98 protein-coding genes and 1 tRNA gene (2 of these 99 running past the window's edge) are annotated in these 115,034 nt (G+C 62.0%); 62 read left to right on the forward strand and 37 right to left on the reverse strand.

Going from position 1 to position 115,034, the window contains the following annotated elements; genetic code table 11:
* Together CLU91_RS16555 and CLU91_RS16560 are read right to left on the reverse strand one after the other, a co-directional pair.
* Positions 1–357, reverse strand: the 5' portion of a protein-coding gene (locus CLU91_RS16555) for a DUF4440 domain-containing protein (protein ID WP_100875033.1). 51 nt of this gene lie to the left of the window's left edge; 357 of the gene's 408 nt are visible here — the first part of the coding sequence; it begins with the start codon at positions 355–357; its stop codon lies beyond the left edge, outside the window.
* Positions 354–1,775 (reverse strand): MFS transporter, encoded by a 1,422-nt coding sequence (locus CLU91_RS16560; protein ID WP_100875034.1) that lies wholly within the window; start codon positions 1,773–1,775, stop codon positions 354–356. The genes CLU91_RS16555 and CLU91_RS16560 overlap by 4 nt, the downstream gene beginning before the upstream one ends.
* Positions 1,776–1,902: 127 nt before the next feature.
* Between CLU91_RS16560 and CLU91_RS16565 the strand changes: the two genes are divergently transcribed.
* Positions 1,903–2,805, forward strand: coding sequence for a LysR family transcriptional regulator (locus tag CLU91_RS16565; RefSeq protein ID WP_100875035.1), 903 nt, complete (start codon positions 1,903–1,905; stop codon positions 2,803–2,805).
* Positions 2,806–2,920: 115 nt separating this feature from the next.
* Complete coding sequence (locus tag CLU91_RS16570; protein WP_157814713.1) at positions 2,921–3,748, forward strand: hypothetical protein; 828 nt, start codon at positions 2,921–2,923, stop codon at positions 3,746–3,748.
* Between the two features lie 26 nt (positions 3,749–3,774).
* Here the strand turns inward: CLU91_RS16570 and CLU91_RS16575 are convergent, their stop codons facing one another.
* The 4 genes from CLU91_RS16575 to CLU91_RS16590 all read right to left on the reverse strand — a co-directional run bounded on the left by CLU91_RS16575 (position 3,775) and on the right by CLU91_RS16590 (position 7,815).
* Positions 3,775–4,839, reverse strand: coding sequence for a bifunctional nicotinamide-nucleotide adenylyltransferase/Nudix hydroxylase (locus CLU91_RS16575; protein WP_100875037.1), 1,065 nt, complete (start codon positions 4,837–4,839; stop codon positions 3,775–3,777).
* Positions 4,836–6,551 (reverse strand): NAD+ synthase, encoded by a 1,716-nt coding sequence (locus CLU91_RS16580; protein ID WP_100875038.1) that lies wholly within the window; start codon positions 6,549–6,551, stop codon positions 4,836–4,838. The genes CLU91_RS16575 and CLU91_RS16580 overlap by 4 nt, the downstream gene beginning before the upstream one ends.
* 107 nt (positions 6,552–6,658) lie before the next feature.
* On the reverse strand, positions 6,659–7,171 hold the full coding sequence (locus CLU91_RS16585) for a ClbS/DfsB family four-helix bundle protein (RefSeq protein WP_100875039.1): 513 nt from the start codon (positions 7,169–7,171) through the stop codon (positions 6,659–6,661).
* On the reverse strand, positions 7,171–7,815 hold the full coding sequence (locus tag CLU91_RS16590) for an ArsR/SmtB family transcription factor (RefSeq protein WP_100875040.1): 645 nt from the start codon (positions 7,813–7,815) through the stop codon (positions 7,171–7,173). The genes CLU91_RS16585 and CLU91_RS16590 overlap by 1 nt, the downstream gene beginning before the upstream one ends.
* 59 nt (positions 7,816–7,874) lie before the next feature.
* Here CLU91_RS16590 and CLU91_RS16595 point away from each other — a divergent pair, with 59 nt between their 5' ends.
* Entirely contained in the window at positions 7,875–8,363 is a 489-nt protein-coding gene (locus CLU91_RS16595) for a DUF2938 domain-containing protein (RefSeq protein WP_198521348.1), read from the forward strand.
* Here the strand turns inward: CLU91_RS16595 and CLU91_RS16600 are convergent, their stop codons facing one another.
* Complete coding sequence (locus CLU91_RS16600) at positions 8,364–10,787, reverse strand: DUF3772 domain-containing protein (RefSeq protein ID WP_100875042.1); 2,424 nt, start codon at positions 10,785–10,787, stop codon at positions 8,364–8,366. It lies immediately after the preceding gene.
* Positions 10,788–11,055: 268 nt separating this feature from the next.
* On the opposite strand from CLU91_RS16600, the gene CLU91_RS16605 reads away from it, so the two are divergent.
* From CLU91_RS16605 to CLU91_RS16615, 3 genes are all read left to right on the forward strand, one after another.
* Positions 11,056–12,678 carry a methyl-accepting chemotaxis protein gene (locus CLU91_RS16605; protein ID WP_100875043.1) on the forward strand — a complete coding sequence of 541 codons (1,623 nt, stop codon included), beginning with the start codon at positions 11,056–11,058 and terminating at the stop codon, positions 12,676–12,678.
* A 157-nt stretch (positions 12,679–12,835) separates the two neighbouring features.
* Positions 12,836–13,165 (forward strand): helix-turn-helix domain-containing protein, encoded by a 330-nt coding sequence (locus CLU91_RS16610; protein WP_100875044.1) that lies wholly within the window; start codon positions 12,836–12,838, stop codon positions 13,163–13,165.
* Positions 13,152–14,396, forward strand: coding sequence for a type II toxin-antitoxin system HipA family toxin (locus CLU91_RS16615; protein WP_100875045.1), 1,245 nt, complete (start codon positions 13,152–13,154; stop codon positions 14,394–14,396). The genes CLU91_RS16610 and CLU91_RS16615 overlap by 14 nt, the downstream gene beginning before the upstream one ends.
* A 33-nt stretch (positions 14,397–14,429) precedes the next feature.
* Here the strand turns inward: CLU91_RS16615 and CLU91_RS16620 are convergent, their stop codons facing one another.
* The 3 genes from CLU91_RS16620 to msuE form a co-directional block, all read right to left on the reverse strand.
* Positions 14,430–15,455, reverse strand: coding sequence for a methionine synthase (locus CLU91_RS16620; protein ID WP_100875046.1), 1,026 nt, complete (start codon positions 15,453–15,455; stop codon positions 14,430–14,432).
* A gap of 26 nt (positions 15,456–15,481) precedes the next feature.
* Positions 15,482–16,459: a DUF1852 domain-containing protein gene (locus CLU91_RS16625; protein WP_100875047.1), complete on the reverse strand. Its 978-nt coding sequence runs from the start codon at positions 16,457–16,459 to the stop codon at positions 15,482–15,484.
* 67 nt (positions 16,460–16,526) lie between these two features.
* Entirely contained in the window at positions 16,527–17,108 is a 582-nt protein-coding gene (gene msuE, locus CLU91_RS16630; RefSeq protein ID WP_100875048.1) for an FMN reductase, read from the reverse strand.
* Positions 17,109–17,235: 127 nt separating this feature from the next.
* Here msuE and CLU91_RS16635 point away from each other — a divergent pair, with 127 nt between their 5' ends.
* Positions 17,236–18,135, forward strand: a complete 900-nt coding sequence (locus CLU91_RS16635; RefSeq protein ID WP_100875049.1) for a LysR family transcriptional regulator — start codon at positions 17,236–17,238, stop codon at positions 18,133–18,135.
* Positions 18,136–18,340: 205 nt separating this feature from the next.
* On the opposite strand, the gene glmS is transcribed toward CLU91_RS16635, so the two are convergent.
* Positions 18,341–20,170, reverse strand: coding sequence for a glutamine--fructose-6-phosphate transaminase (isomerizing) (glmS, locus tag CLU91_RS16640; RefSeq protein WP_100875050.1), 1,830 nt, complete (start codon positions 20,168–20,170; stop codon positions 18,341–18,343).
* 161 nt (positions 20,171–20,331) lie between these two features.
* Between glmS and CLU91_RS16645 the strand changes: the two genes are divergently transcribed.
* Complete coding sequence (locus CLU91_RS16645; RefSeq protein ID WP_100875051.1) at positions 20,332–20,805, forward strand: Lrp/AsnC family transcriptional regulator; 474 nt, start codon at positions 20,332–20,334, stop codon at positions 20,803–20,805.
* A gap of 307 nt (positions 20,806–21,112) precedes the next feature.
* Here the strand turns inward: CLU91_RS16645 and CLU91_RS16650 are convergent, their stop codons facing one another.
* The gene (locus CLU91_RS16650) at positions 21,113–21,814 is read right to left on the reverse strand and encodes a response regulator transcription factor (RefSeq protein WP_100876780.1); all 702 of its coding nucleotides are present in this window, start codon (positions 21,812–21,814) and stop codon (positions 21,113–21,115) included.
* Positions 21,815–21,867: 53 nt separating this feature from the next.
* Between CLU91_RS16650 and CLU91_RS16655 the strand changes: the two genes are divergently transcribed.
* From CLU91_RS16655 to CLU91_RS16665, 3 genes are all read left to right on the forward strand, one after another.
* Positions 21,868–23,901, forward strand: coding sequence for a sensor histidine kinase (locus CLU91_RS16655; protein WP_100875052.1), 2,034 nt, complete (start codon positions 21,868–21,870; stop codon positions 23,899–23,901).
* Between the two features lie 347 nt (positions 23,902–24,248).
* Positions 24,249–29,870, forward strand: a complete 5,622-nt coding sequence (locus CLU91_RS16660; protein ID WP_232730777.1) for a YDG domain-containing protein — start codon at positions 24,249–24,251, stop codon at positions 29,868–29,870.
* Between the two features lie 34 nt (positions 29,871–29,904).
* The gene (locus CLU91_RS16665) at positions 29,905–31,575 is read left to right on the forward strand and encodes a ShlB/FhaC/HecB family hemolysin secretion/activation protein (protein WP_232730778.1); all 1,671 of its coding nucleotides are present in this window, start codon (positions 29,905–29,907) and stop codon (positions 31,573–31,575) included.
* Positions 31,576–32,008: 433 nt separating this feature from the next.
* On the opposite strand, the gene glmU is transcribed toward CLU91_RS16665, so the two are convergent.
* The gene (gene glmU / locus CLU91_RS16670; protein ID WP_100875055.1) at positions 32,009–33,385 is read right to left on the reverse strand and encodes a bifunctional UDP-N-acetylglucosamine diphosphorylase/glucosamine-1-phosphate N-acetyltransferase GlmU; all 1,377 of its coding nucleotides are present in this window, start codon (positions 33,383–33,385) and stop codon (positions 32,009–32,011) included.
* Between the two features lie 25 nt (positions 33,386–33,410).
* On the opposite strand from glmU, the gene CLU91_RS16675 reads away from it, so the two are divergent.
* The 5 genes from CLU91_RS16675 to CLU91_RS16695 all read left to right on the forward strand — a co-directional run bounded on the left by CLU91_RS16675 (position 33,411) and on the right by CLU91_RS16695 (position 36,631).
* Positions 33,411–34,316, forward strand: a complete 906-nt coding sequence (locus CLU91_RS16675) for a DUF6279 family lipoprotein (RefSeq protein WP_100875056.1) — start codon at positions 33,411–33,413, stop codon at positions 34,314–34,316.
* A gap of 69 nt (positions 34,317–34,385) precedes the next feature.
* Complete coding sequence (gene rsmD, locus CLU91_RS16680) at positions 34,386–35,045, forward strand: 16S rRNA (guanine(966)-N(2))-methyltransferase RsmD (RefSeq protein ID WP_100875057.1); 660 nt, start codon at positions 34,386–34,388, stop codon at positions 35,043–35,045.
* Between the two features lie 112 nt (positions 35,046–35,157).
* Entirely contained in the window at positions 35,158–35,655 is a 498-nt protein-coding gene (gene coaD, locus CLU91_RS16685; protein WP_034752633.1) for a pantetheine-phosphate adenylyltransferase, read from the forward strand.
* Positions 35,656–35,669: 14 nt separating this feature from the next.
* Entirely contained in the window at positions 35,670–35,933 is a 264-nt protein-coding gene (locus CLU91_RS16690; RefSeq protein ID WP_070303217.1) for a YfhL family 4Fe-4S dicluster ferredoxin, read from the forward strand.
* 101 nt (positions 35,934–36,034) lie between these two features.
* Positions 36,035–36,631, forward strand: coding sequence for a chalcone isomerase family protein (locus CLU91_RS16695; protein WP_100875058.1), 597 nt, complete (start codon positions 36,035–36,037; stop codon positions 36,629–36,631).
* Between the two features lie 71 nt (positions 36,632–36,702).
* Here the strand turns inward: CLU91_RS16695 and CLU91_RS16700 are convergent, their stop codons facing one another.
* Positions 36,703–37,008, reverse strand: coding sequence for a hypothetical protein (locus CLU91_RS16700; RefSeq protein ID WP_100875059.1), 306 nt, complete (start codon positions 37,006–37,008; stop codon positions 36,703–36,705).
* Between the two features lie 197 nt (positions 37,009–37,205).
* On the opposite strand from CLU91_RS16700, the gene CLU91_RS16705 reads away from it, so the two are divergent.
* Positions 37,206–38,186 (forward strand): LysR family transcriptional regulator, encoded by a 981-nt coding sequence (locus CLU91_RS16705; protein ID WP_034752642.1) that lies wholly within the window; start codon positions 37,206–37,208, stop codon positions 38,184–38,186.
* Positions 38,187–38,238: 52 nt separating this feature from the next.
* On the opposite strand, the gene CLU91_RS16710 is transcribed toward CLU91_RS16705, so the two are convergent.
* Positions 38,239–39,798, reverse strand: coding sequence for a methyl-accepting chemotaxis protein (locus CLU91_RS16710; RefSeq protein ID WP_100875060.1), 1,560 nt, complete (start codon positions 39,796–39,798; stop codon positions 38,239–38,241).
* Positions 39,799–40,002: 204 nt separating this feature from the next.
* Positions 40,003–40,458: an Lrp/AsnC ligand binding domain-containing protein gene (locus CLU91_RS16715; protein ID WP_010393827.1), complete on the reverse strand. Its 456-nt coding sequence runs from the start codon at positions 40,456–40,458 to the stop codon at positions 40,003–40,005.
* A 207-nt stretch (positions 40,459–40,665) separates the two neighbouring features.
* Between CLU91_RS16715 and putA the strand changes: the two genes are divergently transcribed.
* On the forward strand, positions 40,666–44,319 hold the full coding sequence (gene putA / locus CLU91_RS16720) for a trifunctional transcriptional regulator/proline dehydrogenase/L-glutamate gamma-semialdehyde dehydrogenase (protein ID WP_100875061.1): 3,654 nt from the start codon (positions 40,666–40,668) through the stop codon (positions 44,317–44,319).
* A gap of 75 nt (positions 44,320–44,394) precedes the next feature.
* Here putA and CLU91_RS16725 read toward each other — a convergent pair whose 3' ends face one another.
* On the reverse strand, positions 44,395–45,171 hold the full coding sequence (locus CLU91_RS16725; RefSeq protein ID WP_100875062.1) for a 5'-methylthioadenosine/adenosylhomocysteine nucleosidase: 777 nt from the start codon (positions 45,169–45,171) through the stop codon (positions 44,395–44,397).
* Positions 45,172–46,649: 1,478 nt separating this feature from the next.
* Between CLU91_RS16725 and CLU91_RS16730 the strand changes: the two genes are divergently transcribed.
* The 7 genes from CLU91_RS16730 to CLU91_RS16760 all read left to right on the forward strand — a co-directional run bounded on the left by CLU91_RS16730 (position 46,650) and on the right by CLU91_RS16760 (position 55,389).
* The gene (locus CLU91_RS16730) at positions 46,650–48,275 is read left to right on the forward strand and encodes a GMC family oxidoreductase (protein ID WP_100875063.1); all 1,626 of its coding nucleotides are present in this window, start codon (positions 46,650–46,652) and stop codon (positions 48,273–48,275) included.
* Between the two features lie 133 nt (positions 48,276–48,408).
* Positions 48,409–49,179, forward strand: coding sequence for an ABC transporter ATP-binding protein (locus CLU91_RS16735; protein WP_100875064.1), 771 nt, complete (start codon positions 48,409–48,411; stop codon positions 49,177–49,179).
* The gene (locus CLU91_RS16740) at positions 49,179–49,901 is read left to right on the forward strand and encodes an ABC transporter ATP-binding protein (protein ID WP_071080021.1); all 723 of its coding nucleotides are present in this window, start codon (positions 49,179–49,181) and stop codon (positions 49,899–49,901) included. The genes CLU91_RS16735 and CLU91_RS16740 overlap by 1 nt, the downstream gene beginning before the upstream one ends.
* Before the next feature lie 76 nt (positions 49,902–49,977).
* On the forward strand, positions 49,978–51,186 hold the full coding sequence (locus CLU91_RS16745) for an ABC transporter substrate-binding protein (RefSeq protein WP_100875065.1): 1,209 nt from the start codon (positions 49,978–49,980) through the stop codon (positions 51,184–51,186).
* 157 nt (positions 51,187–51,343) lie between these two features.
* Positions 51,344–52,228 carry a branched-chain amino acid ABC transporter permease gene (locus tag CLU91_RS16750; RefSeq protein WP_100875066.1) on the forward strand — a complete coding sequence of 295 codons (885 nt, stop codon included), beginning with the start codon at positions 51,344–51,346 and terminating at the stop codon, positions 52,226–52,228.
* Positions 52,229–52,259: 31 nt separating this feature from the next.
* Positions 52,260–53,240: a branched-chain amino acid ABC transporter permease gene (locus tag CLU91_RS16755; RefSeq protein WP_100875067.1), complete on the forward strand. Its 981-nt coding sequence runs from the start codon at positions 52,260–52,262 to the stop codon at positions 53,238–53,240.
* 85 nt (positions 53,241–53,325) lie between these two features.
* Entirely contained in the window at positions 53,326–55,389 is a 2,064-nt protein-coding gene (locus tag CLU91_RS16760) for a 3-hydroxybutyrate oligomer hydrolase family protein (protein ID WP_442906607.1), read from the forward strand.
* 3 nt (positions 55,390–55,392) lie between these two features.
* Here CLU91_RS16760 and CLU91_RS16765 read toward each other — a convergent pair whose 3' ends face one another.
* Together CLU91_RS16765 and CLU91_RS16770 are read right to left on the reverse strand one after the other, a co-directional pair.
* Entirely contained in the window at positions 55,393–56,550 is a 1,158-nt protein-coding gene (locus CLU91_RS16765; RefSeq protein ID WP_100875069.1) for an iron-containing alcohol dehydrogenase, read from the reverse strand.
* A gap of 168 nt (positions 56,551–56,718) precedes the next feature.
* Entirely contained in the window at positions 56,719–57,039 is a 321-nt protein-coding gene (locus CLU91_RS16770; protein ID WP_100875070.1) for a DMT family transporter, read from the reverse strand.
* 316 nt (positions 57,040–57,355) lie between these two features.
* Here CLU91_RS16770 and mnmG point away from each other — a divergent pair, with 316 nt between their 5' ends.
* From mnmG to CLU91_RS16835, 13 genes are all read left to right on the forward strand, one after another.
* Entirely contained in the window at positions 57,356–59,305 is a 1,950-nt protein-coding gene (gene mnmG / locus CLU91_RS16775; RefSeq protein ID WP_100875071.1) for a tRNA uridine-5-carboxymethylaminomethyl(34) synthesis enzyme MnmG, read from the forward strand.
* Positions 59,302–59,946 carry a 16S rRNA (guanine(527)-N(7))-methyltransferase RsmG gene (gene rsmG / locus CLU91_RS16780; RefSeq protein ID WP_100875072.1) on the forward strand — a complete coding sequence of 215 codons (645 nt, stop codon included), beginning with the start codon at positions 59,302–59,304 and terminating at the stop codon, positions 59,944–59,946. Before mnmG ends, rsmG begins: the two co-directional genes overlap by 4 nt.
* A gap of 158 nt (positions 59,947–60,104) precedes the next feature.
* Complete coding sequence (locus CLU91_RS16785) at positions 60,105–60,875, forward strand: ParA family protein (RefSeq protein ID WP_071080013.1); 771 nt, start codon at positions 60,105–60,107, stop codon at positions 60,873–60,875.
* Between the two features lie 65 nt (positions 60,876–60,940).
* Entirely contained in the window at positions 60,941–61,825 is an 885-nt protein-coding gene (locus CLU91_RS16790) for a ParB/RepB/Spo0J family partition protein (RefSeq protein ID WP_099761160.1), read from the forward strand.
* 269 nt (positions 61,826–62,094) lie between these two features.
* Positions 62,095–62,463, forward strand: a complete 369-nt coding sequence (locus CLU91_RS16795) for an ATP synthase subunit I (RefSeq protein WP_100875073.1) — start codon at positions 62,095–62,097, stop codon at positions 62,461–62,463.
* Between the two features lie 51 nt (positions 62,464–62,514).
* The gene (gene atpB / locus CLU91_RS16800; RefSeq protein ID WP_100875074.1) at positions 62,515–63,324 is read left to right on the forward strand and encodes a F0F1 ATP synthase subunit A; all 810 of its coding nucleotides are present in this window, start codon (positions 62,515–62,517) and stop codon (positions 63,322–63,324) included.
* Between the two features lie 59 nt (positions 63,325–63,383).
* Positions 63,384–63,665, forward strand: a complete 282-nt coding sequence (gene atpE, locus CLU91_RS16805; protein WP_010393790.1) for a F0F1 ATP synthase subunit C — start codon at positions 63,384–63,386, stop codon at positions 63,663–63,665.
* Positions 63,666–63,708: 43 nt separating this feature from the next.
* On the forward strand, positions 63,709–64,179 hold the full coding sequence (locus tag CLU91_RS16810; protein ID WP_096232952.1) for a F0F1 ATP synthase subunit B: 471 nt from the start codon (positions 63,709–63,711) through the stop codon (positions 64,177–64,179).
* A 2-nt stretch (positions 64,180–64,181) separates the two neighbouring features.
* Positions 64,182–64,727, forward strand: a complete 546-nt coding sequence (locus tag CLU91_RS16815; protein WP_071080008.1) for a F0F1 ATP synthase subunit delta — start codon at positions 64,182–64,184, stop codon at positions 64,725–64,727.
* A gap of 78 nt (positions 64,728–64,805) precedes the next feature.
* On the forward strand, positions 64,806–66,347 hold the full coding sequence (atpA, locus tag CLU91_RS16820) for a F0F1 ATP synthase subunit alpha (RefSeq protein WP_071080007.1): 1,542 nt from the start codon (positions 64,806–64,808) through the stop codon (positions 66,345–66,347).
* Positions 66,348–66,409: 62 nt separating this feature from the next.
* Entirely contained in the window at positions 66,410–67,285 is an 876-nt protein-coding gene (gene atpG / locus CLU91_RS16825) for a F0F1 ATP synthase subunit gamma (RefSeq protein ID WP_035823466.1), read from the forward strand.
* A 29-nt stretch (positions 67,286–67,314) separates the two neighbouring features.
* Positions 67,315–68,715, forward strand: coding sequence for a F0F1 ATP synthase subunit beta (gene atpD / locus CLU91_RS16830; RefSeq protein ID WP_071080005.1), 1,401 nt, complete (start codon positions 67,315–67,317; stop codon positions 68,713–68,715).
* Between the two features lie 62 nt (positions 68,716–68,777).
* The gene (locus CLU91_RS16835; RefSeq protein ID WP_034752707.1) at positions 68,778–69,197 is read left to right on the forward strand and encodes a F0F1 ATP synthase subunit epsilon; all 420 of its coding nucleotides are present in this window, start codon (positions 68,778–68,780) and stop codon (positions 69,195–69,197) included.
* A gap of 57 nt (positions 69,198–69,254) precedes the next feature.
* Here the strand turns inward: CLU91_RS16835 and rsgA are convergent, their stop codons facing one another.
* From rsgA to CLU91_RS16865, 7 genes are all read right to left on the reverse strand, one after another.
* Positions 69,255–70,319, reverse strand: coding sequence for a ribosome small subunit-dependent GTPase A (rsgA, locus tag CLU91_RS16840; protein ID WP_100875075.1), 1,065 nt, complete (start codon positions 70,317–70,319; stop codon positions 69,255–69,257).
* A 276-nt stretch (positions 70,320–70,595) separates the two neighbouring features.
* Positions 70,596–71,150 (reverse strand): hypothetical protein, encoded by a 555-nt coding sequence (locus CLU91_RS16845; protein ID WP_100875076.1) that lies wholly within the window; start codon positions 71,148–71,150, stop codon positions 70,596–70,598.
* 63 nt (positions 71,151–71,213) lie between these two features.
* Positions 71,214–71,585: an adenosylmethionine decarboxylase gene (gene speD, locus CLU91_RS16850; RefSeq protein WP_100875077.1), complete on the reverse strand. Its 372-nt coding sequence runs from the start codon at positions 71,583–71,585 to the stop codon at positions 71,214–71,216.
* Between the two features lie 2 nt (positions 71,586–71,587).
* Positions 71,588–71,758: a hypothetical protein gene (locus CLU91_RS27910; RefSeq protein WP_157814714.1), complete on the reverse strand. Its 171-nt coding sequence runs from the start codon at positions 71,756–71,758 to the stop codon at positions 71,588–71,590.
* The gene (locus CLU91_RS16855; RefSeq protein ID WP_100875078.1) at positions 71,755–73,218 is read right to left on the reverse strand and encodes a DUF4178 domain-containing protein; all 1,464 of its coding nucleotides are present in this window, start codon (positions 73,216–73,218) and stop codon (positions 71,755–71,757) included. Before CLU91_RS16855 ends, CLU91_RS27910 begins: the two co-directional genes overlap by 4 nt.
* 20 nt (positions 73,219–73,238) lie before the next feature.
* The gene (locus CLU91_RS16860; RefSeq protein WP_100875079.1) at positions 73,239–74,273 is read right to left on the reverse strand and encodes an SPFH domain-containing protein; all 1,035 of its coding nucleotides are present in this window, start codon (positions 74,271–74,273) and stop codon (positions 73,239–73,241) included.
* A gap of 31 nt (positions 74,274–74,304) precedes the next feature.
* Positions 74,305–74,691, reverse strand: a complete 387-nt coding sequence (locus CLU91_RS16865; protein WP_100875080.1) for a DUF350 domain-containing protein — start codon at positions 74,689–74,691, stop codon at positions 74,305–74,307.
* Between the two features lie 59 nt (positions 74,692–74,750).
* On the opposite strand from CLU91_RS16865, the gene CLU91_RS16870 reads away from it, so the two are divergent.
* Together CLU91_RS16870 and CLU91_RS16875 are read left to right on the forward strand one after the other, a co-directional pair.
* Complete coding sequence (locus tag CLU91_RS16870) at positions 74,751–76,262, forward strand: polyamine aminopropyltransferase (RefSeq protein ID WP_100875081.1); 1,512 nt, start codon at positions 74,751–74,753, stop codon at positions 76,260–76,262.
* Positions 76,262–77,893, forward strand: a complete 1,632-nt coding sequence (locus tag CLU91_RS16875) for an NAD(P)/FAD-dependent oxidoreductase (protein ID WP_100875082.1) — start codon at positions 76,262–76,264, stop codon at positions 77,891–77,893. The genes CLU91_RS16870 and CLU91_RS16875 overlap by 1 nt, the downstream gene beginning before the upstream one ends.
* A 308-nt stretch (positions 77,894–78,201) precedes the next feature.
* On the opposite strand, the gene CLU91_RS16880 is transcribed toward CLU91_RS16875, so the two are convergent.
* Positions 78,202–78,600, reverse strand: a complete 399-nt coding sequence (locus tag CLU91_RS16880; RefSeq protein ID WP_157814715.1) for a hypothetical protein — start codon at positions 78,598–78,600, stop codon at positions 78,202–78,204.
* A 144-nt stretch (positions 78,601–78,744) separates the two neighbouring features.
* Positions 78,745–78,972: a hypothetical protein gene (locus tag CLU91_RS27915; RefSeq protein WP_157814716.1), complete on the reverse strand. Its 228-nt coding sequence runs from the start codon at positions 78,970–78,972 to the stop codon at positions 78,745–78,747.
* A 724-nt stretch (positions 78,973–79,696) separates the two neighbouring features.
* Between CLU91_RS27915 and CLU91_RS16885 the strand changes: the two genes are divergently transcribed.
* Both CLU91_RS16885 and CLU91_RS16890 read left to right on the forward strand, forming a co-directional pair.
* Positions 79,697–80,887, forward strand: coding sequence for an HlyD family secretion protein (locus CLU91_RS16885; RefSeq protein WP_232730779.1), 1,191 nt, complete (start codon positions 79,697–79,699; stop codon positions 80,885–80,887).
* Positions 80,888–80,914: 27 nt separating this feature from the next.
* Positions 80,915–83,050 carry a peptidase domain-containing ABC transporter gene (locus tag CLU91_RS16890; RefSeq protein ID WP_100875084.1) on the forward strand — a complete coding sequence of 712 codons (2,136 nt, stop codon included), beginning with the start codon at positions 80,915–80,917 and terminating at the stop codon, positions 83,048–83,050.
* 49 nt (positions 83,051–83,099) lie between these two features.
* Here the strand turns inward: CLU91_RS16890 and mmsB are convergent, their stop codons facing one another.
* The 3 genes from mmsB to chvE all read right to left on the reverse strand — a co-directional run bounded on the left by mmsB (position 83,100) and on the right by chvE (position 86,984).
* Positions 83,100–84,317, reverse strand: coding sequence for a multiple monosaccharide ABC transporter permease (mmsB, locus tag CLU91_RS16895; protein ID WP_100875085.1), 1,218 nt, complete (start codon positions 84,315–84,317; stop codon positions 83,100–83,102).
* A complete protein-coding gene (mmsA, locus tag CLU91_RS16900) occupies positions 84,307–85,848 on the reverse strand; it encodes a multiple monosaccharide ABC transporter ATP-binding protein (RefSeq protein WP_100875086.1) in 1,542 nt (513 codons plus the stop codon). The genes mmsB and mmsA overlap by 11 nt, the downstream gene beginning before the upstream one ends.
* A gap of 113 nt (positions 85,849–85,961) precedes the next feature.
* Positions 85,962–86,984: a multiple monosaccharide ABC transporter substrate-binding protein gene (chvE, locus tag CLU91_RS16905; RefSeq protein ID WP_232730935.1), complete on the reverse strand. Its 1,023-nt coding sequence runs from the start codon at positions 86,982–86,984 to the stop codon at positions 85,962–85,964.
* 430 nt (positions 86,985–87,414) lie between these two features.
* Between chvE and CLU91_RS16910 the strand changes: the two genes are divergently transcribed.
* The 15 genes from CLU91_RS16910 to gabD all read left to right on the forward strand — a co-directional run bounded on the left by CLU91_RS16910 (position 87,415) and on the right by gabD (position 104,434).
* Complete coding sequence (locus CLU91_RS16910) at positions 87,415–88,575, forward strand: fumarylacetoacetate hydrolase family protein (protein WP_100875088.1); 1,161 nt, start codon at positions 87,415–87,417, stop codon at positions 88,573–88,575.
* Between the two features lie 27 nt (positions 88,576–88,602).
* Positions 88,603–89,370, forward strand: coding sequence for an SDR family NAD(P)-dependent oxidoreductase (locus tag CLU91_RS16915; RefSeq protein WP_100875089.1), 768 nt, complete (start codon positions 88,603–88,605; stop codon positions 89,368–89,370).
* The gene (locus CLU91_RS16920; RefSeq protein ID WP_100875090.1) at positions 89,367–91,154 is read left to right on the forward strand and encodes an IlvD/Edd family dehydratase; all 1,788 of its coding nucleotides are present in this window, start codon (positions 89,367–89,369) and stop codon (positions 91,152–91,154) included. Before CLU91_RS16915 ends, CLU91_RS16920 begins: the two co-directional genes overlap by 4 nt.
* A gap of 152 nt (positions 91,155–91,306) precedes the next feature.
* Positions 91,307–92,281: a D-xylose ABC transporter substrate-binding protein gene (xylF, locus tag CLU91_RS16925; RefSeq protein ID WP_099764341.1), complete on the forward strand. Its 975-nt coding sequence runs from the start codon at positions 91,307–91,309 to the stop codon at positions 92,279–92,281.
* 188 nt (positions 92,282–92,469) lie between these two features.
* The gene (xylG, locus tag CLU91_RS16930) at positions 92,470–94,041 is read left to right on the forward strand and encodes a D-xylose ABC transporter ATP-binding protein (protein ID WP_100875091.1); all 1,572 of its coding nucleotides are present in this window, start codon (positions 92,470–92,472) and stop codon (positions 94,039–94,041) included.
* On the forward strand, positions 94,038–95,180 hold the full coding sequence (locus CLU91_RS16935) for a sugar ABC transporter permease (RefSeq protein ID WP_100875092.1): 1,143 nt from the start codon (positions 94,038–94,040) through the stop codon (positions 95,178–95,180). The genes xylG and CLU91_RS16935 overlap by 4 nt, the downstream gene beginning before the upstream one ends.
* 32 nt (positions 95,181–95,212) lie before the next feature.
* Positions 95,213–96,394, forward strand: a complete 1,182-nt coding sequence (locus tag CLU91_RS16940; RefSeq protein ID WP_100875093.1) for a XylR family transcriptional regulator — start codon at positions 95,213–95,215, stop codon at positions 96,392–96,394.
* Positions 96,391–97,161 carry an aldose epimerase family protein gene (locus CLU91_RS16945; protein WP_157814717.1) on the forward strand — a complete coding sequence of 257 codons (771 nt, stop codon included), beginning with the start codon at positions 96,391–96,393 and terminating at the stop codon, positions 97,159–97,161. Before CLU91_RS16940 ends, CLU91_RS16945 begins: the two co-directional genes overlap by 4 nt.
* Positions 97,162–97,245: 84 nt before the next feature.
* Positions 97,246–98,259, forward strand: coding sequence for a 2-dehydro-3-deoxygalactonokinase (locus CLU91_RS16950; RefSeq protein WP_100875095.1), 1,014 nt, complete (start codon positions 97,246–97,248; stop codon positions 98,257–98,259).
* The gene (gene araD, locus CLU91_RS16955) at positions 98,256–99,986 is read left to right on the forward strand and encodes an L-arabinonate dehydratase (protein ID WP_100875096.1); all 1,731 of its coding nucleotides are present in this window, start codon (positions 98,256–98,258) and stop codon (positions 99,984–99,986) included. The genes CLU91_RS16950 and araD overlap by 4 nt, the downstream gene beginning before the upstream one ends.
* A 10-nt stretch (positions 99,987–99,996) precedes the next feature.
* Entirely contained in the window at positions 99,997–100,893 is an 897-nt protein-coding gene (locus CLU91_RS16960; protein WP_232730780.1) for an SMP-30/gluconolactonase/LRE family protein, read from the forward strand.
* A 12-nt stretch (positions 100,894–100,905) separates the two neighbouring features.
* Positions 100,906–101,559 (forward strand): bifunctional 2-keto-4-hydroxyglutarate aldolase/2-keto-3-deoxy-6-phosphogluconate aldolase, encoded by a 654-nt coding sequence (locus CLU91_RS16965; RefSeq protein ID WP_100875098.1) that lies wholly within the window; start codon positions 100,906–100,908, stop codon positions 101,557–101,559.
* A 66-nt stretch (positions 101,560–101,625) separates the two neighbouring features.
* The gene (locus tag CLU91_RS16970) at positions 101,626–102,048 is read left to right on the forward strand and encodes a CoA-binding protein (protein ID WP_100875099.1); all 423 of its coding nucleotides are present in this window, start codon (positions 101,626–101,628) and stop codon (positions 102,046–102,048) included.
* Positions 102,045–102,887 (forward strand): PPK2 family polyphosphate kinase, encoded by an 843-nt coding sequence (locus CLU91_RS16975; protein ID WP_100875100.1) that lies wholly within the window; start codon positions 102,045–102,047, stop codon positions 102,885–102,887. The genes CLU91_RS16970 and CLU91_RS16975 overlap by 4 nt, the downstream gene beginning before the upstream one ends.
* A 92-nt stretch (positions 102,888–102,979) precedes the next feature.
* Positions 102,980–104,434 carry an NADP-dependent succinate-semialdehyde dehydrogenase gene (gene gabD / locus CLU91_RS16980; protein WP_100875101.1) on the forward strand — a complete coding sequence of 485 codons (1,455 nt, stop codon included), beginning with the start codon at positions 102,980–102,982 and terminating at the stop codon, positions 104,432–104,434.
* Between the two features lie 6 nt (positions 104,435–104,440).
* On the opposite strand, the gene CLU91_RS16985 is transcribed toward gabD, so the two are convergent.
* Positions 104,441–105,577, reverse strand: coding sequence for an extracellular catalytic domain type 2 short-chain-length polyhydroxyalkanoate depolymerase (locus CLU91_RS16985; RefSeq protein WP_100875102.1), 1,137 nt, complete (start codon positions 105,575–105,577; stop codon positions 104,441–104,443).
* Between the two features lie 174 nt (positions 105,578–105,751).
* Here CLU91_RS16985 and CLU91_RS16990 point away from each other — a divergent pair, with 174 nt between their 5' ends.
* Positions 105,752–106,330, forward strand: a complete 579-nt coding sequence (locus CLU91_RS16990; RefSeq protein ID WP_100876782.1) for a glutathione peroxidase — start codon at positions 105,752–105,754, stop codon at positions 106,328–106,330.
* 115 nt (positions 106,331–106,445) lie between these two features.
* Entirely contained in the window at positions 106,446–106,808 is a 363-nt protein-coding gene (locus CLU91_RS16995; protein ID WP_100875103.1) for a DUF1428 domain-containing protein, read from the forward strand.
* On the opposite strand, the gene pabB is transcribed toward CLU91_RS16995, so the two are convergent.
* The 3 genes from pabB to CLU91_RS17010 all read right to left on the reverse strand — a co-directional run bounded on the left by pabB (position 106,801) and on the right by CLU91_RS17010 (position 110,072).
* Complete coding sequence (gene pabB / locus CLU91_RS17000) at positions 106,801–108,639, reverse strand: aminodeoxychorismate synthase component I (protein WP_100875104.1); 1,839 nt, start codon at positions 108,637–108,639, stop codon at positions 106,801–106,803. The two genes, CLU91_RS16995 and pabB, sit on opposite strands and share 8 nt — an antisense overlap.
* Positions 108,640–108,659: 20 nt before the next feature.
* Positions 108,660–109,235: a nucleoid occlusion factor SlmA gene (slmA, locus tag CLU91_RS17005; RefSeq protein ID WP_100875105.1), complete on the reverse strand. Its 576-nt coding sequence runs from the start codon at positions 109,233–109,235 to the stop codon at positions 108,660–108,662.
* 102 nt (positions 109,236–109,337) lie between these two features.
* Positions 109,338–110,072: a pyrimidine 5'-nucleotidase gene (locus tag CLU91_RS17010; RefSeq protein ID WP_100875106.1), complete on the reverse strand. Its 735-nt coding sequence runs from the start codon at positions 110,070–110,072 to the stop codon at positions 109,338–109,340.
* 95 nt (positions 110,073–110,167) lie between these two features.
* Between CLU91_RS17010 and CLU91_RS17015 the strand changes: the two genes are divergently transcribed.
* A complete protein-coding gene (locus CLU91_RS17015; protein ID WP_332870894.1) occupies positions 110,168–111,037 on the forward strand; it encodes a TraB/GumN family protein in 870 nt (289 codons plus the stop codon).
* Positions 111,038–111,180: 143 nt separating this feature from the next.
* On the opposite strand, the gene CLU91_RS17020 is transcribed toward CLU91_RS17015, so the two are convergent.
* Both CLU91_RS17020 and argB read right to left on the reverse strand, forming a co-directional pair.
* A tRNA-Thr gene (locus CLU91_RS17020) sits at positions 111,181–111,255 on the reverse strand.
* A 39-nt stretch (positions 111,256–111,294) separates the two neighbouring features.
* A complete protein-coding gene (argB, locus tag CLU91_RS17025) occupies positions 111,295–112,188 on the reverse strand; it encodes an acetylglutamate kinase (RefSeq protein ID WP_010393729.1) in 894 nt (297 codons plus the stop codon).
* 231 nt (positions 112,189–112,419) lie between these two features.
* Between argB and CLU91_RS17030 the strand changes: the two genes are divergently transcribed.
* Both CLU91_RS17030 and CLU91_RS17035 read left to right on the forward strand, forming a co-directional pair.
* Positions 112,420–112,617, forward strand: a complete 198-nt coding sequence (locus CLU91_RS17030) for a cysteine-rich CWC family protein (protein ID WP_100875108.1) — start codon at positions 112,420–112,422, stop codon at positions 112,615–112,617.
* 95 nt (positions 112,618–112,712) lie between these two features.
* Positions 112,713–115,034: the 5' portion of a response regulator gene (locus tag CLU91_RS17035; protein WP_100875109.1), read on the forward strand. It continues 726 nt past the right edge of the window; 2,322 of the gene's 3,048 nt are visible here — the first part of the coding sequence; it begins with the start codon at positions 112,713–112,715; its stop codon lies beyond the right edge, outside the window.

Raw genomic sequence — 115,034 nt, forward strand, 5'->3', positions numbered from 1 at the left:
GCCATCAGGCGTTTTTTCATATACGACGGTGGACCAGCGCTCGGTGTTTTCCGCGCCCGGCAGCGACTGGAATTCGCGGTAGGACACGGTGGCGCCGGCAGCGCTTTCCTGGATCAACTGCAAGTCCGCAATGCGCATGGCGAGGCCCGGACGGCTGCCGCCGGCGCCCTGGAAAAACCTGCTCAAGCCAAGGTGATCGAGGCGCATTCCGCCCGGCGCGACCATCGTAAAATCGGGAGAAAAGCGCGCGAGTAAATCGGCGCAATGTTCCGCTGATGCCGCCTCGCCGGAAAGCCATGCGCGGATCAGCACATGCGTGGATAAAACGTCGTCAAAATACGGGTTCGTTGCAGTCATTTTTTTGCTACTCCATGGTGGTGTAAAAGGTCAAGAACGGCGCGGTTGTCGATACGCGCGCACAGCGCCAAAGGCAGCAGGCACGACGCGGCAGCCAGCGCAAAACACCAGTGAAAAACCTTCACCGCGCGCAGGTGCTGGGCGGGGTCGTCCAGCGATGCGATACCCTGCGCCGCCAGCAAGCCATTGAGCAGTACGCTGAGCAGCGCCACGCCCAGGCAAAAGCCCAGCTGGCGGTTGATATTCCACACGGCGCTGGCCTGGCTCAGCTGCCCATCCGGCGTGCGTAAAAAGGCCGTGCTTTGCGCCGTGCTGCTGCACAAGCCGCCGCCAAAGCCCATCACGGCATACGCGCCGGCCAGCCAGAACAGCTGATCGCCCGCCTCCACGCGCAGCAGCATCAGCATGCCCGCCGCCTGCAGCAGGGCGCCCGCGATGAACAAGGGTTGCGGACCCACGCGGCGGTAGCTTTTGCCGGTCAGCGAAATGGCCGCAAACGAGGCCAGTGCCCACGGCAGCATCAGCGCACCGGCCGTCGACGCCGGCATGCCCAGCACACCCTGCAGGTACAGCATGGCCAGCAGGCTCACGCCCATGAAAACGCCTGGCACCAGCAGATACATCAGCATGGCGATGCGTAGCAGCGGCTCGGCGGCCAAACGCAGATTCAGCAGCGGCGTGGACTTGCGCAGCGCGCCACGCACGTAGCCCCAGGCGCAGGCAACACCGAGCGCCAGCACGCCAGCGCCGGCCAGCAGCTCGCCCGGCGTGCCCAGCATGGTCAGACCCAGCAACAGCAAAAGGATGGCCGTGCTGCCCGCCAGCAGGCCGCTCACGTCGAGCCGGGGCACTTGCGCGCGCGACGGGTCGGGACGCAGCCAGCAGGCGGCCAGCAGCAGCGCCAGCGCGGCAAACGGCACGTTCAAGTAAAAGATCCAGCGCCACGACAGGCTGTCGACGATGACGCCGCCCAGCGCGGGCGACAGGGCGGGCGCCAGCAAGCCCACCAGCATAATGACGGCGGACAGGCCGGGGCGCTCGGCAGGCTGATACAGCTGGTAGGTCATGCTTTGCCCCAGCGGGATGAGCAAGCCGCCACCCAAGCCCTGCACGCAGCGCCAGGCGATCAGCGCTTCGATCGATGGCGCCAGGCCGGCGCCGATGCTGGCGCATAAAAAAGTTAGCAACGATGCCATGAACACGGTTTTGCTGCCATAATAGGCAGCAAGCCAGGCGCTGGCGGGGATGACGATGGTCAGGCCGAGAATGTAGCCGGTGCTGATCCAGGCCAGCTGCGCCACCGACGCGTGCAGGGCATGGCCGATGTCGGGGTAGGCGACGCTGGTGATGAACATGTTGATCAGGTCAACGAAAAACCCCAGCAGATAGATGGCCGCGACCTTTTTGCGATAGTCCATGGTGCTCCGAATGGCAAACGGCCAGCTTAAGCGCCCATCGTCATTTGCGTAACGGGCCAGCCCCGATTACACTGTCAAACAAATTTTGACAAACCTCTACAACCCGCATGCCTCCTCATTCTTATTTATGATCAGTCTTGACCGCTTGGGTATTTTCATCGCCATCGTCGACGCCGGTTCGCTGACGGCGGCCGCCGCCGTGCTGGGCCAGAGCAAGGCCGTCGTCAGTTTTAACTTGAAGCAGCTGGAGGCGGAGCTGGGCGTGTCGCTGCTCACGCGCAGCACGCGCAGCCTGGCGCTGACGGACGTGGGGCGGCGCTTTTATGAGGATTGCCAGCGCGTGCTGAGCGAAGCGCAGGGCGCCATCGAAACGGCGCGCCAGGGCCACCAGGGCTTGCGCGGCACCCTGCGCCTGACCACCACCGTCGAATACGGCAGCCGCACGGTGATTCCCGCGCTGATCGCCTTTGCCGCCGCCCACCCGCAGCTGCAGATCCAGCATTCCTCGTCGTCCTCGCATGAAGACCTGATCTCGGGCCGCTACGACCTGGCCATCCGCATGGGTTCCCTCAACGATTCGAGCTACCGCGCCGCGCTGATCGAGCCGTATGCGATCTGGCCCGTCGCCTCGCCCGCCTACCTGGCCAGCCTGCCTGCCAAGGGCATCGCCAGCCTCGACGAACTGCAGCGCGCGCGCTGGCTGGCCCACAGCCGCCTGGCCGCGCCGCTGCGCTGGGACGTGCAGACGCCGGACGGCGCCGCCGCCTTTGCCGCGCAGGACGACGCCGCCATCCATTCCGACTCCGCCTCGGCCCTGCTGGGCTTTGCCCTGGGCGGCTGCGGCGTGGCCCTGCTGCCGCAGTGGCTGGTGGAGGCGGAAGTGCGCGCGGGGCGTTTGCGCCGCCTGCTGCCCGACGTCGTCTTTCCGCAGCAGGGCGTGTATGCCGTGTATCCGAACACCCAGCATATCGCGGAAAAGGTGCGCGCCTTTATCGACTTTTTGCGCGCTTTCGTCGGCACGCCCGCCTGAGGTTTCACGTGGTCAATATTTGATCACTACAACGGTTTCCAAACGGCAAACGGGCGCCCCTTTCGTTTTGCACGGCCTACACTGACAGGACGTTGTTCATCGAATGGAGACCATCATGGCACATACATTGGCAGCAGTTTTTACCGTGCGCGACATGGCCGAGCGCGCCCGGCACGACCTGATCACGGCGGGCTTCCCCGGCGCCAGCATCCGCCTGCACGATGCGGGCAGCGACGACTTTTCCACCACGGAAAATATCCGCCGCGACGACGGCGACAGCGACAGCATGCTCGACAGCATCAAACATTTCTTTACGGACCTGTTCGGCAGCCACGCCGACCGCCACATCTATGCGGAAGCCGTGCGGCGCGGGCATGTCGTGCTGACACTGGAAGGGGCGAGCGACGCCGATATTCAGCGCGCCACCGATATCGTCGAGCGCTACGCGCCGCTCGACATCGATGCGCACGCCGAGCACTGGCGCGCCGGCGGCTGGCAAGGCGCGCCGCAGAACGACAGCGCGATGCGCCAGGGCGCCAGCATGCAGTCAGGCGCGTCATCGCAGCAGGGCAGCATGAACGAGGCGCCAGGGTCGCAGCAATTTGCCAGCGACATGGCGTCGCCACCACTGCCGTCCAGCGCGGGCGCCAATGTGCGCCGCTACCCCGGCGCCGACAACCTGCCCGGCACCAGCGACGACGACGAACAGTACTACCGCAGCCACTGGAGCGCCACCTATGTCGCCACCGGCGCGCGCTTCGAGGACTACGATCCCGCCTACCGCTATGGCCATTCAATGGCCAGCAGCGACAGCTACCGGGGCCGCCCGTGGGACGAGGTGGAAGCGGACCTGCGTTCCACGTGGGAGCACACGTATCCGCAATCGGCGTGGGACAACTTCAAGGCGGCCGTCCGGCACGGCTGGGAACGCATCACGTCCTGATGCGCGAGGAGGGGAAGTGCCCTCGCTCAGCGCCCCTCATGCGTGAGCTTGAGGAAGTGGTTCAGGATGTGAAAGTGGTCTTCGAAGAATTGCTCTTCCATGGCCGGCAGCGCCGCCACGGGCACCCACTGCGCCAGCGCCGCATCGTCGGCCGCCGTCACTTCCGGCAACTGGCGCGTCTTCAAGTCAAAATAATGCGCATGTGTGATGGTGCGCCCGCGCTGGCTGCGGTCCGGGTGGTCGAACACCGCCACGCCGACCAGCGCCTCGACGAGGGTCGGCGCCAGCACGCCCAGTTGCGTCTCTTCCGCCAGCTCGCGCAAGGCGCCTTGCAGCAGGCGTTCGCGCGGCTCCAGGAAGCCACCGGGCAAGGCCCACAAGCCCTTGCCCGGATAGCCGCCGCGGCGCACGAGCAGCACGTGGCCGCCCGTCTGCACCAGCGCGTCGACGGTGGTGAAGATGGGCGGATACGGCGCCGCACGCCAGCGCGCTTTATAGGCTTCGATGGCGCGGTATTCCTGCACCAGCGGCGCATACCACGGCAGCAAGGTCCACGCTTTGACATACTGGCCGATGGCGGCCGGCAGCAGCTGCGCCACGGCGCTCAGCGACACGTCCACGTCTTGCGCCTCGAACAGCACGTTGCGAATCGCCGTCGCACCGATGGGGGCACCGGGATCGATCTCCAAATTGAGTAACTGCCAGTGCGGGAAATGGTGCAGGTAATAACTGGTGGCGTCCTTGAAGCAGGCCACCAGAGTCACACGCTGGGCCTTGGGCACGGCGCCCGCCACGGCACGCCGCACGGCATCGGCCCACAGGCCATCGTCGTAGTAATCGCGCACGGCCACGTAATGCACGCGCGCGCGCTGCGCCTCGGGTAAGGTCGCGGCGATCATGGCGGCCCGTTCCTGCCACGTAAACGGGTTCTTCGGGCTGCGCGCATGGAAGGCCGAGCCGAGCACCACCACCACTTGCGCGGCCGTCGCCAGCGCCTTTTGCAGCAAGCCCGCATGGCCATTGTGAAAAGGCTGGAAGCGACCGATCAGGATGGCCGCGTCGGCGGAATAGGCGGGATAGGCGAGGGTCATGCGTCGTCTCCGGTAGGGTAGTGGGCGGCGATCGGCAATTGACGCCCGCTGCCAAAGGCGCGCGAACGCACGCGGATGATGGGCGCCGCCTGGCGCCGTTTGTATTCATTGCGGGCGACCAGGCCGAGGATGCGCGTCACGAGAACCCGCCCCTCATCCGTCTCGCGCAGCTGGTCGACCAGGGTCAGTGCTTGCGCGCTTTCTTGCGCCGGCAAACGCCGTCCCTCGATATGCCATTTGAGGACTTCATCGAGCACGGGATACGGCGGTAAGCTGTCCGTGTCGCGCTGGCCCGGCGCCAGTTCCGCCGACGGCGGTTTATCGAGCACGGCGACGGGGATCAGTGCGCGCCCGGCGCTGGCGTTGAGGTGGCGCGACAGGGCGAAGACCTCCGTTTTATACAGGTCGCCGAGCAGGCCCAGTCCCCCGTTCGTGTCGCCATACAGGGTGCAGTAGCCCACCGAGATTTCGCTCTTGTTGCCGGTGGTGAGCAGCAGGGCGCCAAACGCATTCGAGTATTCCATCAATATCGTGCCGCGCACGCGCGCCTGCAGGTTTTCCAGCGGCAGCCCTTGCAGCTTGCCGTCGAAGGCGGCCGCGTAGCCCGTTTCGTATTGCGCCACGATGTGGCGTATCGGGTGCGTGTAAAGGGTGATGCCCAGGTTGGCGCACAGGGCGACGGAATCGGTGACCGAGCCGGCGCTGGAAAACACGGACGGCATGGTGATGGCCACGACGTTGTCGGCGCCGAGCGCCTCGACGGCCAGGGCCAGGGTCAGCGCCGAATCGATGCCGCCCGAGCAGCCGACGACGACTTGCGTAAAGCGGCAGCGGCGCGCGTAGTCGCGCAAACCAAGCACGATCTGGCGCCGCGCAAACTCCACGGCAGGGATGCCTTCCGGGTCGGGCACGGGGAAAGGCTGACCATCGGGCCGCGTAAAACGGCCGCCGGCAAAGCGCAGCAACTGAAAATCTTCGACGAAGCGGGCCGCCTCGAATTGCAGGCCGTCGGTCGGCGAGAGCGCGAACGAGGCGCCGTCGAACACGAGTTGGTCCTGGCCGCCCACCTGATTGACGAAGAGCAGGGGCAGATTCACACGCGCGCAGGCGGCGCCAAACACGGCGTGGCGCTGCGCGCGCTTGCCGATGTCGGACGGGCTGGCGTTGATGCTGACGATCAGATCCGGCTGCGCCGCGTGCAGGGCCTCGAACGGGTTGACGGCGTAGGCGCGGCCGTCGTCGTTCCAGCCGTCTTCGCAAATCATGAAGCCGACCTTGCAGCCGGCGATAGCGAAGGTGCAGGCGCCGGGCGGACCCGGTTCGAAATGGCGGCCTTCGTCAAAGATGCCGTAGGTCGGCAGCAGCTGCTTGTAGTATTCGGCCACGATCTGCCCGTCGCGTATCGCCAGCAAGGCGTTGTACAGGGGCTTGCCGACGCCGGAGTTGGGCCGCGCCGTGCCGATGACGGTGACCAGCGCCGGCCAGCGCGTGGACGCTTCCAGCAGCTGATTCAGCGCCTGCTGCATGCCGCGCAGGAAGGCGGCGTCCTCGAACAGGTCGCCCGGGTAGTACGCGCACAGCGACAGTTCGGGACAGACGAGCAGGTCGGCGCCATCCTCGCTGGCGCGCTGCATGCGCGCGGTGATGGCGGCGACATTGGCGTCGAAGTCGCCCACGGTCGGGTTGAGCTGGGCGAGGGCGATGGTCAGCATGGTGATCCTTCAATCGGTTGCGCTTGAAACCACTATCCTGCCTGAAAAGTTTTCTGAGCGTACTGATGCAATCGTGCAAGCCCGCCAATCCCGCAACGATCAAGCAACTACACGGTCTTGAGCCAGGCCCGCAAGCGCGTGCGCGCGTTCGCATACGGCGACGCCGTGTTGAACTGGATCATGCGCCCCATCGTGTAATGCGTGTACCAGGGCTGGCCATACAATTGCGCATCGTCATGCGCGTCGATCAGCGCCAGCAGCTGGTCTTTCGCCTGCTCCAGGCGCAGCAGCAAGTCGTCCATGCCCAGTTCAGCATAGTCGGCATAGAAGCGCTGCGCCAGGGCACCCAGAGCGTTCCACGTGAAACCTTCGGCGGGAAAAGCGATGTCCTCGATGCGTTTGCCGTCGCGCAGCTGCGCGTGCCAATGCAAGACCAGCTCGTTCCAGCCCACCAGATAGGCGAGCAAGTCGCACACGCTCATGCGCGTGCCCTTCACTTGTCCTTCCAGCACAGGTTCGCGCGACAAGGCCGGTGGCACGCGCGCCAGCTCCTGCGTCAGCTTGGCGTACGTGGTGTTGATGGCGTCGACGAGTTCCTGCTTGCTGTTCGGGATCGCCATCACGCCGCCTGCACGACAGGCAAGCCGGCTGCCTGCCAGTCGTCGTAACCGCTGCCCAGACGGCGCGCCTGCAAGCCGTGCTGGCGCAAGGCGGCCACGGCTTGCACGGACAGCACGCAATACGGGCCGCGGCAGTAGGCGGCGATCTCTGCGTTCGCGGGCAATTCGCCCAAGCGACGCTGCAAGTCATCAAAGGGAATATTGATCGCACCGGGCAAGTGGCCGGCGGCAAATTCCTGCGCGGGACGCACGTCGAGCACGGTGATGCTGGCTTCCTGCAAGCGCGCCAGCAACTCGTCGCCCGTGATCGCTTCCACGTGGTCGCCCCGGCCCAGCGCCTGCAACTCGCTGCGCTGGTGCTGCGCATACAGCTCCAGCGCGGCCAGCAGCTGCATGACAGGGCCGCTACCGAGCCGGTACAGCACGCGCTTGCCGTCGCGCCGCGCCTGCACGAAGCCGGCGCGCCGCAACTGCTGCAAATGCTGGGAGGTATTGGCCACGGACAAGCCCGTCAACTCGACCAGCTGCTCCACCGCATATTCGCCGTGCGCAATCTGTTCGAGCAGGCGCAAGCGCGGCGCGCTGCCTAAAATATGGGCAAACCCGGCGGAACCGGTCAGCAATTCGATATCAGCATTTTTCATTGACACGATGCTAGCACCCTTATAACATTCAAGCAATCAATTGAATGTTAGGAACAGCAATGCAAATACTCTGGCTCGATGCACTGGCGATCGGCGTGGGCGCGACGGCGGTGATGGATGTGTGGGCGGTGGCCCTGAAACGCTTTTGGTGCATCCCTTCGCTGAACTTTGCGATGGTGGGGCGCTGGCTCGGCCATCTGCCGCGCGGCAGCTTCAGCCACGTCAACATCGCGCAGGCGGCGCCCGTGCGCGATGAAGCGATCCTGGGCTGGACGGCCCACTACGTGATCGGCGTGCTGTTTGCGGCCGCGCTGCTGGCGCTGGTGGGGCAGGAGTGGGTGCAGGGGCCGACGTTCGCGCCGGCCCTGCTGGCGGGCCTGGTGAGCGTGGCCGCGCCATTTTGCATCTTGCAGCCGGGCATGGGCGCCGGCTTGGCCGCCAGCAAGACGCCGCACCCAAACGCCGCCCGCCTGCGCAGCCTGATGGCCCACACGGCGTTCGGCATCGGCCTGTACCTGGCGGCGCTGCTGTGGTCGACTATCCGCTGATCAGTTCGTCAGCGGCGGCACGGGTGCAGGCGCCGGCGCAACGGCTGACATGGCCGGTGCCTCGGGCTGCGCCGGCACGGTGCTCAGCACCATCGTGCTGGGCTTGGCGATGGCGATGTGCGCATCGTCGAGGCGCTTGAGCAGTTCGAACAGCAGCGCGCTGCGGATGCCCGACGTCAGGCGCGGCGACGCGGCAAAGCCGGTGGCGTTGAACAGCAACAGGCCATTATCGATGCCGTCGAGCTGCACATTCGGCGCCGGCGTATCGAGCACGTCGGGATTGTCGACAAAGACGGACAGGATCAGCGCGCGCGCCACCTGTGCATCCGTGCCCAGCGGCAGCGGCAGCTTGACTTGCACCAGGCCCAGCGGATTGGCCAGGGTCACGTTGCGCACCGTCTTGGTAATGAATTCCGAGTTCGGCACGATCACCGTCGAGCGGTCGCCCAGCTGAATTTCCGTGGCGCGCACATTGATGCGGCGAATGTCGCCTTCCACGCCACCGAGCGAGACCCAGTCGCCCACTTTGACGGGACGCTCGGCCAATAAAATCAGGCCGGAAACGAAGTTCTGCACCACCGCCTGCAAGCCAAAGCCGATACCCACCGACAAGGCTGACGCCACCCATGCGATGCGTTCCAGGCCGATGCCGGCCGCCGACAGCGCCAGCGCCACGGCCAGCACGCCACCGATGTAGCCGAACAGGGTGATGAACGACACTTGCATGCCCGTATCGAGATTGGTGGTCGGCAAATAACTGTTTTGCAGCCAGCGCTTGAACAGGCCCAGCGCGACAAAGCCGACGAGCAGCACCAGCAGCGCCTGGATCAGCGCGGCGGGGCGGATCGCCACCTCGCCGATGGCCAGGCCATCCTGCAGCTTGCCGACGCGCTGGAACAGCTCGCCGGGACCTTCGCCGAACGGCGCCAGCAGCAGCATCAGGGCCAGCAGCACGACGATGGCGCGGCCGATGCCCGACAGCAGCACGGCCGCCTGGTCGCGCGCCTTGGGCGTGGCCAGCACGGGGTGGGCCGCGTCCGGCGGTGGCGGCGTCGAGGCCAGCAGCATGCAGATATCGTCGACCAGCACCGTCAGCAAATACGTGCTGCACAGCACGACGATGACCCAGGCGATTTGCTTGGCAACAAAGCTGCCGAAGGCCACATAACCGACCAGCAAGCTGATGACGCTGGACGCCAGCGCCAGCCACAGCAGCACCGTGACGCAGCGCAGCCACAGCGGCGTAACCAGCGTGGCGGGATCGGCCTCGCGCAACTGACGCCAGCAGCGCTCGGCGCGCATCAGGCCATAGGCGATGGTCGTGCTCATCACGAGGGCGACGATGCAATTGACGGCCACGGCCGTCGACAGGCCCGCATTGATGACGATGGTGACTCTTTCCGTCGCCCATACGAGCACGACGATGAAGGAAAACATCGATGGGAAATGACGCATGCGGTGCGCCAGCGCATCGGGCAGGGGCAGCAAACGCCACGAGACGCGGCGCGGCGACAGCAATGCGTGGCCCAGCCCCGCCGTAAAACCGGCAAAGCAGATGATGCCGATCAGGCTGCTGAGGAACGTCGAGGTCTTTTCGGACAGGCCGCCCTCCCAGCGCAAGCCCATGGCCAGCAATTCCGCCACCAGGCCCGGCGTGGCCAGCGCCAGCACCAGCACGGCCAGCGCATGCAGCGAGCGGCGCAAGCGGCCATGCGGCACGCGCGTGGACGTGATCACCAGCAGATAACGCGAAATCCAGACGCTGGCGCCGATCACGGCCACGATGGCGGCCAGCAAGCCGCCCCAGGCCGACCACGGCGTGGCGCTTGCCGCATTCGCCAATTCCAGCTCCAGTGCCCGCAGGCGCTGCAGATTCTGCGGCAATTCTGCATGCAACTGTTTCCAGAACGAGCCGGCGAGTATCGATGCCGTACGCTCGCCCAGGCGCGCCTGCAACTGCGCGCGGCGCGCCGTCGACACTTGCTCTGACGCCTGCGTCGCCTCCACGGCCAGCAGGCGCGCCAGTTTGACTTGCGCATCGAGCGCGCTGCTGGTGCGGTCCAGCTGGCTGCGCTGCGCCGCCACGTCAGGGGCATCTTTCGTACCCGCCGCCGGCTTGCCCAGCTCGGCCAGCCGCGCCTGCACGCTGGCGAGCGTGGGCGCGAGCGCATCGGCCACCTTGTCCGCCTCGGCGCTGGCCGCCAGCGCATCGGCGCGCATCTGCGACAGGGTCGCGTCATCGAGCTCCGCCTCGCCATCGAGCGCCTTCTGGATGGTCGTGATTTGCTTGCGCAAGCCATCGAGGCGCTGGTCGGCCGTGGCGGCATCGTCGACGGGCTGCGACCAGGCCGGTGGCGGAGCCAGCGAGCAGACCAGCAACAACGCCAGCAGGAAGGGAAAGAAACGGAGACGGAAAGAAGTCATGCGGACCTATGGCTGAAAATGAGAAAAACGGCCGGATTGGCGGCGGCGCCGCTCATGGCGTGCTGCCCGGCGGGTGCCTGCCAATATAGCTGAAAACACCGCCAAGCCGCAGGATAAGCGGAAGCAGCGCGTGCCACGGGGAGAAACTAGGCATATTGCCCTATGGAAATATGATTCAAAAAGGTCTAGGATCGTCGTCCGCTTGGCGGCGCGGCAGCCATCTGCACGCCGCCGACCTTTTCACCATTCCCTCCGTATTGAGACAGCCATGAAGTTTTTATCCAACCTGAGCATCGGCACACGCCTCGCAGTGGGCTTTGGCGCCATCGGCGCCATGCTGATCATCATCTCTTGCCTGGGCATTGCCATGCTGGGCAAGATCAACCAGGGCACCGGCCATATCGTGCACGACAGCATGCCCAAGATTGAACTCGCCAACAGCGTGTCGGCCAACATCAACGACATCGCCATTGCCCTGCGCAACATGATGCTCAGCGCCGATCCCGCCGACCAGCGCAAGCAGACCGACGCCATCCTGGCCGCGCGCCAGGCGGCGGCCGGCAATCTCGGCAAGCTCGCGAACATGCTCGATTCCGACCGTGAGCGCGAGCTGATGGCCAAGATGAACGACGCCAACACGCGCTACGCGCAGGGGCAAGAGGTGCTGCTGGAGCTGATCAAAAGCGGCACGCCGGACGACAGCAGCGCCTACCTGTACGGCCAGCTGCGCCCCGTTTTGCTCGTCTACAAGCAATTGATCGCTGAACAGATCAATTTACAAAACACCCTGGCCAACACGGCGGGCGACAACGCCAATGCCACGTATGCCAACACGCGCACCTTGCTGATCGGCATGTCGCTGGCGGCCTTGGCCATCGCGGCGGCCCTGGCGTATGGCATCACGCGCTCGATCACCGGTCCCGTCGCCACGGCGCTGCAGGTGGCCAACACGGTGGCCGCAGGCGATTTACGCAGCCAGATCACGGTGCAGTCACGCGATGAACTGGGGCAACTGTTGCAGGCGCTCAAGCGCATGAACGACAGCCTGGCGCACACGGTAGGCACGGTGCGCGCCGGCACGGAAACGATCGCGTCGGCCTCGTCCGAAGTGGCGGCGGGCAGCCTGGACCTGTCTGCACGCACGGAGCAGCAAGCCAGCTCGCTGGAAGAAACGGCGTCATCCATGGAAGAGTTGACCTCGACCGTCAAGCAGAATGCCGACAATGCGCGCCAGGCGCACGTGCTGGCCGACACGGCCTCGGGCGTGGCGCAGCGCGGCGGCGCCGTCATCGCGCAAGTGGTGGCGACGATGCGGCAAATCGACGCCTCGTCAAATAAAATTGCCGACATCATCGGCGTCATCGATGGCATCGCCTTCCAGACCAACATTCTGGCCTTGAACGCGGCAGTGGAAGCGGCACGCGCGGGCGAACAGGGCCGCGGCTTTGCCGTCGTGGCCACGGAAGTGCGCAGCCTGGCGCACCGTTCGGCGGCGGCAGCCAAGGAAATCAAGACCCTGATCGACGACTCGACCCACAGCGTGGCGGCCGGAAGCGAGCTCGTGCACCAGGCCGGCAACACCATGAGCGACCTGGTCGACAGCGTGCGCCGCGTGACCGACATCATGCAAGAAATCACCTCGGCCAGCGCGGAACAGACGGCCGGCATCGAGCAAATCAACCAGGCCATCAGCGAAATGGACAACGTGACCCAGCAAAACGCGGCCCTGGTGGAAGAGTCGGCCGCTGCGGCGGCGGCCATGCAGGAGCAGGCGGCGACCCTGGCGCAGGTGGTGAGCGTATTTAAACTGGACGGCGCGGCTGCGACGACCTTGCCGATGGCTGCCGCGCCCCAACGCGCCAGCGCACCGGCACAGTGGGAGGAATTTTAAAATAGCGCGACAGCACATAGCATGAACATAAGATTGAATTTAGCGACATTAAATTCAATTTTATGTTCACCTTGAAATTTAATTATTACCCTCATATCCTTTCAATTAAGGACTACAATGTAAAAAATATGTTCACCTCCAGGTTCACTTCTCAATCATGACAAAACGTGCCCGCCCGGAAGATGCCATGCCGACGCTCGTCAACGAGCGGCTCAGGATATGGGGCCAGTGCGTGCGCAAGCAGCGGGTGCAGCAAAACATCACGGCACGCGACCTGTGCGCCCGCCTCGACATTTCGCACCCCACCCTGCAACGCATGGAACGGGGCGAGGCATCCGTCAACGTGGGTCTGTTCCTGGCCGCCTTCCACGTGCTCGGCATCCTTGCCATCACGGCGCCGGAACCCGACGCGGCGCTGTGGCAAATGGACAGCGCCAACATCCGCAGCCGCCCCGCCGTAAACGAGCACGGCGATGGCTACTTCTAGCCGTCCCCTGTTTGTCTATCTGCAGCGGCCCGACAACGGCGAATGGGTGGTGGCCGGTCGCTATGTGCTCGATGCGCGTACCGGCATCGGCAGCTTTCTGTACGCGCCCAGCTATGCCGATGCAGGCTTGTCCTGGGCCATCGATCCCGTCAATCTGCCCTTTATTCCCGACATGGAACACCTGGCGCGCCGCTATGGCGGCCTGCATGACGTGCTGCGCGACGCCAGTCCGGATTCCTGGGGGCAGATGCTGATACGCCGCGAACACCAGCTGGGCGAAAAAACCACGGCGATCCAATTCTTGCGCCTGTCCGGCAACGGCGAGCGCTGGGGTGCGCTGGCCGTGGGCGACACGCCCAAACCGAACATAGCGCAACTGGCCAGCCCCAGACTGCATCACCTGGATGCGCTGGTGCAGGAAGTACTTGCGATTGCTGAAAGCCGTCCGGCAATCCATGCGCCCTTGCGCAAGCGCCTGTTCGCCACCCCCAGCATGGGCGGCGCGCGCCCCAAGGCAACCGTGCAGGACGGCAATGATTACTGGCTGGTGAAACCGGGCCTGATGACCGATACGGTCGACCTGGCACTGCTGGAACACGCGACGATGCAATGGGGCAGGGCGGCCGGCCTGCGTTTCGCCGACACGCGCCACCATGCACTGACGGCCGAGCGCAGCGTGGTGCGCATCCGGCGCTACGACCGGCGCGGCGCGCGGCGCATCATGACGGTCAGTGCCGCTTCGCTGCTGCAAGTGCAATATCCACCGGTGGAAGCGGCCGACAGCGATGGCGCCAGCTACCCCCGCCTGGCCGAAGAACTGCGGCGCATCGGCGCGCCGCCGGAAGACGGCATCGAACTGTTCGGCCGTATGGTCTTCAATGGCGTCGTCGGCAACAACGACGACCACCCACGCAACCACGCCGTCCTGTTCGACCTGGACGAGCAACGCTGGCGCCTCTCGCCCGCCTTCGATGTCGTGCCGGATACGGAAGACGACCCGCAATCACTGGTCATGCAAGTGAGCGCCGGCCGCCGCGACATCACGCGCGACGCCATGCTGCGCGACGTGACCCGTTTCGGCTTCGCCACGCGCGGGCAGGCGGAGGAGTATCTCGATGCCTTGCTGGCGCGCATCGAGAAAGCTTTTGAACAGGTGGCGCCGCTGCTGAACGCAGCCTTGCGGGCGCGGATGGCGGAGCGGCTGCGAACAATGCTGCTGCGCCTGGCTTAGGCGCGGGCGGGTTTTCGGTATTTCCGCCGCTTGTTAAGAGATTTCTCTCCGGATGATTTCCGCACCTGCACTGAGCGCATTCAACTTGCCTCGTGCTACCTGACGCGACAAGGGCGCCATGCCGCAGTTGGTGCTCGGATAAAGTTTGTCGGCATCGACAAAGCGCAGCGCTTTGCGCAGGGTGTCGGCCACTTCCTCCGGCGTTTCAATCGTATTGCTGGCCACGTCGATGGCGCCGACCATCACTTTTTTGCCGCGAATGAGTTCAATCAGGTCGATGGGCACGCGCGAGTTGTGGCATTCCAGCGAGATGATGTCGATATTCGATTGCTGCAGCTTGGGGAACGATTCCTCATATTGGCGCCACTCGGAGCCCAGCGTGTTTTTCCAGTCCGTATTGGCCTTGATGCCGTAGCCATAGCAAATATGCACGGCCGTTTCGCATTTGAGTCCTTCGATGGCCCGTTCCAGGGTGGCGATACCCCAGTCATTGACTTCATCAAAGAAGACATTGAATGCGGGTTCGTCAAACTGGATGATGTCGACGCCGGCCGCCTCCAGTTCCCGCGCTTCCTGATTGAGGATCTTCGCAAATTCCCAGGCCAGTTTTTCGCGGCTTTTATAATGGCTGTCATACAGCGTATCGATCATCGTCATCGGGCCTGGCAGCGCCCATTTGATCGGCTGCTTGGTTTGCTGACGCAGGAATTTGGCGTCTTCCACAAACACCGGCTTGGTGCGGCTCACGGCGCCCACGACGGTCGGCACGCTCGCATCGTAGCGGTCGCGAATCCTGACGGTCTCGCGCTTGTCAAAGTCGACGCCGCTCAGATGCTCGATGAACGTGGTGACGAAATGCTGGCGGGTCTGCTCGCCGTCACTGACGATATCGATGCCGGCCAGCTGTTGTTCTTGCAGTGACAAAAGCAAGGCATCCTGTTTGCCCTCGATTAATTCCTCGTCCTGCAATTTCCACGGCGACCAGAGTTTTTCAGGCTGCGCCAGCCAGGAAGGTTTGGGCAAGCTGCCGGCGGTGGAAGTAGGCAATAATTTTTTCATGATGAATGCTTTCGTCTATTTTTTAATCAGAGCGCGTAGTTCGCAGCCCATTGTTCAAGAACATGCTTGTAGGGCTTGATGAAGTGCTCTTCCGTATATTTGCCCTGCTTGACCGCCAGCTGGCTGCGCTCTTCGCGGTCATAGACAATTTGCGTCAACGAGTAATCCTGGTTCTTCAGGCTGGGCTGATACAACTTCCCTGCCGCGGAATTGGCGTTGTAAATCTCGGGCCGGTAGATCTTCTGGAACGTTTCCATCGTGCTGATGGTGCCGATCAGCTCAAGATTGCTGTAATCGCCCAGCAGGTCGCCGATAAAGTAGAAAGCCAGCGGTGCCGCACTGTCTGGCGGCATGAAATAGCGCACCTGCATCCCCATTTTTTCGAAATATGTATCCGTCGACGAGAACTCATTTTGCTGATACTCGACGCCCAGGATGGGGTGCTGGTTTTCAGTGCGCTGATAGGTCTTGCTGCTCGAAGCGCTGAGGCAGATCACCGGCAGCTTCTTGAAATGCTGCTTATAAGTAGTCGATCCGACAAAGTGCTTGAACAGCCTGCCATGAAAATCGCCGAAGTTCTCTGGCGTGCTGAATGTGGATTGATTATTGTTGTGCTCCGGCAGCAGCACGCTGAAGTCGTAATCGCGCACGTAGGAGGAGAAGTTATTGCCGGCGATGCCAGCGATGCGCTCTCCGGTTTTTTTATCCAGGATATTCGGCTTCAATATCTCGATCAATGGAATATTGTCGCCTTCGGCATCGATATTCAACGCGACGGAAATGATTTCAAGTTCAACCGAGTAGCGGTCCGCCTTCGGGTTGTCCCAATGCGCCAGATTGTTGAAGCGGCTGTCGATCATTTTCAGGGTGTTGCGCAAGTTCTCCTGGCGACGCTCGCCCCTGGCCAGATTGGCAAAGTTGGTCGTCAAGCGCGTGCTGTCCGATGGGTGATAGTTTTCATCGAAAACAATGCTCTTGATGCTGAATACAAAATCTTTGCTCATGGTGATCCGTCCTGATTCTGCGAAAAGTTGAAGGTGTTGATTGCCTGATGACCCGTGGCGATGCGTATCAGGCCGCGACCAGCTCTTCAGCGGCGGCAGATTGCGCATGGCGCGTCAAGCCGACCAAGGGCAATGCCCGTTGGACGGCCAGCGTGGCGCGCTGGATCAGGGCCTCGTCCTGCAGACGGTAGTCGGTAAAGTCCTTGTCGGTCGCGTAGACGCCCAGCGGCAAGGTGCGTGCCTGGAAAAAGCTGAACAGTGGCCGCAACTGGTGATCGATCATCAGCGCATGGCGCTCACTGCCACCGGTGGCCGCCAGCAAGATCGGCTTGTCGATCAAGGCATCCTGGTCAATGAAGTCGAAGAAGTGCTTGAACAGGCCCGTGTACGAGCCACGATAGACCGGTGTCGCCACCACCAGGATGTCCGCCTGCTCGACCGCCGCAAGTTCCCGCTCCACCGTCTCGGGCAGATGGGAGCGCCAGGTCGCGCCGGCCAGTTGCGGGGCCAGCTGGCCCAGTTCGACCAGGCGTTGCTCGCACAGCACTTCCTCGGCGATCAGGTCCATCAGGTGCTCGGCCAGGGCTGCCGCCTTGGAAGGGCGTTGCAGCCCGCCGGAAACCGCGACTAAGCGAAGTGGACGTGTCATGTTTGCTTTCATAGGGAATGATGCGCGAGGGCGAAGAATGCCAACAGCAAGGGGATCGATGATAGCGGCGGAAACCCATGAAGTATAATGGTCTTATTTCATACATCCATGAACATGGCTCATCTCAATGCTTGAACGCATCCACCTCAGCATCGTCCAGCAGGTCGAAAAACAAGGCTCGTTGACGGCCGCCGCAGGCGTGCTGCACCTGACCCAGTCGGCCCTGAGCCACAGCATGAAGAAGCTGGAGCAGCAGCTGGGCACCGACGTCTGGCTGCGCGAAGGGCGCAACCTGCGCCTGACGCAGGCCGGCCAGTACTTGCTGGCGGTGGCGAACCGGGTGCTGCCGCAACTGGACCTGGCCGAAGAGCGCCTGGGCCAGTTCGCGCAGGGCGAGCGCGGCGCGCTGCGCATCGGCATGGAATGCCACCCTTGCTACCAGTGGCTGCTCAAGATCGTTTCCCCGTATCTGGCCGCATGGCCCGATGTGGATGTGGACGTCAAGCAGAAGTTCCAGTTCGGCGGCATCGGCGCGCTGTTCGGCTACGAGATCGACTTGCTGGTCACGCCCGACCCGCTGTACAAGCCGGGGCTGACATTCGAACCCGTGTTCGACTACGAGCAGGTGCTCGTCGTGGCCAAGGGCCATGCCCTGGCGTCGGCGGCCTATGTAAAACCGCAGCAGCTGACCCAGGAAGTGCTGATCAGCTACCCCGTCGACATCGAGCGCCTGGATATTTACAATCAATTCCTCTTGCCGGCCGGCGTCACGCCCAAGCGCCACAAAGCCATCGAAACGACCGACATCATGCTGCAGATGGTCGCCAGCGGCCGCGGCGTGGCCGCCCTGCCGCGCTGGCTGGTCGAGGAATACGCAGCCAAGATGGACGTGGTGCCGGTGCGGCTGGGTCCGCGCGGCATCGCCAAGCAAATATTCCTGGGCGCACGCGAGACGGACACTGCCATCGATTACGTGAAGGCTTTCATCGAGCTGGCGCGCCAGCCGACCATTGCGCAAGAAAGCTGAGCTCCTTGCCAACCTCGCGCTACCTGGCACTGCCCTGCGAACCCTGATGCCTGCAGTGACAGCACCGGAGACAGACCGGGCACGAGGACTACGTGTCCCGGAAACGACAACGCCACCCGGAGGTGGCGTTTATTCTTGCTGGCCCGGGGCGCAATCGAAGCACCGGCACCAGGATTTTCAATCCTGGTGTCCTCCCATGTGAGGCTTACTCCACCGTCACCGATTTGGCCAGATTCCTTGGCTTGTCCACATCCGTGCCGCGCGCCAGTGCCGTGTGGAAGGCCAGCAGTTGCAGCGCGACCACGTGCAGGATTGGCGACAGGTCGCCGTAGTGCTCGGGCAGGCGGATGACGTGCAGGCCTTCGCCGGAGCTGATGCGGGAATCCACGTCGGCGAAGACGTACAGCTGGCCGCCGCGGGCGCGCACTTCCTGCATGTTCGATTTGAGCTTTTCGATCAGGGCGTCGTTCGGTGCGATGGTGACGACCGGCATTTCATTCGTCACCAGGGCCAGCGGGCCGTGCTTCAGTTCGCCGGCTGGATACGCTTCGGCGTGGATATACGAGATTTCCTTCAGTTTTAAGGCGCCTTCCAGGGCGATCGGGTAGTGCATGCCACGGCCCAGGAAGAGGGCGTTTTCCTTGCGCGCGAATTCTTCGGACCAGGCGATGATTTGCGGTTCCAGCGCCAGCACGGACGCGATGGCGACGGGCAGGTGGCGCATGGCTTTCAGGTGCGCCGCTTCCTGCTCTTCGGACAGGCGGCCATTGACTTGCGCCAGGCACAGGGTCAGCAGGAACAGGCCCGCCAGCTGCGTGGTAAACGCCTTGGTGGACGCCACGCCCACTTCCACGCCGGCGCGCGTGATGTAGGCCAGCGCGCATTCGCGCACCATGGCGCTGGTGGCCACGTTGCAGATGGTCAAGGTGTGATGCATGCCCAGGCTGCGCGCATGTTTCAGGGCGGCCAGGGTGTCGGCCGTCTCGCCGCTTTGCGAAATGGTGACGACCAGGGTGTTCGGGTGCGGCACGCTGTCGCGGTAACGGTATTCGCTGGCCACTTCCACGCTGACGGGCACTTTCGCAATCGCTTCGATCCAATATTTCGCCGTCATGCCCGCATACGAACTGGTGCCGCAGGCCAGGATCAGCACGCGATCGATCTGCTTGAAGATGGCATAGGCCTTGTCGCCGAACAATTCCGGCATGATGCCCGTCACACCTTCGAGCGTGTCGCCGATGGCGCGCGGCTGTTCAAAAATTTCCTTTTGCATGTAGTGGCGATACGGACCGAGCTCGGCCGCGCCCGTGTGTGCGTGCACGGTTTTCACTTCGCGCTCGACGGGCTTGCCATCGACGTCGACGATCCAGCAGCGCGACAATTGCAGGTCGACCACGTCGCCTTCTTCCAGGTAGATGATCTGGTCGGTCGTGCCGGCCAGCGCCATGGCGTCGGACGCGACGAAGTTTTCACCATTGCCCAGGCCGACGATCAGGGGCGAACCCTGGCGCGCGGCGACCACGCGGTGCGGCTCGTCGTGGCAGAACACGGCAATCGCATACGCGCCGTCGAGGCGTTTCACGGCTTGCTGCACGGTCTCGAACAGGTCGCCGTTGTACATGTGCTCGACCAGGTGGGCGATCACTTCCGTATCCGTCTGGCTCTGGAAGACGTAACCGAGGGCCGTCAGTTCGGCGCGCAGTTCGTCGTGGTTTTCGATGATGCCGTTATGCACCAGCGCCACTCTGGCGTTCTCTTCCGTTGGGGAAAAGTGCGGGTGGGCATTGAAGGAGACAGGGGCGCCATGCGTGGCCCAGCGCGTGTGGGCGATGCCCGTAAAACCGCTCAAGCCTTCTTCGGCGATCTGCTTTTCCAGCTCCGCCACGCGCGAGGTGGAGCGCGAACGCTGCAAACGGCCATCGGCGTGCAGGGCGATGCCGCAGGAATCGTAGCCGCGGTATTCCAGGCGCTTCAAGCCTTCGAGCAGGATGGGAGTGATATTACGTTGCGCTACCGCGCCGACGATGCCGCACATGGAAACCTCTGTCTAAAAATTCATCAATGCACGCATGCTAATGCAGAGTGCGTGAAATATGCTTTCTAAATCTGTGTATATTTGACTGAATATTTCACATCCATTTTACGATGAAATATTATTTCATTTAAACTCGATATATTTACTAATTCATCAAAATCATGAACGATAGCAACATTACTCTCGACGAGATCGATCGTCGCATCCTGAATGCCTTGCAAATTGATGCATCGCAAACCAACAGCGAGCTGGCCCAAGCAGTGCACGTCTCGGCGCCTACCTGTTTGCGGCGCGTCAAACATTTACGGGAAAGCGGCGTCATCGAGCGGCAAGTGGCCATCGTCGCGCCGCAGCTGGTGGGTGCGCGCCTGACGGCCATCGTGGAAATCACGCTCGACGTGCAGGCGGCGGAACGCATGGCGGAATTCGAAGAGTTGGTGGCGCAGGAAGCGGCGGTGCTGCAGTGCTACCGCGTCTCGCCCGGGCCCGACTTCGTGCTGATGGTGCAGGTGGCCGACATGCCCGCGTACCACGCGCTGGCGCACCGCCTGTTTGCCGCGCATGCGAATGTGCGCAACGTGAAAAGCTACTTTTCCACGTTTCGCAGCAAGTTTGAGACGCGAATCGCCGTCTGATTTGCCATGCGCCGATTATCCACTGCTTGCCCACATGCTTATACGCGCCTTGCGCACCGTTTATACGGCACTTTTGCACAGACTTATACACAAGCAGGCCAGGCGCTACGGGCGATGACAGGACGATTGTTCTCCAGCAATCTCCAGACTGGACCAGGCCGGACCCCGGCAAGCATGTTGCCACTCATTCATACCCACGAGCGAGGCATTGCCACGGTGACTTTTGCACCGCTTTCACACAGCTTGCCAACAGGCTTTTGCACCACTTATCGACAGGCTTATCCACAGCCGTGCGCAAAGGGAAATCTCAGGGACGCACTTGCGCGTCGGCATAAAACCGGTAACCGGCATTGCGCGCGGTATTGATGGGCAAGGTCATGCCGGTGGCCTGCTCGGCCTTGCGGCGCAAACGGCTGATCTGGGTGTCCAGGCGGCGCTGATCATAGGCAAGGAAATCTTCGCCCAGCGACTGGACGATCTGCTGGCGACTGACGATACGCTCCGGTTCGGCCATCAGGACGTGCAGCACCGTCACATCCTGTTGTGACAGCGCAATGGCGTCGCCACCGGGCGGCAGCAGGCGGCGACGCCCCAGTTCCAGCACCCAGGCCGTAGCGGGCGCCGCAATGGCAGCAACGGCCGGTTCGCCCAGGCGCCGCGCCAGCGCGCTCAGGGTGGCTGCCAGTTCATCCAGGTCGGCGCTCTTGGGCAGGTAATAGTCGGCGCCGCCGCCCAGGCCGTTCACCTTGTCCCGCGTCGTGCCGCGCGCCGTAAACACGACGATGCCGATGGGCTGACCCTGCGCCCGCAAGGCGCGCACCAGCAGCATGCCGTCGCCATCGGGCAAGCCCAGGTCGATGACGGCGATGCGGTGCAGCGCCGGTGCATAACAGGCATGAAATGCGGCCAGGTCGGCGACGGCGGTCACGCCGTAGCCGCAGTCGCCGAGAAACTCGGTCAATTCCTGCCGCAGCACGGCTTCGTCTTCAAGCAGAATGAGATTCAACATGGCGCAAGGATAACCGATCGTCATGCTGCCGGGAAGCAAGCCGCAGGAGCGTCATGCCCCGCATGGTAAGCTCTTGCGCCATGAAAATCCTGTTCGCCATTGTCCTGTTCTTCGCCACCCTGCAAGCGCTGGCCGGGGCGCCCGCGCCCGTATCGGCGCCACTGACGCTGCCGGCCAGCGGGCAGCCCGTCTCCGCCAGCGGCCATATGCAGATGCTGCGCGACAGCTCGGGCCAGCTGGGTCCGGAAGCCGCGCTGGCCGCGCCCGGCTGGCGCCCCCTGCCTGGCGCCGTCAGTGCCGGCTATACGCAGGATGCCATCTGGCTACGCCTGGAGGTGACGCGCGCGGCGCAGTCGCCCGATGAATGGGTGTTGCGTTTTAGCAACGCCGTGCTCGATGAAGTGCGCCTGTATCGCCAGGATCAGGCCGGACACTGGCTGCGGCAGGAGGCCGGTGCCGACGTGAGCCGCGACGCCTGGCCCATCGATGCGCGCCAGGTGGTGTTTCCCGTGCAGCTGCAAGCGGATCAGCCACAGCGCTGGCTGGTGCGCCTACACAGCAAGAAAGCCATGTCGACGGAGCTGACGTTGTTGCCCAGCGCCAGCTTCGACGCTTCCTCGCGCCGCGAATACCTGTATTACGGCTTGCAGTTCGGCAGTTATTTGCTGCTGATCCTGTTCCATATCTTTTTCTGGCGCATGACACGCGAAGCCCACAGCGGCTGGTACCTGCTGTATGTGTTGACGAATGCCACCACGGAAGCGCTGACGATCGCCATTCCCCAGCAAATTTTCGCCATGCCGAACTGGCTGTCCGATCCCATGCTGGGCGTGTCGATGGCCATGTCGATTGCCGTCGGCGTGCGTTTTTCCACCTTGCAGCTGGAGCTGCCCGCCCTGTATCCCCGTTTCAGCCGTGCCGTCGTGAGCATCACGGCCGCCGCCGCCCTGTGCGGGGCGCTGCTGGTGCTGCGCGGCGACTATGCTGCAGGCGTGCTGGTGGTGCAAATGACGGCCTTGCCGCTGATCGTGCTGTTCATCGGTCTGGCCAGCTGGCTGGCGCTGCGTGGCCATCGCCCGGCGCATGCCTTTCTGTTCATTTTCGGCATCTTCTACGCCGGTGTCATCATCAGCTTCCTGCGCAACATGGCGATCGTGCCACCGAATTTCTGGACCAACCATGCGGCCACCCTGGGCGCCTTCGTCCACATGATGCTGATGAGCCTGCGCCTCAACCGTCGCTACGCGGAATTGCGCCGCGCCAAAGACAGGGCACAGGCCGAGGCCGTGCGTGCCGTGCGCGCCCTGAATGAACGGCTGGAAGAGCAGGTGGCGCGGCGCACGCTGGCGCTGCAACAGGAAGTCGGCCGGCGCGCCGCGCTCGAAGACGAATTGCGTGCCGCCCTGGAAGTGGAAACCCGCACGCGCGAAGAACAGCAGGATTTCGTTGCCATGGTGTCGCATGAATTTCACACGCCGCTGGCCATCATCAACACCACGGCCCAGCAAATTGCCCGCAACACGGAGGCGCCGCGGGAAAAAACCTTGCAGCGCTGCCAGAATTTGCGCGAAGCGAGCGGCCGCATGACGGCACTGGTGGATGAATACCTGAGCGCCGACCGCATGGAAACGAGCGCGGCGACGTTCCGTCCCCAGCCATGCGACTTGCGCGCCCTGCTGCACGCCGTGCTGGCCGAATGGCCCGATGGCCGCATCGATGCCAGCGTGCAGGCGCTGCCCGACAGCGTCGTGGCCGATGCCAGCCTGCTGCGCGTGGCCCTGCGCAACCTGCTCAGCAATGCTGACCGGCATGCGCCGCAGACCCAAACGATTCGCGTGCAAGCCGCCACGCTCGGAGACGGACGCGTGCAAATCGTCGTCAGCAATGCGGGCGAGCCCCTGCCTGCCGATGAAATCCCGCGCCTGTTCCAGAAATACTTCCGCGGCCGCATCGCCCAGCACAAGCCTGGTGCAGGATTGGGCCTGTACCTGGTACAGCGCATCGCCGAATTGCACGGCGGCCAGGTCACCCTCGACAGCGCCGGCAACAACGGCACCATCAGCTTCGCCCTGCGCCTGCCCGCCTGATTGCCCCCCGTATTCCCGACTGATTCAGTCGGGAATCGCTCAGGTTTGCTCAAGTTTAAATTTCCCCGTTCTGATATCTTTCCACTCAGAAATTTTTGTAGCTTTTTATAACGATGATGTTTAAAAAAGCAACAAAATAGATGACGTCCGGGAAGTGCGTGGCTTTCCTGCCGGCCATCGGCGCCACCACATACAGCACAGGAAAAGCATGCATCGCCGTTCATTCTTCAGCAGCAGCATCGGCCACACCCGTCCCCGGCCGCATTCCTGAGCGATTTTCATCCCGTTTCTGCCCACGCCAGCCTGGCGCCGGGGCATTCTTTTTCAAATCAACAAGGATCGACCCTATGCATCGTCATGGATCATTGAATCACGTATACCGTCTCGTCTGGAGCCACGTCCTGAACGCCTGGGTCGCCGTCGCGGAAACCTCGCGCGGACGCGGCAAGGGCAGCCGCCGCAAACTGGCCGCGGCAGCGGCTGCCATGACGGCGCTGGCGCTGGGAGGACCGGCGCTGGCCACTCCCACGGGCGGGCAGGTGGTGGCAGGCACGGCCAGCATCAGCCAGCAGGGCAACAGCACCACGATCCGGCAAGCGAGCCAGCAGGCGACGCTGAACTGGAACAGTTTTAACGTGGGCGCCAATGAAACCGTCAACTTCGTCCAGCCCTCGGCCGGCGCGCTGGCCGTCAACCGCATCTTCGACAACAACGGCACGCAAATCCTGGGGCGCGTCAACGCGAACGGCCAGGTGTACCTGATCAATCCGAACGGCGTGCTGTTTGGCCGCGGCGCGCAAGTCAATGTGGGCGGCCTGGTGGCCTCGACGCTCGATGTCGACAACGCCAGCCTGGGCGGCTCGAAGCACGCCTTCACCGGCAAGGGCAGCGGCAGCGTCATCAACGAAGGCACGCTGCGCGCGGCCGATGGCGGCTATATTGCCCTGCTGGGCAACAAGGTCGGCAACCAGGGCGCCATCTCGGCCCGCCTGGGCACGGTCGCGCTGGGCGCCGGCAGCGCCGCCACCCTGAGTTTTGACGGCGCGCGCCTGCTGCAGATGCAGATCGACCAAAGCACCCTGAACAACCTGGCCGAGAACGGCGGCCTGATCCGCGCCGACGGCGGCCACGTACTGATGAGCGCAGGCGCACGCGATTCGCTGCTGGCCAGCGTCGTCAACAATACGGGCGTCATCGAAGCGCGCAGCGTGGAACAGCATGACGGCAGCATCGTCTTGCTCGGCGGCATGAGCGCCGGCACCACCCATGTGGCCGGCACCCTGGACGCCAGCGCCCCGGCCGGCGGCAACGGCGGCTTCATCGAAACGAGCGCCGCCCACGTGAAGATCGACAACGGCGTACGCATCAGCACGGCCGCTGCCCAGGGCCGCACTGGCACCTGGCTGATCGACCCGGTCGACTTCACCATCGCCGCCAGCGGTGGCGATCTCAGCGGAGATACCCTGTCGGTCATGCTGCATTACAACGATATTGTGGTCCAAAGCACGAATGGCATGGGCGGTACTGGCGGCGACGTCTACGTCAACGACAGCGTCAAATGGTCGACCAATAAGCTGACCTTGAATGCCCAGCGCAACATCAATATCAACGCCAATTTGAACGGTTCCGGCACGGCCAGCCTGGCGCTGGAGTACGGCCAGGGTGCTGCTGCCGCAGGCAACACGGCCGTGTATCAGCTGGGCAACGGCGCGCAGGTGAACTTGCCCGCCGGGCAAAACTTCAGCACCAAACTGGGTGCGGACGGCGTGCGCGCCAACTACACGGTGATTACCGCCCTGGGAGCAGCCGGCAGCGTCACTGGCACCGACTTGCAAGGCATTAATGGCAAGCTGGACGGCAAGTATGTGCTGGGCGCCGATATCGACGCCTCAGCCGCCGCCGGCTGGAAACTCAACATGAACTCGGGCTTCACCGCACTGGGCGGCGACACGGGCTTCAGCGGCGTGTTTGATGGACTCGGCCACTCGATCAATCAATTCACCCTGCGCTCCTCCAGCAACATAGGCAGCGGCTTGTTCTCCATCACCACCAAGGAAGCCCTGATCCAGAACGTCGGCATCAATGGTGGCAGCATCTGGGCCAACTATGTGGCAGGCGGCCTGGTGGGCAAGAACGGGGGCACGATCAACAACAGCTATGCCTCGCTCGACATCAGCAGCTTTTCCGTCAGCGGCGGACTGGTGGCGCAAAACAATGGCATCATCACCAACAGCCACGCCACCGGCGCCGTCACGAGCCAGATACAGACCGGTGGTCTGGTCGCCAGCAATAGCGGCAGCATTAGCAACAGCTATGCCACGGGTAGCGTGGCGGGTAGGACGTATATTGGCGGCCTGGTCGGCTTCAACGGGGGCACGGTCGACACGAGCTTCGCCGCGGGCCGTCTGACCATCACCCCCGGTGGCTACGACATCGGCGGCCTGATCGGCGCGAATGCCTCCAGCGAAAAGGTCAGCAACAGTTTCTGGTCCATCGACGGTACCGGCCAGGCCAGTTCCGCTGCCGGTAGCGGCCTGACGGATGCGCAGATGCGCACGGCCAGCAGTTTCACGGGCTTTAACTTCACCACCACGCCTGGCGCGCCGGGCAACAACTGGGTGCTGGTCAACGTGGACGGCGGCTTGAACAATGCCGATGGAGCGCCTGGCGCCACCTATCCGATGCGCGCGTCCGAATACTCGACGACGATCTACAATGCGCACCAGCTGCAATTGATGGCCATGGCGCCGGGCGCCGCGTATGTGCTGGGCACCAACATCGATGCCAGCAGCACGGCGGGCGGCAAGGGCGTCTGGGGCGAGACCGGCTTCATTCCCGTCGGCACGCGCGACAACGCCTTCACGGGTAGCCTGGACGGCCAGGGCCATACCATCAGCGGCCTGTACATCAACCTGCCCGATACCAGGAATGTCGGACTGATCGGCAACTCGGAGGCAGGTTCCGTCATCCGCCATGTCGGCATGCTCGGCGGCAGCATCAAAGGCGAGGACAGTGTTGGCGGCCTGGTAGGGTCGAATGCCGGCCTGGTCAGCGATAGCTACGCCACCGGGACGGTCAGCGGCGGCGACTATGTTGGTGGCCTGGTAGGGGAGAATGCCGGTCTGGTCAACAATAGCTACGCCACCGGAACGATCAGCGGTGACGACAGCATCGGCGGCCTGGTGGGCCTGAACTACAAGGGTACCGTCAATGACAGCCACGCCAGCGGCAATGTCAGCGGCAGCGGCAGGGTCGGCGGCCTGATCGGTGAAATGGACCATGGCAGCATCAGCGGCAGCCACGCCAGCGGGACGGTCATCGGCGTGGAAAAACGCGTGGGTGGCCTGGTGGGCGAGAACTACAATGGCACCATCACTGGCAGTTATGCCACCGGTAACGCCAGCGGATTTCGCAATGTAGGCGGCCTGGTCGGAGACAACAATGGCAGCGATGGCATCATCGCCACGGTGCGCGGCAGTTACGCCACCGGCAACGCCACCGCCGTCAAAGACAATGCGGGCGGCCTGGTCGGCTTCAACCAGGGCGGCGCCATCGTCGACAGCTACGCCAGCGGCGTGGCCAGCGGCGACTACGATGTCGGTGGCTTGCTTGGTTTCAATAACAACCCGGATGACAGCGTAAGCAACAGCTACGCAACGGGTGCCGTGCACGGCAATGCGACGACCGGCGCCTTGGTCGGCAACAACTTCGGCATCGTGCGCAACAGCTTCTGGAGCGGCGCGGCCACGGCGCCTGGCATCGCTGGAAACGAAGGCACACTGAGTAATGTGCGCGGCCTGAGTGATGCACAGATGCGCTCGCAAACAAGCTTCGCCGGCTGGGACATGGCGTCCGCCGGCGGCAGCGGCGCCGTCTGGCGCATCTATGAAGGCCAGACGGCGCCGCTGCTGCGCAGCTTCCTGAGCGCCTTGACCGTCACGAGCGATGGCGTCAGCAAGACCTACGATGGCAAGCTCTACGCCGGAGGCTTGAACAATGTGCAGTACTCGGTGGCTGGCGCCGCCAGCTCCGGACTCGTCCTGAGCGCCACCGGCGGCGCGTATGGCAACGCACGCAACGCCGGTAGCCATCAAGCCAGCGGCAGCTATCTGTATTCCAGCCAGCAAGGTTATGACATCGATCTGCAGGCTGGCGCGCTGACGGTCAACCGGGCCATCCTCAATCTTGATGGCATGCGCACCTACGACGGCGGCAACGACATCGCCGCTGGCCTGCTGACATTGCGCGGCCTGGTCAGCGGCGAGAGCCTGGTCCTGTCCGGCATCGGCAAACTCGACAACAAAAACGCCGGCGCCAACAAGCACATCAACAACGGCACCCTGATGCTGGCCGATGGCCAGGGTGGCCTGGCTGACAATTACACGCTGGAAGGCGGCCAGCACCGCGCCACCATCACCCGCGCCACGCTGAACGTGCAAGGCGTGGGCGCAGCCAATAAAGTGTATGACGCCACCAACGACGCCACCTTGACGGGCACGGCCACAGTGCAGGCACTGGGTAATGATCAGCTCGGCGTGACGGGCGGCAACGCTTCGTTTGCCGACAAGCGCGCCGGCAAGGGCAAAACCGTGCTCGTTGGCGGCTTCAGCCTGCAGGGCGCTGACGCGGCCAACTATGACCTGGTACAGCCAGGCAATATCACGGCCGATATCGCCAAGGCCAGCGTCGTGGTGACCGGCGTGGGCGCAGCCAACAAAGTCTACGACGCCACGACCGGTGCCACCTTGACGGGCAAGGCCACGGTGCTGGCGCTGGGCGACGACCAGCTCGGCGTGACGGGCGGCAGCGCGGTGTTTGCCGACAAGCACGCCGGCAACGGTAAAACCGTCACGGTCGGCGGTTTCAGCCTGCAGGGTGAGGACGCGGCCAACTATGACCTCGTGCAGCCAGGCAATATCACGGCCGATATCGCCAAGGCCAGCGTGGTCGTCACCGGCGTAGGCGCGGCCAACAAAGTCTACGACGCTACCATCCAAGCCACCCTGACGGGCAAGGCCACGGTGCTGGCGCTGGGCGAGGATGCACTGCAGGTGACGGGCGGCAGCGCATCGTTTGCCGACAAGCACGCCGGCAATGGCAAAACCGTGCTCGTCGGCGGTTATACACTGCAAGGCGCCGACGCGGCCAACTATGAGCTGGTGCAACCAGGCAATATCACGGCCGATATCGCCAAGGCCAGCGTGGTCGTCACCGGCGTGGGCGCCGCCAACAAAGTCTACGACGCCACGACCGGCGCCACACTGACGGGCACGGCCACGGTGCTGGCGCTGGGCAATGACCAGCTGGGCGTAACGGGCGGCAGCGCAGCGTTTGCCGACAAGCACGCCGGCAACGGCAAAACCGTGCTCGTCGGCGGCTACACCTTGCAGGGTGCGGACGCGGCCAACTATGAGCTGGTGCAACCAGGCAATATCACGGCCGACATCGGCAAGGCCAGCTTGCTCTACACGGCCGGCCCCGTGACCTTGACGAGTGGCCGCACGCCCGATGGATTGCGCGGCAGTGTCACCGGCCTGCTCGGCAACGATCGTCTGGCGGACGCCACCAGCGGCACCCTGGCCTGGAACAGCCCGGCCACGGCCAGCAGCCCGGCCGGCAACTACGCCATCACCGGTAGCGGCCTGAGCTCGACCGACTATGCCTTCGTGCAAGCCGGGGGCAATGCCAGCGCGCTGACATTGCAGCCGGCGACCCTGCCGCCGCCGGCCCAGGCAGCCGTGGTGCAACTGCAGGCGCAAGTGCTGGGCAACTTTGCCGACACGCGTTCCGGCACCTTGGCCGCCGCGCCGACCATCACCATCACGCAAACCGATGCCCCGGCCGGCGCTGCTGGCGCCAGCAATGCATTGCCGAACACTACCATGCAGATCGGCAGCCGCGGCCCGGCCCTGCAAGTCGTCCTGGGTGGCGTCAAGCTGCCCGCCAACATGCTCAACGTAAATCAATAACACCATGACTTATTCATCGATTCCGCGACACCTGATGCAACAACCGTTGCTGTCCCTGCTGCTGCTGGCCTTCGCGCCATGCGCCGCAGCCCAAACCACCCCGGCCATGCCCGATGCGGGTGCCATGCTGCGCCAGGTGCAGCCGGCTACGCCCGCCAATGCGCCCGCCAATGCGCCAGCGCTGCGCATCGAACAGAAAGAGGGCGCGCCGCTGCCCGCCAGCGCGCCATTTCTCGTCACGCACATCGGTATCACCGGCAACAGCGCGTTCGACACGGCCACCTTGCAGGTGCTGGTCGCCGATGCCCACGGCACGACCTTGACCCTGGAGCAGCTGGGAGAACTGGCCGCCCGCATCACCAGCTATTACCGTGCCAACGGCTATCCGCTGGCACGCGCCATCGTGCCCGCCCAGACCATCCGCCAGGGCATGGTGCGCATCGAAGTACTCGAAGCGCGCTATGGCCAGGTCGGCATCGACAACCGCAGCGATGTCAGCGACGCCTTGCTGAACGCCACCCTGGCGCCCTTGCAAACGGGCCAGACCATCGGCCAGGCAGAACTCGACCGCAGCTTGCTGCTGCTGTCCGACATTCCGAATGTCGCCATCACGGCCACGCTCAAGCCCGGAGCCGAGGTCGGCAGCTCCGACCTGCTGGTCGATGCCTGGTCCGGTCCTGGCGTGGCCGGCAATGCTTTCCTCGACAACAATGGCAACCGTTACACGGGCCGCGCCCGCCTTGGCGCCACCGTGTATCTGTACAACCCGCTGCACCAGGGTGACGTGGCCAGCGCCAGCGTGCTCAGCTCGGGCAAGGGCATGTCGTATGCGCGTCTCGGCTATGACCTGCTGCTGAACGGCGCCGGCACGCGTGCCGGGGTGGCCATGTCCGCCCTGCGCTACCGCCTGGAAGGCGCCATGCGCCCGCTGGAAGCGCATGGCACGGCACAGGTCGCCAGTGGCTGGTTGCGCCATCCTCTGCTGCGCAGCCGCGATGCGAATATGTATCTCCAGCTGCAATATGATCAGGTGCACTTGCGCGACCGCATCGACACCAGCGCCATGCGCAGCGACCGCCGCCTGGATAACCTGAGCGCGACCCTCGGCGGTGACGTGCGCGATGCTGCCCTGGCTGGCGCCATCACCAGCTGGAGCGTGGCCGCCACGGCTGGCAAGCTCGACATCAGCGACCCGCTGGCACGCCTGAACGATGTCCACAGCGCGCGCAGCCATGGCGCTTACGCAAAATGGAACGTCAACCTGTCGCGCCTGCAAAACCTGGACCAGCGCAATGCCGTGTACCTGGCCTTCGCAGGGCAGTGGGCGGATGGCAATCTCGATTCGTCCGAAAAGATGAGCGTGGGCGGGCCCTACACGGTGCGCGCGTATGACGTGGGCGTGGCTGCTGGCGACCACGGCTATTTCGGCAGCGCGGAATGGCGGCATGACCTCGATACCGGCGGCGCCGGGCAATGGCAAGCCGTGGCCTTCCTCGACAGCGCGCGCGTGACGGTCAACCAGCAGCGCTGGTCGGCAGGCCCGAACAGCGCGCGCCTGCACGGCGCTGGGCTGGGCGTGAACTGGGCGGGCGGACAGCAGTGGAATGCCCGCGCGTATGTCGCCAAGCCCGTCGGCGGCACGCCTGTCCTGCTGGCTTCGCGCAGCGCGGCCCGCCTGTGGGTCGAGCTGAATCGCCGCTTCTGATGCGACAGCAGCAGCCGGAAGCCTGACTTCCGGCTGTTGTTTAAAACAGCGCAATACTTACCCACCAGCTACCCACTGGCTGTACAGCGCTTTTCCACAGGCTTACCCACAGTAACAATAGGCAAGCCGGTGGCAAAAAGACAGTTATCCCCACTTATACCCATACTATCCAGCGCTTATCCGCAGCCTTACGCACAGACTTATCCACAATGCGGGGGATCAACGCCGCGACGCTGCTGGCGGCGAGCGGCAATCGAAGAAAATGGGAACGACAGGCGCATGCCAGGTAACAGGGGGCAACTTGCCAACAGCTTATGCACGGGCTTGCACACAGGCTTATCCGCTACTTGTGCAGCGGCTTACCCACATAGTTATCCACAAATAGAAAAGGCAGGCCGCGAGGCCTGCCTGTGTGCAAAACTGAACGTTGCACTTACTTCTTGATTTTCACGGGGCGCGTCCAGCCGTCGATGGTCACTTGCCGTGCGCGCGAGACCGTCAGCTTGCCGGCCGGCGCATCTTTCGACAAGGTCGTGCCGGCGCCCAGGGTGGCGCCCTTGCCGACGGTGACGGGCGCAATCAGCTGGCTGTCGCTGCCAATGAAGGCGTCGTCTTCAATCACCGTGCGGAACTTGTTCACGCCATCGTAGTTGCAGGTAATCGTGCCGGCGCCGATGTTGACCTTCGAGCCGATGGTCGCGTCGCCGATGTAGGCCAGGTGATTGGCCTTGCTGTGCGCGGCGATCTGGCTGTTTTTCACTTCGACGAAGTTACCGATGTGCACGTCTTCCGCCAACACCGTGCCGGGGCGCAGGCGCGCGTAGGGGCCGATGATGGAAGCGGCGCCGACGACGGCGTCCTCGATATGGCAAAACGGCTTGATGTGCGCGCCAGCGGCCACCGTGGCGTTGATGAAGACATTGTTGGCGCCCACGCGCACGCCGTCGCCCAGTTCGACTTTACCTTCGAACACGCAGCCGACGTCAATGGTGACGTCGCGGCCGCAAATGAGTTCGCCGCGCACGTCGATGCGGGCCGGGTCCAGCAGGGTCACGCCTCGCTCGAGCAAGGCTTGTGCAATATTGTTCTGGTGGATGCGTTCCAGCTGGGCCAGTTGCACCTTGCTGTTGACGCCCGCCACTTCCCACACGGCGGCCGGGTGGGCCGAGGTGACGGTCACGCCATCGGCGACGGCCTGCGCGACGATATCGGTCAGATAATATTCTCCTTGCGCATTGTCGTTCGACAAGGCCGACAGCCATTGTTTCAGTTGCACGGTGGGCGCAACCATGATGCCGCTGTTGATTTCGCGGATGGCGCGCTCTTCAGGCGTGGCATCCTTTTCCTCGACGATGCGCACGATGGCGCCGTGCTCGCGCACGATGCGGCCCAGGCCAAAGGGATCGTCCTGTTCCACGGTCAGGATGGCCAGTTTATCGTTGCCAGCGGCCTGCACCAGCTGTTGCAGGGAAGCGGCGCTGGTCAGCGGCACGTCGCCGTACAGGATCAGGGTCGGCACGCTGTCATCGAGCAAAGGCAGCGCTTGTTGCACGGCATGACCGGTGCCCAGTTGCTGCGCCTGCTCAGCGGCGTCGATCTGCACGGCATGGTTCATCTTGTAGCCGTCGAGCAACGTCAGCACCGCTGCGCCCCCATGCCCGTAAATCACGCATAATCGGGACGGCGCCAGGCCGCGCGCCGTGTCGATGACGTGCGACAACAGCGGCTTGCCCGCCAACGGGTGCAACACCTTGGGCAGTGCCGACTGCATGCGTTTGCCCATACCGGCAGCGAGAATGACAACGTTCATAGACCGTCTTTTATAAGTTAAGAATATGAAAAAGTTTAACACGCAGGCCCCCACTTCCACGCCCGTCAACCGGTTTACTTATGCCTTGCTGGCCCTCATGCTCGTCGTCATGGCTGGCTGCAGCGGCTTGCGCCTGGCCTACAACAATGGCGACACCGTGCTGTACTGGTGGCTGAACGCGTATGTCGACCTGGACCGCGACCAGAAGGGCTGGGTGCGCGAGGACATCGACAAGTTGTTCGACTGGCACCGCAAGACCCAATTGAAGGATTACGTGGACATCCTGCGCACGGGCCAGAAGCAACTGCAAGGCAATACCACGCAGGCGGACCTGATGGCCGACTACAGCGAGATCAAGCAGCGCACCCAGGCGTTGCTGCTGAAGGCGGCGCCCGAACTGGCCGACCTGGCGCGCTCGCTCAAGCCCGAGCAGATCGCGCAGATGGAAAAGAAGTTCAAGTCGAACAATGATGATTACCGCAAGAAATACCTGAGCGGCGACCAGGAGAAGCGCCAGAAACTGCGCTACAAGAAAGCCATGGAGCAATTTGAACTGTGGTTCGGCAGCTTCAGCAGCGAGCAGGAAGCCATCATCCGCAAGGCGTCCGACGCGCGTCCGCTGAACAATGAAATCTGGCTCGACGAACGCATGCGGCGCCAGCAGAATGTGTTGAACCTGGTCAAGAAAGTCCACCAGGAAAAACTCGGCAAGGATGCCACCGCGGGCTTGATCACGACGTTGATCAAAGACAGTTTCGAGCGCCTCGAGCATTCCGAGCGCAAGGCCTTCTTCGATGCCTACGAAAGCAGCACGGCGCAGATGGTCTTGACGGTGATCAAGATCGCCACGCCGGCGCAAAAAGCCCACGCCGTCAAGCGCATGCAGGGCTGGATCGACGATTTCAATTCCCTGGCCGCGCAAGCCAAATAGACAGGCAGCGCCAGCAAGGGGGAGGGGGCCATATGCTATAGTGGCCGCCATCGAATTGAAGAAATCCCCATGCAAAAGAAGATTAAAAAACCCGCCAAAGTCCCCGTCCACCATGCGCCGCCACCGAACCAGGTGCGCATCATCGGCGGCCAGTGGAAGCGTTCCGTGCTGCCTGTGTTGCAGGCACTCGGTTTGCGCCCGACACCGGACCGCGTGCGCGAAACCGTATTTAACTGGATCAATCACTTGCGCGACGGTGACTGGGCCAACGCCCAGGTGCTGGACCTGTTCGCCGGCAGCGGCGCACTGGGCTTTGAGGCGGCCAGCCGCGGTGCAGGCTCCGTCACCATGGTCGACACGCACACGCCCGTGATCCGCCAGCTGGAAGAAAACAAGCTGAAATTGCGCGCGGAGAATGTGCAACTGCTGCGCGGCGACGCCCTGCTGACGGCGCAAGGCCTGGCCTCGCGCGGCCAGCGCTTCGACCTGATCTTCCTCGACCCGCCCTACCAGCAAGATTTCCTGGCGAAAGTGCTGCCCTTGTGCACCAACCTGCTCAAGGAAGGCGGCATGGTCTACGCGGAATCGGGCTTGCCGCTGGTCTTCGACGAGAGCAGCGAACTGGACAAACCCGAGTGGATGGCGCCGTGGGAAGTCATCCGCGCCGACAAGGCGGGCACCGTTTATTATCATTTGCTAACTTACAACAAAGTGCCGGCAACTGCCTGAATCTGCCTATAAATGAGGCAAAAAAGCTCCCTGGCCCGAGGCGCAACACCAAGGTGGTCACCAATTTCAGGCATAATGCGCGTCTATATTGGTGCATCATCAGGGAGCCGCAATGGTTGTAGCCGTTTATCCAGGAACATTCGATCCGCTCACGCGCGGTCATGAAGATTTGGTGCGCCGCGCATCGGGTCTGTTTGACAAGCTGATCGTCGGTGTGGCCGACAGCAAGAACAAGCAACCGTTTTTCTCGCTCGACGAACGCCTGGAAATCGCCAACGAAGTACTCGGCCACTATCCGAATGTGCAAGTGGAAAGCTTTTCCGGCCTGCTCAAGGATTTCGTGCGCAAGCACGAGGCGCGTGTCATCGTGCGCGGCTTGCGCGCCGTCTCCGACTTCGAATACGAATTCCAGATGGCGGGCATGAACCGCTACCTGCTGCCCGATGTCGAAACCATGTTCCTGACACCGTCCGACCAGTACCAGTTCATTTCGGGCACCATCGTGCGCGAAATCGCGGCGCTGGGCGGCGACGTCTCCAAGTTTGTCTTCCCCTCGGTGAACCGCTGGCTGCAAAACAAGATTGCCGCCAACGCTGCCTCATCGCAATAAGTAAGAGTGAAATCATGGCATTACTGATCACCGACGAATGCATCAATTGCGACATTTGCGAGCCCGAGTGCCCGAATGACGCGATCTACATGGGCGCGGAAATCTACGAGATCGATCCCAACAAGTGCACCGAATGCGTGGGCCACTTTGACGAGCCGCAATGCCAGCAAGTGTGCCCCGTCAGTTGCATCCCCTTCAATCCCGCCTGGCGCGAAAGCCCGGAGCAATTGATGGCCAAGTACGAACGCCTGCAGGCGGAACTGCCCGCCAAGCCTTAAGCCTTTCTCCCGCGCCACTTCTGCGTGGCGCCAGCTTCTGCCAACTGTTCTACACTGTGTGCTGACTTATCCACAGCCCATGGTTTCCACGGAGGTAGAAGATGCAAATACGCACATCCCGTTTGGGCCGCTCCCTTGCCGCCGCCTGCCTGAGCGCCGTGCTGGCACAGGCGGCGTTGGCCGTCGAGGTGGGCGGCGTCAAGCTGGACGACACGGTGCAGCTGGCCAGCCGCGAATTGAAACTCAACGGCGCTGGCGTGCGCTACAAAGTCATCTTCAAGGTCTACACGATCGCGCTGTACCTGCCGGAAAAGAAAACCCAGCTGGCCGACATCCTGGCCCTGCCCGGGCCGCGCCGCCTGGAAATCGTCATGCTGCGCGACATCACGTCCGACGAACTGGGACAAGCGTTCATGCAGGGCTTGAAGCGCAGCTCCGACCAGGCCGACCGCACGCGCCTGCTGAGCCAGACGATGCAGTTCGGCGCCATGTTCGCCATGGTGCCCGGCCTGAAAAAAGGCGATATCCTGACCGTGGACTGGCTGCCGGAAGAGGGAACGTTGTGCAAGCTGAACGGCAAGCAGGTGGGCGACATGGTGCCGGACCTGGCTTTTTATAATGCGCTGCTGAAGATCTGGATCGGCGCCCATCCGGCCGACACGGTGTTGCGTGCGCATTTGCTGGGCGATATGGCTTAAAGCGGCCTGAACGAAAACGCGGGCGTAAAAAAAGCCGGCTCGCGCCGGCTTGTCATTCTGCAACAGCGAGCTTACGCGCGCGTCGACAGGGCGCGCAATTCAGCGGCATTGCTGGGCGACACGCCATTCATCTTGCCCAGGGTGCGCTGCAAGGCTTGCGCTTCGCGCATCTGCTGGCGTGCCAGACGTTCTTCGCGGCTCAGTTTGGGACGCACCACCAGCACCATGGCGCGGGCGATACCCACCAGCAAAGGCTTGAACAGCAGGGCGAACGCGCCCACGGCAACGATCACCAGCACGAGTTGCAGGGCGTTCAGCAGGGAAATCTCCAGCACGGGTGCGGATACTGCGTACAGGGCGGAGGCGAAGGTAGACATACTGTTCCAGTGCATTATAGAATTTGACGGTACTATAGTGCAGTGCAACATATAAATCTAATTCCATTTCTTGATACCAATTATATGAATCGTGAATGGAAAACGGTAATATTTTTTGACGAGTGAAAATATTCGCGCCCGGCGCGGTTTACACTCTTAACTAATTATCTGAATTCAACTTTTATCTTGGGCTTTCCATGAGTTTTCTGACGCTGGATCTGAACTTGCTGCGTGTTTTCGACGCCGTCATGACGGAACAAAACCTGACGCGCGCAGCCGGCCACCTGGCGATGACGCAGCCGGCGGTATCGAACGCCATCAAACGCCTGCGCGAGAGCCTCGGTGACGAATTGCTGATCCGCACGGCATATGGCGTGAAACCCACGCCCCGCGCCGAAGCCCTGTGGCCATCCGTGCGCTCGGCCCTGGCCAGCCTGGAAGCGGCCGTGACGCCGGAAACCTTCGACGTGTCGAAGACCCATGCCACTTTCCGCATGGCCATGGCCGATGCGACGGCCGCCTTCTGGCTGCCGTCATTGATGCGCTCGATCGAGCGGGAAGCACCGGGTGTCAACGTGCGCATGATGCCGCTGACCACGCGCGAACCGCGCCCCATGCTGCTGCGCGGCGACATCGACCTGGCCGTGGGCTTCTTTCCCGGCGTGGCGGCGCAATTGTCGAGCGAAACGGGTTCGCCCATCCGCCACGAGCGCCTGTATTCCGGCAAATATGTGTGCGTGATGCGGCGCGGCCATCCTCTGGCCGACAAGGAATTGACCCTGGATAACTACTGCGCGGCGAACCATCTGCTGGTCAGCTTTTCCGGCCGCGCGCATGGCTTGATCGACGAAGCGCTGTCGCAGATCCACCGCGAACGGCGCATCTTGCTGACGGTCAACCAGTTCTTCACGGCAGGCAGAGTGGTCGCCAATTCCGACCTGATCACGGTCTTGCCGCGCCATTTGATCGCCTCGACGGGCATGACGGAGTCCTTGCTGTACAAGGATTTGCCACTGACCTTGCCCGCCGTCCACCTGGACATGCTGTGGCACGAGCGCGACGCCCGCAGCCCCGCCCACAAATGGCTGCGTAATCACCTGGAAAGCATGAACACGCCCACTTTACGGACGGCCACGGCGGCCGGCGGCGGTGTGGCGCCGAAACCGCATATAGAATAAACCGTAGCCTGCGCAAGAAAAAACGCCTGATGATTTCTCATCAGGCGTTTTGCTATGCGTGATTGCTGGAGCGATAACCGATTCTGAAACCGCCCCAATGCTTGCCATCGACGTGGATCGGGACGGATAAATCGTGCATGACCTCGCCCGTGTCGCGCTTATACGTCTGCAACAGGAAGGCCTTGGTATTGCTGCCGCAGCGCTTGCCCGTGCGGTCGCTGAAGATGCGCTTGGTGCGGTTATTGACCATGTCGGTGGCGTAATCGCCCGTCAGCGGCTGGGAAAACTTCTTGTTGTGCGTTGGAAAATATCCATTGTTGTCGACGGCGCCCGCGTAGGCCAGGTGGGGCAATGCCGCCAGCACGCCTTCCTGCAGGTCCGGCAACACCTTGTCCGTAAACGCGTCGAACTTCGTGTTGTGCTTGGGCGGATTGGTGTTCGGGATGGGCCGGTAGTGGCGATCGAACAGGGCTTCGCGCGTGATGCGCCCCGACGCGATCGCTTGCTCGAACAGTTTGCCCACCTCGCGCGCGGCGCGCTGGGCCGCCTCGCGGATTTCATCGTGCGGCGTGGCCACGCTCGATTCGCCCAAAGCACCGGCGATCGCTTCGGCCCGCTCTGCCAGGGCCATGGCCGACTGCGTGGCACGCGGCAATTCGACATTCGTCGACAGCATGCTGTCGCGGATTTGCTCGATGGCGTCGGCGATCAGCTGCGTCGTCTCGACGTGTTCGCGCGAGGCGCGGGCGATTTGCCCGATCGCGTCCTCGGACTCGCCCGACGATTCCTCGATATGGCTGAGCGAGGCATGCACGCTTTCCACATTGCGCGCCGCTTCCGTCACGCCCGCCGCCAGCGAACTCATGCCACGCGCCGCTTTTTCCGACTGTTCATTGATTTCGCGCACCATCACGCTGATTTCATCGGAGGCTTCCTTGGTGCGCTGCGCCAATTGCCGCACTTCACCCGCCACCACGGCAAAACCACGCCCGTGTTCGCCGGCACGCGCCGCCTCGATGGCGGCGTTCAGCGCCAGCAAGTTGGTGCGCGCGGAAATATCGGAGATGGCTTCCGTAAAGCCCGTGATGCGTTTGGATTTGTCCTGCAAGCTCAGCATGGTGCTGGAGGCGCCTTGCGCTTCCTCGCGGGCCTTGTTGATGCGGCGCAGCCCCTGATCCACTTCCGCGCGCGCCGCCACACTTTCCACGCGCACGCCAGCGGCCACCTTGGCGGCCCGTTCCGCATTGGCGGCGATCTTTTCCGTCATCACGGCATTTTGTGCGGAACTGTCGGCGATGTCGCTGGCCGTGCGCACGTCGAGTTCCACCTTCTGTTTGACGGAGTCGACAAAATACGAGGTTTCCGCCGCGCCGATCATGATGGCGTCGATGGCGTTGCCCACCGTATCGGCGAACTGGTGCAAGCCCGGCTCGCCGCGCGGACGCCCGGCGAACGCCAGCAGCGCAGCGCCGATGGCGGCAGCCACGCAGGCAATCAGATACGGATGGTCGCCGCCCGACAGCAGCAGCAGATAGGCCAGGCAACAGGCCACGGCCATGGCCAGGATCGTGAATACAAAGAAACGCACCAGCTGATGCTGCAACTGCTTCATTTGTCCCCCGCTGCGCGAACCCGTCACGTCCCGCGGAAGGGACGTGCTGTAACCGTATGCGGGTGGGCACGATTGCCCACCTTGCTCCCTGAACATCACGTCTGCGCGGTGTTTCAGGCGGCTACCGGATAGCAGATTTGTAGTTCTACCCTACAACATTTGTTCCGATAGCTCAATCAGAAAAGTGGGGCGGCTACACCAAGGTCACTTAATTGGCAATTTGGTGGTGTTTTTGACCTCTTCCATGACGGCATAAGTGTGGGTTTCCCGCACACCTTTCTGCAACAAGGTCTTGCCCAGGAATTCGCGGTAGGCGGCCATGTCCTTGACGCGCGCCTTGACCAGGTAATCGAAACCGCCAGCGACCATATGACATTCCAATACCTCTGGAATGATTTGTACGCTATGCTTGAAGGCGTCGAACACTTCCGGTGTCGTGCGATCGAGCACCACTTCGATGAACACCAGCAGCGAGACGTCGAGCAGCTGCGGGTTCAACTGGGCCGTATAGCCCATGATGTAGCCCGATTCGTGCAATTTGCGCACGCGCTCCAGGCAGGCGGCCGGCGACAGGTTGACGCGCGCGGCCAGCTCCACATTGCTGATGCGTCCATCGCTCTGCAATTCCATCAAGATTTTCTTACTGATCTTGTCCAGCATTCCTATCACCCCCAAATTAATATTATTTGGTTAAATTGTCGCATCAAAAACTATCTATTGCTAGCCCCCTGTATTACCAGAATTAATCCATAAGAATCCCCTTTACAATCGAATCATCTTAACGTCCGACTTTCTGTATTTTTTTGCACCAAAAAAGAGCAAGAATTACGTCAGTTTTCGTCCCCCTTTTCCTTGTAAAGAGCACTTATGCACCCTGCAGGCCCCTCGGCTTTTACCCCGCTTCCTTTTGCTGCGTTCCAGGCAGAAATCCTGCCCGAAGCGACACCACAACGCGCCGCCATCACCACCGCCTATAGGCGCGATGAGGTTTCCGCCGTGCAGTGGCTGTTGCAACAAGTGCGCCCCAGCAGTACCGAAACGACGGCCGAAGGACAAGCGCTGGCGCACCGCCTGGTCTCGAACGTGCGCCACAAACGCACACGCGCCTCCGGCGTCGATGCACTGATGCACGAGTTCTCGCTGTCGTCGGAAGAGGGGGTTGCATTGATGTGTCTGGCTGAAGCGCTGTTGCGTATACCCGACAGTCAGACGGCCGATCGCCTGATCGCCGACAAAATCAGCAAGGGCGACTGGAAGAAACACCTGGGCGAATCGCCGTCGCTGTTCGTCAACGCGGCCACCTGGGGTTTGCTGATTACGGGCAAACTGGTCAGTACCAGCAGCGAATCGGGCCTCGGTTCGGCCATGACCAAGCTCATCGCCAAAGGCGGCGAACCGCTGATCCGCAAAGGCGTCGACCTGGCCATGCGCATGCTGGGTAACCAGTTTGTAACAGGCCAAACCATCGAGGAAGCGTTGAAAAACAGCCGCGAGAATGAAACGCGCGGCTACCGTTACTCGTACGACATGCTGGGCGAAGCGGCCCTGACGCAAGCCGACGCGGCCAACTACTATGCTTCGTACGAAACGGCGATCCACGCCATCGGCAAAGCCTCGAACGGGCGCGGCATCCGTAACGGCCCCGGCATTTCGGTGAAACTGTCGGCCCTGCACGCGCGCTACAGCCGCGCCCAGCGCGCCCGCGTCATGGAAGAATTGCTGCCGAAGGTCAAAGCGTTGCTGTTGCTGGCCAAACAGTACAACATCGGCTTCAACATCGACGCGGAAGAAACGGACCGCCTGGAACTGTCACTCGACCTGATGGAAGCACTGGCCTTCGATGCGGACCTGGCCGGCTTCGACGGCATCGGCTACGTGGTGCAGGCGTATCAAAAACGCTGCCCGTACGCCATCGATTTCCTGGTCGACCTGGCGCACCGCAGTGGCCGCAAGTTCATGGTGCGCCTGGTCAAGGGCGCGTATTGGGATGCGGAAGTCAAACGCGCGCAAGTCGATGGCCAGGAAGGCTATCCCGTCTACACGCGCAAGGTCTACACGGACGTTTCTTACCTCGTGTGTGCGCAAAAACTGCTGGCCGCCAGCAGCCTGATCTATCCACAATTTGCCACGCACAACGCGCAAACCCTGGCGACGATTTACACCTGGGCGCAACGCGACGGCATCACCGACTACGAATTCCAGTGCCTGCACGGCATGGGCGAAACCTTGTACGACCAGGTCGTCGGCCCCGACAATCTCGACAAGCCGTGCCGCATCTACGCCCCTGTCGGCTCGCATGAAACCCTGCTGGCCTACCTGGTGCGCCGCCTGCTGGAAAACGGCGCCAACTCGTCGTTCGTCAACCAGATCGTCGACGAAAGCGTGGCCATCGATAGCCTGATCCGCGATCCCCTGGAACAGGCACGCCTGCAGGGCGGCTTGCCGCACCCGTCGATTCCGCTGCCGCTGGACATGTTTGGCAGCGAACGCAGGAACTCGGCCGGCCTGGACCTGTCGAATGAAGACACCTTGCGCACGCTGGCCACGGGCCTGGCGCAGCAGCAGACATGGCAGGCAGCGCCGCTGATCGATGGCGCCGTCAGCCTGAATGGCCCCACGCACATGCTGCACAATCCGGCCCAGCACGACGATGTCGTGGGCAAGGTCATGGAAGCCGGCCCGGCCGACGTGGAAACGGCCCTGGCCAGCGCCAGCGCTTACGCCATGGATTGGCAAACGACGGAACCATCGATCCGCGCGCAAGCGTTGCAGCGCGCGGCCGACCTGTTCGAGGAACACCATATCGAGCTGATGGCCCTGGCCGTGCGCGAGGCGGGCAAGTCCTTGCCGAACGCGATCGCGGAAATCCGCGAAGCCGTCGACTTCCTGCGTTACTACGCGGCGCAGGTGGAACACGCGCCGGCGACCCTGGCGCTCGGTCCCGTCACCTGCATCAGCCCGTGGAACTTCCCATTGGCCATCTTTACGGGCCAGCTGGCCGCCGCCCTGGCGGCAGGTAATGTGGTGCTGGCCAAGCCGGCCGAGCAAACGCCGCTGATCGCCCACCGCGCCGTGCAATTGCTGCATGCGGCGGGCGTGCCGCGCGGCGCGCTGCAATTCTTGCCCGGCAGCGGCGAAGTCGTTGGCGCCGGCCTGTGCAATGACACGCGCGTCAAAGGCGTGATTTTCACGGGCTCGACGGAAGTGGCGCAATTGATCAACCGTAACCTGGCCGCGCGCGCCGTGGCCGAAGGCATCGACATTCCCCTGATCGCGGAAACGGGCGGCCAGAATGCCCTGATCGTCGATTCGTCCGCCTTGCCGGAACAAGTGGTGCAGGACGTGATGTCGTCCGCCTTTGACAGCGCCGGCCAGCGCTGCTCGGCCTTGCGCGTGCTGTTCCTGCAAACGGAAATCGCCGACAAGACCATCCATATGTTAAAAGGCGCCATGCAGGAATTGCGCGTCGGTAATCCTGACCGCCTGGCCACCGATATCGGTCCCGTCATCGATGCGGAAGCGCAAAGTAACTTGCTGGCGCACATCAACAAGATGAAAACCATGGCCATCGACCATTATTCGCTCGATTTGCCGACCGTCAAAGGTACGTTTGTCGCCCCGACCGTGCTGGAAATCAAGTCGCTGGCGCAATTGACGCAGGAAGTCTTCGGCCCCGTGCTGCACGTGATCCGCTACAAGCGCTCCGAACTGCCGCAACTGGTGCAATCGATCAATGACAGCGGTTACGGCCTGACCCTGGGCATCCATACGCGCATCGATGAAACCATCGATTTCATCACCAGGCGCGCGCATGTGGGCAATATTTATGTCAACCGCAACATCGTCGGCGCCGTCGTCGGCGTGCAGCCGTTCGGCGGCGAAGGCAAATCGGGGACCGGCCCCAAAGCGGGCGGCCCCCTGTACCTGAAACGCCTGCAGCGCAATGCGCCAGCCGGCGCGCAGCACCAGCGCCAGGCGCCGCCAGCGCTCGATGCGCTGACCGTGTGGGCGAAGATGCATGGCCACGACAAAGTGCAGCAACTGGCGCAGGAATACGCGCGCACCACCTTGCTGGGCAGCACCACCGTTTTGCCAGGCCCGACGGGCGAGCGCAATACCCTGAGCTTTGCGGCGCGCGGCACGATACTGTGCGCGGCAGCCACCTCCGGCACCTTGATGAACCAGCTGGCAGCCGTGCTGGCTACCGGTAACGAGGCCCTGGTGCTGGCGCAAGCGCCGGATCTGATCCCGGGCGACTTGCCGGCGGCGCTGAAGGACCGCATCCAGGTCGTCAGCAGCCTGGAGTCGGTCAAGCATGATTTCCAGATCGCCATGATCGAGCCCAGCCTCGATGCGCAACTCAAACCGGTGCTGGCGGCACGGGAAGGGGCCCTGGTGGGCACCATCGCCACCACGCAGGAGGGTGTCATCCCCCTGTGGCGCCTGGTCGCTGAGCGGGCGCTGTGCGTGAATACGACGGCAGCCGGTGGTAACGCGAGTTTGATGATGCTCAGCGTATAAAATTTAAGCAGGCAGTCAACGCAAAAGGGCAGAACCAGTGGTTCTGCCCTTTTTTTATGCACGCGTGATGATAAATCAGCCAGCCAGGCGCTGGCACAATTGCTGAATCACCGTCACCGCATACGGCGAGGCGACGGTTTGCACGAAACGCATGAAGTCGACGGCCGCCTCTTCGTTGGCGTTGTCGGAAATGGTGCGCATGACCGTAAACGGCACACCGAGTTCAAAACACACTTGCGCCACGGCCGCGCCTTCCATTTCGACGGCCAGCAAGTCGGGGATATCCACTTTGAGCTGGTTCACATGCGCGGCGCTGCTGATGAACTGGTCGCCGCTGGCGATCAGGCCGCGGTGCACTTGCGCGTGCTGCAAGCCAAATGCCACGATATCGGCCGCCTCGAGCACGCTGGAAACATCGTCACGCAGGAAATCTTCCGCGGCGCCAGCCAGTTGCGTGCTCAGTTCCAGGTCCGTGGCAAAGCGCTGCAAGCCCGTCAGCGGCACTTCGAAGCGGGGAAACAAAGGGCGCGCGTCCATATCGTGCTGCAGCAGCGCTTCGGCCACCACGATATCGCCGACTTTCACACGTTTATCCCCACTGCCGGCCACGCCGGTGAAGACGATGTGGGTAACTCCGTACTTTTCCACAAGGATAGAAGCTGTCATGGCAGCGGCAACCTTGCCCAGACGCGACAGGACGCACACAGCGTCGATATTCCACAAGGTCCCCAGGGTGTAGTCGCGCATGCCGTGTGAACGCCTCTGGGGGCCTTGCATGGCTTCTACCAGCCCCTGCTGTTCTTCGTGCAAGGCACTGATGATGCCTAAACGCATTTTTTTGTGTGAATTCATGCTGTTTTTACAGGTTTTTTAGATTGCCAGACGGTTTACATGGTGAAAACAGCCGTTTCGGCGACTTTTCCACCGTTCGCGTTTGTCTCTGTGTTTTAAATAAAGATGTATACATAAAAATAGTAGTGATAGTAAACGGCCATTTTTTTGTGGATAAGTCGGTATACCGTATAAGAATCATCTACTTGGCGCACAAAAAAGTAGGCGCACAAGCATTGTATCTACGCAGGACTTGTTTTGGATAAAAATCAGGCTGTGGACAAAGATCGACTTTTCCCACATCTCATCCTGTGGATATGCAGGCACTTATCCACAGCAGCAAGCCAAAATCACGGGTTTTCTTGCTGTAGTGGCATGTTTGACGTGCTTCGTATGCTCAGATCGCTGTTTGGCCATCAAGTTTGGCAATTAAGTTTTGCAATTAAGCTTGAGTGACCACGGGCGCTGTTCTTTCGCGAACGTTGGCATCGAGGTGATTCCTGCAAGACGGTTTGGCAGTGGGTCGCGATGTCGCCGTTGGCTTTTTTTTTGGATGTTTTTTGCATGCTTTTTGAAAATATCCCCGGACTTCCGTTTTTTTTATCGGTTTACAATAGATCTATATATAAAAATAGTAGTAATAGTAAACGCGGATTTTTCTGTGGATAAGTCGCTTTTTTTCAACAGGATCAATCGTTTACGCGCAAAATAAAGCGTGCATAATCGCTGTATCACGCGAGGAGCAAAATTGTATAAAATGCGGGCTTGCGCATAACTTCGTGCTTACTCACAAGTCATCCTGTGGATATCAAGTGACTTATCCACAATCGTTCTAAATTTCCCTTCTTTTCGACATCGAATCGCTGGCTGGCACTGTGCCCCGTCAGGTCTGTTGACGTTTCCATTTTGCACAACGGTTTGGCAGTGCTGTGTGCGTGATGCCGGCCGTGCCGGTTTTCGTCGCTCAGTTGTTGGCGCGATTTTTTTTTTATCAGCCAAGGCAGCTCGTCGGCTTTTTTTTGAAGGCAGGCATGTGAACCTTCCCGAAGGCGAAGGGCAGGCAAAGCGTGCGTTGTCGGGTTTACCTTAACAAGTCCGTATACAAGAATAGTAATAGTAGTTAACGGCGGCATCTTCTGTGGATAAGTCCCGATTTATCCTTGTAAACAATCGCTTGGCGTGCGGATAAGCGCTGAGTAAGGGGTGTATCTGCCCGGGACGGTTTCTGGACAAAAAAACGCCGCCGAAAAAATTTTTCGTTTACACACATATCGTCCCTGTGGATATCCATACGGTTATCCACAGCTTGCAGCCCCTGTTTTGCCCGGTTTTTGAGCGTGTCGCGAGGCTTGCCACGAATAATGTCGCCCTGGCCCGGCACTGGTGGTAATCTCAAGGCGGCTCAGCAGCCATGCATGAAGAAAGACAGACTCTGGTAGCGGAACGCGGCGGGGAGACACGCCGCGCGACAGCTTGATGGCATACCGAAAGGAGCTTCATTGGAATCGGCAGGCGAATACGACTACATCATCGTGGGCGGCGGCACGGCAGGTTGCGTGCTGGCCAACCGGCTCACACGCGACAAGGATGCCAACGTTTTACTCGTGGAAGCGGGCGGCAAGGACGATTACGTGTGGATACACATCCCCGTCGGCTATCTGCATTGCATCGGCAATCCCCGCACGGACTGGCTGTATTCCACGCAGGCGGACGCGGGCCTGGGCGGGCGCAGCCTGATGTATCCGCGCGGCAAAGTCCTGGGCGGCAGCTCTTCCATCAATGGCATGATCTACATGCGCGGTCAGGCTGGCGATTACGACCACTGGGCCGACCTGACGGACGACGCCTCCTGGCGCTGGGACAAAGTCTTGCCGCTCTTTAAACAAAGCGAAGATTACTACGGCGGCGCCTCGGAAAACCATGGGGTCGGTGGCGAGTGGAGAGTGGAAAAACAGCGGTTGTCGTGGGATATTTTGAATGCGTTCCGCGATGCAGCGCAGCAGGTCGGCATTCCGAAAACCAGCGATTTCAACGGTGGCGACAACAGCGGCAGCGCGTATTTCGACGTCAACCAACGGCGCGGCATCCGCTGGAATACCTCGAAAGCGTTTTTGAAACCGGCGTCGCGGCGCCCGAACCTGACCATCATGACGGGCTGCCACGTGGAACGTCTGCTCCTGGAGACGACAGAATCGGGGCCCCGTTGCACGGGCATCGTGTTGACGGGCGGCGGTACGCAGTGGCAGGCGACGGCCCGTCGGGAAACCCTGCTGACGGCGGGCGCCATCGGTTCGCCCCAATTGCTGCAACTGTCCGGCATCGGCCCGGCCGCCTTGCTGCAAGAACACGGCATCACGCCCGTGCTGGACTTGCCTGGCGTGGGCGGCAATTTGCAGGACCACTTGCAGTTGCGCATGGTATACAAGGTGCAGGGCGTGAAAACCCTGAACATCATGGCGGGCAATATGCTGGGCAAGATGCAGATCGGCTTGCAATATGCGCTATTTCAGAGCGGGCCCATGTCGATGGCGCCGTCGCAGCTGGGTGCGTTCGCCAAGTCCGATCCGCAGCAAGCCACGCCGAACCTGCAATACCACGTGCAGCCGCTGTCGCTCGACAAATTCGGCGAACCCTTGCACGCGTTTCCCGCGTTTACGGCCAGTGTCTGCAATCTGCGTCCCACCTCGCGTGGCCACGTGCAGATCGCCTCGGCCGACAGCTACGCGGCGCCGAAGATCGTGCCCAATTACCTGAGTACCGAGCAGGACCGCAAGGTCGCGGCCGACGCCTTGCGCCTGACGCGCGCCATCGCCGCCGCGCCGGCCCTGAAAAAATTTGCGCCGCAGGAATACAAGCCTGGCGTGCAATTCCAGAGCGAGGAAGAGCTGGCGCAGGCGGCCAGCCAGATCGGCACCACGATCTTTCACCCCGTGGGCACGTGCCGCATGGGCGTGGCAGGCGATGCGTCGAGCGTGGTCGACAGCCAGTTGCGCGTGATCGGCGTGGCTGGTTTGCGCGTCGTCGATGCCTCGATCATGCCGTACATTACTTCTGGTAATACGAACTCGCCCACCGTAATGATCGCGGAAAAAGCGGCGCAAATGATACACGCGGCCTGGAAATAGCCGGGCAAGCATGCGAGTTTGCGCCATTCGAGCTGATGAAAAATCCCCGTAGTTATACTGTATTGTGCGTTAAATTTAAGTTGTGTATTATAAAAATGACTAAGTAGTACAAAAAGTACAACTAGGAGACACGATGTCAAACGTAATCTTGGAAACAAGAAATTTGACCAAGGAATTCAAGGGTTTCACCGCCGTGAGCGAGGTGAACCTGAAGGTAGAGCGGGGCCATATCCACGCCTTGATCGGTCCTAACGGCGCCGGCAAGACCACGTGTTTCAACTTGCTCACCAAATTCCTGGTCCCCACCGGTGGACAGATCCTGTTCAATGGGAAAGATATTACGGCAGCCAAACCGGCGCAGATCGCCCGCATGGGCGTGATCCGTTCCTTCCAGATTTCCGCCGTCTTCCCGCATCTATCCGTGCTGCAAAATGTACGCATCGGCTTGCAGCGCCAGCTCGGTACCTCGTTTCACTTCTGGCAAAGCGAGCGTGCCTTGAACCAGCTCAATGACCGCGCCATGGCCTTGCTGGCCGAAGTCGACCTGACGGAGTTTGCCGACACCATCACGGTCGATATGCCGTACGGACGCAAGCGGGCGCTGGAAATTGCCACCACCCTGGCGATGGAACCGGAAATGATGCTGCTCGACGAGCCGACCCAGGGCATGGGTCACGAAGACGTGCATCGCGTCACCGAACTGATCAAGAAAGTCTCGGTCGGCCGCACCATTTTGATGGTGGAACACAATATGAGCGTGGTTTCCGGCATCTGCGACAAGATTTCCGTCCTGCAGCGCGGCGCCATGCTGGCCGAAGGCAGTTACGCGGAAGTGTCGCGCAATCCGCAAGTGATGGAAGCGTACATGGGCACCACCCACGCCGAACTGGAAGGGGCACATTGATGACCGCTAGCAACAAGGCACCCGCGCTGGAAATCGCACAACTGCACACCTGGTATGGCGAATCGCACATTCTGCACGATGTGAATTTGAAAGTGGAGCAGGGCGAAGTGGTGACTTTGCTGGGCCGCAACGGCGCCGGCCGCACGACCACCTTGCGCGCCATCATGGGGCTGACGGGCGCACGCACGGGCTCCATCAAAGTCAATGGCGTCGAAGCGATAGGTTTGGCCACGCACAAAATCGCCCACCTGGGCATCGGCTATTGTCCCGAAGAGCGCGGCATTTTCTCGTCGCTGTCGACCGAGGAAAACCTGATGCTGCCGCCAACCCTGGCCAGCGGCGAGAAGGGCATGTCGGTCGAGGAAATCTATGCCATGTTCCCGAATTTGCAGGAACGCCGCCACAGCCAGGGCACACGCCTGTCGGGCGGGGAGCAGCAGATGCTGGCCGTGGCGCGCATCCTGCGCACGGGCGCGCGGTTGCTGCTGCTCGATGAGATTTCCGAAGGCCTGGCGCCCGTCATCGTGCAAGGGCTGGCGCGCATGATCACCACCCTGAAAGCGAAGGGTTACACCATCGTCATGGTGGAACAGAATTTCCGGTTTGCCGCGCCGCTGGCGGACCGGTTTTATGTGATGGAGCACGGTCAGATCGTCGAGACTTTTGCTGCATCCGAACTGGAGGCCAAGATGCCGGTACTGACCGAGCTGCTTGGCGTGTAGTCCCCATGTAGTCTGTTGTACTCGTCATCGACCAGCAATCGTCTGAATAGCAAACAATAATCCCAACGGAGACACTATGAAACGTAACGCTATCGCCATTGCCACCGCCACACTTTGCGCACTGGGCTTTTCCGCTGCCGCGCACGCCCAGGTATCGGGTGACACCATCAAGATCGGTTTTATTTCCGACATGTCGGGCGTGTATTCCGACGTCGACGGCTTAGGGGGCGCGGAAGCCATCAAGATGGCGATCGCCGATGCCGGCGTGGTGCTGGCCGGCAAGAAGGTGGAATTCATTTCCGCGGACCATCAAAACAAGGCCGACATCGCCGCCTCGAAGGCGCGCGAATGGTTCGACCAGCAAGGTGTCGACATGCTGATCGGCGGCACCAATTCCGGCGCCAGCCTGGCCATGGCCAAGGTGGCGGCGGAAAAGAAAAAAATCTTCATTGCCATCGGCGCCGGTTCCTCACGCCTGACGAATGAAGAATGCACACCCTACACCGTGCATTACGCCTACGACACGGTAGCGCTGGCGCGCGGCACGGGCGGCACCATCGTCAAGCAGGGCGGCAAGAACTGGTACTTCATGACGGCCGATTATGCGTTTGGCCATTCGCTGGAAAAAGACACGGCCGAGGTTGTCAAGGCGGCCGGCGGCAAGGTGCTGGGCAGCGTCAAGCATCCGCTGGGCGCCTCGGATTTCTCGTCCTTCCTGCTGCAGGCGCAATCGTCCAAGCCGCAAATCCTGGGCCTGGCCAATGCGGGCGGTGACGCCATCAACAGCATCAAGGCGGCCAACGAGTTCGGCCTGACGAAATCGATGAAGCTGGCCGGTCTGCTGATCTTCATCAACGACATCCATTCGCTGGGCCTGAACCTGACGCAAGGCATGTACCTGACCGATGGCTGGTACTGGGACTTGAATCCTGAAACGCGCGCCTGGTCGAAACGCTATTTCGCCAAGATGAAGAAGGAACCGTCGATGCTGCAGGCGGCCGACTATTCGGCCGCGGCAAACTACCTGAAAGCCGTCAAGGCGATCGGCACGGATGATACCGAGAAAGTCATGGCGTATCTGAAGAAGACCAAGATCAACGACATGTTCACCCAGAATGGCGAAGTGCGTCCTGATGGCCGCATGGTGCACGATATGTATTTGATGGAAGTCAAAAAGCCTTCCGAGTCGAAATATCCGTGGGATTACTACAAGGTGGTTGCCACCGTGCCCGGTGCGCAAGCGTATGTGACCAAGGCTGAATCGAAGTGTTCGCTGTGGAAGTAAGGCTGTAGCAACATCCCTAGAGTGCCCGCCGCTGCGCGGGCGCTCCGACCTGCACTTCGCCCGCAGGGTTCGCCTTGCGCCGCCGCAGCCGTTTGCGGCGGCGCGTTTCCCTTGATACCACACCGTCATCCGGCGGTGCTTTTTATACTGTGATGCCATGGAAATTTTCGGCGTTCCAATACAAGCGATGATGAGCCAGCTGCTGCTGGGTCTCGTCAACGGCTCGTTCTATGCCATGTTGTCCCTCGGTCTGGCCGTCATCTTCGGCTTGCTCAACGTTATTAATTTCTCGCACGGCGCCATGTACATGATGGGCGCCTTCCTGGCCTGGATGGGCCTCAGTTATTTCGACATCAATTACTGGGCCATGCTGGTCATCGCCCCGATCCTCGTCGGCCTGGTCGGCATCCAGATCGAAAAGACCATGCTGCGCTGGCTGTATAAACTCGACCACCTGTATGGCTTGCTGCTGACCTTTGGCATCACCCTGATCATGGAAGGCGTGTTTCGTTCCTTCTATGGCGTTTCGGGCCAGCCGTATGCCGTGCCCGAAGCGCTGGCCGGCGCGACGGACCTGGGCTTCATGACCTTGCCGAACTACCGCGCCTGGGTGGTGATCGCTTCGCTCACCGTCTGCCTGGCGACCTGGTTCGTCATCGAAAAAACCAAGCTCGGCGCTTACCTGCGCGCCGGCACGGAAAACCCGAAGCTGGTGGAAGCGTTCGGCATCAACGTGCCGCTGATGGTGACCTTGACGTTCGGCTTTGGCGTGGCGCTGGCCGGTTTCGCCGGCGTACTGGCGGCGCCCATCATCCAGGTCTCGCCGCTGATGGGCTCGAATCTGATCATCGTCGTGTTTGCCGTGGTGGTGATCGGCGGCATGGGTTCCATCATGGGCTCCATCCTCACGGGCCTGGGCCTGGGCGTGATCGAGGGCCTGACCCGCGTGTTCTACCCGGAAGGCTCGGCCACCGTGGTGTTCGTGGTGATGGTCATCGTGCTGCTGCTGCGTCCCGCCGGCCTGTTCGGCAAAGAAAAGTAATCCTCATCAGTCATGTATTGGAGCTACCACGATGAATAAGAATGTAGGCTACGCCATTGCCCTGCTGCTGGCGTTGGCGGCCCCGTTTTACGGCTATCCCGTCTTCCTGATGAAGTTGCTGTGCTTTGCCCTGTTTGCCTGCGCCTTTAACTTGCTGATCGGCTACACGGGCTTGCTGTCGTTCGGCCATGCGGCTTTCTTTGGCGGCGCCGGCTATGTCACCGGTTACGCATTGCGTACCTGGGGCTGGCCAACGGAACTGGGCTTGCTGGCCGGCGTCGCCACGGGTGCCTTGCTGGGCCTGGTGATCGGCGGCCTGGCGATCCGCCGCCAGGGCATTTACTTTACGATGATCACCCTGGCGCTGGCGCAGATGGTGTACTTCCTCGCCTTGCGCCTGCCGTTCACGGGCGGCGAGGATGGCTTGCAGGGTGTTCCACGTGGAACCTTGCTGGGCACGATAGACCTGGGCAATGACACGGTGCTGTACTACGTCGTGCTGGCCATCTTCGTTGCCGGCTTCGCCCTGATCGTGCGCACCATCCACTCGCCGTTCGGCCAGGTGCTCAAGGCGATCAAGGAAAATGAACCGCGCGCCATCTCGCTCGGCTACGACGTCAACAAGTACAAGCTGGTGGCCATCGTGCTGTCCGCTTCGCTGGCGGCACTGGCCGGCGCCACCAAGACCCTGGTGCTTGGCTTTGAAACCCTCACCGACGTGTACTGGGGCATGTCGGGCCTGGTCGTGCTGATGACATTGGTCGGCGGCATGGGCACCTTGTCCGGTCCCATCCTTGGCGCCGTCTTGATCATCGCGCTGGAAAACAAGCTGGGCGATGTCGGCACCTATCTGGCCACGCATACGGGCATCGAGTGGTTCGGCACCCTCGGTGAATCGGTGGGCATGGTGACGGGGGTGATCTTCGTCATCTGCGTGCTGCTGTTCCGGCGCGGCATCGTCGGCGAAGCCATCGCGCGCTTCGGCGGCAGGCCAGCCAAAGCCGCGGTCTGATTTTCAAGCAACGCCGGACGAATCGTCCGGCGTTTTTCATTGTGCGTCCACTGTTACCTTATTAACGGAGAGAACCACCATGCAAATGACGATCACGCGCGCGGGCACGACTGGCATGAGCCTGTGCACCCTGCTGGCGTTGGCAGCCTGCGGCAGCAACCATGCACCGGAAGAATTGAACCAGATGCCCGGCTACCTGGGCACCATCACGCGCGCCGACTACGACGGCAAGACGAATGACTTACTCACGGCCGGCCTGGGCAAGACGGGGCTGGCGGGCGCCGCACCCGCGTATGCGAATACGGAGCAGCCGACGCCGATCGAACTGCGCCGCAATGCGATCTACGCCAACTACCGCGCCGTGCTCGACATTGCCGCCAACAGCGGCTACGGCACCTTGTACGGACCGAACGTGGATGCGTCGGGGAACGTGGGCACGGGGGAGGGCCTGGTCGCCGGCAGCGAATACAGCGCCTATGCCGACGATGGCACGGGCAAGAAGAACGTCACCTTGATGGTGCAGGTGCCGGCCAGCTTCGACCCGGACCGTGCTTGCATCGTCACGGGCACGTCGAGCGGCTCGCGCGGCATCTACGGCGCCATCGGCAGTTCCGGGGAATGGGGCTTGAAGAAGGGCTGCGCCGTGGCGTATGCGGACAAGGGTTCCGGCACGGGCCTGTACGTGTTCGAAGACGACAGCGTCAACCTGCAGAACGGCGTGCGCGCGGGCCGGGTGGCCGCCGGCAAGAACGCGCTCTTCGCACCGGACTTGAGCGACGCCGAGCGGCTGGCCTGGGCGGGCAGCAATCCGAACCGCATCGCCTTCAAGCATGCGCATTCGCAGCAGAACCCGGAAAAGGACTGGGGCAAGGTGACCTTGCAGGCCGTCGAGATGGCGTATTACGTGTTGAACGAGCGCTATGGCGTGCTGGCCCGCGATGGCAGTTCGCGCATCGTGCGGCTCACGCCAAAGAACACCATCACGATCGCCTCGAGCATTTCCAACGGCGCCGGCTCAGCCTTGCTGGCCGCCGAACAGGATACGCAGGGCTTGATCAGCGGCGTGGCCGCCAGCGAGCCGCAAGTCCAGCCGGCGGCGTCGAGTGCCTACAGCGTGCGCCAGGGCGGGGTGCTGGTGAACGCACCGGGGCGCGCGCTGTTCGACTATGCCACCTATGCGGCCCTGTACCAGCCGTGCATCGCTTCCGTGGCCGGCAATGCGGGACGCTGCACGGCGCTGGTAGGCAAGGGGCTATTGAATGGCGCCGACCTGGCGGCGCAGCAGGCGGACGCGAAGCAGCGCTTGCGCGCCTATGGCTGGTTGCCTGACTCCGACCCGCTGCAGGCGGCGCACGCGGGCACGAACATTCTCGTGGCCGTCACGTATGCCTATGCCTACGGGAAATTCTCCGTCACCGATAAAGTGTGCGGTTTCACGTATGCGCAGACGGATGGCAGCGGCAATCCGATCGCGTTCACGTCGGCGCAAAAGTCGGCCAGCTTTGCCGCGCAAAACGGCATCCTCGGCAATGTCGTGTACGAGAACAGCGTGGGCGGCGCGAGGGGCTACACGGCCGGCGTGTCACCGTCGAGCAGTCTGGCGGACCAGTCGCTCGATGGCTTCCTGTGCCTGCGCAGCCTGGCGACGGGGCGCGATGCCGTCAGCGGCGCCACCTTGCCGGGAACATTGGCGACGCAAAGCGTGCGCGTGCGGGCAGGCATGGCCGAGGTGGCGGCCAGCGGCAAATTGAACGGCAAGCCGGCCATCATCGTGCACGGCCGCAGCGACACCCTGATTCCCGTCAATCACGCCTCGCGCGCCTATCTTGGCCTGAACGCTGCCGTGGAAGGGAGCAGTAGCAAACTGCGCTATATCGAGGTGACCCATGCCAACCACTTCGATTCCTTCAGCAGCGCCTTGCCGACACTGATCGTGCCGTTACATGTATACCTGAACCGGGCGCTCGATGCCATGTATGCGCATTTGTCTGCCAAACAGGCCTTGCCGCCATCGCAGGTGGTGCGCACGGTGACGCGCGCCGACGCGTCGACCTTGATCACGACTGTCAATGTGCCGGCGATAGCGTCGACGCCAGCGCCGGGCAATGCGATCAGTTTGACGGGGACGGTGGTGAATGTGCCCGACTGAGTGTCATAGCGCTGCCGCATAAATGGCGCGCGCATCCGCGCGCGTGACGGGCCGTGGGTTGTTGCCGAGCAAGCGCGTCTGCAGCATGGCGTCGTCGGCCAGCCGGTCCAGGTCGCTGGCCGCGATGCCTACCTCGCGCAGGGTGCGCGCGATACCGGTGGCGCGCGCCAGCGCCTGCATCGTATCGATCAGGGCCATGGCCCGCGCTTCCTCGCTACCCACGATGCCGGGCTGGAGAATGGCGGCCAGCTGCGCATACAGCGGTGCCGCGTGAGACAGATTGAAACGCAACACGTGCGGCAGCACCAGCGCATTCGACAAGCCATGTGGCACGTGGAACAAACCACCGATGGGATAAGCGAGCGCATGCACGGCGGCCACGGGCGCGTTGGCAAACGCCTGGCCGGCCAGCATGGCGCCGAGCAGCATGGCCTGGCGCGCCGGCAAGTTGCTGCCATCGCGGCAGGCGGTGACCAGGTTGTTCGACAACAGCGACAGCGCCTGGGTGGCCAGCATGTCGGACAGGGGATTTTTCAGCAGGCGGCTGGTGTACGCTTCGATCGCGTGCACCATGGCGTCGATGCCGGTGGCGGCCGTCACGGCGGGCGGCAAGCCCAGGGTCAGGCTGGCGTCAAGGATGGCCAGGTCCGCATACAGTTGCGGCGCGACCACGCCCATCTTGCTGGTGGCGCCCGTGGTGACGATGGCGATGTGCGTCACTTCCGAGCCCGTGCCGGCCGTGGTCGGCAATTGCACGAGGGGCAGGCGCGGGCCGTGAACATTGCCGATGCCATACAGTTGCGCCAGTTCCTGGTGGCCTGGCGCCAGTACGGCGATCAGCTTGGCCACGTCCAGCGAGCTGCCGCCACCGAGGCCGATAATCAGTTCCACGTGAAACATCTGCGCCTGGGCCACGCCGGCCAGCACGATGGCTTCGGGCGGATCGGCTTGCACCTCGGAAAAGACGTGGACCTCGATGCCGGCCGCTTGCAAGCTGTGCAGGGAGGCATCGGCCAGGCCCGTACGCAAAAAGCCTGCGTCGGTGACGAGCAGGGCGCGGCGCACGGTGGGGAAGTGATGGGCGATGTGTACGCCCAGTTGGGCGGCGGCGCCCGCTTCAACGATCAGATGCGGTACGGTGCGGAACTGGAAGGCGGACATGCAAACTCCTGACAGTGAGGACAGAAGCCAAGCTTACTCCGCTTTCCAGCCCCGCGCCTGTTTCACGTGGAACCAGAAGCGGGGGGTATTCTCACTCCAGCGCGCCGTGTTGCCATTCATACGCCAGGCCGATGGCCAATACGCTCAGAAAACCCTTGGGGATTCCTCTCAGTGACTCGACGACAGCTTCATCAGTACGATGCCGCACACGATGAGGACGGCGGCGCACACGCGCAGGGTATTGACTTGCTCGCCCAGAAAGACGATGCCGACGATGAAGGCGCCGACGGCGCCGATGCCGGTCCAGATGGTGTAGGCCGTGCCCAGGGGCAGGGTGCGCATGGCAATCGACAGCAAGCCGAAGCTGGCGATCATCATGACGATGGTCATGACGGAAGGGGTGATTTTGGTGAAACCCTCGGAGAGTTTCATCGAGTATGCCCACACGACTTCCAGCATGCCGGCAATCAGTAACAGTATCCAGGCCATGGCGGCTCCTTATACAGAGCGGGCCGTCCCGGTGTGTTCCCATGATGGGGGAGGCCGTCCTCCTGGATGATCGTCACGATGGCCACTGGCGTGGCCACGCTTGCGGACGATGCGGCAATTGTAGCAAACATTGCAGGACGCTGCAGTCCCATCCAGAGTCTGCTGCGTGTTCCACGTGAAACAGAAATCGCCGTTGGCTTGCCCCTGCTGAGTAAAAATTAAGCAAAAATTGGCCGTCGCAAGGTTGCGCTCGCAAAAAGACTCTATAATCGGAGCTCTCTTCCCGCATTTTTACTTGCACTGTTACCTATTTATCATGTTATTTCCTACAGAATTCGACGTCATCGTTGTCGGTGGTGGTCACGCCGGTACCGAGGCGGCCCTCGCTTCCGCCCGCATGGGGCAGAAGACGCTATTGCTCACGCATAATATTGAGACACTGGGCCAGATGTCGTGCAACCCCTCCATCGGTGGCATCGGCAAGGGCCACCTGGTCAAGGAGGTCGATGCCATGGGCGGCGCGATGGCGATTGCCACCGACGAGTCCGGTATCCAGTTCCGCATCCTGAACTCCTCGAAAGGCCCGGCAGTGCGCGCCACGCGCGCCCAGGCCGACCGTATCTTGTACAAGGCCGCCATCCGTACGCGCCTGGAAAACCAGCCGAATCTGTGGCTGTTCCAGCAAGCGGTCGATGACTTGATCGTCGAAGGCGACCGGGTCGTCGGCGCCGTCACGCAGATCGGTTTGAAGTTCCTGTCGCGCGCCGTCGTGCTGACGGCTGGCACTTTCCTTGACGGCAAGATCCACGTGGGCTTGAATAATTACTCGGCCGGCCGCGCCGGCGACCCGCCCGCCATTTCGCTGTCGGCCCGCTTGAAGGAATTGAAGCTGCCGCAGGGCCGCTTGAAAACGGGCACGCCGCCGCGCATTGATGGCCGCACGATTGACTTTTCCGTGATGCAAGAACAGGCGGGTGACCTTGATCCCGTGCCCGTCTTTTCCGTCATGGGCAACACGGCCATGCACCCGCGCCAGGTGCCGTGCTGGGTCACGCACACGAATAGCCAGACGCATGACATCATCCGCGCCGGCCTGGACCGCAGCCCCATGTACACGGGCGTGATCGAGGGCGTCGGCCCCCGCTATTGCCCCTCGATCGAAGACAAGATCCACCGTTTCTCGGGCAAGGAATCGCACCAGATCTTCCTCGAGCCGGAAGGCTTGACGACGCATGAGTTCTATCCGAACGGCATCTCCACCAGCCTGCCGTTCGACGTGCAGATCGCCCTGGTGCAATCGATGAAGGGCATGGAAAACGCCCACATCCTGCGCCCCGGTTACGCCATCGAATACGATTATTTCGACCCGCGCGGCTTGAAAGCGTCGCTGGAAACGAAGGCCGTCGCGGGCTTGTTCTTCGCCGGTCAGATCAACGGCACCACGGGCTACGAGGAAGCGGCCGCGCAAGGCATGCTGGCGGGCCTGAATGCGGCGCTGCTGACGCAGGACAAGGAAGCCTGGGTACCGGGCCGCTCCGAGGCGTATCTGGGCGTGCTGGTCGACGACCTGATCACCCAGGGCGTGCAGGAACCGTACCGCATGTTCACCAGTCGCGCCGAGTACCGTTTGAGCCTGCGCGAAGACAATGCCGACATGCGCCTGACGGAAATCGGCCGCACCTTGGGCTGCGTCGGCGACGCCCAATGGCAAGCGTTTGAAACCAAGCGCGAAGCGGTGGCGCTGGAACTGCAGCGCCTGCGTTCCACGTGGGTCAATCCGCGCATCCTGGCGGCCGCCGAATCGGAACGCATCGTCGGTCAGGCCATCGAGCGCGAGTATTCGCTGGCGGACTTGCTGTGCCGTCCGAACGTGGCCTACGACACGCTGATGAGCATGACGGGCATGGAAGGCCAGGCCCTGGCCGGCCCCGGCGTGCAGGACCCCGCCGTGCGCGAGCAGGTCGAAATCCAGCTCAAATATGCGGGCTACATCGAGCGCCAGAGCAAGGAAATCGAGCGCCACGAACACTATGAAAACCTGGCCTTGCCGGCCGGTTTTAATTACCTCGATATCGGCGCGCTGTCGGTCGAAGTGCGGCAAAAACTCGACAAGCAGCGCCCGGAAACCCTGGGCCAGGCCTCGCGCATTTCGGGCGTGACGCCGGCGGCCATTTCGCTGCTGCTGGTGCATTTGAAAAAGCGCGGCTTCGGTGCAGGTCAGGCCGAAATACAGACCACCACTTTAAAGGACGAGGTTGTTGAATGAAGCAGTTTGACCGGGCCGCACTGGCCCCCATTTTGAATGAAGGCATCGCCGCGCTGGAGCTGGAGCTGAGCGCGGATCAGACGGAAAAACTGCTCGATTACCTGGCCTTGCTGGCCAAATGGAACAGCGTGTACAACCTGACGTCGGTGCGCGATCCGCTGCAGATGCTGACCCTGCACGTGCTCGATTCGCTGGCCGCCGTGCCCGCGTTCGCGGACGCCAAGAATGTGCTCGACGTGGGCGCCGGTGGCGGCTTGCCGGGCATGGTATTGGCCATCGCGCGGCCCGACGTAAAAGTATCGATGATCGACACGGTGCACAAGAAGACGGCTTTTCTGACGCAGGTGAAGGCGGAACTGGGCTTGAGCAACGTCACCGTGTACACGAAACGGGTGGAACAGCTGGAAGTAGCGCAGAAATTCGACGTGATCACCTCGCGCGCCTTTGCCGACCTGTCCGACTTCGTCAACTGGTCGCACCACGTGCTGGCCGAGGGTGGGCAATTCATCGCCTTGAAAGGGGTGGCACCGCCAGACGAGCGCGAGCGACTGCCGGCAGACTGGAAAGTGACGCAATTACGCGCAATTCAGGTACCAGGGCTAAATGCAGAGCGTCATCTGGTCTTTATAGCAAGAATTTAAAAGCCGAAAAATAAATGATATAAACAATTTATACGGTATAAATGATATAAACCGTATAAACGATTTATATCGTATAAATGAAATAAACAGTATAAATCGTTCTGGCCGGATGCCGGGGCGCATGATGAAGTTTGCATCTCTTTACAACTAGAAGATACATGGCCAAAATTTTTTGTGTAGCAAATCAAAAGGGTGGTGTTGGTAAAACCACAACAAGCGTCAACCTCTCCGCCGGTCTGGCCAAGTTGAACCAGCGCGTGCTGCTGGTCGACCTCGACCCGCAGGGCAATGCGACCATGGGTGCCGGCATCAACAAGGCCGGCCTGAAGGCGTCGACCTATGAAGTCATGCTGGGCGAGTCCGATGTCAAGACGGCACGCCAGCGTTCGGAAGCGGGGCGCTTCGATGTCCTGCCGTCGAACCGCGAACTGGCCGGCGCCGAAGTGGAGATGGTCGAACTGGACAACCGCGAACGCCGCCTGAAGGATGCGCTGGCCGAAGTGGACGGCGAATACGACTTCATATTAGTAGATTGCCCACCGGCATTATCGATGCTGACCCTGAACGGCCTGTGCGCCGCGCATGGCGTGATCATCCCGATGCAGTGCGAGTACTACGCATTGGAGGGTTTGTCCGACCTGGTCAACACCATCAAGAAGGTGCATGCCAACCTGAACCCGGACTTGAAGATCATTGGCCTCTTGCGCGTGATGTTCGATCCGCGCATGACATTATCGCAACAGGTATCGGCCCAGCTGGAACAGCATTTTGGCGACAAGGTCTTCAAGACCATCATCCCGCGCAATGTCCGCCTGGCCGAAGCGCCATCGTACGGCTTGCCCGGCGTGACCTTCGACCCCAGCTCGAAAGGCGCCCAGGCGTACATCGCCTTCGGCGCCGAGATGGTCGAGCGCATCAAACATATGTAAACAAAGGGCGAGCGTCTCACAAGGAATGGTGTGAGCGCTTACTCTGAAAACACGATTAGGACAGCATGGCTACGAAAAAATTAAAAGGACTGGGTCGCGGACTCGACGCCCTCCTGGGCGGCGGCGGCGACTTTGCCAGCCCGGACACGCATCAACCCTCCAGCTTGCCCGTGTCGCAAATGCAAGCCGGTAAATACCAGCCGCGCACGCGCATGGACGAGGGGGCCTTGAATGAACTGGCCGCCTCGATCAAGGCGCAAGGGCTGATGCAACCGATCCTGGTGCGCCCGATCGGGCAAGACACCCTGAGCGGGCTTGTCAAATATGAAATCATCGCCGGCGAACGCCGTTTCCGCGCTTCACAGCTGGCCGGACTGACGGAAGTGCCGGTGCTGGTGCGCGATGTGGACGACCTGGCCGCCGCCGCCATGGCGCTGATCGAGAATATCCAGCGCGAAGACCTGAACCCGCTGGAAGAGGCGCAGGGCATCCATCGCCTGATCGCCGACTTCAGTTTCACGCATGAGCAAGCGGCCACTGCGCTGGGACGCTCGCGCAGCGCGGTGTCGAACCTGCTGCGCCTGATGAACCTGGCCAGTCCCGTGCAGACCATGCTGATGGCCGGCGATATCGACATGGGCCATGCGCGCGCCTTGCTGGCCGTCGATGCGGCCAGCCAGATCACCTTGGCCAACCAGGTCGTGGCCAAGCGCCTGTCGGTGCGCGAAACGGAAAAGCTCGTCACCCGCACGGTCGAGGAAGCGGCCAACCCGGTCGAACCGCGGCAAAAGGAAAAGTCCGGCGACATCGCGCGCCTGGAAGAAGAGCTGTCCGATGCGCTGGCCACGCCCGTGGTGTTCAAAATGGGCAACAAAGGCCGTGGCCAATTGGTGATCGATTTTGCCGATCTTGACGTGCTCGATGGCTTGTTGACCCGCTTGCGTGGTTAAATAGCAAGCTGCAAAGACATGGGGAATGCGGTGTGGACAATCCGGCCATGCTTTCCAGATGCACCACGTGATTCCTTGATAACACGGCTGGAAGCGGCCAGACAAGCGACTTTGCCATATAGTGGTGCAAATGGTGGCGAATAGTCGGTAAAGCGTCAGTTTCACGCCGCAATCGCCCTGCTGCGGTGCAGCAACGTTTGACTCTATAGATCAAAGCCAACTATAATCCCGTGTCTTTGCGTGTGTAGATTTTTCTGGGAACCTGGCAATTGAGTGATTCACAACAAAGTATTGCCAAGCCCGTCTACAAAGTAGTTGCCTTGCAGCTAGCAATCGTGATCAGCTTTGCCACGCTCACCGTGTTTTTCGGTGGTAGTGTCAGAGGATGGTCCGCCGCATGCGGCGGTGCGATCGCTGTCGCCGGCAGTCTGGCGTATGCCTTGCTGGTCGTTCGCGGTAGTAGCGACGCCAAAAAGGCTTTTCGCGCGCACTTGCGTGCGGAAATGGTGAAAATATTTATTACAGCGGTGCTGTTTATATTGGCACTGGTGTTGTTTCAGTCGGCCGCCTGGTTATGGCTGATCTTGGGTTTCGCGGTGGCAACCTTAGCATACTGGTTTTCATTGCTCGCTGTTTAATCATTGGTTTTGGAGCCTGTTGTGCTCTGAAACGACAAATCTAAATTCATTATGACCACAGAACACGCTATTGAAGCGGGCCATGCTGCCCCGGCCAACGCCACAGAATACATCAGCCACCACTTGACCCACTTGAAAAGCGCCGATGGCGCCTTCAATCTGGACACCTTCTGGGTGTCTGCCATCATGGGCTTTGTTTTCCTTGCCGTTTTCTACATGGCTTCGCGCCGCGCGACGGCCGGTGTTCCTGGCAAACTGCAAAACTTCGTCGAAATGATCATGGAAATGGTCAATGAGACTATTAATGGGGCCTTCCACGCAAAAAGCAAGATCATCGCGCCGCTGGCCATCACGATTTTCGTGTGGGTCTGGTTGTTGAACGCCATGGACTTCTTGCCGGTGGACCTGCTGCCGACGGTGTTGAGCTGGTTTGGCGTGCACAAGCTGCGCGTGGTGCCGACCGCCGACGTGAACCATACTTTTGGCATGTCGTTGTCGGTCGTTCTGTGCATTATCGCGTTTTCCATCAAGGCCAAGGGTCTGGGCGGCTGGATCAAGGAATTGTTTACCGCGCCTTTCCATGCAAGTGGCATCATCGGCACGATCTTGTTGGCACCAGTTAATTTCTTGCTGCAAATGGTTGAGTTGGTTGCAAAACTGATCTCCCTGTCGCTGCGACTGTTCGGCAATATGTATGCCGGCGAGCTGATTTTCATCTTGATCGCGTTGTTGCCTTGGTGGGCACAGTGGGCGTTGGGTGGTCCATGGGCAATTTTCCATATCTTGATTGTAACTTTGCAAGCTTTTGTGTTTATGGCGTTGACGGTTGTGTATCTGAGCCTTGCGGTTGAGAAACATTAATCAGCAACTTTATATTTTGTTTTTTTAGTATCTTTCGTTTTTAAATTTAGGAGAATTTTATGCAAGCTCTGATCGCACAAGTACAAAGCATGACCGTTCTGGCAGCAGCAATCATCATCGGCCTGGCCGCAATCGGCACCGCTCTGGGCTTCGCTATTCTGGGTGGCAAATTCCTGGAAGCTTCGGCACGTCAACCAGAACTGATGCCACAACTGCAAACCAAACTGTTCGTTATCGCTGGTCTGCTGGATGCTATCTCGATGATCGGCGTTGGTATCGCTCTGCTGTACACGTTCGCTAACCCGTTCCTGGCTCCATTGATGGCTGCTGTTGCTCAGTAATTCGCTCCAATCCTAGGAGAAACTTTTAGTCAGGAGCAAAGGTATGGACATCAATATGTCGCTCATCGGCCAGATGATCACCTTCGCGGTGTTGGTCTGGGTATCGATGAAGTTCGTATTTCCAGCGCTGAACACAGCGCTGGATGAGCGTGCCAAACGAATCGCGGATGGATTGGCTGCGGCCGATCAAGGTCAGGCTTCGATGGCTGTCGCTGAAAAGCGTGCGCAAGAGGCATTGAACAGTGCACGTGAAGAAGCGTCGCAACGCGTTGCGGACGCTGAAAAGCGCGCGCAGCTGGTTGCTGAAGAGATCAAGCAAAATGCACAAGCTGAAGCGGCGCGTATCATTGCGCAAGCCCAGTCGGACGCGGAACAGCAACTGTCGAAAGCACGCGAACAATTGCGCGCTCAGGTGGCTGACCTGGCTGTCAAGGGTGCCGAGCAGATCTTGAAGCGTGAAGTCAACGCTACGGCGCATGCCGAAATGTTGCAGCGTCTTGCTGTCGAGCTGTAATCATGGCAGAACTCGCAACCGTCGCCCGTCCCTACGCGGAAGCTTTGTTCCGCGTAGCCCAAGCTGGTAAGGAGTCAAGCAACCTCGCGGCGTGGTCCGAACTGGTGTCTGAACTGGCACAGATCGGTAGCCACCCCGAGGTACAGGCGTACGCGCGCAATCCGAAAGTTTCGGAAAGCGACGTCGCCGCCACCATCCTGTCGTTGTTGAAATCGCCGCTCAATGAGGAAGTCAAAAACTTCGTCACGTTGTTGATCGAAAATGGCCGCATCAGCCTGCTGCCGGAAATCGGCGCGCAATTCCATGCCTTGAAAAATGGCCTGGAAGGTGCGGCTGACGCCGAGATCACGAGCGCTTTCGATCTGAGCGAAGGCCAAACGGCCGAGCTGGTCGCAACGCTGGAAAAGAAATTCAGTCGTAAGCTCAACCCTGCCGTCACAGTGGATCCATCGCTGCTCGGCGGCGTGCGCGTGGTCGTAGGCGACCAAGTGCTCGATACCTCGGTGCGCGCCAAGTTGCAGCAACTGCACGCTGCACTGGTGTCGTAAGACACGCGCTTCGGCAGGCCAGCTTAGACAGACCCTTACCCCTCGCGCAAGCTGAGAGAAACACTTTTAGGAGTTAGTATGCAACTCAACCCATCTGAAATCAGCGAGTTGATCAAGAGCCGGATCCAAGGTCTTGACGGCGGCGCTGAAGTGCGTAATCAAGGCACGGTTATTTCCGTCGCCGACGGTATCTGCCGCATCCACGGTTTGTCTGACGTGATGCAAGGCGAGATGCTGGAATTCCCAGGCAACACGTTTGGCCTGGCAATGAATCTGGAACGCGACTCCGTCGGTTCCGTGATTCTGGGTGCCTACGAGCACATCTCCGAAGGCGACACGGTGAAATGCACCGGCCGCATTCTGGAAGTGCCAATTGGTCCTGAGCTGCTCGGCCGCGTTGTCAACGCGCTGGGTCAGCCAATCGACGGCAAAGGCGCCATCGACACGAAACTGACGGCCGCGATTGAAAAAATCGCTCCGGGCGTGATCGCCCGTGAGTCCGTTTCGCAACCAATGCAAACCGGCCTGAAGTCGATCGATGCGATGGTTCCAGTTGGCCGCGGCCAGCGCGAACTGATCATCGGCGACCGTCAAACCGGCAAGTCGGCTGTGGCGATTGATGCGATCATCAATCAAAAAGGCCAGGGCATGAAATGTATCTACGTCGCGATTGGCCAAAAAGCCTCGTCGATCAAGAACATCGTGCGCTCGCTGGAACAGCACGGCGCGATGGAATACACCATCGTTGTCGCCGCTTCCGCTTCGGAATCGGCCGCCATGCAATACATCTCGCCGTACTCCGGTTGCGCCATGGGCGAATACTTCCGTGACCGCGGTGAAGATGCACTGATCGTCTACGATGATCTGTCCAAACAAGCTGTTGCATACCGTCAAATCTCGCTGCTGCTGCGCCGTCCACCAGGTCGCGAAGCGTACCCAGGCGACGTGTTCTACCTGCACAGCCGCCTGCTGGAACGCGCAGCACGCGTGAACGCCGACTACGTCGAGAAGTTCACCGACGGCGCCGTCAAAGGCAAGACCGGTTCCCTGACGGCACTGCCGATCATTGAAACGCAAGCTGGCGACGTGTCCGCATTCGTTCCAACCAACGTGATTTCGATTACCGACGGTCAGATCTTCCTGGAAACCTCGCTGTTCAACGCCGGTATCCGTCCTGCAATTAACGCCGGTATTTCCGTATCGCGCGTCGGTGGCGCCGCCCAGACCAAGGTCATCAAAAACCTGTCCGGCGGTATCCGTACCGACTTGGCGCAGTACCGTGAATTGGCCGCGTTTGCGCAGTTCGCATCCGACCTCGATGAATCGACCCGCAAGCAGCTGGACCGTGGTGCCCGCGTCACGGAATTGCTCAAGCAAGCCCAGTACTCGCCACTGTCGATCTCGCTGATGGCCGTATCGCTGTTCTCGGTGAACAAAGGCTTCATGGACGACGTGCCAGTCAAGCAAGTGCTGTCGTTCGAAGCTGGTGTCCACGCTTACATGAAGACCAAGCAAGCTGCTCTGCTGGCCAAGATCGAAGAAACCAAGCAACTCGACAAAGACAGCGAAGCAACTCTGTCGGCGGCCATTGCTGATTTCAAGAAATCCGGCGCATATTAAGCGGCCAGGCGGCGCCCACCTCGAGTGAGGCGCCGCCCTACGCGCAGAAGGAGTAAGGACTCATGGCATCAAGCAAAGAGATACGAGGCAAGATCAAGAGCGTAGAGAATACGAAGAAGATCACCAAGGCGATGGAAATGGTCGCCGCGTCCAAAATGCGCAAGGCGCAAGACCGGATGCGGGCCGCTCGTCCCTATAGTGACAAGATTCGGAATATCGCCGCCAATCTGGCGAATGCCAATCCGGAATACACGCACCCGTTCCTGGCAGCTGCCCAGGGTACGCAAGCGAAGGCAGTGGGTTTCATCGTTGTGACGACCGACAAGGGTCTGTGCGGCGGCATGAATACCAACATCCTGCGCCAGGTGACGAGCAAGTCGCGCGAGCTGGAAGCAGCTGGCAACCGGATTGAAGCAGTTGCCATCGGTAACAAGGGTTTGGGTTTTTTGAATCGCATCGGCGTCAAGATCGTCGCCTCTGCCATTCAAACCGGTGATACGCCCCACCTGGAAAAATTGATCGGACCCGTCAAGGTCATGCTCGAAGAGTTCCAGGCTGGCAAGCTCGACGCAGTGTACCTGTGCTACACCAAATTCATCAACACGATGAAGCAGGAACCAGTGGTCGAACAGCTGCTGCCATTGACGGCCGACAAAATGGTCGCCGACAAGAGCGCACACTCGTGGGATTACATCTACGAGCCGGATGCACAAAGCATCATCGACGAATTGCTGGAGCGCTATGTAGAAGCGCTGGTGTACCAGGCAGTCGCGGAGAATCTGGCGTCCGAGCAATCGGCACGGATGGTCGCGATGAAAGCTGCAAGCGACAACGCGGGTAGTGTGATCGGCGAACTGAAGCTGATCTACAACAAAACCCGCCAAGCTGCGATTACCAAAGAACTCTCCGAAATCGTCGCCGGTGCGGCTGCGGTTTAAACGAATTTAACTATATTGAAGGAACGAACATGGCTGATGGCAAAATCGTTCAGTGTATCGGCGCTGTGGTGGACGTTGAGTTTCCCCGCAACGCGATGCCTAAGGTATTTGATGCCTTGAAGATGGCAGGCTCGGAACTGACCCTGGAAGTACAACAGCAGTTGGGCGACGGCATTGTCCGTACCATTGCACTCGGCACGTCCGATGGCTTGCGTCGCGGCATGATGATCCAGAATACCGGCAAACCTATCATGGTGCCAGTCGGTAAAGCAACCCTGGGTCGCATCATGGACGTGCTGGGCAACCCGATCGACGAATGCGGCCCAGTGTCGCACGAGCAAGTCGCGTCGATCCACCGCACCGCTCCTGCATACGACGAACTGTCGCCATCGCAAGAACTGCTGGAAACCGGCATCAAGGTGATCGACCTGGTTTGCCCGTTTGCAAAAGGCGGTAAAGTTGGTCTGTTCGGCGGCGCTGGCGTAGGCAAGACCGTCAACATGATGGAATTGATTAACAACATCGCCAAAGCGCACAGCGGCGTGTCCGTGTTCGCCGGTGTGGGTGAGCGTACGCGTGAAGGTAACGACTTCTACCACGAGATGGCTGACGCGAAAGTGGTCGATCTGGAAAATCCAGAGAACTCCAAAGTGGCGATGGTCTACGGTCAGATGAATGAACCGCCAGGTAACCGTCTGCGCGTTGCGCTGACCGGCCTGACGATCGCTGAATCGTTCCGTGATGAAGGCAAAGACGTTCTGTTCTTCGTCGACAACATCTACCGCTTCACGCTGGCTGGTACCGAAGTGTCGGCACTGCTGGGCCGTATGCCGTCGGCTGTGGGTTACCAACCGACCCTGGCTGAAGAAATGGGCCGTCTGCAAGAGCGTATCACGTCGACCAAGACCGGTTCGATCACCTCGATCCAGGCCGTCTACGTTCCTGCCGATGATTACACCGATCCGTCGCCTGCTACCACGTTTGCTCACTTGGATTCGACCGTTGCGCTGTCGCGTGACATCGCTTCCCTGGGTATCTACCCAGCCGTGGATCCACTCGACTCGACCTCGCGTCAGCTCGATCCGTTGATCGTTGGTCAAGAGCACTATGACACCGCGCGTGCCGTGCAAACGACCCTGCAACGCTACAAGGAATTGCGCGACATTATCGCGATTCTGGGTATGGACGAGCTGGCACCGGAAGACAAACTGCTGGTTGCCCGCGCACGTAAGATGCAGCGTTTCCTGTCGCAGCCTTTCCACGTCGCTGAAGTCTTTACCGGCGCGCCTGGTAAATACGTTTCGCTCAAAGACACGATCAAGGGCTTCAAAATGATCGCTTCGGGCGAACTCGATCACCTGCCGGAACAAGCGTTCTACATGGTCGGCACGATCGAAGAAGCAATCGAAAAAGCCAAGAAACTTAACTAAGTTAAGTCTGGGCCTAACCCCGCCCCTCAAAAGGCGGGGTTCTTCAACCCGATAGGACACACATGGCACACACAATTCACGTTGACGTGGTTTCCGCTGAAGAACTGATTTTTTCAGGTGAAGCAGAATTCGTCGCGTTGCCGGGTGAACAAGGCGAGCTGGGTATCTACCCACGCCACACGCCTTTGATTACCCGCATCCGTCCGGGCGCGGTCCGCATCAAGGTAGTCGGCCAGGCTGAAGAAGAGTTCGTCTTCGTTGCCGGCGGCCTGCTGGAAGTGCAACCGGATACCGTGACCGTTCTGGCCGATACCGCGATCCGCGGTCACGACCTCGACGAAGCGAAAGCGCTGGAAGCGAAGAAGTTGGCGGAAGAAAATATCCACAACAAGGATTCGGGCATCGACTACGCGCAAGCGCAAGCCGAGCTGGCCAGCGCGATTGCGCAACTGGCAGCGATCCAGAAGCTGCGCAAGATGTAATCCATCTGCGCCGCACAAGAAAGGCAGCCTTCGGGCTGCCTTTTTTTTATGCAGAAATCAGCGGCGCTTGTCCTTGCCCCTTTCCAGTCCCGCCTTCAATACCGTCTTCCACCTGGCGCGCGCGGCGATGCGCTCGAGCGGCGTTGCCTCGCCACGGCGGGCGTCGCGCAGCAGCTTGTGATAATTGCGCAAGCGGTCCCCATCGACGGTGCCCCGTACGGCGCAACCGGGCTCGCTGGCGTGCCGGCAGTCGCGGAACTGGCACGTCGCCGCGAGCGCCGCGATGTCGTCAAACGTGGCCGCCAGAGTATCCGCATCGGCATCGGCCTGCCAGCTGCGCAAGCCCGGCGTGTCGATGATGCAGGCGCCGCTGGCGCACAGGTGCAGCGAGCGGGCCGTCGTCGTGTGGCGGCCGCGCCCGTCGCCATGGCGCACGCCATTGGTCGCCTGTCCTGTCGCGCACAAGGTATTGGTCAGGCTGGACTTGCCGGCGCCCGATGACCCGAGCAGCACCAGGGTCTGGCCTGCACCCAGCCAGGGTTCCAGGATGGCCACGTCATAGGCATGGCGCGTGTCGATGGCAAACAGGGGCACGTGGGGCGGCAGACGCTGTCTGAGCTGCGCCAGCTTGCCCGGCACGTCGTCGGCCACGTCGGCCTTGCTCAGTACCACCACGGGCGTCACTTGCGCCGCCAGCACGATGGACAGATAGCGCTCCAGGCGGCGCGGATTGAAGTCTTCGTCCAGTCCCATCACCAGCAAGGCCGTATCGACATTGCTGGCGAGCAGTTGGCGGCGGCCGTCATTGCCGCGCCGGGCGATTTGCGTGACTGGGGATAAGTGCGCCGTTATCCACAGCGTGCCGTGACCATCGTGTTCGGCGGCGACCCAGTCGCCGACAGTAAGAATATTGTCCTGCGCCTGCAGCTGATGCAGCAGGCGCGGCAGGATCTGCGCCGGGTGTTCCAAGGTGCCGTCGTGCACGCCGATGCTGTCGCGGTGCACGGCGCAAACGCGCAGCAGCTGCGTGGCGGGGGAGGAGAGTTCGAGTTGGGTGGCTGCGCTGGCGATGGCCTGCTGCAGCCCGATAAGGCGTAGTTGCGCAAAATCGAATGCGATCATGGTAGCGTGATTCCAGTTTTTGTCGTCCAAATGTGGACGTGTAGCCTGCGCGTGCAGGCACCGCCAGTCGTCATGACTGGCACGAAAGAAGGGGAACGTCGGCTACGCGATCACGCGTATGGGGAGTTGCGGGCTAAGGGACTTAGCGGGGAAAAACGGTGATCAGGCAGCCGACAGCACGGCAATATCCGAATGGCGCATGTTGTCTACTCCTCAAGTGTGATGGAAAACCCCAGTGTGCCAGCGGCGCGCGCCGCCGTCAACGGAAGGTGTGGCTCAGCTGCACATGCCGTAAGCCTGGCGCTCGGGGAAGTAGCGGTAGGTAAACGTGCGCACCGGATAGCGCTTGCCAGCGACGAGCATGTCGGGCATGGATAAATCAAAGCGCTGCGGCAGCTGGCGCGGCAGTTGCAATCGCAAGCGCCACTGCGTCTCGGTGCTCGAACCGACGGCGGAAAACATGATGGGCAGCTGCTCGATGACGTCGACGATTTCCGCCTTGCGGCTCACGCCGCGCTGGTAAATGGTCAGCACTTTCGCTTCGGCGAAGGGCGGCTTTTTCGGCTCTTCCAGCAGGAAGGACAGGCGCGTGAAACTGGCTTGCGTGCCGATGGGAAGCGTAAAAATCAGCGCCAGCTCCGTGCCGCCTTCCTTCAGGGTGACGGGTGGCGTGGCATACACGCTGATACCGCGCGGCAGCTCGAAGCGTGAACCCTCCGTCCACGTCTTGCACTCGGGCGTGGTGGCCTGGTACAGGCTGGGCGCCGTGTAGTCGTTGCAGGCGGAAACCAGCAGCAGCAGGGGCAGGGCAAGCAGGGCGGAACGGCGCATGGAAGTCACGGTTGGAAGATGAGCCGACAGTGTAAGCGATCCCCCCGCGATCCACCAGCGGGCTTATGCCTGCCCGGGTGGCGCGCGCCGCACGGACTGCAGCTGGCAGTGCGCCGCCTGCAGCGCATCCTTGATGGCATCGAGCGCCAGTTGCGGCCGCGCCGCGCCGCACATGAAGATATCGACGGCGGCAAAGCCGCATTCCGGCCACGTGTGGATGGAGATATGCGACTCGGCCAGCAGCACCACGCCGGTGACGCCCTGGCCGGCGCCAAAGCTGTGGAAATGGCTGTGCAGCACCTGTGCGCCAGCCGTGATGGCTGCATCGCGCAGCAGGCGTTCGAGCGCGGCGCCGTCGCGCAGGCGTTCCGGCACGATACCCGACAAATCGGCCAGCAAGTGGGTGCCCAGGGGCAGATGCGGTGTGGCTGTCATGCTTACTTGTGGCTGCCGCCGCTGGAGCCGCCGCCATAGCTGCCGCCGCCGCTGCCCGTGCGCGAACTCCAGCTGCTGCCGCTGCTGCTGCCGGCTACCTTGAACATGCGCACCCAGTTGGCGGCCGTGACGGAAAACGTCACCATCAAGGCATAGATCACGTATTTACTCATGGGGGATTCTTTGCATTCTTGTCGAGAAAAGCGGCGGGCAGGAACAACGCCAGGCAGCCCAGCAAACTCCACATCAGGGTGCTGGAGAACGAGACAAACATCGGGATCGCATTCAGGACCAGCACGATGACGATGAAGACCTTGGCGATGCCACGGTGGCTCAGCTGGATATTCGTCGTTTTGCTGGCGCCATGGAAGGCGGCGCCGAACCAGGCGGCCATCTGGTCATAGGCGACGGGCACGGAGCGCGACCAGGTCATTTCTTCGCCGGTGAGCTCCGCTGCCAGTTTGGTCTGTCCCTGCTCGAATTCATAGACGCGCGTGCTGTCGCCGACGGCCACTTTCCAGTTGAAGGCGCCCGCCGCGTACACCACCTGCGAGCCGTAGTCATACAGTTTGCGGTAGGTGGCGCCATCGAGCGTGCAGGTGGCGGCGTCCAGCGAGGCCCAGTTGGGCCAGTTCGGCAGCACGTTTGAGCGCGACCAGCCATCGTCCGTTTCCACCAGCCAGAAGAAGCCGGCGCGCGCGTTGTACAGCAGGTATTCGTTCCACTCGCTGCCTTCGTCGTCGGCGCGGCGCATCATGCCGATCACCGTAAAGTCGGCATTGCTGATCTTCGCGCTGGCGCCCAGTTCCAGCGTGATGTCGGCGTTGTCGTGCACTTGCTTGCCGATGGCCAGCACCTGCGCTTCCGGGCCGCTGGCGTCGAGCTGCGCATGGCAGGCGGGGCACACGAGTTGCGCCGCCGCACCCGGTACATATTTGATGCCGCTGCCGCAGGACGGGCAGTCGAGCGCATCGAGCTTGCCGCGGTACTTGCCGGCGCTTTTGGCGATGGCGTCATCATCGCGCAGCAGCTGGCACTTTAAACTGTCCAGGGTGACGGCGACGCCTTGGTAGACGACCGGTTGCGGACCATCCGTGTAGTCGAGCGTGACAAAGCTGGCGTAGTTGCGGAAGTCCGCCACCTGGATGCGCCAGCCGGCGCCCACCTTGAACGGCAGCTCGCCCTGACCGGCGATGCATTCGGCGCTGCGGATCTCGGCCGCCGTGTACGGCTCGCCGCAGAGCGTATAGCGCTTGCCCGGCGCCAGCTCGCCAAAGACGGGTAAGCTACCTTGCGTGCTGCGCTCGCGCGTCAAGGTGTACAGGCCGGACGAGTCGCCCAGCCACGCCGTGCTGGCGTCATCGAACAGCAGATACCACTCGTTCCACGTGCCGGCGCTGTAGCGCTGCTGGATGCGCCCGACGACCGTGAAGTGCAGGCCGTCGTGCACGCCGGCCGTGCCGATCTGGATAGGTGAATAGTCTTCCAGGACGGCCGACATCTTGCCCATGTCCCTGACGGAATCGGCGTCCTTGAGGATGGTGCTGTGGCAGTACTCGCACACGGCGAGCACGGAAGCGTGCGAGCGGAAGCGGACTTCCGCGCCGCAGCTGGGACAGGAAACAGTTTGCATGCAGTCGTATTTCGCTCTAATCAGCCGATCAGTTTTTTCAGCAGTTCAGCCTTGGCGCCGTCGTAGTCGGCCGGCGAAATGAGACCCTTGTCGAGCAGGCCCTTGAGTTTTTCCAGGCGCGCCTCGATCGGCTCTTCCACTGGCGCGGGTGGCGCCGCCGGAGCCGGGGCTGGCTGCTGCAGCGCGCCACCCATGCTTTGCGCCATCACCTGGCCGATCGACAGCCCGGCGCCGAGGCCCGCGCCGATGCCGGCCATGCCGCCTTCGTTTTGCGCCGCCAGCGGGATCGCGTTGGCCACCTGGAATTTGGTGTAGCCGCTCATCTTGTCGGCGCCCAGGCCGCCCTTCATGCCGGCCGAGATGCGCTCGTCGAGCGCCGCCTGCAATTCCTCGGGCAGGCTGATGCTGGCCACGTTGAACTCATCGAGGCCCACGCCATAGCGGGCAAACGCCTGCGCCAGGCCATCCTTGACTTCCTGCGCCATCAGCGCCTGGTTGGCCGCCATGTCGAGGAAGGGGACGTGCGCGCCGCCCAGCGAGCTGGCCATGCTCGACATCAGAATGCCGCGCAACTGATCTTCCACCTCGTCGCGCGTATAGATTTCGCGCGTGCCGCTGATTTCGGTGAAGAAGGTGCGGGCGTCGGCGATGCGGTACGAGTACATGCCGAAGGCGCGCACGCGGATCATGTCGAAATCCTTGTCGCGGATGGTGATCGGCTGCGGCGTGCCCCACTTGCGGCCAGTCTGCACGCGGGTGCTGAAGTAATACACGTCAGACTTGAAGGGCGAGTCGAACAGCTTGTCCCAGTTTTTAAGGTTGGTCAGCAGCGGTAATGTTTGTGTCGTCAGCTTGTGCGTGCCGGGACCGAAGACGTCGGCGATCTTGCCTTCATTGACGAAGACGGCGACCTGCGATTCGCGCACATTCAGGATGGCGCCGTTCTGGATCTCGAAATCCTGCATGGGGAAGCGCCAGGCCAGCACGCCTTCCGTTTCTTCGTTCCACTGCAGTACGTCGATAAACTGCTTCTTGATAAAGCTGCCGAGGCTCATGATGGATATCCTTGAATAAGATAAAGCGGTGTCAGGAAATGCAGGCGGCGTTGATGGCGCCGATCGACAGGGAAATGGCGCCCAGCAGGCCGCCGAAAGCGCTGTTGTTCGATTCGATCTGGTCTTTCGACATGCGCAGCAAGCGCGTGGTGACCACATAGGCGAGCAATTGCACCACCATGGCACCGAAGGCCCAGGCGAAGAATTGCTGGTAGTCGGCCGTGTGCATCAGGGACGAGGCGATGGTGGCGGAAAAGCCCAGCAGCGCGCCGCTCAGCGACAGGGCCGCCGCCTGGTTGCCCTGGCGGATCAGCAGCACTTCCTTATACGGCGTGACGCGCGTGTAGATGATAAAAAAGGCAATCAGCAGCGCGGCGGCCAGTAAAAGATGGATCAGATAGTTTAGGATGGCGGGCACGGCTTTCCTCGCAATGAGTATTTGATAACGTCAACGCATATTAGAACAAAAAAAGTCCAATGAACAAAAAGATTCTGATTTTGTCCGTCTTCGTGGTCGCCTCCTGCGGCCTCGCCTATGAACTGATCGCCGGCGCCATGTCCAGCTACCTGCTCGGCGACTCCATCCTGCAGTTTTCCACCATCATAGGCTGTTACCTGTTTGCCATGGGTGTGGGCGCTCACTTTTCAAAGTACGTCAAGGACGACGACGTGCTCTCGCGCTTCGTCGATATCGAACTGGCCGTGGGCTTGATCGGCGGCCTGTCGGCGGCGATTCTGTTCATGACGTTTTCGTGGATGGCCGCGCCATTTCGCACCTTATTGTATGTGATGGTGTTCCTGATCGGCGCACTGGTCGGCATGGAAGTGCCGCTGGTGATGCGCGCCCTGAACACGCGCCAGACGGAATTTTCCGAGCTGGTCAGCCGCGTGCTCACCTTCGATTATCTGGGCGCGCTGGCCGTTTCCCTGCTGTTCCCGCTGGTGTTGTCGCCCTACCTGGGTCTGGTGCGCACGGGCTTCTTGTTCGGCATGCTCAATGTGGGCGTGGGCCTGTGGAGCATCTATGTGTTCCGCGCCGAGCTGAAAAATCTCACCGGGCGTTTGCTGCGCGCCTGCGCCGTGCTGCTGCTGCTGATCACCGGCTTTGCCATGTCGGACCGCATGGTGGCTTGGGGAGAACACGGCCTGTTCGGCGACCAGATCGTGTATTCCACCACCACGCCTTACCAGCGCCTGGTGATCACGCGCTGGAAGGACGATACGCGGCTGTACATCAACGGCAATTTGCAGTTTTCCTCGCGCGATGAGTACCGCTATCACGAGGCGCTGGTGCACCCCGTGCTCGAGGCCTTGCCATGGGCACGCCGCGTGCTGGTGCTGGGCGGCGGCGATGGCCTGGCCCTGCGCGAAATCCTGCGTTATCCACAGATCGAACACGTCACCGTGGTCGACCTCGATCCTGCCATGACGGCCGCGTTCACCACGCGCCCGGAGCTGGCAAAATTGAATAACAGCGCGTTCTCGGACAAGCGCGTCACCGTCGTCAATGCCGATGCCGCCGTTTGGTTGCGCAATAACGGCGACATGTTCGACGCGGCCATCGTCGATTTCCCCGACCCATCGAGCTTCGCGCTCGGCAAACTGTATTCTGTGCCGTTCTACGACCTGGTGAAAAAGCACCTGGCGGCCAAGGGCCTGATGGTGGTGCAATCGACGTCGCCGTTTTTTGCCCCGCACGCCTACTGGACCATCAATTCGACCCTGCGCGAAGTGGGCATGCGCACCTGGCCCTATCACGCCTACGTGCCTTCGTTCGGCGAATGGGGTTTTATCCTCGCTTCGCCCCAGCTCGACTACACACCGCCGACGACATACCGCCTGCCCATGCGCTACCTGAATGCGGACACCACGCGCGAAATGTTCATCTTCCCGCCCGATATGCAGCCGCTGCCGATGGCGCCGAATCGTCTCAACACCCAGTCGCTCGTGCATGAATTCGAGCAGGACTGGAACCGGGTGATCCGCTGATGCAGCGCCGCTCCTTCATGCTGTGGGCTGCCGGCGGCACGGCAGCGGCGGCCGCCGGCATCGGCAGCATCGCCGCCTACCTGCGCTGGCAGGAAATCACGCCGAAGGTGCTGTACCCGGGCCGCAGCGAGGGACATTACTTGCGCAAGCTGTTGCGCGAGCGCACGGCGCTGCCGGCGCCCTCGGCAACCATCACCACCGACGTGGCCATCCTCGGCTCCGGCATCGCCGGCCTGACGGCTGCCTGGCGCCTGAACAAGCTGGGGCACCAGGATTTCCTCATGGTCGACGGACCGCAGCCATATGGCAACGCGGCGGGCGGCCACTTCGGCGACCTGGCGTATCCCACGGGCGGCCATTATTTGCCGCTGCCTTCGCCCGAATCGACCCATGTGCGCGAAATCCTGTTCGACCTGGGCATCATCGAGCGCGATCCGCAGGCGGAAAAACCATACTACGACGAGCGCTACATCCTGCACGCTCCCGAAGAGCGCTTGCTGTTCAACGGCCACTGGCAGGAGGGCTTCATTCCCACCGAAGGCGTGCCGCCTGCGGAACTGGCGCAGCATGAACGCTTCTTTGCGCAGGTGGCGCAGCTGCGCCAGGCGCGCGGCAACGATGGCAAGCGCGTGTTTGTCTTTCCCACCGTGGAATCGTCGCAAGACCCGGTCTGGCAGGCGCTCGACACCATCACGTTAAAACAGTGGATGGAGCGCGAAGGCTATACCTCGCCGACCCTGCACTGGTATCTGAATTACTGCTGCCGCGACGACTACGGCACGCGCTACGACCAGGTGTCGGCCTGGGCCGGCTTGCATTACTATTGCAGCCGCTGGGGTCAGGCGGCGAATGCGGGCAATGGCGCCTGGCTGACTTGGCCCGGTGGCATGCAACCCGTGGCCACGGCCATGGAGCAGGCTTCGGGCGTCAAACGTCATGCGGGCACGGTGGTTTCCGTGCAGACGACGGACCAGGGCGTCGAAGCGCTGTGCCTGGAACTGGTCGACGGCCAGCCGCGCACCTACCTGGTCAAGGCGCGCAAGGCCATCTGCGCCATGCCCTTGTATGTGGCTGCCCGCGTAGTGAAAAATATCGCCGGCTATGGCTTTGACGCGAAGCGCGATACGCCCGCGTATGCGCCGTGGATGGTGGCCAATTTTTTACTGAAACGCTTTCCCGACGAACTGCCGCATGCACCGCTATGCTGGGATAACGTGGTGTACCAGGAACCGGGCCTCGGCTATGTCGTCTCGACCCACCAGGATATCCGCGTGCGCCCGCCCGAGAAAACCGTCTTCAGCGCCTACGTGGCCCTGTCCGACCGCACGCCGCAGCAAGCCCGCAAATGGCTCGATACGGCCAGCCCCGAGCAATTGCTGGCGCTGGCCAGCGTGGATTTGCAGACGGCGTATGGCCGCGATTTTGCCAGCTGCGTCGAGCGCGTCGACATCACCGTGCGCGGCCACGCGATGGCCGCTCCCTTGCCGGGATTTCGCAGCAATGCCGGGCTCAAAGCCTTGCGCGAGCACGATGGCGCGATCCTGTTCGCGCATGCGGATTTGTCCGGTTTTTCCGTGTTCGAAGAAGCGGCGTGGTGGGGGGATCGCGCGGCGCGCCTGGCGGCGGCATGACAGATTGAAAGCAGTATCGGATACTTGCTCAAGGTGTCTGAAGATTACCCGATCAAGAGCGAGATACTGCTTCTCGGCTACGGCAGTTACACATATTCCCACCGTTGATGATTGCATGCGCAAGAAAGGCCTGGCCTTTATCCCGGTTTACGTTCCGCTGCATCTGGAACCCTATGATCGACCGGATGTCGCGCGATAACTGCAAGGAAGTCAGTTTTAATTAAGGCATAATCTAAGGCAAACGGGCCGCGCCATCGATGATCGCACGGCCCATTTTTTTGGCAGCATTTGCTTGCAGTGGACTTTTTTCACCACGGTGCAAACATTTTCCACACAGCCAATGCTACCTGCAAAAAACAGCCTATCATGGCCGCGAACAATAGCCCGAGGTGTATCTTTAAGAACACATCCATTTTTTCCTGGCTCACTGCTTGCGGTATCGCTACCGTTTTAAAACGTATACCTTGCCCTGCCAGCAGCAACAGCAAGACAGTTAGTGGAAAGGATTGCAGGGAAATACGCTCGGGATACAGAATCCACGCCATTCCGGCGATAATGGAAAGCAATGCCAACAGATCGCAAAAAATATACAGAAATTTTCTTTTTTGAAATCCTGCCAGCGACGCGAGCAGCACGCCATTTTTCTTCTTTAATAAACGTTCCAGTACCAACCATCGTGAACCTGACTTATCGACGGCTATATGCATTAAAATTTCTCTCTTCAATTCAGACGTATGACTTCCCAGGCAACAGACGGCCGCAATACTGTCACGCAAATATTGCGGCCGGCGTCACTATCAGAAACAGGATAACACGTCAATGGGCATGTTCAGCCCGCTTTATCGCTTCTCTTATCTGATCGAGCAATATGAATTATACGCATACATCGCGCCAGCAGATAGCATGATGGCGCCGCCCAGAGCTTGACCACCTGGCACCATAGCAATGCCCCCTCCCATACCGCCGACGCCTCCCCAGAAACCAGCCGTGCCCGAATAATCGGCAGATGAGATGCTATCCGAGCAAAACATGCGACCGCCCGAAATGTCTTGAATTTCAATATCCGATAAAACTTGCATTCTTACTCCATTAGTTAAATCAACATGGTACTGTCCATGCGCCACGGCCCAGAGAATCAGAGCCTCATTCACTCCATGCACGAACTAAATGCAATGAAATTAGTTGCAGAATAAATTTACACTTGGTAAGTGTCAATAAGACAGCTTCTAGAACCAAGTGCAATACTTTCTCCTGTTAATTTAAGATGTCACAACTTATCAGAAGAATACTCACAAATTGTCACTGGTTGAAAATTTGAACGCGAGATTATTGGATATTTTGAAGAGGCTAGAATTTATGTTGACCTATATGAAACTGGCTGTGACGGTTAAAAATTCCTATTTTTTTTGACTGATAATTTATTGTCTTGCGGAAGTCCGGTGATCGAGTAGAAATTTTTTATTCATGCGATGAAATATCATTTTTATGCTATATTTTTGAAAACTAGATGTGGGTAATGATGAAAATTCAATTTACGGCATCTGGATTTGTCCGCAGGAAAAGTGTCTGGTAGAAGTATATTCTGCGGATTTGCGTCTTTCCAAGGAGAAAATGCCGATTCTTTCGCTCGTGCCGAACCACGCTTTGCACGGTTTATCGTAGTGTCTATTTTAAAAGTACATCATTTTGCGTGACCAATCCAGCACTACGGCCGACGCCACCCGCCCCACCCCACCCGTCCAGCCCCCGTTTCGCCAACAAGCTATCGAGCATCTAGGCAACAAGCAGTACGGCACGGTTTTGTTGGCGCGGCCCGTTAGCCACCTGTTCCTGACCTGGCTGTTCCTGATCATCGCGCTGTTCATCGTGGCGTTCTTCATCTTCTTTAGCACGACACGCAAGGCGCAGTCGCAGGGCGTGCTGCTGCCAACCAGCGGCGTGATCCGTATCATGCCGGGCCAGGCGGGAATCATTGCCGCAGTGCGTGTCAAGGAGGGGCAGGCGGTGCGCGCGGGCGAGGTATTGTTCGTGCTGTCAGGCGAGCGCAGCAGCGCCAATGCTGGAGCTCCCCAGCAAGTCGTCTCAAACCTGCTGAAAAGCCGGCGCGACAGCTACGACGCGGAAATGCAGCAGTCGCGCCTGCAATCGCGCCAGCGCATGGCAGCGGGGCAGCGCCGCGCCAGCGATCTGGCGGCGGAGATCGGCCGCATGGACGACCAGATCGCACTGCAGCAACGACGCATTACCCTGGCGGAACAATCCTACCAGCGCTACGGCGATCTGCACGCCACCAATTACATCTCCTCGGCGCAGTTGCAGGACAAGCAGGCCGAGCTGCTGGACCAGCATCAACGCTTGGCGGAACTGCAGCGCATCAAGTCGGCCAGCGGCCGCGAACTGGCCACCACGGAAGCCGACGTGCGCGACTTGCAGGTGCAGGCGCAGCGCGACACGGAAGGCTTGCAGCGCAATGTCTCCGCCATCGAGCAAGACCTGACGGAGAACGAGGCGCGCCGCGAAATTCTAGTGCGCGCGGCGCAGGATGGCATGGTCACGGCCATCACCACCGAACTTGGCCAGACCGTGGCGGCCAACAGCGTGCTCGCCTCAGTGCTGCCGGCTGGCGCCCAGCTGGAGGCGGAAATCTATGCGCCGTCGCGTTCGGTCGGTTTCATCAAACCGGGCATGACGGTGCTGCTGCGCTACCAGGCGTATCCGTACCAAAAGTTCGGCCAGTATCCGGCACTGGTGCGCGAAGTGGCCAGCACCTCGCTGCGGCCCGAAGAGCTGGCGGTGCCGGGCGCCGTCAGCGGCACGAATGGCGAACCCTTGTACCGCATCCGCTTGAGCTTGCAGCGCCAGAGCGTACAGGCGTATGGCGAAACCCTGCCGTTGAAATCGGGCATGCTGGTCGACGCCAGCGTGCTGTTGGAACAGCGGCGCCTGTATGAATGGGTACTCGAACCCCTGTTCAGCATTTCCGGGCGCTTGTAAGCCTCATATTGATTTTCCACAATACTCATGCACCTTCCTGATCTTGCCCACCTGTCCTTCTGGCGCAGCCAGCGCCTGCCCGTCCTGCTGCAAACGGAAGCGGCCGAATGCGGCCTGGCCTGTCTGTCGATGGTGGCCAGCTACTGGGGCCACCAGACCGATATTTCCAGCATGCGCCGGCGCTTTTCCGTGTCATTGAAAGGCGTGACTTTGAAAGGGCTGATGGCGATGGCACAGGGACTGGCCCTGCATACGCGGCCGTTAAAACTCGACATGCAGCATTTGCCCGAGCTGAAGCTGCCCGCCATCCTGCATTGGGACTTGAACCATTTTGTCGTGCTCAAGTCCGTTTCCGGCAGTCATGCGGTGATCCACGACCCGGCCGTGGGCGAGCGCCGCCTGCCCCTGGCGGAAGTGGCGAAACACTTTACGGGCGTGGCGCTGGAACTGACGCCCACCGCCGAGTTCAAAAAGGCCGAGGAAAAGCAGCAGTTTTCGCTGCTGTCGCTGATGGGCCGGGTGGTGGGCCTCAAGCGCGGCCTGCTGCAACTGCTGGTGCTGGGCCTGGCCTTGCAGGTGTGCGCGCTGGTGGCGCCGTTCTACATGCAGTGGCTGGTCGATGAAGCGCTGCTGGCGGCCGACCGCGACCTGATCACGGTACTCGGTTGCGGCTTTCTGCTGCTGGTGCTGATACAGACGGCGATTGGCGCCGTGCGCTCGTGGATCACCACGGTGCTGGCCACCAATCTGAACTTGCAATGGCTGGGCAATGCCTTTGCCCACCTTTTAAAATTGCCGTTGCCGTATTTCGAGAAGCGCCATACCGGCGACATTGTCTCGCGCTTCAATTCCATCCAGACCATGCAGCGCAGCCTGACGACGCAATTTGTCGAAGGCGCGATCGATGGCGTGCTGGTGCTGGCCACCCTGGGCATGATGCTGCTCTACAGCCCGCTCTTGGCCGGCGTGGCCTGTATCGCGGTGCTGCTGTATGTCTTGCTGCGCTGGGCCATCTTCAAGGCGCTGCGCGAAGCGACCGCCGAGCAGATCATCCACGCCGCCAAGCAGCAGACGCATTTTCTCGAATCGGTGCGCGGCATCCAGAGCATCCGCCTGTTCGGCCGCGCCGCCGAGCGCCGCGCCAGCTGGATGAATGCGCTGGCCGACCAGTTCAATGCCGACCTGCGCATTGCCAAATTATCGGTGTCCTACCAGACGGCCAATACTTTGCTGTTCAGCGCCGAACGGGTGATCGTCATCTGGATGGCGGCGCTGGCCGTGCTGGACAACCGCTTTTCGGTGGGCATGCTGTTCGCCTTCATCAGCTACAAGGACCAGTTCAGCCAGCGCATGGCCAGCCTGGTCGACAAATTATTCGAACTGCGCATGCTGCGCCTGCATGGCGAGAGGGTGGCCGACATCGTCCTGACGGATGCGGAAGAAGATGGCAGCGAGGTCGAAATCGACATGGACGATATCTCGCCATCGATCGAAATCCGCAACCTGGCTTTTCGCTACGCCGACAGCGAACCCTATGTATTGAGTGGCCTCAATCTGAGCATTCCCGCCGGGCAGTGCATCGCCGTCACCGGTCCGTCCGGCTGTGGCAAGACGACCCTCATGAAGTTGCTGCTGGGCTTACTGGAACCGACGGAGGGCGAAATCCTCATCGGCGGCATCCAGCTGGGCAGCCTGGGTTTGACGAACTACCGGCAATTGCTGGGCACGGTCATGCAGGAAGACACCTTGTTCGCCGGCTCGATCGCCGACAACATCAGCTTTTTTGCGCCTGCGCCAGACCAGCAACAAATTCAGGCTTGCGCACAGCTGGCGGCCGTGCATGCCGAGATCGCCGCAATGCCGATGGCCTTCAACACCCTGGTGGGCGACATCGGTAGCGGCCTGTCGGGCGGACAAAAACAGCGCATCCTGCTGGCGCGCGCCCTGTACAAGAATCCGAAACTGCTGGTGCTCGACGAGGCGACCAGTCACCTGGACGTGTGGAATGAAAAAGCGGTGAATGCGGCGATTCAAAAGATTCAGCTGACGCGCGTGATCGTCGCGCATCGTCCGGAAACGATTGCCATGGCGCAGCGTGTGGTGGTACTGCACCAAGGCAAGGTGGTGCAGGATGTGATGCAGGCGGCGCAAGACGCTGCATAAAAAAGGCCGGCGCAAGCGCCGGCCAGAGCCCCCTAAGGCTCGAACCGGTCTACTTGTTTTTGTTGATCACGTCGATGAACACGGCCGCCAGCAGCACCAGGCCCTTGATCACCTGCTGGTAGTCGATGCCGATGCCCATGATGGACATGCCGTTGTTCATCACGCCCATGATGAAGGCGCCGATGACGGCTCCCATCACCTTGCCCACGCCGCCCGAGGCCGAGGCGCCGCCGATGAAGCAGGCGGCGATCACGTCCAGCTCGAATCCTGTTCCTGCCTTCGGCGTGGCCGTGTTCAGGCGCGCCGCGAAGATCAGGCCGGCCAGCGCGGCCAGCATGCCCATGTTGACGAAGGTGTAGAAGCTGACCCGTTCCGTCTTGATGCCGGACAGGCGCGCCGCCTTTTCGTTGCCGCCCACGGCATACACGCGCCGGCCCAGCACGGTGCGGTTGGTAATGAAGGTGTAGGCGACGATCAGCAGCGACATCACGGCCAGCACGTTGGGAAAACCGCGGTACGACGCCAGCAGGTAGCTGAAGTACACCATCACGGCGGCGAACACGCCGTTTTTCAGCAGGAAGAAGGCGCGTGGCTCGTTTTCCATGCCGTGTTTCAGTTGCTTGGCGCGGCTGCGCAGCGAGGTGATGATCAGCGCTGCGGCGGCGATCACGCCCAGCAGCAGCGACAGGCCGCGCAGATTCTCTCCGCCGAACGGATCGGGCAAAAAGCCCGAGCTGAGCATCTGGAAGCCTTCCGGGAAAGGGCCGACCGACTGGCCCGCGAGCAGCGCCAGGGTCAGGCCCTTGAATACCAGCATGCCGGCCAGGGTGACGATAAAGGACGGGATCTTGAAGAAGGCGACAAAATAGCCTTGCGCGCCGCCGATGACGGCGCCGGCCAGCAGGCAGATGATGCTGGCGGCGACAAAATTCATGTTGTAGTTGACGATCAGGACGGCCGCCAGCGCGCCGACGAAGCCGACTACCGAGCCGACGGACAAATCGATATGGCCGGCCACGATGACCATCAGCATGCCCAGCGCCATGATGACGATGTAGCTGTTTTGCAGCACCAGGTTGGTCAGGTTCAGCGGCTGCATCAGGGTGCCGTCGGTCATGTACTGGAAAAAGCCCATGATGACGATCAGCGAGAGCAGCATTCCGTAGTCGCGCATATTGTTCTTCAAAAAGCCGGCATAGCTTTTCGCTTGCGGCGCGGCCGCTGGTGCTGCTGCTGCCGGCGCGCCCGCTGTCAGTTTATTGTCCATTGTTTTCTCCGTGTGTAACGATCGCGCGCATGATGCGCTCCTGCGATGCTTCTGCCGCGCTCAGTTCTGCCGCGAAGCGGCCTTCGTTCATGACATAGATCCGGTCGCACATGCCCAGCAATTCCGGCATTTCCGAGGAAATCATGATGATGCATTTGCCTTCGGCGGCCAGCTCGCTGATGATGCTGTAGATCTCGTATTTGGCGCCCACGTCGATGCCGCGGCTCGGTTCATCGAGGATCAGCACGTCGGGGCGCGAAAACAGCCACTTCGCCAGCACCACTTTCTGCTGGTTGCCGCCGGACAGATTGACCACCTTTTGCGCCACGCTCGAGCAACGGGTCTTGAGCTTGCGGCGGAAATCCTCGGCCACGCCGAATTCACGCTGCTCGTCGATCACCATGTGCCTGGAAATCGCATCGAGGTTGGCCAGGCTGGTGTTCTTCTGGATGTCTTCTTCGAGGATCAGGCCCAGGCCCTTGCGGTCTTCCGTGACATACGCGAGGCCGTGGGCGATCGCCTTGCCGATGGTGCTGACGTCGATCTCCTGGCCATTCTTGAGTACCGTGCCGCTGATGCGCTGGCCGTAGGCGCGCCCGAAAATGCTCATCGCCAGTTCCGTGCGCCCGGAGCCCATCAAGCCGGCGATGCCGATGATCTCTCCCTTTTTCGCGTGCATATTGATGCCCTTGATGACGGGGCGGTCGGCATGCTCGGGATGGAAGACGCGCCAGTCGCGCACTTCGAAAATGGTCTCGCCTATCGTCGGCGTGCGCGGTGGATAGCGGTCGGCCATTTCGCGCCCGACCATTTTTTCAATGATGCGGTCTTCGCTGACGGGTTCGACGCGGCAGTCGAAACTGTCGACCGTGTTCCCGTCGCGCAGCACCGTGATGGCATCGGCGACTCTTGAAATTTCATTGAGCTTGTGCGAGATCAGGATCGAGGCGATGCCCTGCGCTTTCAGGCCCAGCAGCAGGTCGAGCAAGGCCGCGCTGTCGCTTTCGTTCAGGCTGGCCGTCGGCTCGTCGAGGATCAAGAGCTTGACGTCCTTGCACAGCGCCTTGGCGATTTCGATCAGCTGCTGCTTGCCCACGCCCAGGTTGGTGATCAGGGTGTCCGGGGACTCTTTCAGGCCGACTTTGTGCAGCAGTTCGCGCGTCTTGCTTTGCGCGTATTCCCAGTCGATGACGCCCATGCGGGACGGTTCGTTGCCGAGGAAGATATTCTCGGCGATCGACAGCTGGGGCACCAGCGCCAGTTCCTGGTGGATGATGATGATGCCGATTTCTTCGCTGTCCTTGATGCCGCGGAAGTGCCGCGTCTGGCCCAGGTAATCGATGTCGCCCGTATAGCTGCCATGGCCGTAGACGCCGCTCAGCACTTTCATCAGGGTCGATTTGCCGGCGCCGTTTTCGCCGACGATGGCGTGGATCTCGCCGCTGCGTACCCGCAGGTTGACATTGTCGAGCGCAACGACGCCCGGGAATGTTTTGCGTATCCCGCGCATTTCCAGGATAGTGTTCGTCATATAACCTCTCTGGCACGGCCGCGCTGGTCGGCATCGGTCGTGCGGCAGTCTTGTTCTTGATCGTGCATGAAGCGAAAGGCCCGGCAGCGCCGGGCCTTCAGTACCGTCGATGCTTATTTCACTTGCGCTTCCGTGTAGTAGCCGCTGCCGGTGACGAGCACCTGCTTCCAGTTCGCCTTGTCGACGGTGACGGGTTTGAGCAGGTAGGACGGCACCACCTTGACGCCGTTGTTATAGGTCTTGGTATCGTTGACGGCCGGCGTTTTGCCGCTCATCATCGCGTCGACCATGTTGGCCGTGACCTTGGCCAGTTCGCGCGTGTCCTTGAACACGGTCGATGCCTGTTCGCCGCGGATGATCGATTTCACCGACGGGATTTCCGCATCCTGGCCCGTCACGACGGGAAACGGTTGTTTCGGCGTGCCGTAGCCGACGCCCTTGAGCGAGGACAGAATGCCGATGCTCAAGCCGTCATACGGCGACAGCACCGCGTCGACGCGCGCATTGCCGTAGTAGGCGCTGAGCAGGTTGTCCATGCGCGCTTGCGCCACGGCGCCATCCCAGCGCAGGGTGGCGACCTTTTCCATGCCCATCTGCTTCGAGCGCACCACCAGCTTGCCGCTGTCGATGTACGGTTTCAGTACCGACATGGCGCCGTTGTAGAAGAAGTGCGCGTTGTTGTCGTCGGCCGAGCCGCCGAACAGTTCGATATTGAACGGGCCCTTGCCCTCCTTGAGTTTCAGCGCCGATTCGATATAGCCCGCCTGCAGCACGCCGACCTGGAAGTTGTCGAAGGTGGCGTAGTAATCGATGTTTTTCGTGCCGCGGATCAGACGGTCATACGAGATGACCTTGATGCCCTTGTCGGCCGCTTTTTGCAGCACGTTCGACAAGGTGGTGCCGTCGATGGCGGCAATCACCAGCACCTTGGCGCCCTTGGTGATCATGTTTTCCACCTGCGCCAGCTGGTTCGGGATATCGTCGTCGGCAAACTGCAAGTCCGTCTTGTAGCCGCGCTCCTTGAATACCTTGACCATGTTGTCGCCGTCGGCGATCCAGCGCATGGACGACTTGGTTGGCATCGAGATGCCGATCGCGCCCTTGTCGGCGGCGCTAGCCACGGGCATTACCGCCATGCCGGAGATGGCCAGCGCCAGGCTCGCGGTCAGCATTTTCATTGTTGTTTTCATTTCAGGTCTCCACCGTCTTCGATAGTTGAATGTGCCAGGGCCGTCGTCCCAGTGGGCGGGCTCCGTGCGGATGGCCGATTGCAGGCCACGGCTGATACTAGTTTGTCCATCCATCCCTCACCAATCACTTTTTTCGCATTCGCGATATCCAAAACGATATCGATGGGCTGATTGATGCAATGCGCCATGGCGCGCCTTTTCGCCTGCGCACAGGGCGAAAACGGGGGCCGGGCGGCGGCTTTTTTTGGTGCGCTGCAATACCAATAATCATCATGCAATTTGGTGATTTTCGTAATTGCGGCGACACAGGTCGGCGCGCAGAATCGGTCCGGACTTGAAGACCGGCCATCCCGTCACGACCTTTTGAAAGCTTGCCATGCAGCCGATTTCCCCCGCTTCCCTGTTGCCCGCCGACCTGGCGCAGGCCCTCCTTGTCGGCCGCATCTGGCGTGACGGTCCGTGCGTCGTCGCCGTGCGCGGCGGCGAGGTGGTCGACCTCACGCAGACGGTAGCGACGGTGGCCGAACTGTTCGAGCGCAGCGATGCGCTCGATATCGCCCGCCATGCGCCCGGCATCGCGCTCGGCCCCGTGCAGGCGCTGCTGGCGCAGGCGCTGGCCGCGCCGGCCGGTGAACCGCTGTTGCTGGCGCCATGCGACCTGCAGGCCGTCAAGGCTTGCGGCGTGACTTTCGCCGTCAGCCTGCTCGAACGGGTGATCGAGGAACAGGCGGGCGGCGACGCGGCGCGCGCGGCGAGCCTGCGCACCGCCCTGCAAACGACCCTGGGCGGCGATTTGTCGGCATTGAAGCCTGGCTCGGATGCGGCGCAGCGCCTGAAACAGCAGCTGCAGCAGCGAGGCGCCTGGTCGCAATACATGGAAGTGGGCATCGGCCCCGATGCGGAAGTGTTTACCAAGGCGCAGCCGATGTCGTCGGTGGGCTGCGGCGCGCAGGTGGGCTTGCTGCCATCGTCCGCCTGGAACAACCCGGAGCCCGAGATCGTCCTGGCCGTCAATAGCCGCGGCGAGGTGCTGGGAGCGACCCTGGGCAACGACGTCAACCTGCGCGACATCGAAGGGCGCAGCGCCCTCTTGCTGGGCAAGGCCAAGGATAACAACGGTTCCTGCGCCATCGGCCCCTTCATTCGCCTGTTCGACGAGCACTTCACGCTCGATACCGTGCGCCAGGCGGAAGTGTCGCTGCTGATCGAAGGCGCGGACGACGGCTTCGTGCTCGAAGGCGCCAGCTTCATGCGCGAGATCAGCCGCGACCCGCTCGACCTGGTGCGCCAGACGGCAGGCCAGTACCACCAGTATCCGGACGGTTTCATGCTCTTCCTGGGCACCATGTTCTCGCCCGTGAAGGACCGCGGCGCGCAGGGCGGCGGCTTTACGCACCACCTGGGCGACCGGGTGACGATTGCCAGCGCTTCGCTGGGCGCGCTGGTCAACGAGGTGCAGCGCTGCGATGCGATCGCTCCCTGGACGTTCGGCGTGCGCGCGCTGTACCAGAACCTGGCGCAACGCGGCGTGCTTTGATCCGATTATTTTAAAAAGAGAGACACCATGCAGCATGCAACTTACCCTAGCCTGGCCGGCAAGCGCGTCGTCATCACGGGCGGCGGCACCGGCATCGGCGTGGCCATCGTCGAGGCGTTCGCGCGCCAGGGCGCCCACGTCACTTTTCTCGATATCGCCCGCGAGGCGTCGCTGGCGCTGCAGGACAAGCTGGCCCACCTGCCGCAGCCGCCCGTTTTCCGCTATTGCGACCTGACGGACCTGGGCGCCCTGGCCGCTACCTTCGCCGAGATCGCACACAGCGCGGGCGCCACGGATATCCTCATCAACAATGCGGCCAATGACGACCGCCACCAGCTGCAGGACGTCACGCCCGCCTACTGGGACGAGCGCATGGCCGTCAACCTGCGCCACCAGTATTTCTGCGCCCAGGCCGTGGCGCCGGCCATGCGCGCCAAGGGCAGTGGCGTGATCCTCAACCTGGGCTCGATTTCCTGGCACCTGGCGCAAGCGCGCCTGTCGATCTACATGACGGCCAAAGCCGGCATCGAGGGCTTGACGCGCGGCCTGGCGCGCGACCTGGGCGTCGACGGCATCCGCGTCAACTGCATCATTCCCGGCGCCGTGCGCACGCCGCGCCAGGAAAAGCTGTGGCATACGCCGGAAGCGGAAGCCGTGATCCTGCAGGGCCAATGCCTGCAGCTGCGCGTGGAGCCGGAAGACGTGGCGGCGCTGGCGCTGTTCCTCGCGTCCGACAATGCGGCCAAGTGCGCGGGACGCGAATACTACGTCGACGCAGGCTGGTACGGCGCATGAGCACCTCGGATAAACACCCGGCGCGGCGCTTCCGCTCGCAGGACTGGTTCGACAATCCCGACCACATCGACATGACGGCGCTGTACCTGGAGCGCTTCATGAACTATGGGATCACGGCCGAGGAACTGCGCTCGGGCCGGCCCATCATCGGCATTGCGCAAAGCGGCAGCGACATCAGCCCCTGCAACCGCATCCACCTGGAACTGGCCCAGCGCGTGCGCGACGGCATCCGCGACGCGGGCGGCATCCCGATGGAATTCCCGCTGCACCCGATTTTTGAAAATTGCCGCCGTCCCACGGCCGCGCTGGACCGCAACCTCGCGTATCTGGGCCTGGTGGAAATCCTGCATGGCTACCCGATCGACGCCGTGGTGCTGACGACGGGCTGTGACAAGACGACGCCGGCCCAGCTGATGGCCGCCGCCACGGTGGACATTCCCGCCATCGTGCTGTCGGGTGGCCCCATGCTCGACGGCTGGATGGACGGCGAACTGGTCGGTTCCGGCGCCGCCATCTGGAAGGGCCGCCGCCAGCTGTCCGCCGGCTTGATCGACAACGACAAATTCCTGCAGATCGCCGCCGCCTCGGCGCCGTCGGCCGGCCATTGCAACACCATGGGCACGGCATCGACCATGAATGCGCTGGCTGAGGCGCTGGGCATGTCCCTGACGGGCTGCTCGGCGATTCCCGCGCCGTACCGCGAACGGGGCCAGATCGCCTATGCAACGGGGCGCCGCATCGTCGCCATGGCGCATGAGGACGTGCGCCCGTCGAGCATTCTCACGCGCGAGGCGTTCCTGGACGCCATCATCGTCAACGCGGCCATCGGCGGTTCCACCAACGCCCAGCCGCACCTGATGGCCATGGCGCGCCATGCGGGCGTGGAATTGCACTCGAGCGACTGGATGGAACACGGCTACGACGTGCCGCTGCTGTTGAACATGCAACCGGCCGGGAAGTATCTGGGCGAGCGCTTCCACCGCGCCGGCGGCGTGCCGGCCGTGATGTGGGAGCTGCAGCAGGCGGGCTTGCTGCACGCGGACCGGTTGACGGTCACGGGCCAGACGATGGCGGCGAACCTGGCCGGACGCGAAAGCGCGGACCGCGAGATGATCCGCCCGTTTACGGCGCCGCTGAAGGAAAAGGCCGGTTTCATGGCCTTGCAGGGCAACCTGTTTGATTTTGCCATCATGAAGACCAGCGTGATCTCGCCCGCTTTCCGCGAGCGCTACCTGTCGCGTCCCGGCAGCGAAGGCGTATTCGAGGCGCGCGCCATCGTTTTCGATGGTTCTGCCGACTACCACGCGCGCATCAACGACCCGGTGCTCGACATCGACGACAGCTGCATGCTGGTCATGCGCGGCGCCGGTCCCGTGGGCTGGCCCGGTTCGGCCGAAGTGGTCAACATGCAGCCGCCCGACGCCTTGCTCAAGGCCGGCATTCTGAACTTGCCGACCCTGGGCGACGGGCGCCAGTCGGGCACCTCGGACAGCCCGTCGATTTTGAACGCGTCGCCGGAAAGCGCCGTGGGCGGCGGCCTGGCGCTGCTGCGCACGGGCGACATCATCCGCGTGGACTTGAACGCGGGCCAGTGCGACATGCTGGTCGATGCGGCTGAGCTGGCGCTCCGCGCCAAAGAGCTGCCGCCGTCCGTCAACGACAGCGCCACGCCGTGGCAGGAGCTCTACCGCGCCAGCGTGGGCCAGCTGGAAACGGGCGCCTGCATGGAGCTGGCGCTGAAATACCGCGCCGTGGGCCAGACCCTGCCGCGCCATAACCATTAGCAGGCAGGTCGGGGTAGGTCGGCTTAGCGCTCCGCGCGTAAGCCGACACCACCACAGACATAAAATTTTTCAGCAGTACCCGTAGTGAAAAAACGTTGTTAATAAAATCCACAAGGAGACACACAATGAACAAGATCATCAGTGCAGCCATCATGACCGCCATGCTGGCATTGAGCAGCAGCGCTGCCCTGGCCGATGCGAAAAACCCGAAGATTGGCTTTTCCATCGACGATTTGCGCGTGGAGCGCTGGACGCGCGACCGCGATTTCTTCATCGCCGCCGCCGAGAAGCAGGGCGCCAAGGTCTTCGTGCAATCGGCCGACGCCAGCGAGCAGCGCCAGATTTCGCAAATCGAAAACCTGATCTCGCGCGGCGTGGACGTGCTGGTGATCGTACCGTTCAACGCCACTGTGCTCAACAACACCGTCAAGGAAGCGAAAAAGGCCGGCATCAAGGTGCTGTCGTATGACCGCCTGATCCTGAACGCCGATATCGACGCCTACATCTCGTTCGACAACGAGAAAGTGGGCGAGATGCAGGCCGAAGGCGTGACCAAGCTGCAGCCGAAGGGCAATTACTATTTGCTGGGCGGCTCGCCGACCGACAACAACGCCAAGATGCTGCGCGAAGGCCAGATGAAGGTACTCAAACCGTTCATCGACAAGGGCGACATCAAGATCGTCGGCCAGCAGTGGGTGAAGGATTGGAGCGCCACCGAAGCGCTGTCCATCGTGGAAAACGCGCTGACGGCCAACGGCAACAAGATCGACGCCATCGTCGCCTCGAACGACGGCACGGCCGGCGGCGCCATCCAGGCCCTGGCTGCGCAAAAACTGGCCGGCAAGGTGCCGGTCTCGGGCCAGGATGCCGACCTGGCGGCCGTGAAACGCGTCATCGCCGGCACGCAGTCGATGACGGTCTACAAGCCGTTGAAAACCATCGCATCGGAAGCGGCCAAGCTGGCCATCCAGCTGGCGCGCAATGAAAAGCCGGCCTACAACTCCAGCTATGACAACGGCCTGAAAAAAGTCAGCACGGTGCTGCTGAAACCAACGCCGCTGACCAAGGCGAATGTGAACATTCTCGTCGATGACGGTTTTTATACCAAAGCGCAGCTGGGTAATTGATTGCCCGCTTGATGTCGGTTCGCGTTGGCAGTAGGTCGGATTAGCGCAGCGTAATCCGACAATCGCCGACTCCGGCAACGCCGGTGGCGGTGTCGGCTTACGCGCTGCGCGCTAAGCCGACCTACTCCTGCGATTGCCCGCATCGGCCGTCATCCGTCATTTTTTCCGTATCCGCAACGAGAGTGAGCATGTCCGACTATCTGCTTGAAATGAAAGGCATCGTCAAACAGTTTGGCGGTGTCCGCGCGCTTGACGGCATCGACCTGCAGGTGCGGGCCGGCGAGTGCATCGGCTTGTGCGGCGAGAATGGCGCCGGCAAGTCGACCCTGATGAAGGTGCTGTCCGGCGTGTACCCGCACGGCACCTGGGATGGCGAGATCCTGTGGGAGGGCCAGCCTCTGCGCGCGCAATCGATCCGCGACACGGAAGACGCGGGCATCATCATCATCCATCAGGAACTGATGCTGGTGCCGCAGCTGTCGGTGGCCGAGAATATCTTCATGGGCCGCGAGCTCACCCTGCCCGGCGGGCGCATGCATTACGCGGCCATGTACAAGCGCGCCGACGAGCTGCTGCGCGAACTGAAAATTCCCGAACTGAACGTGGCGCAGCCCGTGATGAATTACGGCGGCGGCCACCAGCAGCTGGTGGAAATCGCCAAGGCGCTCAACAAGAATGCGCGCCTGCTGATCCTCGACGAGCCGTCGTCGTCGCTGACGGCGTCGGAAATCGCCGTGCTGCTCGATATCCTGCGCGCGCTGAAAGCCAAGGGCGTCACCTGCATCTACATTTCGCACAAGCTCGATGAAGTGGCGGCCATCTGCGACACCATCGTCGTCATCCGCGACGGCAAGCATATCGCCACCACGCCGATGGCGCAGATGAACGTCGAGCGCATCATCGCGCAGATGGTGGGCCGCGAAATGAGCCAGCTGTATCCGCAGCGCGCGCAGCCAGCACCTATCGGCGAAGTGCTGTTCGAGGCGCGCCACGTAACGTGCATCGATGCCGACAACCCGCAGCGCAAGCGGGTCGACGACGTCTCATTCACCCTGCGCAAAGGCGAGATCCTCGGCATCGCCGGCCTGGTGGGGGCGGGGCGCACGGAGCTGGTCTCGGCCCTGTTCGGCGCCTACCAGGGGCCGTGCCAGGCCGAAGTGTGGCTTGATGGCCGCAAGATCGATACCCGTTCGCCGCAAAAGGCCATCGCCATGGGCCTGGCCATGGTGCCGGAAGACCGCAAGCACCACGGCATCGTGCCCGACCTCGACGTGGGGCAGAACATCACCCTGGCCGTGCTGGAGGAATTCGCGCGCGCCACGCGCATCGATGGCGAGGCGGAATTGACGGCCGTGCGCGGCGAGATCGCCCAGCTGGAACTGAAGGCGGCCAGCCCGTCGCTGCCCATCACGAGCCTGTCGGGCGGTAACCAGCAAAAGGCCGTGCTGGCCAAGATGCTGCTGACGCGCCCGCGCGTACTGATCCTCGACGAACCCACGCGCGGCGTGGACGTGGGCGCCAAATATGAAATCTACAAATTGATGCTGGCGCTGGCCGACCAGGGCGTGGCCATCATCATGGTCTCGTCGGAACTGGCCGAAGTGCTGGGCGTGTCCGACCGCGTGCTGGTGATGGGCGAAGGCCGCCTGCGCGGCGACTTTATCAACGATGGCCTGAGCCAGGAAACCGTGCTGGCGGCCGCGCTCGACCAGCGTCCGGCGCCCGCCGCCAACACCGCAAACAAGGAAACCGCAGCATGAAACCGCACAGTATCAAACAGCTGTTCACCCAATACAAGATGCTGGCCCTATTGATCGCCGTGGCGCTGATCTGGGCCTTCTTTTCGTGGAAGACGCAGGGCAGTTTCCTCACGCCGCGCAACCTGTCTAACCTGCTGCGCCAGATGTCCGTCACCGGCATCCTCGCCTGCGGCATGGTGCTGGTGATTATCGCCGGCGAGATCGACCTGTCGATCGGCTCCCTGCTGGGGCTACTCGGCGGCATCGCCGCCGTGCTGGACGTCACGCAGCACTGGCCGCTGGCCTTGAACCTGGCGGCCGTACTCGGCTGCGGCCTGGTGATCGGTTTGCTCAATGGCTACCTGACGGCGTACCGGGGCATCCCATCCTTCATCGTGGGCCTGGGCGGCATGCTGGCGTATCGCGGCGTTTTGCTCGGCATCACGGGCGGTATCACCATCGCGCCCGTTTCCGAGCCGATGGTCTACCTGGGACAGGGCTATCTGCCCGCGGTGCCCGGCATCGTGCTGGGCATCGGCCTGTTCCTGCTGGCCGCCTTTTTGACGTGGCGCGCGCGCGCCAGCCGCGCGCAGCATGGCTTGCCGCAGACGGCGCCGTGGGCCGACGGCTTGCGCCTGGCCGTCATCGGCGCCGTGCTGTACGCCTTCGTGCAAACCCTGAACGGCTATGAAGGCATCCCGCTGCCCGTGCTGTTGCTGCTGGCGCTCTTGGGCCTGTTCAGCTACATCACCAGCCAGACCGTGTTTGGCCGCCGCATCTACGCCGTGGGCAGCAATATGGAAGCGACGCGCCTGTCCGGCATCAACGTGAAAGCCGTCAAGCTGTGGATCTTCGGCATCATGGGCCTGATGTGCGCGCTGGCTGGCCTGATCAATACGGGCCGCCTGGCGGCCGGTTCCCCATCGGCCGGCACCTTCAGCGAACTCGATGCCATCGCCGCCTGCTTCATCGGCGGCACCTCGATGCGCGGCGGCTCGGGCACCGTGTACGGCGCCCTGATCGGCGCGCTGGTCATGGCCAGCCTCGATAACGGCATGTCCATGCTGGACGTGGACACCTACTGGCAGATGATCGTGAAAGGCAGTATCCTCACTTTGGCCGTGTGGGTCGATGTCAGCACGCGAGCGGGGCGTAGATAGCCGTGAAACGATCTGGCACGGGAGGAGACACCATGAAGATGCCGACCGCGCACCGGATCGCGCTGCTGTTCAACGGGAACAAGATCTATGACCGCGACATCATCGCGGGCATCGCCGCCTACCTGAACACCACGCGCGTGTCGTGGGACCTGTTCCTGGAAGAGGATTTTCGCTGCCGCCTGCCCGGCATCGAGCGCTGGCAGGGCGACGGCATCATCGCCGATTTCGACGATCCCGCCGTCTGCGCGGCGCTGGCGCACAGCCGCCTGCCCGTGGTGGCCGTGGGCGGCTCGTATGCGCGGGAGGAAGACTACCCGGCCGGCATCCCGTACGTGGCGACCGACAATTTCAAGATCGTCAAGCTGGCCTATGAACACCTGGTGGTAGCGGGCTTGACGCGTTTCGCCTGTTTCAGCCTGCCCGAGGCTGACGTCAACCGCTGGGCGCAGGAGCGCGAGACGGCGTTTTGCGCCTTGATGGAGCGCGACCACATGCGCGCCGACGTGTACCGGGGCGTCGCCACCAGCGCGCCGTCCTGGGACGAAGCAGTGGAGCAGCAGATCGCCTGGCTCAACAGCCTGGAAAAACCCGTCGGCATCATCGCCGTCAGCGACGCGCGCGCGCGCCAGCTGCTGCAAGCGTGCATGCACGCGGGCATCGCCGTGCCGGAGCAAGTTGCCCTGATCGGTATCGACAACGACCCGCTGGCGCGCATGCTCACGCGCATTCCCTTGAGTTCCGTGATCCAGGGTACCGAGGAAATGGGCCGCACGGCCGCGCATCTGCTGCACCAGATGTTGAATGGCGCGCGTCTGTCCGGCACGCGCATCCTCGTGCCGCCGGCTGGCCTGAACGTGCTCGCCTCCACGCGCCACCAGCCTTTCCAGCATCCGCAGGTGATGCAGGCGCGCCACTTCATCCGCCAGTACGCCTGCCAGGGCATCAAGACGGAGCAGGTGGCCGATTACGTGGGCGTGTCGCGCTCTTCGCTCGAAGCGCACTTCCGCCACGAGCTGGGGCGCAGCGTGCACGACGAGATCCTGCATTTCAAGCTCGATGCGGCCAAGACCCTGCTGGCGCGCGGGCCGGGGCAGGTGGCCGAGGTGGCCGTGCGTTGCGGCTTTACCACGGTGCAGTACATGCATGCCGTCTTCAAGCGCGAACTCGGTTGCACGCCGCGCGAATTCCAGCAGCGCAGCCGGCCGCCGCCATGACGATTGTTACCTTGCACAATGCGCGCGGCATGCGCGTGGCCATCGATGTGCACGATGCCGGCGTGCGGGCCTGGTGGGCGCCCGACCGCTATGGCCGCCTGGCCGATGTGCTGGGCGCCGCGCCCCCTGCGGCGCGCTTGCCCACGGGCTGGCAGTGCACGCCGCCGGATGACGGCCACTTGCTGCTGCGCCTGGCGCAAGACGGCCTGTCGGTGCGCCTGGCCTACCGGCTTGACGACGATGGCAGCCTGCACCTCGACTGCGCCGCCACGGCCGAGACGGTTTCCCGTTTCGCGCTTGCCGCGCCGCGCTTCAATCTGCAGTGTCATCATGCCAGCGTGGGCGACCATGTGCTGCGCCTGGCCGCCGATCGCTACTGGCCCGGCGGCCACTCGTGCAGCGCTCCGCTTGACGTGGCGGGCAGCGCGTTCGACTTCCGCCAGCCAGCGCCGCTCGCCTCGCGCCTGGCCTGGCCCGCGCTGGTGCACTTGCCGGGATTTGGGCATGACTTTTACTGGACGGGCAGCGGACAGCTGCGCGAGGCGGCGCGGGTGGCCGATCCCGCTTCCGGCAGGGTCTTGCGTTTTTCCAGTACCCAGGACAGTTGCCATTTATATTCCGATGCGCGCTGTTTTTCCCTGCTGGCGCAGGGCGTGCAATTGCAGCCGGGACAGGTGATGCGCTTCAGCCTTGCCTACCGTTTGGGCGTGCAGGATATCGACGCGTTTGACATATCCGAACCGGTATCAATGATGTCAAATAAGTGATTGGTCAGATATGCGGGGCAGTTCTACCATGAGGTAGTTTTTCCCTCATTCATTTTTGTCCTGACCGACGCTGCGAACCTGCCCATGAACATACTCACCATCGATGCCGGCACCACCAATACGCGTACCTTGCTGTGGCGTGCAGGCGCCGTCGTCGCCCAGGCGCAGCTGGAAACGGGCGTGCGCAATACCGCCATCGATGGCCATAACGGCGCGCTGAAACAAGCGCTGCGCGACACCATCGCCAGCGTGCTGGCCAGCGCCGGCATCGCGCCGTCCGAGGTGGACCTGGCCCTGGCCTCGGGCATGATCAGTTCGCCCATGGGCGTGCGGGAAGTGCCGCATTTGCCGGCGCCCGCCGGCCTGGCCCAGCTGGCGCAAGGCATGCAGGCGGTGGACTTGCCCGACGTGCTGGCGCAGCCCCTGTGGCTGATTCCCGGCGTGCGCAACCAGCATGGCGCCGTCGGCCTGCACAACGTCGAGGCGATGGACATGATGCGCGGCGAAGAGACGGAAGTCGTCGCGCTGCTCGATCGCTTGCAGTTGCGCGGCGCGGCGACCCTGATCATGCCCGGTTCGCATACCAAACTGATCAGCGTGGACGAGCAGCGCCGCATCCTCGGCTGCAGCACCACCATCGCGGGCGAACTGCTGCAGGCGATCACGCAGCACACCCTGATCAAGCAATCGGTCGATGGCGGTTTTGCGCACACCCTGGTGCCGAAAATGCTGCTGGCCGGCGCGGCCGCAGCGCAAAAAACGGGGCTGGCGCGCGCCTGCTTCAGCGTGCGTACCCTGGGCCAGTTCAGTGCTGTCGAATGCAATGAGCGGGCCAATTTCCTGATGGGCGCCGTCCTCAGCGGCGACTTGCTGGCGCTGCGCAACAGCACGGCCATCCAGATGCGGCCCGATAGCCCGCTCGTCATTACCGGTAAACCCATGCTGCGCCAGGCGCTCGGGCTGCTGATCGAAGAACACGGATTTTTTTATGGCAAGCGCATCATCGTCGACGACCAGCAGCAAGACCATCTGGCCGGTCACGGTGCGCTGCTGATCGCCGCCGCGCGCGGCTTGATTTCCCCGCAGGAGACAGTATGAGCAGCAACAAGAACAAGCGTCCCTTGCGTTCGCAAGCGTGGTTTGGCGGCGACGACAAAGACAGTTTTATACACCGCAGCTGGATGAAGAACCAGGGCTATCCCAGCGACGCTTTCGATGGCCGTCCCGTCATCGGCATCTGCAATACCTGGTCCGAGCTGACGCCCTGCAATGGCCATTTCCGCGACCTGGCCGAAATGGTCAAGCGCGGCGTGCTCGAAGCGGGCGGCTTCCCCGTCGAATTTCCCGTCATGTCGCTGGGCGAGACGAATCTGCGCCCGACGGCCATGCTGTTCCGTAACCTGGCCAGCATGGATGTCGAGGAATCGATCCGCGCCAACCCGATCGACGGCGTGGTGCTGCTGACGGGCTGCGACAAGACCACCCCGGCCCTGCTGATGGGCGCGGCCAGCGTGGACTTGCCCACCATCGTGCTGTCGGGCGGCCCCATGCTGAACGGGAATTACCGGGGCAAGCCGATCGGTTCCGGCACGGACGTATGGAAGTTTTCCGAAGACGTGCGCGCCGGGCGCATGACGTCCGCCGAATTCAAGCAGGCCGAATCGTGCATGTCGCGCTCCGCCGGCCACTGCATGACCATGGGCACGGCGTCCACCATGGCCAGCATGGTCGAAGCGCTGGGCGTGACTCTGCCCGGCAACGCGGCCATTCCCGCCGTCGATGCGCGCCGCAAACTGCAGGCGCAGCTGACGGGCCGGCGCATCGTCGACATGGTGCATGAAGACCTGAAACTGTCGCAGATCCTCACGCGCGACGCGTTTGAAAACGCCATCATGGTCAACGGCGCCATCGGCGGCTCGACCAATGCCGTGATCCACCTGCTGGCCATTGCCGGGCGCATCGGCGTGGACATGCGCCTGGCCGACTGGGACCGCCTGGGCCGCGACATTCCCTGCCTGCTCAACCTGATGCCGTCGGGCCAGTACCTGATGGAAGATTTTTACTATGCGGGCGGCCTGCCCGTGATCATCCGCGACCTGCTGGGTAAATTGCACGGCGAGGCGCTCACCGTCACGGGCGCCAGCATGGCCGTCAACGTGGCCGAAGCGGAAAATTTCAATCCCGAAGTGATTACACCGCTGGCCCAGCCATTCAAGGACGAGGGCGGCATCGCCGTCCTGCAGGGCAACCTGGCCCCGCGCGGTGCCGTCATCAAGCCTTCCGCCGCCTCGCCCGAGCTGATGCAGCACCGTGGCCGCGCCGTCGTCTTCAACAGCATCGAGCACTATAAAAAGCGCGTCGACGATCCCGCGCTCGATATCGACGCCAGTTGCGTGATGGTGCTGCAAAATTGCGGCCCGCAAGGCTATCCGGGCATGGCGGAAGTGGGCAATATGGGACTGCCGAAAAAACTGCTGGAGCAGGGCGTGCGCGACATGGTGCGCATCTCGGACGCGCGCATGAGCGGCACGGCCTACGGCACGGTGGTGCTGCACGTGGCGCCGGAAGCGGCCGTGGGCGGGCCGCTGGCCCTGGTGCGCGATGGCGACATGATTGAACTGGACGTGGCGGGACGCCGCTTGCACCTGGACGTCGACGAGGCCGAGCTGGCGCGCCGGCGCGCAGAGTGGCGCGCACCCGAGCCGGCCATGAAGGGCGGCTACCAGTCCATGTACATCAAGCACGTGACGCAGGCCGACGAAGGCGCGGACCTGGACTTCCTCGTCGGTTGCCGGGGTTCCGCCGTGCCGCGCGAATCTCACTGAAAGAGGAAAAATGATGGGAACACGTGCCCAATTGCTGGTCGATGCGCAGAATTTTCTCGGCGAGGGCGTGCGCTGGTGCGAACGCAGCGGCCGCGTTTTCTGGACGAATATCGAAGGCTGCCAGCTGCATGCGCTGGTGCTGGCGACGGGCGAACGCCAAAGCTGGGACATGCCCGAGCGCCTGGCGTGCTTCGCGCTGACGGACAGCGACGACATCCTGCTGCTGGGACTGGCTTCGCGCCTGGCGTGGTTTGACGCGCGCAGCGGGGCCGTCACGCCCTTGCACACGGTGGAGGGAGACTTGCCCATGACGCGCCTGAACGATGGCCGCTGCGACCGCCAGGGACGCTTTGTCTTCGGCACGCTCGATGAACGCCCGTGCCGCGATGCCATCGCCAGCTTTTACCGCCTCAACCTGGACTTGAGCCTGGAGCGCCTGCCGCTGCCGCCCATCGCCATCTCGAACAGCATCTGCTTCAGCATCGATGGCACGGCCATGTACTTCTGCGATTCGATGAAGAAGGCGATCTACCGCTGGGACGATTACCTGGGGGGCGACGCCAGCCGGGTGCGCGTGTTTGCCGTGCTCGATCCCGGCCCCGGCGCGGCCGATGGCGCCACCATCGATGCGCACGACCACTTGTGGAGCGCGCAATGGGGCGCGGGACGCGTATTGCGCTTCGCGCCGGACGGCAGCGTCGAGCGCTCGATCACCTTGCCCGTCTCGCAGCCCAGCTGCGTGAGTCTGGGCGGCCCGCACTACGACGAATTGTTCGTCACCACCGCGCAGGAAAGTTTGACGCCGGCCCAGCTGGCGGGCGAACCGCTGGCCGGGGGATTGTTTCATGCGCGCCAGGTGGACGTGCGCGGTTTGCCGGAAGTGCGCTTTGGCGCCCTGCCGGCCTGACAGGAGAGAGCAATGCAAAAACATACGATTTTCGAGGGCATTATCGAGCGGGGCATGGTCGGCATCGTGCGCGCCGGCTCGCCCGATGCGGCGCTGCGGATCGCCGAGGCCTGCATCGCCGGCGGCATCACGGCGCTGGAAGTGGCCTTCACCACGCCCGATACCCTGGGCGTGCTGCGCACCCTGCGCGAACGCCATGGAGACGACGTGCTGCTGGGCGCGGGCACGGTGCTCGATACGGAGACGGCGCGCGCCGCCATCCTGGCCGGCGCCCAGTTCATCATTTCGCCCAGCGTCAACGTGGACACCATCGCGCTGTGCCAGCGCTACCAGGTGCTGTCCATGCCGGGCGCGATGACGCCGACGGAAATCGTCACGGCCCTGCAGGCGGGCGCCGACATCGTCAAGGTCTTCCCCGCCGAGATGTTCGGTCCCGCGTACATCAAGGCCCTGCGTGCGCCCCTGCCGCAAGCGCCGCTGATGCCGACGGGCGGCGTCACGGTGGAGAACCTCAATGAATGGTTTGCCAGTGGCGCCGTGGCCGTGGGTATCGGCGGCAGCCTCAGTGGCCCGGGCGCCACGGGAGATTACGCGACCGTGACGGCGCGCGCGCAAGCTTTCGTGGCGAAGATGGCGGCCGTGCGGAGTTCTAGGTCTTCTGGATAGCTCCCTGCCCTGGATAATTCTGCTACGCTAGGCGGGCAATGTCGCACGCTTAACTACGACCAGAATATGCCCAACATCGCCCGCATCCTGCAAGACAGCCGCATCATCGCCATCGTCGGCATGTCCGACAAGCCCGAACGCGCCAGCCATGAAGTGGCAGATTACCTGCTGCAGCATGGCTACCGCGTGCTGCCCGTCAATCCTGCCCTCGCCGGCAAGGAAGTGCTGGGCCAGCGCGCCTATGCCACCCTGACGCAGGCTGCCGCTGCCGTGGCGCCGGCGCGCATCGATATCGTCGATTGCTTCCGCAAGTCCGAGGATATCCTGCCCGTCGCCGAGGAAGCCATCGCCGTCAAGGCAGGCTGTTTGTGGCTGCAGCTCGATATCATCAATGAGCAGGCGGCGCAGCTGGCGCGGGCGGCTGGCATGGACGTGGTGGTGGACCACTGCACAAAAATTGAGCACCGCAAGCTGGCGGTGGCGGCATGAAGGCGCGCACGCAATTTCGCGCCGGCCAGGGCTTCGAGCTGAACGAGGAATTCGCCGGCAAGCGCCTGCTGGGCGCCGCCACCAAGGCAGTGAACAAGAAGCTGACGCCAGCCCAGTGCAAGGCCCTGGACCGCGAGGAAACCGTGGCTCTGACGGCGCAGATCGCCGAGTGCCAGAGCATGCTGTATGCGCAGCACAAAAAGAAGGTGCTGCTGGTCCTGCAGGGCATGGATACGTCGGGCAAGGATGGCACGGTCAAGGCCATCTTCAGCAACATCAACCCGATGGGCATCCGCGCCGTGGCGTTCAAGGGCCCCACCGATATCGAACTGGCGCACGATTACCTGTGGAGGGTCCACCAGCACGTGCCCGTCAAGGGCGAGATCGCCATCTTCAACCGCAGCCATTACGAAGATGTGCTGATCACGCGCGTGCAGGACATGATCGACAAGGCCGAATGCCAGCGCCGCTACGCGCAGATCCGCGATTTCGAGCGCATGCTGAGCGAAACGGGCACCGTCATCCTGAAAGTCTTCCTGCATATCTCGAAGGACGAGCAACGGGGACGGCTGCAGGAGCGGCTTGACGATCCCGACCGCCAGTGGAAGTTCGATCCCAACGATATCGCCCAGCGCAAGAAGTGGGATGGCTACCAGCGCGCCTATGAAACGGCGATCCGCGAGACCGATGCCGAGCACGCGCCGTGGTACGTGGTGCCATCGAACTCCAAGACGCAACGCAATCTGGTGGTCGCGTCGCTGCTGCTGGAAACGCTGCAGGGCATGAAGCTGGAATACCCGGCGCCGGACCCGAAACTGTCGTCTTTCAAGGTCGAGTAGAGGTCAGGCCAGTTCTGCGCAGCGCCTGCGGAATCGGCCGCGCTGTGGCATAGTATCCCTCGTCGATAATTCAAACCAGACCGGAGATCCATATGCTGCAGTTGAAAGATCCTACCTTGTTGCGTCACCAGGCTTACGTGAATGGAGCCTGGGTCGATGCCGATGGTGGCCAGACGATTAATGTGAGCAATCCCGCCACCGGCGAGCATATCGGCACGGTGCCCCTGATGGGCGCCGCCGAGACGCGCCGCGCCATCGAGGCGGCCAATGCCGCCTGGCCCGCCTGGCGCAAGAAGACGGCCAAGGAACGCGCGGCCGTGCTGCGCCGCTGGCATGACCTGATCCTGGAAAACGCCGACGACCTGGCGCTGATCATGACCACCGAGCAGGGCAAGCCCTTGCCGGAAGCGAAGGGCGAAGTGCAGTTCGGCGCCTCGTTCATCGAGTGGTTTGCCGAAGAAGGCAAGCGCGTCGCGGGCGACACGCTGCAATCGCCGTGGCCGGACCGCCGCCTGGTCATCACCAAGGAGCCGATCGGCGTGTGCGCCGCCATCACGCCGTGGAACTTCCCCGCCGCCATGATCACGCGCAAGGTCGGCCCGGCCCTGGCCGCCGGCTGCCCGATGGTCCTGAAACCGGCGGAAGCGACACCGTTTTCCGCGCTGGCGCTGGCCGTGCTGGCCGAGCGCGCGGGCGTGCCTGCCGGCGTGTTCAGCATCGTCACGGGCGCGCCGAAAGACATCGGCGGCGAAATGACGTCGAACCCCATCGTGCGCAAGCTGACGTTTACGGGCTCGACCCAGGTGGGCCGTTTGCTGGCGGAGCAGTGCGCGCCGACGATCAAGAAACTGTCGCTGGAACTGGGCGGCAATGCGCCGTTCATCGTCTTCGACGACGCCGACCTCGATGCGGCTGTGGAAGGCGCCATCGCCTCGAAATACCGCAATGCGGGCCAGACGTGCGTGTGCGCCAACCGCCTGTACGTGCAGGACAGCGTGTATGACGCGTTTGCCGACAAGCTGGTGGCGGCAGTGGCCAAGCTGAAGGTGGGCAATGGCATCGAGGCGGGCGTCACGCAAGGTCCGCTGATCGACGCCAAGGCCGTCGCCAAGGTGGAAGAGCACGTGGCCGACGCGCTGGGCAAGGGCGGCCGCCTGCTGGCCGGCGGCAAGCGCCATGCGCTGGGCAACGGCTTCTTCGAGCCGACCATCATCGCCGACGTGACGAACGACATGCGCGTGGCCACCGAGGAAACCTTCGGCCCGCTGGCGCCGCTGTTCCGCTTCAAGACGGACGATGAAGTGATCGCCCTGGCCAACAACACGGAATTCGGCCTGGCTGCCTACTTCTATTCGCGCGACATCGGCCGCATCTGGAGAGTGGCCGAAGGCCTGGAAACGGGCATGGTTGGCGTCAACACGGGCCTGATCTCGAACGAAATCGCGCCCTTCGGCGGCGTCAAGCAATCGGGCCTGGGCCGTGAAGGATCGACCTATGGTATCGAGGACTACCTCGTCATTAAATACATCTGCATGGGCGGGATCTAAAGCAGCTTAACGTGAGCCGCGGCGCGCAGCCAACCTGTCCAGCATGCCCTTGACCGCTTCCATCTGCGTGCCGCTCTTGCGGTAGAAATCCGGGTCGATCGGATTGATGCTGGTGTAGCCCCAGAAATCCCAGCAGCCTTTCGGGTTGTACGGGTAGACGGGGCTCGGTTCGGCCTGCGGGTACAGCACGATGATCTTGTTGGCGTCCGCCACCTGGTTGTAGCCGGTGCTGGTATAGAAGCGGTCGCCGATGGCCTGCGTCGTTTGCAGGCAGCCGTGGAACACCACGTGCACGCGGCAGCTCTCGCTGTCGCAGGCTTTCGGGATGTAGGCGTAGCCCGTATTGTTCATGCTCGAGTACGCGTTCTGGATGAAGCTGCGCTGGTTGAAGGAGATCAGCTTGCCCGTCAGGGTGGTCGCCGACGGTTGCAGGTCCGGGTACAGGTGCTGCAGGATGTCGCGGGCCTGCGCATAGTCGCAGTCGTTGATGAAGGGCGACTCCGTCACGGCGCAAGGCTTGTCCTGATTGTTGTCCGTGATGATGGCATGGCCCGCGCCGACCGTATCGACGAAGCGGATCTGCGCCGCCGGCGTGCCTGCCAGTTGATAGAATTTTCCCACCTGTTCCACCACCGGCCGCGTCACGGTCTGGTCTTTCGTTCCGCTGAACAGATACACGCGCTGGCGTTTCAGGTTGGCCGTGTCGTCGATGAGACGGGCGCGCGCAAAATCGTTCGCCGCGCGCAGCAATTCGCTGGCCACGGGCGGCGCCACCTGCGCGCTGCCCGGATTCATGCAAGTGGTGAGCGCATTCGTCAGGTAGGGAATGTAGGGAAAGCGGCCCGGCTGGCCCGAGCAGAAATACGGGCCGCCTGCGATGATGCCGGCACCGGCCACCGTGGCCGAGTAGGCGACGGCAAACTGCGCCGCCATGAAGCCGCCCGAGGACAGGCCGGACACCGTGGTCTGGCTCAGGTCAGCCTGGTAGGCGGGCAGGGCGGGCACGTCCTTGGTCGCGGCGGGCTTGACGGCTTTGGCGGCCGTGGCGGCGTGTGCGCTTGCTGGCGCCAGGACGAGCAGGCTGGCGGCCAGCACGGTGGTGGTTAGTGTGGTCAGGTGCGCGGTCAGGTGCGGGAAGGACATGGTGACTCCACAAGGCAAGGGCAGGAAGGCCGAGCATAGGTAAAAAAACTGTGCGTTGGGCAAGTACTGCACGGTCGTTGATGTCGCTCAAGCTATCGCTGTTGTTGTTGCCCTCATGCGCGTGGGCGGCGTTTGACATAGAATGGTTTTTTCCGTTCAACCATGGTGCCCTTCATGTCCAAGACCCTTGCCCAGCTGTTTGCGCTGACCACCCTTGCCGCCAGTGCCAGCCTGGCCGTGCCGGTCCATGCCGCCGATACCGCGCCAGCGGCCTGTCCCGCCATTCTGAAACAGACCTTCAACCGCCTGCAGGATGAAGCGCCGCAAAACCTGTGCCAGTATGCGGGCAAGGTCGTGCTGGTGGTGAACACGGCCAGTTATTGCGGTTTTACCAACCAGTATGAAGGGCTGGAAGCGCTGTACGCGAAGTACGGCAGCAAGGGCCTGGTGGTGCTGGGTTTCCCGTCGAACGATTTCGGCAAGCAGGAGCCGGGCAACAGCAAGGAAATCGCCGATTTCTGCTACAACACCTATGGCGTGAAGTTCCCCATGTTTTCGAAGTCCGTCGTCTCCGGCCCTGCGCCGAACCCGCTGTACGTGGACCTGATCAAGCAGACGGGCAAGACACCGGCCTGGAATTTCCATAAATACCTGATCGACCGCCACGGCAAAGTGGTGGAAAGCTTCCCCAGCAAGGTGACGCCGGACGACAAGAAACTCGTTGGCGCGGTGGAAAAAGCGCTGGCGCTGTAAGTTGCCGACCTACAAGCAGGCTTGATCGCCTGCTTTTTTTTAATGCCGCGCTTGTCGTCTTGCCATCATTGTCCTAAGCTGGTTGTTCACGTTTGTCACAACAAAGGAGAACATCATGGCGTATGTCGATGGATTTGTGGTGCCCGTACCGAAAGCCAAGCTCGATGCCTACCTGGCCATGTCGCGCAGTTGCGGCGCCGTCTGGCGAGAGTACGGCGCGCTGGAATTTCGCGAATGCGTGGGCGACGATGTCAAGCCGGGCAAGCTGACCTCGTTCCCGCAGGCGGTGGACTTGCAGGATGGCGAAGTGGTGGTGTTTTCCTGGATCGTGTATGCGTCGCGCGCCAAACGCGATGAAATCAACGACAAGGTCATGAAAGACCCGCGCCTGGCCGAGATGATGGATCCGGCCAAGCTGCCGTTCGATGGCAAGCGGATGATCTATGGCGGCTATGAAATGCAGGTTGACATCAAGTAATCAGTTTTGCGGGCATCGCCCCGCGCAGCGCATTGCATACGACGATCGCTTCGGCCCGCGCCAGCATGGCGCGCGTGATGATGGTTTCTTGCGCGTTCCAGGCGGGGTTGGCCAGCATGGCCGCGCGCTGCACGCCGGGCAGCAGGCCGCAGGACAGGGGCGGCGTGTGCCAGCGGCCGTCCAGTTGCACGAAGACATTGCTGCGCCCGCCCTCGGTCAGCTCGCCCCGTTCGTTAAAAAACAGCATGTCGAAGCCGCCTTGCGCCTCGGCCGCGCGCCAGGCCGCGTCATAGCGCGCGCGCACGCTGCTCTTGTGGCGCAGGAACAGGTCGTCCGCTGTGGTGGCGTCGGGCGCCAGCATGACCTTCACGGTGTCCGGCAAGGCGCTGAGCGCGCCGCTTTGCGTCGTCAACCGGCCATCCTGGCGCAGCGCCAGGCGCAGGCGGAAGGGCGCATCGTCGGGCCGTGCCGCGCAAGCCGCCTGCAGTGCCGCGCGGGCCGCATCGGCATCCCAGGCAAAATTAAAATAGGCGCAGGAGGCGGCCAGGCGCGCCAGGTGCCGCTCCTGCTGGCGGCAGCCATCGTTGCGGCTCGCATGCAGGGTCTCGAACAGTTCAAAGTCGTTCGTGAGGCCCGTGAGGAAGCGGGCCTTGAGCTGGCATTCCGCAAATTCATCGTGCGGCTCGCTGTCGAGCACGATGCCGGCGCCCACGCCCATCTCGCCGCGCCGGATGCCGCCAGGGCCAGCCGCTTGCAGGGCCAGCGTGCGGATCGGCACGGACAGGCAAAAGTCGCCCACGGCGTGCGCGGCGCCAGCGGCCGGTGGATCGAACCAGCCGATGGCGCCCGTATAGATGCCGCGCGGTGCCGGTTCCAGTTCGGCGATGATTTCCATGGTGCGGCGTTTCGGCGCGCCCGTGATCGAGCCGCACGGGTACAAGGCCTGGAAGATGTCGGCCAGGCTGGCGTCGGCGCGCAGACGCGCCTGCACGGTGGAGGTCATTTGCAGCACGCTGCTGTAGCGCGTCACTTCGAACAGGGCCGGCACCTGGACGGAACCCGTGACGGCGATGCGGCCGATGTCGTTGCGTAGCAGGTCCACGATCATCAGGTTTTCCGCGCGGTTCTTCGGATCATGGGCCAGGGCGGCGGCGCGGCGCGCGTTTTCTTCCACCTGTTCGGCTGGGGCGGCCGGCGCCGTGCCTTTCATGGGACGCGCCGTCAATTCGCCTTGCGCATGGCGCACGAACAGCTCCGGCGACAGCGACAGCAGGGCGCCGCCATCGGGCAGCATCAGCAGCGCGCCGTAGGGCACGGGCTGGCGCGCGCGCAGCCGCGCATACAGGGCCAGGGGCGAGCCGAAGGCGTCGAAGCGCAAACGATACGTGTAGTTGACCTGATAGGTGTCGCCGGCCACGATGTAGTCGTGGATGCGTTGCAGCGTCTGCGTAAATTCGGCTTGATCCACGTTCGCGCGGATAGCGGCCACGCCGGCCGGCGCGGCGTCCGCGTCGACGCGCGCATCCAGCCACTGCGCCACCTCGTCCTGCGACAGCTGCGTGCAATGGTCGAAGACGAGCACTTGCGCCAGCGGCGGCGCGTTGATGCCTGCCGCGCGCGGCGGCATGGCCAGCAAGTGCGCGCCCAGTTCGTAGCTGCACACGCTGACGGCGTACTGGCCGCGTTGCAAGGCCTCTTGCAGCCCTTCGAGCAGGGGCTGCCACTGCTCCCCCTCGGTGCACCGCAAGACTGCCGCCAGGCCCGTGTACAGGCGCGAACCGGCGCCGGGTGTGCTGGCGTCGTCGAGCAGGGCGAAACAGTCGATATGCATGGGACAGCCGCGGCGGTGACTTACCCCAGCAGCATGGCGATTTGCAGCGCCGCGTCCTGGGATGGATTGATCTTGAAGCCGCTCTTGGCGTAGCGGTGCCAGCGTCCGATGACGAAGCCGACGATCAGGGTGGCGCGCGCGGCCACTTCGCTTTCCTTGCCATGGCCTTCGGCGGCGGCCACGCGCAAGGCCTGCTTGAGCGCCAGTTCCACGCGGTCGTAGAACTGGTTCATGCGTACCTGCAGGCGCTCGTCCTCATTGACCAGCGCATCGCCGATCAATACGCGCGTCATGCCCGGATTGCTGATGGCGAAATTGAGCAGCATGCCGACGATGTCGCGCGTCTGCGTCATGCCGTCGCTGTGCTTTTCCGCGATCTGGTTGATCAGGCCGAAGACGCTCGACTCGATGAATTCGATCAGCCCTTCGAACATTTGCGCCTTGCTGGCGAAATGGCGGTACAGGGCCGCTTCCGACACGGTCAGTCTGGCCGCCAGTGCGGCAGTGGTGATCTTTTCGCCTTTCGGCTGCTCCAGCATTGCGGCGAGGGCCTGAAGAATTTGTAGCCTGCGTTGGCCCGGCGGTGTGCTTGCCATATTTTCTCTTGTCGTTAAAAAAAATGCTGTCTTGATGGGGCGTTCCGTCACCGCCGCTAGCGGTGCGGCTTGCGGCGTCAGCCGCAAGCCCAGGAGTCCCCTTCAGCGCAGACGGTGAAGGCGGCGTGCCAAATGCCGGACAGATTTTACTTTGACATCGACGTAAGCGGGGCGATTTAACGCTCTGGGCAGCTTCGCCACGCCGATCGGATCGGCCATTTTCAGGTATTGCGTGACCCAGGCCGTGCGCAAGCCCAGTCTTTTTGCGCCCTTCAGGTTGGCCAGGGTGTCTTCCACCAGGATGCAGCGGCCGGGCCGGATCTGGTGCTTGCGCATCAGTTTGCGCAGCATCAGGGTCGATGGCTTGGGCCGCAGCTGGCGGTGCACGTGCATCGCCTCGATGGCGACGTGGTGTGAAAAATGCCGGCGCAAGCCCAGGTGGCGCATCACGTCGCTGGAATAGCGCAGCGGCGCGTTGGTGAGTAAAATTTTACGGCCAGGCAGGCGTTTGAGTAAAGCCCCCAGCCCCCGCTCGGCGCGTATCATGGCGCGCAAATCGTCGAACGCGTGCGTCTCGTGCAAAAAATGCGCGGCCTGCACCTGATGGTGCTTGACCATGCCCAGCAAGGTGGCGCCATAGCGGCGCCAGTAGGCCGCGCGCGCCGCATTGACGATGGCGTCGTCGGCCGGCGTGACGCCATCGCCCAGTACGCGGGCAATATACGTGTTCATATTGGCCGTGATGGTGGGGAAGATGGCGTGCGAGGCATTGTGCAGCGTGTTGTCGAGGTCAAACAGCCAGACCGGCGACGAGCGGTTAAGATGGGACACAGGCACAGGCGTCTTTAGGCAAGATGATAAGCAAGATGAAAAATTCAACAATCAGGAAAACCATGCGAAGCCAGATTATAGTGATGTTTTGCGGATTATTCTTGCTGCCGTTGCCGGCAGCCTTGGCGGAAGCGGCGCCCGTGGCGCAAAACCGGGGCGCCCTGTTCAGGGTGCAGGACGCGGGCCACACCCTGTATCTGTTCGGTACCATCCACGTCGGCGCGCCCGATTTTTATCCGCTCGAACCGACCGTGACGCGGGCATTGGATGGCGCCGGGGCGCTGGCGCTGGAGATCGATCCGGGCGCCGATCCGCGCGCCGCCCTGGGCGCCGTGCTGAAATACGGCTTGGAGGCGCCGGGCAGCAAGGTGCCGGCCGACTGCCGCCAGACCCTGGCGCCGCGTCTGGCGCCGTTGTTGCAAAAATACGGTATTGCGCCCGAAGCGGTGGCGCCGATGAAGCCGTGGATGCTGGCCAGCATGCTGGCCATCGGCGAGTTTTCCACACTCGGCTACCGCTCCGACCTGGCGGTCGACAATTATCTGTCGCAGCAGGCCAGGGCGCGCAAGATCCCCGTTGTGGAACTCGAATCGATCGAAGGCCAGATGGCGCTGTTCGGCGCCATGTCGCCGCAGGATCAATGCCGCTTCCTGGAAGACGGCGTGGCGTCGATCGAAGAGCAGGAACAAAGCCAGGAAGCGCGCGAGATCGCCAACGCCTGGCGCACGGCCGACGCGGCCGCCTTCGACAAGCTGGCCGCCAAAGCGGCAACAGACCCCTCGTTTGCCGCGCAGTTCGTGCAAAAGGTGTTGCTGGATGGCCGCAACCCGGCCCTGGCCGACGGCATCGCCAACTTGCTTGCGCGCGAAAAATCCAGCCTGGCCGCCATCGGCGTGCTGCATCTGGTCGGATCAAAGAGCGTACCGGAGCTGCTGCGCAAGAAAGGTTTGAAGGTAGAGCGGGTGTATTGAAAGGCGGAGTAAATGCGGGCTACAGATAGCAGAGCAGATGGAAAAGTGTTCAGGGCAAGGCGGACTGACGAAGACAGTACGAATGTACGGCGAGGAAGGACAACGCCGCCATGGACATTTTTTCAGCTGCGGGGAGATATAGTTGGTGCCCTTGACGTGGATCGAACACGTGGCCTCTCCCTTACCAAGGGAGTGCTCTACCACTGAGCTACAAGGGCATAAAAAATCGGCGCTGGGTGAATTGCGCCGAATTATTTTTAGTGCGAACGGATCATAGTACCAAAAGCCTGCTCGGTCAACACTTCGAGCAATAATGAGTGTTCGATGCGGCCATCGATGATGTGCACCGTGTTCACGCCGGACTTGGCGGCGTCGAGCGCGGACGAGATCTTCGGCAGCATGCCGCCCGAGATCGTGCCATCGGCGAACATCTCGTCGATTTCACGCGCGGACAGGTCGGTCACCAGATTGCCCTGCTTGTCCTGGACGCCGGCGATGTTGGTCATCATGATCAGCTTTTCCGCTTTCAGGATTTCCGCGATCTTGCCGGCTACCACGTCGGCGTTGATGTTGTAAGCCTGGCCATCCTGGCCGAAACCGATCGGCGAAATGATGGGAATGAAGGCATCGTCCTGCAGCGCCTTGACGACGGCCGGGTTGATCGCGTCGATCTCGCCGACAAAGCCGATGTCGAGGAATTCGCCCGGATGTTCGCGGTCCGGCATCTGCATCTTGCGCGCGCGGATCAAGCCGCCATCCTTGCCCGTCAGGCCGACAGCCTGGCCGCCGTAATGGTTGATCAGCATGACGATATCCTGCTGCACTTCGCCGCCCAGCACCCACTCCACCACTTCCATGGTTTCTTCATCGGTGATGCGCATGCCTTGCACGAAGGTGCCTTGCTTGCCGATTTTTTTCAGCGCGTTGTCGATCTGCGGTCCGCCGCCGTGCACCACCACCGGGTTCATGCCGACCAGCTTGAGCAGGATGACGTCGCGCGCGAAGCCGTGCTTCAGGCGTTCGTCCGTCATGGCATTGCCACCGTATTTGATGACGATGGTCTTGCCATGGAAATTGCGGATGTAGGGAAGGGCCTCGGCCAGAATCTGCGCCTTGATTTGTGGCGACACCGCCGTCAAGTCGTCATTCATGTCCAGGTTCAAGTTAGCTAGTTGATTCATGGCGAGTCCGGAAAATAGATTTGTGCGATTTTACAGGGAAGAAGAAAATCCTGGAGGCATTATAGGGCGATCTTGTTGTATTTTCCCTGATGATCCTATAGTCTGGTCCGATATGTCCCCCAGCCAGCCCTTTTACTGCCAGTTACATCTGCGTCGCATCCCGCTGCAGCATGACACACACTTGCCAATTCAAACACAGCCATGAGCCAGTGCACTCTGTGTGGCGCCACCTTCGAGTGTGGCCAGACTGACCCGCAGGCCAGCGGACCATGCTGGTGCGTGGCCCTGCCGCCGGCCGTTCCCGTGCCCGGTAGCGCCGCCGTGGGCTGCTGGTGCCGCGCCTGCCTGCAACAGCGCATCGCGGCCCTGACGCCCCCGGCGGCAACGCCGGCCAGATAAACGCATCGGCGTACTTTTTCCTTTGCAAAAGACCTTGCGTTTTGTGGGGGAATACGTTCAGACTGCGATTTTTAAGAATTTCTTATAGGAAAGTTATGCGCTTCAGGGATATCCGCATCGGCGTGCGCATCAATGCCGGTTATGCCATTTTGATCGTGCTGATGCTGGTCGTCATCGTCCTGGCCGGTAGCCGCATCTATGCGATCCGCGCCGAGACCGACGATATCCTGCAGCGCGACTGGGTCGCCGCCAAGGCGACCAGCAAGATTCATAGCCTGGCGCGCGAAGCGGCCACGCGCATTGCCATCCTGCCCAGCCAGCACAAGCTGGCGCTGCGCCAGGCGAATCAGGAACGCCTGGAAGCGATCAAGCTGGCCATCGACGAACAGGTAGCGGTGCTCGACGGGCTCGATGCGCGGCCCGCCGAGAGGCGCCTGCTGGAGCAGATGCACCGCGCGCGCGCCGATTATTATGTCTCGCTCAAGGCCATGTTCGCGCTGGTCGAACGCGGCGACGGTACTGGCGCCGAGCAGGCCGTGCGGACGGTAACCTTGCCCGTGCTGGAAAAGGTGCTGCTGTACGTGGGCCAGCTCGACGACTTGCAGCAGCAGCAGATCCGCGACAGCGCGGCCAGGATACGCAACGATATCGATACGTCGCTGATCCTGATGGGCGGCATCGGGCTGGCAGCCCTGTTGATCGGCCTGGCCTTTGCCTGGTCGGCGCGCTCGATCACGCGTCCGCTGGGCGAGGCGGTGGCGATCGCCACGCGCGTGGCCAAAGGCGATTTCAGTTCCGTCATCGAAGTGACGTCGCGCGATGAGACGGGCGAATTGCTGCAGGCGCTGAAAAACATGAGTACCAACCTGGCCGTCGAGCAGGATCTGCGGCATGCCGTCGAAGTGGCCGAGGATGCGACCAAGATGAAGTCGGACTTCCTGGCCAATATGTCGCACGAGATCCGCACGCCGATGAACGGCATCATCGGCATGACCCACCTGGCGCTGCAGACGGAGCTCACCTCGACCCAGCGCAACTACCTGGAAAAGGTCGAGTCGGCGTCGAAGAACCTGCTGGCCATCATCGACGACATCCTCGATTTCTCGAAGATCGAGGCGGGCAAGATGGCCTTTGAAAAAGTCGATTTTTTCCTCGAGGACGTGCTGGCGCAGATCGCCGACCTGTCCGTGATGCGCGCGCAGGACAAGGGGCTCGAACTGCTGTTCGACATCGCCCCCGACGTGCCGAACGCCTTGCAGGGCGATCCGCTGCGCCTGGGCCAGGTGCTGATCAACCTGACCAACAATGCCATCAAATTTACGGACAAGGGCGAAATCGTCGTCACCATCCGCTTGCAGCAGCTGGAAGAACATGCGGCGGTGCTGCGTGTCGATGTGCGCGACACGGGCATCGGCCTGACGCCGCCCCAGCGCAGCAAATTGTTCCAGGCATTTACCCAGGCCGACACGTCCACCACGCGCCACCATGGCGGCACCGGCCTGGGGCTGACCATCAGCAAGCGCCTGGTGGAAATGATGGAAGGCGACATTGACCTGGTCAGCGAAGCGGGCGTGGGCAGCACCTTTTTCTTTACGGCCCGCTTCGGCCTGGCCGCCGTGCCGCGCGACAGCCTGCCAGTGCCGCCGCAGTTTCAGGGTCTGCGCGTGCTGGTGGTCGATGATAACCCCAGCGCGCGTGAAATTTTCGTCAACATGCTGACGGCGCTCGGTTTCGATGCGCGTGCCGTGTCTGGCGGCGTGCTGGCCATCGGCGCCGTGGCGCAGGCGCGCACCGAAGGGCGTCCGTACGGGCTGGTGCTGATGGACTGGAAAATGCCGGGCATGAACGGCCTCGATACCCTGGCCGGCATTCGTGCCGATGCCGCCGGCATCGACGCGACGCCGGCCTGTATCATGGTCACGGCCTTCCATCGCGAAGCACTGCTGGAGGCGGCGCGTCAGCGCGACTTGCCGCTCGACGGTGTATTGAACAAGCCGGTCAGCGCTTCTACCCTGCTCGACCAGATATCGTTCGTGTTTGGCGGCGTGACAGGGCAGAGTCGCAAGACGCAGCGCCAGAGCAGCTACCGCGACGACGAACGCGCCCTGCGCGGCGCCTGGCTGCTGCTGGTGGAGGATAATGAGGTGAACCAGGAAGTGGCGCAGCATATTCTCAACGACGCCGGCATTCGTGTCGACATCGCGAGCAATGGCGCCATCGCGCTGGCGAAGATCGAGGAAAATGCCTATGACGGCGTGCTGATGGATTGCCAGATGCCGGTGATGGATGGCTACCAGGCCACGCGCAAGCTGCGCCAGGATCCCCGTTACTCGGATTTGCCCGTGATCGCCATGACGGCCAATGCCATGGTCGGCGACAAGGAAAAATGCCTGGACGCCGGCATGAACGATTTCATC

The sequence above is a fragment of the Janthinobacterium sp. 64 genome (assembly GCF_002813325.1).
In the GTDB taxonomy this organism is placed as follows: domain Bacteria; phylum Pseudomonadota; class Gammaproteobacteria; order Burkholderiales; family Burkholderiaceae_D; genus Janthinobacterium.

What these genes read in the sequence shown, in the direction of transcription:
- CLU91_RS16560 (WP_100875034.1), bottom strand. Translation starts at nt 1,775, where the DNA reads ATGGACTATCGCAAAAAGGTCGCGGCCATCTATCTGCTGGGGTTTTTC.
- CLU91_RS16565 (WP_100875035.1), top strand. Translation starts at nt 1,903, where the DNA reads ATGATCAGTCTTGACCGCTTGGGTATTTTCATCGCCATCGTCGACGCC.
- CLU91_RS16570 (WP_157814713.1), top strand. Translation starts at nt 2,921, where the DNA reads ATGGCACATACATTGGCAGCAGTTTTTACCGTGCGCGACATGGCCGAG.
- CLU91_RS16575 (WP_100875037.1), bottom strand. Translation starts at nt 4,839, where the DNA reads ATGACCCTCGCCTATCCCGCCTATTCCGCCGACGCGGCCATCCTGATC.
- CLU91_RS16580 (WP_100875038.1), bottom strand. Translation starts at nt 6,551, where the DNA reads ATGCTGACCATCGCCCTCGCCCAGCTCAACCCGACCGTGGGCGACTTC.
- CLU91_RS16585 (WP_100875039.1), bottom strand. Translation starts at nt 7,171, where the DNA reads ATGGCGATCCCGAACAGCAAGCAGGAACTCGTCGACGCCATCAACACC.
- CLU91_RS16590 (WP_100875040.1), bottom strand. Translation starts at nt 7,815, where the DNA reads ATGAAAAATGCTGATATCGAATTGCTGACCGGTTCCGCCGGGTTTGCC.
- CLU91_RS16595 (WP_198521348.1), top strand. Translation starts at nt 7,875, where the DNA reads ATGCAAATACTCTGGCTCGATGCACTGGCGATCGGCGTGGGCGCGACG.
- CLU91_RS16600 (WP_100875042.1), bottom strand. Translation starts at nt 10,787, where the DNA reads ATGACTTCTTTCCGTCTCCGTTTCTTTCCCTTCCTGCTGGCGTTGTTG.
- CLU91_RS16605 (WP_100875043.1), top strand. Translation starts at nt 11,056, where the DNA reads ATGAAGTTTTTATCCAACCTGAGCATCGGCACACGCCTCGCAGTGGGC.
- CLU91_RS16610 (WP_100875044.1), top strand. Translation starts at nt 12,836, where the DNA reads ATGACAAAACGTGCCCGCCCGGAAGATGCCATGCCGACGCTCGTCAAC.
- CLU91_RS16615 (WP_100875045.1), top strand. Translation starts at nt 13,152, where the DNA reads ATGGCTACTTCTAGCCGTCCCCTGTTTGTCTATCTGCAGCGGCCCGAC.
- CLU91_RS16620 (WP_100875046.1), bottom strand. Translation starts at nt 15,455, where the DNA reads ATGAAAAAATTATTGCCTACTTCCACCGCCGGCAGCTTGCCCAAACCT.
- CLU91_RS16625 (WP_100875047.1), bottom strand. Translation starts at nt 16,459, where the DNA reads ATGAGCAAAGATTTTGTATTCAGCATCAAGAGCATTGTTTTCGATGAA.
- msuE (WP_100875048.1), bottom strand. Translation starts at nt 17,108, where the DNA reads ATGACACGTCCACTTCGCTTAGTCGCGGTTTCCGGCGGGCTGCAACGC.
- CLU91_RS16635 (WP_100875049.1), top strand. Translation starts at nt 17,236, where the DNA reads ATGCTTGAACGCATCCACCTCAGCATCGTCCAGCAGGTCGAAAAACAA.
- glmS (WP_100875050.1), bottom strand. Translation starts at nt 20,170, where the DNA reads ATGTGCGGCATCGTCGGCGCGGTAGCGCAACGTAATATCACTCCCATC.
- CLU91_RS16645 (WP_100875051.1), top strand. Translation starts at nt 20,332, where the DNA reads ATGAACGATAGCAACATTACTCTCGACGAGATCGATCGTCGCATCCTG.
- CLU91_RS16650 (WP_100876780.1), bottom strand. Translation starts at nt 21,814, where the DNA reads ATGTTGAATCTCATTCTGCTTGAAGACGAAGCCGTGCTGCGGCAGGAA.
- CLU91_RS16655 (WP_100875052.1), top strand. Translation starts at nt 21,868, where the DNA reads ATGCCCCGCATGGTAAGCTCTTGCGCCATGAAAATCCTGTTCGCCATT.
- CLU91_RS16660 (WP_232730777.1), top strand. Translation starts at nt 24,249, where the DNA reads ATGCATCGTCATGGATCATTGAATCACGTATACCGTCTCGTCTGGAGC.
- CLU91_RS16665 (WP_232730778.1), top strand. Translation starts at nt 29,905, where the DNA reads ATGCAACAACCGTTGCTGTCCCTGCTGCTGCTGGCCTTCGCGCCATGC.
- glmU (WP_100875055.1), bottom strand. Translation starts at nt 33,385, where the DNA reads ATGAACGTTGTCATTCTCGCTGCCGGTATGGGCAAACGCATGCAGTCG.
- CLU91_RS16675 (WP_100875056.1), top strand. Translation starts at nt 33,411, where the DNA reads ATGAAAAAGTTTAACACGCAGGCCCCCACTTCCACGCCCGTCAACCGG.
- rsmD (WP_100875057.1), top strand. Translation starts at nt 34,386, where the DNA reads ATGCAAAAGAAGATTAAAAAACCCGCCAAAGTCCCCGTCCACCATGCG.
- coaD (WP_034752633.1), top strand. Translation starts at nt 35,158, where the DNA reads ATGGTTGTAGCCGTTTATCCAGGAACATTCGATCCGCTCACGCGCGGT.
- CLU91_RS16690 (WP_070303217.1), top strand. Translation starts at nt 35,670, where the DNA reads ATGGCATTACTGATCACCGACGAATGCATCAATTGCGACATTTGCGAG.
- CLU91_RS16695 (WP_100875058.1), top strand. Translation starts at nt 36,035, where the DNA reads ATGCAAATACGCACATCCCGTTTGGGCCGCTCCCTTGCCGCCGCCTGC.
- CLU91_RS16700 (WP_100875059.1), bottom strand. Translation starts at nt 37,008, where the DNA reads ATGTCTACCTTCGCCTCCGCCCTGTACGCAGTATCCGCACCCGTGCTG.
- CLU91_RS16705 (WP_034752642.1), top strand. Translation starts at nt 37,206, where the DNA reads ATGAGTTTTCTGACGCTGGATCTGAACTTGCTGCGTGTTTTCGACGCC.
- CLU91_RS16710 (WP_100875060.1), bottom strand. Translation starts at nt 39,798, where the DNA reads ATGAAGCAGTTGCAGCATCAGCTGGTGCGTTTCTTTGTATTCACGATC.
- CLU91_RS16715 (WP_010393827.1), bottom strand. Translation starts at nt 40,458, where the DNA reads ATGCTGGACAAGATCAGTAAGAAAATCTTGATGGAATTGCAGAGCGAT.
- putA (WP_100875061.1), top strand. Translation starts at nt 40,666, where the DNA reads ATGCACCCTGCAGGCCCCTCGGCTTTTACCCCGCTTCCTTTTGCTGCG.
- CLU91_RS16725 (WP_100875062.1), bottom strand. Translation starts at nt 45,171, where the DNA reads ATGAATTCACACAAAAAAATGCGTTTAGGCATCATCAGTGCCTTGCAC.
- CLU91_RS16735 (WP_100875064.1), top strand. Translation starts at nt 48,409, where the DNA reads ATGTCAAACGTAATCTTGGAAACAAGAAATTTGACCAAGGAATTCAAG.
- CLU91_RS16740 (WP_071080021.1), top strand. Translation starts at nt 49,179, where the DNA reads ATGACCGCTAGCAACAAGGCACCCGCGCTGGAAATCGCACAACTGCAC.
- CLU91_RS16745 (WP_100875065.1), top strand. Translation starts at nt 49,978, where the DNA reads ATGAAACGTAACGCTATCGCCATTGCCACCGCCACACTTTGCGCACTG.
- CLU91_RS16750 (WP_100875066.1), top strand. Translation starts at nt 51,344, where the DNA reads ATGGAAATTTTCGGCGTTCCAATACAAGCGATGATGAGCCAGCTGCTG.
- CLU91_RS16755 (WP_100875067.1), top strand. Translation starts at nt 52,260, where the DNA reads ATGAATAAGAATGTAGGCTACGCCATTGCCCTGCTGCTGGCGTTGGCG.
- CLU91_RS16760 (WP_442906607.1), top strand. Translation starts at nt 53,326, where the DNA reads ATGACGATCACGCGCGCGGGCACGACTGGCATGAGCCTGTGCACCCTG.
- CLU91_RS16765 (WP_100875069.1), bottom strand. Translation starts at nt 56,550, where the DNA reads ATGTCCGCCTTCCAGTTCCGCACCGTACCGCATCTGATCGTTGAAGCG.
- CLU91_RS16770 (WP_100875070.1), bottom strand. Translation starts at nt 57,039, where the DNA reads ATGGCCTGGATACTGTTACTGATTGCCGGCATGCTGGAAGTCGTGTGG.
- mnmG (WP_100875071.1), top strand. Translation starts at nt 57,356, where the DNA reads ATGTTATTTCCTACAGAATTCGACGTCATCGTTGTCGGTGGTGGTCAC.
- rsmG (WP_100875072.1), top strand. Translation starts at nt 59,302, where the DNA reads ATGAAGCAGTTTGACCGGGCCGCACTGGCCCCCATTTTGAATGAAGGC.
- CLU91_RS16785 (WP_071080013.1), top strand. Translation starts at nt 60,105, where the DNA reads ATGGCCAAAATTTTTTGTGTAGCAAATCAAAAGGGTGGTGTTGGTAAA.
- CLU91_RS16790 (WP_099761160.1), top strand. Translation starts at nt 60,941, where the DNA reads ATGGCTACGAAAAAATTAAAAGGACTGGGTCGCGGACTCGACGCCCTC.
- atpB (WP_100875074.1), top strand. Translation starts at nt 62,515, where the DNA reads ATGACCACAGAACACGCTATTGAAGCGGGCCATGCTGCCCCGGCCAAC.
- atpE (WP_010393790.1), top strand. Translation starts at nt 63,384, where the DNA reads ATGCAAGCTCTGATCGCACAAGTACAAAGCATGACCGTTCTGGCAGCA.
- CLU91_RS16810 (WP_096232952.1), top strand. Translation starts at nt 63,709, where the DNA reads ATGGACATCAATATGTCGCTCATCGGCCAGATGATCACCTTCGCGGTG.
- CLU91_RS16815 (WP_071080008.1), top strand. Translation starts at nt 64,182, where the DNA reads ATGGCAGAACTCGCAACCGTCGCCCGTCCCTACGCGGAAGCTTTGTTC.
- atpA (WP_071080007.1), top strand. Translation starts at nt 64,806, where the DNA reads ATGCAACTCAACCCATCTGAAATCAGCGAGTTGATCAAGAGCCGGATC.
- atpG (WP_035823466.1), top strand. Translation starts at nt 66,410, where the DNA reads ATGGCATCAAGCAAAGAGATACGAGGCAAGATCAAGAGCGTAGAGAAT.
- atpD (WP_071080005.1), top strand. Translation starts at nt 67,315, where the DNA reads ATGGCTGATGGCAAAATCGTTCAGTGTATCGGCGCTGTGGTGGACGTT.
- CLU91_RS16835 (WP_034752707.1), top strand. Translation starts at nt 68,778, where the DNA reads ATGGCACACACAATTCACGTTGACGTGGTTTCCGCTGAAGAACTGATT.
- rsgA (WP_100875075.1), bottom strand. Translation starts at nt 70,319, where the DNA reads ATGATCGCATTCGATTTTGCGCAACTACGCCTTATCGGGCTGCAGCAG.
- CLU91_RS16845 (WP_100875076.1), bottom strand. Translation starts at nt 71,150, where the DNA reads ATGCGCCGTTCCGCCCTGCTTGCCCTGCCCCTGCTGCTGCTGGTTTCC.
- speD (WP_100875077.1), bottom strand. Translation starts at nt 71,585, where the DNA reads ATGACAGCCACACCGCATCTGCCCCTGGGCACCCACTTGCTGGCCGAT.
- CLU91_RS27910 (WP_157814714.1), bottom strand. Translation starts at nt 71,758, where the DNA reads ATGAGTAAATACGTGATCTATGCCTTGATGGTGACGTTTTCCGTCACG.
- CLU91_RS16855 (WP_100875078.1), bottom strand. Translation starts at nt 73,218, where the DNA reads ATGCAAACTGTTTCCTGTCCCAGCTGCGGCGCGGAAGTCCGCTTCCGC.
- CLU91_RS16860 (WP_100875079.1), bottom strand. Translation starts at nt 74,273, where the DNA reads ATGAGCCTCGGCAGCTTTATCAAGAAGCAGTTTATCGACGTACTGCAG.
- CLU91_RS16870 (WP_100875081.1), top strand. Translation starts at nt 74,751, where the DNA reads ATGAACAAAAAGATTCTGATTTTGTCCGTCTTCGTGGTCGCCTCCTGC.
- CLU91_RS16875 (WP_100875082.1), top strand. Translation starts at nt 76,262, where the DNA reads ATGCAGCGCCGCTCCTTCATGCTGTGGGCTGCCGGCGGCACGGCAGCG.
- CLU91_RS16880 (WP_157814715.1), bottom strand. Translation starts at nt 78,600, where the DNA reads ATGCATATAGCCGTCGATAAGTCAGGTTCACGATGGTTGGTACTGGAA.
- CLU91_RS27915 (WP_157814716.1), bottom strand. Translation starts at nt 78,972, where the DNA reads ATGCAAGTTTTATCGGATATTGAAATTCAAGACATTTCGGGCGGTCGC.
- CLU91_RS16890 (WP_100875084.1), top strand. Translation starts at nt 80,915, where the DNA reads ATGCACCTTCCTGATCTTGCCCACCTGTCCTTCTGGCGCAGCCAGCGC.
- mmsB (WP_100875085.1), bottom strand. Translation starts at nt 84,317, where the DNA reads ATGGACAATAAACTGACAGCGGGCGCGCCGGCAGCAGCAGCACCAGCG.
- mmsA (WP_100875086.1), bottom strand. Translation starts at nt 85,848, where the DNA reads ATGACGAACACTATCCTGGAAATGCGCGGGATACGCAAAACATTCCCG.
- chvE (WP_232730935.1), bottom strand. Translation starts at nt 86,984, where the DNA reads ATGGCGGTAATGCCCGTGGCTAGCGCCGCCGACAAGGGCGCGATCGGC.
- CLU91_RS16910 (WP_100875088.1), top strand. Translation starts at nt 87,415, where the DNA reads ATGCAGCCGATTTCCCCCGCTTCCCTGTTGCCCGCCGACCTGGCGCAG.
- CLU91_RS16915 (WP_100875089.1), top strand. Translation starts at nt 88,603, where the DNA reads ATGCAGCATGCAACTTACCCTAGCCTGGCCGGCAAGCGCGTCGTCATC.
- CLU91_RS16920 (WP_100875090.1), top strand. Translation starts at nt 89,367, where the DNA reads ATGAGCACCTCGGATAAACACCCGGCGCGGCGCTTCCGCTCGCAGGAC.
- xylF (WP_099764341.1), top strand. Translation starts at nt 91,307, where the DNA reads ATGACCGCCATGCTGGCATTGAGCAGCAGCGCTGCCCTGGCCGATGCG.
- xylG (WP_100875091.1), top strand. Translation starts at nt 92,470, where the DNA reads ATGTCCGACTATCTGCTTGAAATGAAAGGCATCGTCAAACAGTTTGGC.
- CLU91_RS16935 (WP_100875092.1), top strand. Translation starts at nt 94,038, where the DNA reads ATGAAACCGCACAGTATCAAACAGCTGTTCACCCAATACAAGATGCTG.
- CLU91_RS16940 (WP_100875093.1), top strand. Translation starts at nt 95,213, where the DNA reads ATGAAGATGCCGACCGCGCACCGGATCGCGCTGCTGTTCAACGGGAAC.
- CLU91_RS16945 (WP_157814717.1), top strand. Translation starts at nt 96,391, where the DNA reads ATGACGATTGTTACCTTGCACAATGCGCGCGGCATGCGCGTGGCCATC.
- CLU91_RS16950 (WP_100875095.1), top strand. Translation starts at nt 97,246, where the DNA reads ATGAACATACTCACCATCGATGCCGGCACCACCAATACGCGTACCTTG.
- araD (WP_100875096.1), top strand. Translation starts at nt 98,256, where the DNA reads ATGAGCAGCAACAAGAACAAGCGTCCCTTGCGTTCGCAAGCGTGGTTT.
- CLU91_RS16960 (WP_232730780.1), top strand. Translation starts at nt 99,997, where the DNA reads ATGATGGGAACACGTGCCCAATTGCTGGTCGATGCGCAGAATTTTCTC.
- CLU91_RS16965 (WP_100875098.1), top strand. Translation starts at nt 100,906, where the DNA reads ATGCAAAAACATACGATTTTCGAGGGCATTATCGAGCGGGGCATGGTC.
- CLU91_RS16970 (WP_100875099.1), top strand. Translation starts at nt 101,626, where the DNA reads ATGCCCAACATCGCCCGCATCCTGCAAGACAGCCGCATCATCGCCATC.
- CLU91_RS16975 (WP_100875100.1), top strand. Translation starts at nt 102,045, where the DNA reads ATGAAGGCGCGCACGCAATTTCGCGCCGGCCAGGGCTTCGAGCTGAAC.
- gabD (WP_100875101.1), top strand. Translation starts at nt 102,980, where the DNA reads ATGCTGCAGTTGAAAGATCCTACCTTGTTGCGTCACCAGGCTTACGTG.
- CLU91_RS16985 (WP_100875102.1), bottom strand. Translation starts at nt 105,577, where the DNA reads ATGTCCTTCCCGCACCTGACCGCGCACCTGACCACACTAACCACCACC.
- CLU91_RS16990 (WP_100876782.1), top strand. Translation starts at nt 105,752, where the DNA reads ATGTCCAAGACCCTTGCCCAGCTGTTTGCGCTGACCACCCTTGCCGCC.
- CLU91_RS16995 (WP_100875103.1), top strand. Translation starts at nt 106,446, where the DNA reads ATGGCGTATGTCGATGGATTTGTGGTGCCCGTACCGAAAGCCAAGCTC.
- pabB (WP_100875104.1), bottom strand. Translation starts at nt 108,639, where the DNA reads ATGCATATCGACTGTTTCGCCCTGCTCGACGACGCCAGCACACCCGGC.
- slmA (WP_100875105.1), bottom strand. Translation starts at nt 109,235, where the DNA reads ATGGCAAGCACACCGCCGGGCCAACGCAGGCTACAAATTCTTCAGGCC.
- argB (WP_010393729.1), bottom strand. Translation starts at nt 112,188, where the DNA reads ATGAATGACGACTTGACGGCGGTGTCGCCACAAATCAAGGCGCAGATT.
- CLU91_RS17030 (WP_100875108.1), top strand. Translation starts at nt 112,420, where the DNA reads ATGAGCCAGTGCACTCTGTGTGGCGCCACCTTCGAGTGTGGCCAGACT.